The organism is Herbaspirillum rhizosphaerae (genome assembly GCF_001189965.1).
Lineage (GTDB): Bacteria > Pseudomonadota > Gammaproteobacteria > Burkholderiales > Burkholderiaceae_D > Herbaspirillum > Herbaspirillum rhizosphaerae.
On sequence record NZ_LFLU01000003.1, the window covers coordinates 113418 to 227541 of the forward strand.

The window sequence follows — 114124 nt, forward strand, 5'->3', positions numbered from 1 at the left end:
AAATATGAAACTATATTGAGCACATCACCGAGGAGGATAATTGTGATTTTTAGCATTTCATCCATAGACATTCGAGAACTCGCGCTATGGATGCATGTGCGACTAAAAATGGCGAGGTGTTGATGTTGAAAAGCCGTCAAAACTTGCTGTTTTGGTGGCTGTTCTGTGTTTTTCGAATTTGAACGAAACAGCTCTTTGGTGCCTGAGACCGGAATCGAACCGGTACGCCCCTTTCCAGGTAAGCGGCGGATTTTAAGTCCGCTGTGTCTACCAATTTCACCACTCAGGCAGAGGGCTTTCGCGGCGTAGGATCGCCGAAAAGGATCGCATTATAGCAGCGACTCCGTCTGAAATCAGCCATTTATCCTTCAATCATCAGCCGATTCCCCGAACGGTTTCCCGTTTCCTTCCGTTTTACCCTCTGCGCTTGCTATGCGCGGGCATCGGCCGGTCACTGGGCCGCTGTCGGTAGTCATTTCTCTTTCCGGTCTACAACAGCCGCCTCAGGGAGTAAAATATCGAGTATTCCAACCTCACCTGGTCGAGACCATGACACAAGCTGTATTGAAAACAGTTCAATGTATTTCGCCTGCCGGTTTGCATTCGATGGCTTACAAGGAGTGGGGCAATCCTCATAATCCGAATGTGCTGGTGTGCGTGCACGGTGTGACGCGCGTGGGCGACGATTTCGACGTGATGGCGCGCGAGTTGTCCGAGACGTATCGGGTGGTGTGCCCGGATGTGGTCGGGCGCGGGCGTTCGGGGCGTTTGCAGGCGCCGCAGTATTACGTGATTCCGCAGTATGTGAGCGACATGGTGACTTTGCTGGCGCGTCTGGATGCGGAATCGGTGGATTGGTTCGGCACGTCGATGGGCGGGCTGATCGGCATGGGTCTTGCATCGATGCCGGAAAATCCCATCCGTCGCCTGGTGCTCAACGATATCGGTCCTTCCATCAATGCGTCGGCGCTGGCGCGCATCGGCGAATACATCGGGCAGGATATCCGCTTCACGACCTTTGACGAGGCGGCGCAATATATCCGCACCATTTCGGCGACCTTCGGGCTGCATACGGATGAGGAATGGCACAAGCTGGCCGCAGATGTTTTGCGCCAGGACAAGGACGGCAAGTGGACGCGCCACTATGATCTGAAGCTGGCCGAGCCGTTCAAGACCATGACGCCGGAAGCGGCGAGCATCGGCGAGGCGATGCTGTGGGCGGCTTATGATGCGATCCGCTGCCCGACGCTGCTGGTGCGCGGCAAGCAGTCCGACCTGCTGTTGCCGGAGGTGGCGCAGGAAATGACGCAGCGCGGTCCCAAGGCCAGGCTGGTGGAGTTCGAAGGCGTCGGCCATGCGCCGACGTTCATGCATGCCGAGCAGATCCAGGTGGCGAAGGACTTCTTGCTCGGCTGAATCGATGCAATACGATTGAATTACTGACAGGTTGATTCGTCCAACATCAAAAAACAGGCTGCAAGGCCGGCAAGCGTCGCCCAGGAAAGGCAACAGTGCCCGCAGCACCGGACATCAACCCACACATATTTACAGAGGAAACATCATGACAGTACAACGTCTCCACGTCGGCAAGCGTCTCTCCGAAGCTGCGATTCACAACGGCACCGTCTATCTGGCCGGCCAGATTGCCGAAGATGCCACCCAGAACATCGAAGGCCAGACGCGCGAAGTGCTGGGCCACATCGACCGTCTGCTGGCGGAAGCCGGCAGCAGCAAGGAAAATATCCTGTCGTGCCAGATCTACATCGCCGACGTGAAGGATTTCGAAGGCATGAATTCGGTCTGGGACAGCTGGGTGCCTGCCGGCAACACGCCGCCGCGCGCTACGGTCGAGGCCAAGCTGGCCCGTCCTGAATTGCTGGTCGAGATCATCATCGTCGCTGCTCAAAAATAAACAAAGCAAGGTTTCATGGTTTCAGTCGTCGCAGTTCCGCAAGAGGGTAGCGCCCCCATCGTCGCCGGCTTGAGTCCGGAGGACGCCGCACGCGTATTGAGCGCGCTGGCGTTCGTCGAGCCTCTGTATGCCGGCAAGCCTATCCCGTCGGGGCAGGATGCCTTGCAGTTCGTGCAGGGCGTGGTCAGCGTGCTGACCGCGCTCAACGTCGACGCCGAAACGCGCATCGCCGGCTTGCTGTTCGAGCTGCATGTGCTTGATCTGGATGCCGCGGCGCTGATCGAAGAGCGCTTCGGCAAGGACATCACCGATCTGGTCGCGGGCGTGCGCCAGTTGATGCGTTTCCACAGCCTGACCTTCCAGCATCCGCAAGAAGTCCTGCGCGGCAAGAACGCGGCGCAACAGGCGGCGGCGCAAGTCGAAACCCTGCGCAAGATGCTGCTGGCGATGGCCAGCGACATGCGCGTGGTGCTGGTGCGCCTGGCCTCGCGTGTGACCACCTTGCGCTATTTCGCCGAGAACAAGCTGGAGAACGAGAGCACCGCGCAATATGCGCGCGAGACCTTCGATCTCTACGCGCCGCTGGCCAATCGCCTCGGCATCTGGCAGCTCAAGTGGGAGCTGGAGGATTTGTCCTTCCGCTTCATCGAGCCGGTCACCTACAAACGCATCGCCAAGATGCTGGAAGAAAAGCGCATCGAGCGCGCCGAGTTTGTCGCCACCGCCATCGAGCGCCTGCGCACCGAGCTGACGGCGGCTGACATCAGGGCGGAAGTCTCCGGCCGCCCCAAGCACATCTACAGCATCTGGAACAAGATGCGCGGCAAGGCCATCGATTTCTCCGAGCTGTACGACGTGCGCGCCTTCCGCGTCATCGTGGACGATATCAAGACCTGCTACACGGTGCTCGGCATCATCCACAACATCTGGGTGCCGATTCCCAAGGAGTTCGACGATTACATTTCGCGGCCCAAGCAGAACGGCTACCAGTCGCTGCACACGGTCGTGATCGCCGAGGACGGCCGCCCGCTGGAAGTGCAGATCCGCACGCACGAGATGCATCACTTCGCCGAATACGGCGTGGCGGCGCACTGGCGCTACAAGGAAAGCGGCGGTTCCAATTTCGCCGCGCAGAAGTACGACGAAAAGATCGCCTGGCTGCGCCAGCTGCTGGCGTGGAAGAGCGAAGTTTCCGACGCGGTGGTCGAGCAGGAAGAAGTGCGCCGCGACTGGGTCGAGAAGCTCAAGTCGACCACGCTCGACGAGCGCATCTACGTGCTGACGCCGCAGGCGCGCGTGATCGAGTTGCCCAACGGCGCCACGCCGATCGACTTCGCCTATCACCTGCACAGCGACGTCGGCCATCGCTGCCGCGGCGCGCGCGTCGACGGCGTCATGGTGCCGCTGAACACGCCGCTCAAGAACGGCCAGACCGTCGACATCATCACCGTCAAGAGCGGTCCCGGCGTCGGCCCGTCGCGCGACTGGTTGAGCCCGGGTTACGCCGTCAGTTCGCGCACGCGCTCCAAGGTGCGCGCCTGGTTCAACGCCATCGAACAGGAAGAGACGCTGGCCCACGGTCGCGCCGTGCTGGAAAAAACGCTGCAGCGTGAAGGCAAGACCGCCGTCAACCTGGAAGAACTCGCACACAAGCTCGGCTTCGGCAAGGTCGACGATCTGTGCCTGTCGCTGGGCAAGGACGAATTCAGCCCGCGCCAGATCGAGCAGGCGCTGCATGAAGGCGAAGAGGGCAGGGAAAACAAGCACACCGAATCCGACGAAGCCTCGATCACCCGCAAGAGCCGCGCATCGAGCGTGGTGCAGGGCGCCAAGTCCGGCGTGCTGGTGGTCGGCACCGAAGGCCTGATGACGCAACTGGCGCGTTGCTGCAAACCGGCGCCGCCGGACAGCATCGTCGGCTTCGTCACGCGCGGCAAGGGTGTCTCCATCCACCGGCTGACGTGCAAGAACTTCGCCGAAATGAGCCGCAAGGCGCCCGAACGCGTGATCCAGACCGAATGGGGCAACTCGGGCAAGGATACGGTGTATCCGGTGGATATCTTCGTGCTGGCCGGCGACCGCCAGGGTTTGCTGCGCGATATTTCAGAAATTTTCCTGCGCGAAAAGATCAACGTGATCGGCGTCAGCACGCAAAGCGTGAAGGGGCAGGCGCGCATGGGATTCACCGCCGAGATCGGCTCGACCGCGCAACTGATCAAGGCGCTGGCCGTGATCCGCGAAGTGAAGGGCGTGCTGGAAGCCCGGCGGCAGTAGGCTTTGCGACGGGCCGGCTGGTCAGGGAAGAAGCGCCGAACAAGATTTTTTAAAAAACTTTCCGCGAAGACTAGCCAAAAATAAAAAATGCCCCTATAATCTCGCTTCTTCACTAGGCGCGTAGCTCAGCTGGTTAGAGCACTACCTTGACATGGTAGGGGTCGTTGGTTCGAGTCCAATCGTGCCTACCAATATTCTTGATGTTGTTGAATATTGGTATCGAAGCAGGAAGTTACTTATGTAACTGAGGCTTCGTAAAAACAGCATCAAAAGCAAAATGAATAATGGAAGCGCAGTCCCGGCTTCCATTTTTGCTTTTTGTCTTCCGTATTTGCCGTTTCTCCTTTTGTTCCCCATTTTCCTTTCTGGTTTGCTGTTCTAGTAGGGTCTGTCATACGGCTTTGTTTCATTCGTCTGCTGCGCTCAATGGAAGTGGGTGCGAGTAATGGCCCCGCCGGCTTCGCTTGTCGGTCGCTAGCGGATCTGGCGTTGTTCTGGAATATATCTGTTTGATTGCTAGCGGACCTTCGTACCATTGCTAGTTTTAAATACGTCTCCGAAATCGGGATCTTGGCCACTTGATTGATAACCGGGCGTAGTCCATAGTTGGAACGTTCAAAGAAGTATCAACGGTGATAAAAACGGAGATGATTTGAAACAAGCTGCCTCTGTCTTGTTGGCCATGTTGCTCAGCGTAGTTTTGACGACTGCTCATGCCGATCAAACGAATCCGCTTCCTGCCACCATCGACAACTCGATCGGCATGACGATGGTCTTGATCCCCGCAGGCCAATTCATGATGGGTACCGAAGAGTCCGTCGCGGCGCTCAGAGCTGCCTACCCCGATTACGAAGAAAAACGTTTGCAAGATCTGGACGACGAGCGGCCACGGCATAGCGTCCACATCACGCGGCCGTTTTATATCGGCAAGACGCTGGTGACAGTAGGCCAGTTCGCCAAATTCATCGCCGAATCCGGCTATGTACCCGAATCGATTCGCGATAAAACCGGCGGCTATGGCTACAACCCGAACTATGATTCGGAAAAGACCGAGCGCAAAGACGCTTTCGAGGGGCGCAATCCAAAATACAGCTGGCGCAATCCGGGTTTTGCTCAAGGTGACGATCATCCGGTCCTGAATGTCTCCTGGAACGATGCCGTCGCTCTTGCCGATTGGTTGAGTAAAAAGGAGCATGCGCGCTATCGACTGCCGACCGAGGCCGAGTGGGAGTATTCCTGTCGCGCCGGCACCCAGACCCGTTATCCCAATGGCGATGCGCCGGAGGGCTTAAGTCTCATCGCCAACACCTTCGACGCCGATGCCGCCTCCAACTGGCCGCAATTTGCCGGCCATGCCCTCAAGAGTCGTGATGGATTTTCCTTTACTTCGCCGGTAGGCAGTTACCCGGCAAATGCGTTCGGACTCTACGATATGGTGGGGAATGCCTGGGAGTGGACTTCCGATTGGTATGGTGAAAAGACCTACGCCCATTCCCCGCTGGCTGATCCGCAAGGAGCGCCAGTTGGCGAGGTGAAGGTGCGCCGCGGCGGATCATGGCACACATGGTCGCTGTACGCTCGTTGCGCTTTCCGTAATTGGAATACGACAACCACGCGCTATACCTTGGTCGGTATGCGCCTGGTCAGAGAGGTCGCCCCAAGCGGCGAGCATTAACCCTCACTCCTCCGCCTAGCTCATTCCCGACATGCGGCGACAAGTCATCGCAAGCGATGGCTTCCAGCGACAAATCACAACTGATTTTATTGATTGCCGGTTTTCCCCGCCGGCGTTTCTGCGGCGGTGGCCGGCGTCGGCGCAACGGGGACATTCAGCACCGCATCGCGCTTGTCCAGCAAATGCTGGCGCAGGACTGCCGCCAGGCGTTTGCCGTCGCGTGCTTCCAACGCCTTGACCATCTCGTCGTGATCGTGCGCGGCGCTGTCCCATTTTTCGGGACGGAAGTTGGATTTGAAGCGCAGCGCCTGCAGGCGGCGGTTCAGGCCGAGATAGGTCTGGTGCAGCACCGAGTTGCGGGCGGCTTCGTTGATCTTGTTGTGGATGGCCTGGTTGCGGCTGTAATAGCCGGGCAGGTCGTTCTGCGCCTTGCAGGCCAGCATGGCGTAATGCAGCGCCTTGATCTCGGCCACTTCCACCGGCGTGATGCGTTCGCAGGCCAGTTCGCCCGACATCGCTTCCAGGCCGCTCATGAGTTCGAAGGTTTCCCAGATCTCGGTTTCGGACATCTTCGACACCGAGGCGCCGCGGTTGGGCGAAATCTCGATCAGGCCTTCGGCGGCCAATACCTTCAATGCTTCACGCAGCGGCGTGCGCGAAATGCCGAGCGTTTCGCACAGCTCGCGCTCGTTCAGTTTGGTGCCGGGTGCCAGCACCGCTTCGACGATCAGGTTGCGCAGGTGCTCGACGACGGTGTCGTGCAGACGCTGGCGCTCCAGTTTCGGCAGGGCGGCGGGGATGTTTTCAGGTTTGTTCCGGGTCTCGTTGAGATCGAGTCCAATTGCTGAATTTTGCATTCAAAATCCTTAATGTCCTACTGAGGCGTATTTTAGCAGGGATAAGTTCATTGCCAAAAATACCAGCTTTCGGCTGTTGTATGGATGAAAAATATTGCCATGGAATCCCTATTGGCGATCCTAAGTATATCTATATACGCGGTTTTTACCAAAAATATGGGCTGATTCGGTACCTGAAGTAAGGACTGCCGGGATCAAAAAAACCTTTACCTCTCCGAATCTCACTGATAAAGTATTTTGAATTCAAAATACAAAATTAGATAAAGCAGATTTCACAAGACAGATTTCAAAGGAGGAGTAAATGTTAAAACTAGACTTTCATCCAGCCGGCCGTCATTTCCTGCAAATCCCTGGTCCCAGCCCTGTGCCTGATCGCATCCTGCGCGCCATGAGCTATCCGACCATCGACCATCGCGGTCCGGAATTCGGCGCGCTGGGCTTGCAGGTGCTGACCGGCATCAAGAAGATTTTCAAGACCGAGCAGCCGGTCGTGATTTACCCGGCTTCCGGCACCGGCGCCTGGGAAGCGGCGCTGACCAATACCCTGAGCCCCGGCGACACCGTGCTGATGTATGAGACCGGCCATTTCGCCACGCTGTGGAAGAAGATGGCCGAAGCCTTGGGCCTGAAGCCGGAATTCCTCGGCTTGCCGGGGATTGAAGGCTGGCGCCGCGGCGTGCAGGCCGATCTGATCGAAGAGCGTCTGCGCAAGGACAGCGGCCATCTGATCAAGGCCGTCTGCGTGGTGCACAACGAAACCTCGACCGGCGTGACCTCCGACATCGCCTCGGTGCGCAAGGCCATCGATGCCGCCGGCCATCCGGCGCTGCTGCTGGTGGACACGATTTCCGGCCTGGCGTCGGCGGATTACCGGCATGACGAGTGGGGCGTCGACGTTACCGTCTCCGGTTCGCAAAAGGGCCTGATGCTGCCGCCGGGTATCAGCTTCAACGCCGTTTCGAAGAAAGCCATCGAAGCCAGCAAGACCTCGAAACTGCCGAAGGCGTTCTGGGGATGGAGCGAAATCATCGAGATGAATGCCACCGGCTACTGGCCGTACACACCTAACACCAATCTGCTTTACGGCTTGTACGAAGCGCTGGACATGATCCTCGGCGAAGGGCTGGACAACGTCTTTGCGCGTCATGAGCGTCTGGCCGAGGCCTGCCGCAAGGCGGTCACGGCCTGGGGCCTGGAGATCCAGTGCGCCGATCCGGCGGTGTATTCGCCGGTGCTGACGGGGGTGATGACGCCGGCCGGTTTCGACGCCGATGCGATCCGCAAAGTGATTTACGAAAACTTCGACATGTCGCTGGGCACCGGCCTGGGCAAGATGAAGGGCGGCATGTTCCGCATCGGCCATCTGGGCGAAGCCAATGACCTGACCCTGATGGCGACGCTGTCCGGTTGCGAAATGGGCCTGAAGCTGGCGGGCGTGAAGCTGGCCGGGAGCGGCGTGCAGGCGGCGATGGACAACCTGACCGCCAAGAAAAACAAGCCGGCGCTGAAGGTCGCCTGAATCGGTAAATAGCGTCAGTCGTATCCGTGTTGTCTTGCGCTGTAAGGAGCGCAAGACAACACTGCAAAGCAAAAAGCATTAACGGAGGAAAGAACGCCGGGCAGCACGCTTCCATCGGGAAGCGCTGCGCCGGTCACGTGGATCAATAACGAAAACCCGGCGAAGCAACATCCCGCAGAGGAATCGAAGCAGCCCGAGAAAAGCTGCCTCACGGCGCGCCGGTGTACCAATACTGGAGACAATGCAATGAGACACCTGCGTTTGCGCGCGACCACGGTCGTGCTATTGATGTTATGCATGATGTATTTCATCACCTATCTCGATCGCGTCAACGTCAGCACCGCCGCGGCCGGTTTCGGCAAGGAATTCAACCTCTCGAAGACGGAAATCGGCCTGGTCTTTTCCGCTTTCGCCTATCCCTATTTAGTGTTTCAGATCATCGGCGGCTGGGTCAGCGACAAGTTCGGCGCACGCCGCACGCTGATTTATTGCGGCTTGCTGTGGGCGCTGGCGACCGTGCTGACCGGTTTCGCGGGCGGCCTGGTGTCCTTGCTGCTGGCGCGTCTGCTGCTCGGCCTCGGCGAAGGCGCCACCTTCCCGGCGGCGACCACCGCAATGTCGCGCTGGGTGTCGAAAGAAAAACGCGGTTTCGCACAAGGCATCACCCACGCTTTTGCCCGCATCGGCAATGCGGTGGCGCCGGCGGCAGTGGTGTGGATCATGGCCGAACACGGCTGGCGCGAATCGTTCTACATCTTCGGCGCCTTCAGCCTGGTGTGGGTGATCGTGTGGGCATTTGTGTTCACCGAGGATCCGTCCAAACATCCGCGCATCACCTCGGAAGAACTGGCGATCCTGCCGGCCGGCAAAAAGAAGAGCGCGCAGATTCCATGGGGGCCGCTCTTCAAGCGCATGATGCCGGTGACCATCGTCTACTTCTGCTACGGCTGGACGCTGTGGCTGTTCCTGAGCTGGATTCCGCAATACTTCCTGCACAGCTACGACCTCGACATCAAGAAGTCGGCGCTGTTCGCTTCCAGCGTGTTTTTCGCCGGCGTGGTGGGCGACACCCTGGGCGGCATCGTCAGCGACAAGATCCTGAAGAACACCGGCAACCTCAAGCGCGCCCGCAGCTACATGGTGTCGGTGTGCATGCTGCTGACCTTGCTGTCGCTGCTGCCGCTGATGTTCACGCATAACGTCTACATCTCGATCTTGTGTCTGGGCGCCGGCTTCTTCTTCGCGGAAATGACGATCGGTCCGATGTGGGCGATTCCGATGGACATCGCGCCGGAATATTCGGGCACCGCCAGCGGCATGATGAATACCGGTTCCGCGCTGGCAGCGATCATCTCGCCGGTGCTGTCGGGCTACCTGATCGACAAGACCGGCAACTGGGAATTGCCTTTCCTCGGCAGCATGGTGTTGATGGGCTTTGGCGTCTTGCTGGCTTTCCGCATGCAGCCGGACAGCAAGTTCGAAAACACCACGCCGGACGCCGGCGGCCAGGTGGTCAAGGCGCGCGCCTGATTGTTGTTTGATGATTGTCTGATTGTTGGACTGCACCCAATAAGCACTTCCGGCCAGGAATGCCGTCGCTGATCAACGGCATTCCTGAACCTCACTGAGACAAGATAGCCATGACGACTTTACTTTCTGCGGCTGAAGAACTCGGCCATCTGTTGAGCGACGCTTATTCCCGCCAGGCCACACTGGCCATCGTACCGGACGAGCTGGAACCCGCGAGCATCGAAGACGCTTACCTGGCGCAACAGGCTTTCCTGCGCCGCAGCCGCGCCGCCATCGGCGGCTGGAAGATCGGTTCCAAGACTGAAACCGGTCCGGTGCAGGGCGCGCCCTTGCCGCTGGGCGGCATTCATCCGGCGTCGTCATCGCTGCGGCGCAGCGCTTTTCCGGTGCTCGGCATCGAGCTGGAAATCATGTTCTGCTTCGATTGCGATTTCACGCCGAGGTCGGCGCCGATTGCCGAGGCGGAGATCATGGACAGTATCAGCGCCATGGGCGCCTCCATCGAAATCGTTTCCAGCCGCATCGCCGGATGGCCCGAGGTGCCCAAGCTGAGCCAACTGGCGGATCTGCAAAATCATGGTGCGCTGGTGATCGGCGAGCTGTGCGACTACCGCGACGGCTTCGATTTCCGCCGTCCGGAGGCGCACCTGACCTTCAACGGCGAGGACGTGTTCAAGGGGCAGGGCGTCAATCCCGCCGGCGATCCGCGTCGCCTGCTGAGCTGGCTGGTCAATCACTGCAGCGAGCGCGGCATCGCCATCCCCGGCGGCACTGTCATTACCACCGGTTCCTACACCGGGATGTATTTTCCGAAAGCGCCGGGCATGGTGATCGGCCAGATCGCCGGATTGCCGCCGATTCATTTTGAGTTGAGCTGAACTCCACTCATTTTTTCTTGTTTTTGACAGGACTATCTCATGCTGGTCAAGCCCATCCATCTGGTTCCCCCGAGCGGGCGGAACACTGCACCCGCTACGCCATTCGCCATGCAATTGCAGCGCGAGATGCGGGGCGAAGTCATGTTCGGCAAGGCCGATCGCGGCCGCTATGCCACCGATGCTTCCATCTATCAGATCATGCCGCTGGGCGTGGTGGTGCCGCGCGACCAGGCCGACCTGAAGATCGCGCTCGATATCGCGCGCCAGCATCGCATGCCGGTGCTGGCACGCGGCGCGGGCACCAGCCAGTGCGGCCAGACGGTCGGCGAAGCGCTGATCGTCGACAACAGCAAATACCTCAACCAAGTGGTCGACTTCGATCCGGTGGCGCGCACCATCACGGTCGAGCCCGGCATGGTGCTCGACCATCTCAACGCCTGGCTCAAGCCGCACGGCCTGTGGTTTCCGGTGGACGTGTCGACGGCGGCGCAATGCACCATCGGCGGCATGTCGGGCAACAACTCCTGCGGTTCGCGCTCGATCGAATACGGCAACATGGTGCACAACGTGCTGGGCATCGACGCGGTGCTGGCCGACGGCACCGAAGGCCGCTTCACGCGCCTGCCGGAAATGCCGGGCAGCGGCCGCATCGGCGACATCGTGCGCGGACTGCAGACCATCGCCCGGCGTGAACGCGGCGAAATCGTCGAGCGCGTTCCCAAGGTATTGCGTCGCGTAGCAGGCTACAACATCGACATCTTCGACTGCCAGAATCCGCGCGCCTACACCGACGACGGCGTCGCCAATCTCGCGCACATCCTGATCGGATCGGAAGGCACGCTGGCTTACAGTCGCCAGATCACGCTGGCGCTGATGCCGCTGCCAGCGCACAAGGTGCTGGGCGTGGTCAATTTCCCGACCTTCTATCAATCGATGGATATGACCCAGCACATCGTCAAGCTGGGACCGACTGCGGTCGAGCTGGTCGATCGCACCATGATCGATCTGGCGATGAGCAATCCGGCCTTTAAGCCTGTGATCGAGAAGGCGTTGGTCGGTCATCCGGAAGCGATCCTGCTGGTGGAGTTTTCCGGAGAAAATCTCGATCACCAACTGGAGCAGCTCAAGCGCCTGGGCGAGCTGATGGGCGACCTCGGCTTGCCCGGTTCTGTGGTGGACATGCCCAACGCCAACGAGCAAAAAGCCTTGTGGGATGTACGCAAGGCGGGCCTCAACATCATGATGAGCATGAAGGGCGACGGCAAGCCGGTGTCCTTCATCGAAGACTGCGCCGTGCCGCTGGAACATCTGGCCGAGTACACGCGCCAGCTGACCGAAGTGTTCCACAAGTACGGCACCGAGGGTACCTGGTACGCCCACGCCAGCGTCGGCACCTTGCACGTGCGGCCGATCCTCGACATGCGCCGCGGCGGCGCGAAGGACATGCGCGAAATCGCCGAAGCCGCGGCCGTGCTGGTGCGCAAATACAAGGGTGCGTATTCCGGCGAACATGGTGACGGTCTGTGCCGGGGTGAGTGGGTGGCATGGCAGTACGGGCCGAAACTCAACGCCGCTTTCAGCGAGATCAAGGATTTGTTCGATCCCGACAATCGCTTCAATCCGGACAAGATCGTGCGTCCGCCGAAGATGGACGATGCTGCCAACTTTCGCTTTGCGCCGGGCTATCGCGAGCTGCCCTACAGCCCGGTGCTGGACTGGTCGCAATGGAACGTCAAACGCGATCCGCTGACCGGCAAGGAAAGTGCACCCGGCAGCGGTGGCGATCGCAGCGACGGTCTGGCCAAGCTGGTCGAGATGTGCAACAACAACGGCCACTGCCGCAAGTTCGATGCCGGCACCATGTGTCCGAGTTACCGCGTCACCCGCGATGAAAAACATGTCACGCGCGGTCGCGCCAATACCGTGCGGCTGGCGCTGTCCGGCCAGCTCGGCAGCGAAGGATTGGCTAGTCCTGAAGTAAAGGAAGTGCTGGACCTGTGCGTCTCCTGCAAGGGCTGCAAGCGCGATTGCCCGACCGGCGTCGACATGGCCAAGATCAAGATCGAGGCGCGCGCGGCCTGGGCCGGCAAGAACGGCGTCAGCCTGCGCGACAAGCTGATCGCCTACATGCCGGCATATGCGTCCTATGCCGGCAGCGTCGGCGGCGCATTGGCGCTGGCGCAGAAAATCCCGGTGATTTCCGGCTGGGTGAAGGGTTTGCTCGGGCTGGCGCCGCAACGTTCGCTGCCGCGTTTCCGCAAATCGTTCTTGAGCAATGCGCAGAGCGCGCCGGCGACAAACACCGGCAAGGAAGTCTTGCTGTTCGTCGACACCTTCAACAACAACATGGAACCGGAAAACGCCCGCGCCGCGCAGCAGGTGTTGGAGGCGGCAGGTTACCAGGTGCATTTCAACATGCTGCCCGGGCAACGTCCGCTGTGCTGCGGCCGCACCTATCTGGCGGCAGGGCTGGTCGATCGGGCCAAGGCCGAAGCGCGCCGCACGCTGGATGCGCTGATGCCCTACGTGCGCCGCGGCGTGACCGTGGTCGGGTTGGAGCCGTCATGCTTGTTATCGCTGCGCGACGAATTTTTGAATTACGGCTACGGCGATGAGGCGCAGCAACTGGCGAAGTCGGCTTTCCTGTTCGAAGAATTCCTGGTGATGGAACACAAGGCCGGCAAGTTGAAACTTGAGCTCAAACCGCTGCCGTCCAACAAGATTGTGCTGCACGGACACTGCCATCAAAAGGCCTTCGACGCCTTCCGTCCGGTGCCGACCGTGCTGCAGTGGATTCCGCAGGCGGAAGTGTCCGTGGTGGAGTCGTCGTGTTGCGGCATGGCGGGGAGTTTCGGCTATGAAGAGGAGCACTACGAGGCATCGATGGCGATGGCGGAGTTGTCGCTGTTGCCGGCGGTGCGCAAGGCTGCGGCGGACGCCATCGTGGTGGCCGACGGCACCAGCTGCCGCCATCAGATTCACGACGGCGCCGGGCGCGAAGCCGTCCATGTGGCCCGCGTGTTGGCGGTCGCACTGGACGACGGAGGGGATTAACGCGTTGGCGGGTTCAGCGTCAGCGTGAGAACCGTAAAGCTGTCTGCGTGAAAAACGGGGTCTTGCTTGCGGCCGGCGGCGTCGGCGGCCGGCTGAGTGAAGTCCATGCTGAACAGGTAGACGGAACTGCGCGCCTGGTCGTACACCATGTTGTGCGCCCACAGGCGCGTGCCGACGTAGCCCAGCATGCGGTAGCGATCGGGATCGTCTTGCTGCACGACGGAGAGATTGCCGGCGTTGCCGCTCGGGATCAGCAGGCGGCGTTGCGCGCTGTCCCAGGCCAGTGCATTGACTGCCGGTGTAATAGGCAGGCTGGCGATTGGCGCGCCGCTGTCGAGATTGGCGATCGTCAGGATCGGCGCCTTGCCGCGGCAGGCGATGAACAGGCGACGGCCGGCATTGTCGCTGGCCAGTGCGCTGGGTTGTACGCAGCCGGGGAAGCTGTAGCTCGCCAGCGTTTCCAAGGTCTTGCCGTTGAGCCGGATGACCTTGCCTTCATCGCGCATCGGCAGCAACAGGTTGCCGTCGCCGAGCACCAGCAACGGATCGATTTTCTTGATGTCGACATTGCGCTCGCCGACGATGCGATCCTGCTTCGGATCGAGGATGTACAGCGTCGACTGGTTGGCGCGGCGGCCGCTGGCGATGATGACGCGGCGGCTGATCGGTTCATATACGGCGCTGTTGAGGTTGGCGTCGGTGACCGGCAGGCGCCTGAGCGTCTTGAGGTCGGACAGGCGCACCACGGTCAGCGAGCCGTCCATGTTGGCGAGGTAGGCGCGGTCTGCATCGGGGACGAACACCACACCGTTGGCGCCGCTGCTGTCGTCGAGCGTGCGCACGGCTTGCTGCGTGTCGGTGTTGAACACGGTCAGGCCGTTTTCCCGGCGCGCGATGAACAAATAGGGACGCGTCGGATCCTTGGCGGCAAAACCCCAGCTGTGGCCGGAACCAGGCAGGACGCTGACGTGCGTGGTGCGGGCCAGCGGTTGGGTAGCGGTTTCGACGGCGGCTGCCATTGCGGCGACACCCGGGCCGAAGCCCAGCGTTGCCAGCAGCAGCGTCAATCCGTGATGACGAAAGGCGGCGCGCACGATCAGAACTCCAGCGTGGTCAACAGCGACACCTGGCGCGCGTCGCCCATCGAGACGAAATACTGGTTCGCGCTCGAGGTGTAGTAGACGCGGTTGAACATGTTCTTCACATTGAGTTGGAACTTGACCGACTGGCCGCCGATTTTGGTGTCGTAGGTCGCGAAGGCATCGGCGGTGGTATAGCTCGGCAGCATGAAGCTGTTGGCCGAATCGCCCGCGCGCTTGGCGACGTAGTGCATGCCGGCGCCGGCGCGCAGCTTGTCGCCGCCGGCGATGGCGCCGAAGTCATAGGCAGCCGACAGCGCAGCGGTCTGTTTGGCGACGTTCCACAGGCGCAGGCCGGCGTAGAGCGGATCTTCAGTGGTCTTGGCATCGGTGTAGGCGTAGCTGCCGATGATGTTCCAGCGCTCGGTCAACTGGCCGGAGACGTCCAGTTCGATGCCGCGTGAACGGGCGGCTCCCGCAGTGCGATAGTCGGTCAGGTTGGTGACGGCGTTGAACTGCGACACCAGCACGTTTTTCTTGTTGATGTTGTAGACCGCCAGCGTCGCCGTCAGGCCGGAGGCCAGGTCGTATTTGGCGCCGGCTTCCCACGATGTCGCCTGTTCCGGCGCCACGTTGGAATCGATCACGACGCCCGAGCCGAAAGGCGCGATGGTCGAGGTCGGCTTGAGCGACTTGGTGTAGCTGGTGTACAGCGACAGCTGGTCGTTCCATTTGTAGATCAGGCCGGCGCGCGGCAGCCATTTGGAGCCGGACAGATTGGTGTTGGTGGTGAACGGCCGGCCGCGTCCGGCGAGCTGGCTGTAGTCCTGGTAGCGCATGCCGCCGACCAGAATCCATTTGTCGGTGAGATAGAGCGAATCCTGCATGAACAGCGATTTATCGTGCAGCAGGTCGGTCTGTGCGCTGTCGCTGGCTGAGACGGTGGATGACGGCTTCAAGGTGCCGTACACGGGATTGAGGAAGTTGAAGTTGGGCGCAGCCTGGCGCAGCAGGTCGGCGCGATAAATTCTGCGGTACTCCATGTCGGCGCCGAACTGGATATCGTTGCGCAGGCCGGCGATATTGGTCTTGCCTTGCAAATATGCGGTGCCGTAGGTGTCCGTGCTGAGCGAGCCGTGCGTGGCGTCGTTGCTGCGCGTGATGACACCCGTGACCGGATTCAGGCCGGTGATGCGCAGCTGATTGGCGTCATACATTTCACGGTTGTAGCTCAGGCCGACGTGCGCTTTCCAGTCGGGGTTGATGTCGTGATCGACGTTCAGTTGCACCAGGTCGCTGTTGCCGGTCATGTTGTTGAAGGGCTCGTCAAGACGGCGATCGGCCGGGATGTTGAGGGGGCGGCCGGTGCGCGAATCAATGGCGGTGCCGCGATCGAACGGGTACACGAAATCACGGTGTTCAATGGAGAACACGACCTGCGTTTCTTTGCCGTACCAGGCCAGCGACGGCGCGACCAGCGTCTCCTGATGCTGGCCGAAGTTGCGCCAGTAGTTTTCGTCGACACGGTCGACGATCAGCCGATAGGCCAGGTTGCTGTCGCCGACGGCGCCGGTGGTGTCGAGCGTGGCGCCGCCGCCGCTGCGGCCGTGGTCGTAGGTGGAGCCGAGCAGCGAGATCGAGGTGCGGCGTTCCAGTTGCGGTTTTTTGCTGATGACGTTGACGACGCCGCCCGGATCCATGATGCCGTACAGCAGCGAGGACGGGCCTTTGAGCACTTCCACGCTTTCGGCAGTGGCGTTCAGGCCGCGTCCTTGCACCAGCGGCATGCCGTTGCGCATGATGGAACCGTCTCGGTTGCCGCCGAAGCCGCGCTTCATGATGGTGTCTTGAGTGCCTGCGAGCGTATTGCCCTGGGTGATGCCGCTGATGTTGATCAGCGCGTCGTCGAGATTGCGCGGGCGCTGGTCGGCGAGCACTTGCGCGGGCACGATGTTGACGATCTGAGGGATGTCCAGCGTTGAGGCATTGCTGCGCAGTGTGCTGCTGCTGGGCACGACGCGATAGGTGCCGTCAGCCTGTGCAGTGCGGCTGCTGGAGGCGACGATGGTCGGCAACGGCGCCTGCGCGGCGGAAGCGGCGGCGGATTGCAGGATGTAGCTGCCATCGTTTTGCATGACGGCGACCAGACCGGTGCCGCTCAGTAACTGCTGCAAGCCCTGGCTGACCGAGACGCTGGCGTTCAGGCCGGGGCTATTCTTGCCTTGGGTCAGGCTGGCGTCGGCCGAAAGCAGGATCCCGGCTTCACTGGCGAACTGGCGCAGCGCCTGGCCCAGCGGCGCTGCGGCGATGCTGTATGTGCGTGTTGCGACGGCCGTTGTGCCTGTGCTTTGCGCGTGCGCGGGCAACGTTGCCAGTAGCGGCAGGGCAAACAGGGCCAGTCGCAGGTAATGGGGCAGCGGGCGTAATGTCGGCATCGTCAGCATGGTCAGCGAGCGTGTCTTGCGCGCCGGGAGTTGTGCAGCGGTCATGATGGTCCTTTCGGGTTTCGTGTTCGGCAGAGTTCTTTTTCCATTGCCAAGCGAAACGCAAAAAAGGGAACCGCTTCGGTAAAAAATATTTTTAAGCAAGGAATCAGGCCGGCTCGACGCTGATCCACCACGGCAGGATGCGCCGCACTTTGACGGGCAGGCTGGCCGTCAGCGCCGCCAGTACGCGGTCGGTATCGGCCAGCGGATAGACGCCGACCAGGCGCAGGTCGGCGACTTCCGGCGCACACGCGATATAGCCGCGGCGGTAGCGGCTGAGTTCGTCGAGGAAGTCGGCCAGGCGCATGTTGTCCGGCATCAGCATGTTGCGCGACCACGCCGTGCGGGTTTCATCGGTGGCGACCGGTTGGCCGATCCAGTTGCTGCCGAACACGACTTCATCGCCGGCGGCGATGACGCGCGTCGCGGCGCCGTCGGCCGGTTCGACGCTGACGGCGCCTTGCAGCACCGCCAGATGGGTTCCCTTATCGCTCAGGCGCACGGTAAAGCGTGTGCCGATGGCGCGCAGCCGGCCGTCCCTGACGTCGACCACGAGCGGGCGCTTCGGTGCATGCTGATCCGGAGCGGTTTCAATCAGGACTTCGCCCTTGTGCACGACGATGCGGCGCAGCTCGTCGGTGAAGTAGGCGTCGGCGGCGCTGGCGGTGTTGAGCCACATGAGCGAGCCGTCGGCCAGCACGATTTTTTGGGTGATGCCGATGTCGGTGCGGTATTGCGCGTTAAGCGCAGCCAGATACTCGCGCGGTGCGCGCGTGGCGAGCAGGCCGCCGGCGGAGGTCGCCAGGCACAGCAATGCCAGCCGCTTGGCCAGCTTGCGGCGCTGTGCACCTTTGGCGGTCAGCGCATCGCGCGCGACTTCGCCGGGCAGCATGTTGAATTGTTCGTTGACGGCTTCTACTTTGCGCCAGGCTTCGCGATGCGAGGGTTCGGCGTCGAGCCAGATCTGCCAGCGCTGGCGGTCGCGACTGCTGGCGTCATCAGCGCGCAGCAGGGCGAACCATTCGGCGGCTTCCTGCAAGGTGGGGAAATCCGGCGTCGACGACCTCGATGCTGCCTTGCCGTATTGATTGCTGCGCATGCCGGCGCTCATGACGCGACCAGCAGCATGCATTGCAGCATTGCCTGCGCCATGTATTTCTTGATCATGCGATCGGAGACGCCGAGCTGTTCGGCGATCTGGGCGTAGGTCAGGCCGTCGAGCTGGGCCAGCAGGAAGGCCTGGCGCGCCTTGGGGGCGAGGCGTTCGAGCATGGCGTCGATCTGGCACAGGGTTTCAATGACGAGGGCGCGTTCTTCCGGGGACGGGGCCAGCATTTCCGGGCGGGCTTCCAGCGCGCTCAGGTAGGCGCGTTCGAGGGCCAGCTTGCGCCAGTGATTGACCACCAGTCCGTGGGCGACGGTGGTCAGGTAGGCGCGCGGTTCGGCCAGTTCATCAGACGGCTTGGCGCTCAGCAGGCGCACGAAGGTGTCTTGCGCCAGCTCCGCCGCGTCTTCGCGCGAGCCGAGCTTGCGCCACAGCCAGCTGTACAGCCAGCCGTGATGGTTGCTGTAGAGATGGCTGAATACGTCGGCGGAAGGGCTGTTGGCGGGCACGATCGGAGTGCTGAATATGGATATGAGCAGGTAAGACGATTGCGGTAAACGTAACCTTGAAGAGAGGCAAGGCGCTAAATGAGACCTAGCATCTGTTCGATCTCGAAAATTATATAATAAAAATCATTCGCATTTACTAATGCGCTGCGATATTTCAAGCGGCCCCGGCTGCGCGGAGGGGGCGCTGTTGTTGAGTTGGTATAAATTTTCTTGACGAGTTGGCGATCGTGCGCTATATTGTTTGTTGTTCTCCGGTTCGCAGCCGGGCGGCAGGCCAAAAATCAATAAAAAGTGTTTGGTCAGCTGGTGAAGCTTACTCCGCATTACTTCTTCATTTTTGACCGATTCGGTCATGTCTGTAGCAGCAATTCATCTGTAAATCTTCCTCGATACAAGTTGTAAAGTTTTATCCGTGGCGCGTTGCCGCGTGTTCAGTTTTTGGCATTCGTGCCGATATCAGAGCAGATTCACCTTTCGTCGTCGCCACTTTCCAGATAGGACTGGGCGACGGGAATCTCCTCTTGTATCCGCATCGTTTGTGCTTGTCGGTGTTGTTGCGAGTTGCTGTGCCGATACCAGAGTAGATTCACCTTTCGCGCCACCACTTTTCAGATAGAACTGGGTGGCGGGAATCTTCTCTTGTATCGGTACTCCAACCGGCTCGTTGCAGTTTTCTGTGCCGATACCAGAGCAGATTCACCTTTCGTGTCACCACTTTCCAGATAGGACTGGGTGGCAGGAATCTCCTCTTGTATCGGCGCCGCCCGCAGCATCTTCGCTTCATCGTACCGATACAAGAGTGGGTTCATCGTCGGGGTCACTTTCCAGATAGGACTGGACCCCGGGAATCTGCTCTTGTATCGGTATTTCCACGCATGGGATGCGACATTTTTTTATTGTTGCTATAATCCTTGTCTGTTTCATGGTTGTTTTTGCCATGTCTGTTCAGCATCACCCCCAACATCTGTAAGAGCGAGAAAGGCAAACCGGTTATGACACCGCGAACTACCACCCAGGTCTCTACGCGACGCTAGTCGGGTTCTTTTTCGTCTTATGAAAAAGCGCGGCTGGTCCGCGTTTTTTTTCGTCCTTATTTTCCGTATTCTATAAATCAAGCGTCGGCAAGCAATGCCGAGATGGAGTTCAAAATGGTTTCAGTTCGTCTCCCCGATGGTTCGCAACGTCAATTCGATGCGCCCGTCACCGTGGCGCAAGTCGCCGCCAACATCGGCGCCGGCCTGGCCAAGGCGGCACTGGCCGGCAAGGTCGACGGCAAGCTGGTCGACACTTCTTTCCTGATCGAAAAAGATGCCGATCTGGCGATCGTCACCGACAAGGATGCGGATGGCCTGGAAGTGATCCGTCACTCGACCGCCCACTTGCTGGCGTATGCCGTGAAAGAATTGTTCCCGGACGCGCAGGTGACCATCGGCCCGGTGATCGACAACGGCTTCTATTACGACTTCGCCTACAAGCGCCCGTTTACACCGGAAGACCTTGCTGCCATCGAAAAGAAAATGGCCGAACTGGCCAAGAAGGACGAGCCCGTCACCCGCAAGGTGTTGCCGCGCGACGAGGCGGTGGCCTACTTCAAGTCCATCGGCGAAGCCTACAAGGCGGAAATCATCGAATCCATCCCGCAAGATCAGGATGTGTCGCTCTATACAGAGGGCAGCTTCACCGACTTGTGCCGCGGTCCGCACGTGCCGTCCACCGGCAAGCTGAAAGTATTCAAGCTGATGAAGCTGGCCGGCGCTTACTGGCGCGGCGATTCGAATAACGAGATGCTGCAGCGTGTCTACGGTACTGCCTGGGCTAAGAAGGAAGATCAGGAAAGCTACCTGCACATGCTGGAAGAGGCGGAAAAGCGCGATCACCGCAAGCTGGGTCGCGCGCTGGACTTCTTCCACTTCCAGGACGAAGCGCCGGGTTTGATTTTCTGGCATCCGAAGGGCTGGTCGATCTGGCAGCAGGTCGAGCAATACATGCGTCGCGTGTATCAGGATAACGGTTACCAGGAAGTCAAGGCGCCGCAAATCCTGGATCGCTCGCTGTGGGAAAAAACCGGCCACTGGGAAAACTATCGTGAAAACATGTTCACGACCGAATCGGAAAACCGCGCCTATGCGTTGAAACCGATGAATTGCCCTGGCCATATCCAGATCTACAATTCCGGCCTGCACAGCTACCGCGACCTGCCGCTGCGTTACGGCGAGTTCGGCCAATGCCACCGCAACGAGCCGTCCGGCGCGCTGCACGGCATGATGCGCGTGCGTGGTTTTACGCAGGACGACGGCCACATCTTCTGTACCGAAGATCAGATCCAGGACGAAGTCGCCGCCTTCAATAAGGTGGTGCGCGAAGTCTATGACAACTTCGGTTTCACCGACGTCGCCGTGAAGCTGGCGCTGCGTCCGGAAAAACGCATCGGCGAAGAAGCCGTCTGGGACAAGGCCGAGAACGCCCTGCGCGAAGCCATCCGCGCTTCCGGTACCGAATGGGAAGAGCTGCCGGGCGAAGGCGCTTTCTACGGTCCGAAGATCGAATACCATCTGAAAGACTCGATCGGCCGTTCCTGGCAGTGCGGCACCATGCAGGTCGATTTCTCCATGCCGGCACGTCTGGGTGCGGAATATGTCACGGAAGACAACGACCGCAAGGTGCCGGTCATGCTGCACCGTGCGATCGTCGGTTCGCTGGAGCGTTTTATCGCGATTCTGATCGAAAATCACGCCGGTGCGATGCCGCTGTGGCTTGCTCCTGAGCAAGTTGTCATCCTGAATATTTCCGATGCGCAAGCTGAATACGTCAAAAACGTTGCGCAAACGCTGAAAAAACAAGGGTTTAGAGTCGTCACCGATTTGCGTAACGAGAAGATTACCTATAAAATACGGCAGCATTCTTTACAGAAGCCGCCCTATATTCTGGTGGTCGGCGATAAAGAGCGCGATACAAATACAGTGGCCGTGCGTGCGCGAGGCAATGTCGATCTGGGTGTCATGCCTGTCGATGTCTTGGTGGAACGCCTCAAGACTGAGGTGGAAGCCAAAGCCTAAAGGAGCAAAGCTCCTTCCTGCGCAAGAGCACGGCTTAATTTATTGGACGTTAAAAGGAAACTGCAATAGCTACTGACAAGTCGCATCGCATCAACGGTGAAATTACTGCACCGGAATTGCGTTTATCCGGAGTCAATAACGAACCGCTTGGTATCGTCAATTTGGCTGAAGCTTTCCGTCTGGCTGAAGAGGCTAACGTGGATCTGGTGGAAATTGCGCCGACCGCACAACCTCCTGTTGCACGCCTGATGGATTATGGCAAGTTCAAATATCAGGAGCAGAAGAAAGCTCATGAAGCCAAGCTGAAGCAGAAAGTCATTCAGGTCAAGGAAGTCAAATTCCGCCCTGGCACGGATGACGGCGATTACAACATCAAGCTGCGTAATCTGACCAAGTTCCTGGAAGAGGGTGACAAGACCAAGATCACCTTGCGTTTCCGTGGTCGTGAAATGGCCCACCAGGAAATCGGCATGCGCGTGTTGGAGCGCCTGAAGGCCGACTTGGAGCCGTTTGGCCAGGTCGAGCAGTTTCCAAAGATGGAAGGACGCCAGATGATCATGGTCCTGGCGCCGAAGAAAAAGAAGTAAGCAGCAACATATCAAGAAAAAGCAGCCATGCTTTTTCGCGCATCGCGGGGCAGGTCTTTGCGATGCGTATTCCGGTCCAGCAAGCGTGAGCTGTAGCGAAACCGAAGATTTTGTCGGGAAGCAGTGGTTTTGTTTCCTGCAAAAGCAGCAATGAAAATTGCTGCCAATAAGTGAGAGCAGGCATCCAAGAGCAGCGCATCGTTGCCACCTGCAATCATCAAAAAATGGAGCTGTCCAATAATGGACAGATAGTGTTATGCCAAAAATGAAGACGAAAAGCAGCGCCAAAAAGCGCTTCCGCGTCCGTCCAGGCGGTACTGTTAAGCGCGGTCAAGCGTTTAAACGTCACATCCTGACCAAGAAGACCACCAAGAACAAACGTCAATTGCGCGGTGCAGTGGGAGTCCATGAGACTAACATGACATCGGTTCGCGCAATGCTGCCGTTCGCTTAACCTCACACTAAGGAGCTACTATGCCTAGAGTTAAACGTGGGGTAACAGCACGTGCCCGTCATAAAAAAGTCCTGGCGCAAGCCAAGGGTTACCGTGGTCGCCGCAGCACCGTCTATCGTATTGCCAAGCAAGCAGTCATGCGCGCCGGCCAATACGCATACCGTGACCGCCGCAACAAGAAGCGCGTTTTCCGTGCACTGTGGATCGCCCGTATCAACGCTGCTGCTCGTGAGCATGGCGTGACATACAGCGTGTTCATGAACGGCCTGAAGCGTGCTTCGATCGAACTGGACCGTAAGGTTCTGGCCGATATGGCTGTGACTGACAAGCCAGCGTTCGCTGCGATTGTCAATCAGGTGAAAGCCAACATCGCTAAGTAATTAGCTATGTTGCAGTTGCTGTCCGGTGTCGGACGGCGCTGCAAATCCTGCGGGGCAGAGGTGAAATACCTGTGCCCCGTATTCGTTTTGAATCTCCGTATTTCAATGTTTTTTCGACTTCGTCGTTAGAACTTGTTCAAGATCTGCAGCCCGCGTCCGATCATGGCCTCGCAGTGAGATGTTGAACAGGTTCTCAGAACCGGATCGGTTCTTAGATTACTCAGATGTCTGTCTGAATGGAGCGAGACTTACCGCATGACTTCCCTAGAACAACTCGTTGCACAGGCCCAGGCCGACTTCGCTGGCGCACCTGACGCCGCAGCCCTGGAAAACGCCAAAGCCAAGTATCTCGGCAAAACCGGCCAGATCACCGAGCAGATGAAGGGCCTTGGCAAGCTGGCGCCGGAAGAGCGCAAGGTGCAAGGCGCCGTCATCAACGCCGCCAAGGAACAGATCGAGAACGCGCTGACTGCGCGACGCGACGCGCTGGCCAACGCACAGATGCAAGAGCGTCTGAACGCCGAAGCGATCGACGTCACCTTGCCGGGCCGCGGCCGCGGCAAGGGCGGCATCCATCCGGTCATGCGTTCGTGGCAGCGCGTTGAAGAAATCTTCCGCTCGATCGGCTTCGACGTTGCCGACGGCCCGGAAATCGAAACCGACTGGACCAATTTCTCCGCATTGAACAGCCCGGAAAACCATCCGGCGCGTTCGATGCAGGATACCTTCTACATCGAAGGCAACGACACGCAAGGCAAGCCGCTGCTGCTGCGTACCCACACCAGCCCGATGCAGGTGCGCTATGCGCGCATGAACAAGCCGCCGATCAAGGTCATCGCGCCGGGCCGCACCTATCGCGTCGACAGCGATGCGACGCATTCGCCGATGTTCCATCAGGTCGAAGGCCTGTGGATCGCCGAAGACATCAGCTTCGCCGACCTCAAGGGCGTGTATCTCAACTTCGTCAAGGCTTTCTTCGAGACCGACGACCTGCAGGTGCGTTTCCGTCCATCGTATTTCCCGTTCACCGAACCGTCGGCGGAAATCGACATCGCCTTCGGCAGCGGTCCGCTCAAAGGCCGTTGGCTGGAAGTCTCCGGCGCCGGCCAGGTGCATCCGACCGTGGTGCGCAACATGGGTCTCGATCCCGAGCAATACATCGGTTTCGCGTTCGGCTCCGGCCTTGAGCGCCTGACCATGCTGCGCTATGGCATCAACGACCTGCGTCTGTTCTACGAAGGCGATCTGCGTTTCCTGAAACAATTCAACTAACGCGATTCAATTGAACAATGTGATGCAGGGCCGCCGCGAACATCATCGCGCGGCGCTGTGAACTGTGTGGACTGTCCGGGTTTCCGGACCATAGCTGAAGGTTTGAATCATGCAATTCTCTGAAAACTGGTTGCGCACCATGGTCAATCCGAAGATGACTTCGGATGAGTTGTCGCACTTGCTGACAATGTCGGGCCTGGAAGTGGAAGAAGTCGAAGCGGTCGCGCCGCCGTTCTCCAACGTGGTGGTCGGCGAAGTGCTGGAAATCGCCAAGCACCCGAACGCCGATCGTCTGAACGTTTGCCAGGTGGACGTCAAGACCGGCACCATTCTCAACATCGTCTGCGGTGCGCCGAACGTGCGTGTGGGCATGAAGGTGCCTTGCGCCATGGCCGGCGCCGTACTGCCTCCGGGCGCCGACGGCAAGCCGTTTGAGATCAAGGTCGGCCAACTGCGCGGCGTCGAGTCGCAAGGCATGCTGTGCTCGGCGCGCGAACTGAAGCTGTCGGAAGATCACGGCGGCTTGCTGGAGTTGCCGGACGACGCACCGGTCGGTCAGAATTTCCGCGATTACTTCCTGCTCAACGACCTCAAGTTCACCATCAAGCTGACGCCGAACAAGGCGGACTGCCTGTCCGTTCTGGGCGTGGCGCGCGAAGTGTCGGCACTGACCGATACGCCGCTGAAGCAACCGACGTTCCAGAAAGTAGCCGTCGGCATCGATGAAAAATTGCCGGTCAAGATTTCTGCGCCGGATCTGTGCGGCCGCTTTGCCGGCCGCGTCATCCGCGGCCTGAACGCCAAAGCATCGACGCCGCAGTGGATGAAGCAGCGCCTCGAGCGCAGCGGCCAGCGTCCGATCTCGGCGCTGGTGGATATCTCCAACTACGTCATGCTGGAACTCGGCCGTCCGTCGCACGTGTTCGATCTCGACAAGATCCACGGCAGCCTCGACGTGCGCTGGGGCAAGAAGGGCGAACAGATCAAGCTCCTCAACGGCAATACCGTGGAAGTCGACGAATGGGTCGGCGTGATCGCCGACGACAAGGAACTCGAATCGCTGGCCGGCATCATGGGCGGCGACGCCACCTCGGTGTCGCTCGAGACCGCCAACATCTATCTGGAAGCCGCGTTCTGGTTCCCGCAAGCGATCCAGGGCCGTGCGCGCCGCTACAACTTCTCGACCGATGCCGCGCATCGTTTCGAACGCGGCGTCGACTTCGCCACCGTGGTGGATCACATCGAGCGCATCACCGCCTTGCTGATCGAGATCTGCGGCACGGCCGACACCAAGGTCGGTCCGGTCGACGACCAGATCGTCAACCTGCCCAAGCGCGAGCCGGTCAGGGTGCGCACTGCGCGCGCCGCCAAGGTCATCGGCGTGGACATCACCGACGACATGATCGCCAACATTTTCACGCGTCTCGGTCTGCAGTTCACGCAAGAGCCGGGCCTGTTTGCGGTCACGCCGCCGTCGTTCCGTTTCGACATCGAAATCGAAGAAGACCTGATCGAAGAAATCGCGCGCGTCTACGGCTTTGAAAACATCCCGGCCTTGCCGCCGGTGGCCGCCAGCGCGATGAAGATCGCGCCGGAAAATATCCGCTCGCTGTTCGATGTCCGCCACTTGCTGGCCGACCTCGACTATCAGGAAGTGGTCAATTTCAGCTTCGTCGAGAGCGCATGGGAAGCCGACTTCGCCGGCAACCAGGCGCCGATCAAGCTGCTCAATCCGATCGCCAGCCAGATGAACGTGATGCGCTCCTCGCTGATTGCCAGCCTGGTCGCCAACGTGCGTTACAACATCAACCGCAAGGCCAACCGCGTGCGCGTATTCGAAGTCGGCGCGGTGTTCCACCGTGACGCGCAGGTGCAGGACGGTCCGCTGGAAGTCGCCGGTTATCACCAGCCGAAGCGCGTCGCCGGCCTGGCCTATGGCCCGGTGGCTGACGAGCAGTGGGGCCTGGATTCCCGCAACGTCGATTTCTTCGACGTCAAGGCGGATCTGGAAGCCTTGTTTGCACCGCGCAGCTTGCGTTTTGCACGCGTCGAGCATCCAGCGCTGCATCCGGGACGTTCGGCCCAGGTTGAGCTGGACGGCAAGAACATCGGCCTGATCGGCGAACTGCACCCACGCCTGCAACAAAAATACGACCTGCCGCTGGCGCCGGTCGTGTTTGAAGTTGACGCCTTGGCGCTGCAGCAACGCGACGTGCCTGCCTATGTGGAAATCTCCAAGTTTCCGGCAGTCACGCGCGATCTTGCGCTGGTCGTCAAACAAGGTGTTCAGGTCCAGGAATTGCGCGATATTTTTGCCGCTGAAAAGCAAGGAAACGCAGCATGCGGGATCATCCAAGCCATTGTTTTATTTGATGAATATCAAGGCAAGGGGCTGGAAAATGACGAAAAAAGCCTTGCTTTCCGATTCACCTTGCAAGATACTCAAAACACACTCCAGGACGACACTGTTGACGCTGCAATGGCTGCTATCGTAGCCGCTGCGACGGGGAAACTTGCCGCCAAATTGCGTGCTTGATAATAGACAAGCACTGAGCAAAGCAAATAGATAAAGAACCGGTAGAGAACAGGCCAACCACCCGTCATGAACAACGTGAATTCAAGTGAATTTCAATCTGTGCTGGATGCCGACTTGCAACGTGCCGTACTGGAATCCCAGGTACGCTCGCAAGCGGAAAAAAATCTCCCGACGCTGACCAAGGCCGAGCTTGCCGAACTTTTGTTCGAGCAGGTCGGTCTCAACAAGCGTGAAGCAAAAGACATGGTTGAAACTTTCTTCGACGAAATTCGCAATGCCCTGGAGCGTGGTGAGGCCGTCAAACTTTCCGGTTTCGGCAATTTTCAGTTGCGCGACAAGCCGCAGCGTCCCGGCCGCAATCCAAAAACCGGCGAAGAGATTCCGATCACTGCACGCCGTGTCGTTACTTTCCACGCCAGTCAGAAGCTCAAGGAAATGGTTGAGGACTCCAGCAGCCAGCCCCTCGCTCTCGTTGTGTAACGTAAACCCACACTCATGAACGAACGCGTCAACAAACCTGCGGTGATTGTCTTGCCGCCGATTCCCGCCAAGCGCTATTTCACCATCGGTGAAGTCAGCGAATTGTGCGGCGTGAAGCCGCATGTGCTGCGCTACTGGGAACAGGAATTCACCCAGTTGAAGCCGGTCAAGCGTCGCGGCAACCGCCGTTACTACCAGCATCACGAAGTCCTGCTGATTCGCCGCATCCGCGAGCTGCTCTACGAGCAAGGCTTTACCATCAGCGGCGCGCGCAACAAGCTGGACGGTCATCTCAACGAAGACCAGCCGGAAATCTCCGAAGAGATCGAGATCTCGATGGGTGCGGAAGAAATCGAAGTCATGCGCGCCGAACTGACCGGCATTCTGGCGCTGCTCAGGCCGCGCGCATAGCTGGTGCAGGTCGATTGCCTTCATCGCCGCAATAAGCTGCCATGGCAGCTTATTTACGTTTACGCCGTCGGCTTTCTCCGAATATTGCGAAAATAATATCGTTGAATTTGAATGGAAGCACTGTGCAATGACAAGCGCTAACTCGGATACCAACGCAAACACGAACGCAGGTGTGATGTGGCGCGCCATGCTGCAGCGCGATCTGCCGGCGGTCGTCGCCATTGCGGAGCAGGTGCATCCCGCTTATCCGGAGTCGCCGGAAGTATTTGCGGAACGTCTGCAATTGTTCGCTGAAGGCTGTCGGGTCGCGGTCGATGGTGAAGACTGCGTGCATGGCTATGCCATCACGCATCCCGCCATGCTGGGACAACCGCCGGCCCTGAACTCCTTGCTGCACGTCTTGCCGCCGCAGGCCGATTGCCTCTATCTGCACGACGTCGCGCTTACCGACGCGGCGCGCCGATACGGACTGGGTGGAAAGCTGGTGGAGTTGATCAGGCAGCATGCCGAGGCCATGCAAGTCGGTCATGCAGCGCTGGTGGCGGTGAACGATTCGGCGGGCTATTGGCGACGACGCGGCTTTACGGATTACCGGCAAGCCGATGCCGCGTTGTTGAAGAAAATCGCCAGCTATGACGTCGCTGCACACTATCTGGTGATGGACCTTGCCCGGACCGTCTGATTAAACTGATTGATTAGTCTGATTGCTGCGACCGGTCCGGCCGACTTTATTCGGCAACCCGCGCCAGCACCGCCACGCGCTCCACACGGCGCGTCGATACCAGAATCGAGCCGGTCGCATTGCGTTGCAGCGCATCCCGCAATACGGCCGCGCCGTCCGCTCCCTGCGGCGTGCCGCCCGCCATATATCCATAAGTAAATTGCAGTGCGCGCTGATGGCGCAAGAGCACATCAGCCTGATGTTTATCCAGGCTGTCGCGCACCTGCACGATGTCGGTCAGCGCCGGGCTGGCATCCAGCATGGCGGCGATCAGCGGCGCTTCGCCGGCGATGCCGAAATGACGGATTTTTCCTGACTGCACGAGCGACTCCAGCCAGCGCTGCCACTCATCGGTCTGGATCAGCGCCTGCACCGGTTCGTGCAGGAAGAGAATATCCAGCCAGCCGCGGCGCAAGCGGCGCAGGCTCTCTTCCAGGCTTTTCTGTGCGTGGGCGAGGCTCCAGTCGACCACTGCTTTGTTCAGCGCCGGCAAGGCCTTGCCGGCAATTTTGCGCAGCAGGATTTCCGGCACGCCGGGACCGGCGCCGTTCGGCCCGTATAAGCCGACCTTGCTGGCGATGGTGATGCGCTGCAGTTCTGCAGCCGGAAGTTCTCCCAGCGACTTTTCCGCCAGGCCGAAGCCGTAATAGGGCGAGGTGTCGAAATGCGTGAAGCCGGCATCCAGCGCCGCTGTCAGCAAGGCCTGGCGTTGCCGGCTCTTGAACAGGTGATGCAGGCTGGCGGTGCCGAAAGACAGACGGGTGACGTCCAGCGTCGTGCCTGGAATGCGGATGGATTGCATGCGGGTGGATCCTGTTGAAGAGGGCGTGAAAGGGCGCGCGGACTGGGTTGTCTGAACAGGTTGATGATCGTTGCTCTTGCCTGCAAGTTCGTTGGCCAGATGCGCTGCAAGCCGCGCCGCCAATGCGACCGCAAGGAAAGTCGGATTGGCTTCTCCGGTGGTCGGGAAGACGCTGCTCGACGCCACATACAGATTCGCCATGCCGTGCACCCGGCAATCGCGATCCACCACGCCCAGTTGCGGATCGTCGTGCATGCGTGTGGTGCCGACCTGGTGGAAGCCGTCGGTGGCTTGTTCCATGACGTGGCCGATACGCAAGTTTTCCGGGCGGTGATAGTCGACTTGGCCTTTGTCGGATGCGCGCAGGTGCGCATCCAGGATGGCATGCGCTTTCAGCACCGACTCGGCGTCGTCGTGCAGATAACGGAAATCGATGGTCAGGCGCGGCATGCCGTGGGCATCGTGTTCCTGATTCAGCGTAACGCGGCTTTCCGGATTCGGAATTTGCTCGGCATGATAATTGAGCGCATAGGTGCCACCCTGATTGCGTAGCACGAAGCCGGGCTTGCGCACCGGCGACAGATAGCGCAGGCGCAGGATGGTGATGACGTCGGCTGCCGCCTGCCATGGCCGGCGCAGGATGTTGAGCACGTGCGCGCCGTAGCGATAGGGCGGCGGGCCGACGTGGCGCAGGCGGATCGCTTCCGAAATCATGCGTCGTCCGACGGCCGGAATCGACAGGCCGAGGAATACCATCGACAAGGTCGGGTTGCGATGGCGCTCGTCGTAAAACGGCGGGTTGTCGGCGAAGAACGAGGTGTTGAGCACATGCTCGCGGCGCTGCACCTCTTCAGATAAGGTGAAGCGCCGGCGTACATAGGTGCCGGTGTCGTCGGTCGAAAAATCGAGATCGGCAAAATCGTCGGGCTGGTTCAGCGCGATGCTGGCGATGCTGCCGAAGATATGCCCCATGTAATACCGCCCCAGCGGGCCGCCGATGCCGCCGAACAGCGACGGATGCATCTGCTGTACGGCCAGCAGCAGGCGCGTGGTCTCCAGGCCGCCGCCGGCCAGCACGTAGCGTCGCGCGCGAACTTCGATGGCCGTCTTCTTGTGATGGACGCGCAGCGCGTCGACTTCTTGCTCCCTGTCGTCGAAGGACAGACCGGTGACGGTGGCGTCGAACAGGACGTGGATGTTCGGCGAGGCCAGGACGCGCGGCCCCAGCCGCGATACCAGTTTCGGCTGCTTGGCCCAGCGCTCCAGTTGCGACAGCTCGATGTCGCCGCCGCCTTCGGCCATATCGGGCCAGCGCACCGGCGGCTTGCGGAATTCAGCCTTGCCGCAATCAAGATAGTCGGCGGCCCTGGCGTACCACGGCGCGATGTCTTCCAGCGCGAACGGCCAGCCGGAATGCGGGACGTAATTGCGTGCTTCAAAGTCGATGGCTTCAAACGGCACGCAGCGGCCGCCCCATAGCCATGAGCTGCCGCCCAGCGCGCGGTTGGAGGCCAGCTCCATCGGCGAATGGGCTTTTTCATCGAGCACGGTGGCGCGCGACCATTCCTGCGTCGCCGGATTGTGTTCGGCGCCGCCGGACTCCAGCATCAGCACCTGCAATCCGCGCGCCTCGGCTTCCAGCGCGAGCGCCAGGCCCACCGGGCCGGTGCCGACTATGCAGACGTCGACGGTTTGATCGGCCTGCAAGGCCGTCAGCATCACCATAAAATCCCTGAGCGTAAGCGTGCGTTATAAATAAGCTGCGCGTGTTTTATTTTTTGCCGAGAATGAAATTCTTCAGGCGCGCCATCTGCCATTGGCGCAGATAACGCCGGAATTCCTTGTTCTCGTAGCGCGGCAGCCGGCGCAGCGCCGACCAGAAATAACTGAAAATCATCAGCAAGCCGCCGATGACGACCGGCTTCTCGCGCATGCGGTTGATGCCGGTGGCGATCGCGTACAGCGGGTGATAACCCATGTACCAGTTGCCGCGGCCCCAGCGCAGGCGGCCTTCGTAGATATGCTTGTCCGACGAACCCATGATGCGGTGATGCCACAGCCAGGCTTGCGGATCGTAGTAGCAGAAGGTCTTCCAGCCTTTCATCCAGGCCGTGTGCACGTCGATGCCGTCCCATGACAAATGCTGGACGAAGCCGCCGATGTCTTCAAAGGCGGTGCGTTTGTAGAGCTTGAACTGCCCCGCGACTTGTTCGTCGATATGGCTCTCTTCGATGTAGCGGCCATCTTCGTGGCGATAGACCTTGCCGGATACGGCGGCCAGCTTCGGGTCTTCGTCGAGCTTCCGGAACATGTGTTCCAGATACAGCGGGCCGAACGACATGTCGCCGTCGAGTTTGGCGATGTACTGGTAATCCTTGTTCCCGATATGTTCGACGCCGAAATTGAAGGCGGCGATGACGCCGCCGCCCAGTTTGCGGAAGCCGCGGTTCTGGCGCGGCACCAGGCGGATGAAGGGATATTTTTCCGCATATTCGCGCACGATGTCGGGCGTGGCGTCGGCGGAACCGTCGTCCACCAGAATCCACTCGACCGGACGGCAGGTTTGAGCCACTATGGAATCCATGGTCAGGCGCAGATACTTGGATTCGTCGCGTACCGGTGAAATGATCACCAGCGGGACAATGCGCGGATTGACGGCGGGAGGTGCTTCTACCGGCTCCAGAGGCTGCTGTGAGTCTTCTTGCATCGTGCCTTGCATGGTACCGTCCTTGTGCTTATCTTGTGAGATGTAAATTGGATTGAGATAGCGGCCAGTTCTGCTTATGCTGTCCGATCCGCGCAGTCAAATCAAGAATTAATCAGAAAACTCATGTCAAACAACAAGTAAGCGCTTCATAATATTGTTAAAATGATATCAAGTTAATCCGTGGTTCGATTCGATTAAATTGGTTTTTATTTAATTTTCTGCGCTGGAACGGATGAAAAAACAGACTGTCTTCCCTACGTCCCATCTGTTCGGACTCGATATCTGCGCTGCGAGTTTCAATCAGGCCGCACATCAGTTGACGGCGCTCGCCGAGTGCCGCGAGGGACCGCCTGCGATCGTTGTTACACCGAATGTCGATCACGTGGTGCGGCTTGATGCCGATGCGCAGTTCCGCTCGCTCTACGTGCAGGCCGACTATATTTTCGCCGACGGCATGCCGCTGGTCTGGGCCAGCCGCATGAGCGAAGCGCCGCTGCCGGAGCGCGTGACCGGTTCCGACCTGTTCGTCGCACTGGCGCGTGCAGCCGCGCAGTGGCAGACGCCGGTGTTTGTCATCGGCGGCATGCCCGGTCAGGAAGAAATGCTCACGGCAGCCTTTGCGCGCGTTTATCCGGGTTTGCAGGTCGAGATGTATTGTCCGTCCATGCAGTTCGATCCCATGGGCGAGGAAGGGCTGGAAGCGCTGCGCCGCGTCAACGCGCGCAAGCCGGGTTTTGTATTCGTCTGTCTCGGCATGCCCAAGCAGGAACGCTGGTCGTTTGCGCATAAAGATGCGATGCAGGCGGGTGTGGTGATGTGCGTCGGCGCCGCGATGGAGTTTGCGCTCGGCTTCAAGTCGCGCGCGCCGCTGTGGATGCAGAAAGCCGGGCTGGAATGGTTCTGGCGGCTGGCGTCGGAGCCGCGCCGCCTGTGGCGCAGATACATCGTGCAAGGCTCGAAGTTCGCCGGCTTGCTGCGCCGCGAGTGGAAGCAGCAGCGTACAATCAAACTCAACAAGACGACAGGGAGCGGCCATTGAGCTTTTACTCTGACAAGCGCAACCATCACACCACCTTGCTCGGGCTTGCCGTCGGCGCAGCCTATGCTTTCACGATCATCCTGACGCTCGAGATCGCCGTCGCCGTCTACCAATGGGCGGCGTTCTCGACCTTCCATTTTGTGGCGGCCATTGCCGGCGTGGTCGGCTTCATCGTCTTCAGCGATCCGCGCCGCTACGCCGTCGAGAATTCGTCGATGATGGTGCATAACTTCGGCACCATCGTGCGGCTGTGGATAGGCACCTTCTTCGTTGTGGTGCTGTCGCTGTACCTGACCAAGACCGGCGAGGATTTTTCGCGCGTGGTGATGACGATCTGGTTGCTTGCCACGCCTTTTGTGCTGTCGCTGACCTCGCTGTTGTGCCGCTGGTGGGCGTTGCGCCTGTACACCGCCAAAGGGCAACGGCGCACGGCGGTGTTCGTCGGCTTCAGTGAAGATGCGCAACGCTTGTCGGAGTCGTTTCAGACGTCGAAGATGCTGGGCATTACCGCTCTGGGTTTCTTCGACAATCGCCAGGGCACGCAGCGCGTCGGCTCAGAACTGCCGCGTCTGGGCAGCCTGATGGAGGCGATCGCGTGGATCGAACACAATCCGGTCGACATCGTTTTCGTCGGGCTGGTGCACGCACGCGCCAGCGATATTGCGCCGGTGGTGGATGCCTTGCACGATTCCGTGTCGTCGGTCTATTTCGTGCCGGACTCCAAGATGTTCGGCCTCGGCCATATCCAATACGGCGAGATCGCCGGCACGCCGGTGCTGGTGGCTTACGAGACGCCGTTCATCGGTGTGACGCGGCTGCTCAAGCGCTTTGTCGACGTGATCATGTCCTTTCTCATCCTGCTCTTGCTCAGTCCGGTGCTGTTCATCATTGCGATGGGCGTGAAGCTGTCGTCGCCGGGGCCGATCGTGTTCCGCCAGATGCGTTACGGCGTCGGCGGCCAGCGTATCGTGGTGTCCAAATTCCGTTCCATGCGCAACGATCCGATCCCGCAGGAGGGCGGCGAGGTCAAGCAGGCCACTGTCGGCGATGCGCGCGTGACGCCGTTCGGCCGTTTCTTGCGCAAGACCTCGCTGGACGAGTTGCCGCAATTCTTCAACGTGTTGGAAGGCTCAATGAGCATCGTCGGTCCGCGTCCGCATGCGGTCCAGCATAACGAGCTGTACCGCAAGCAGGTCAAGGGCTACATGTTGCGCCACAAGGTCAAGCCGGGCATCACCGGCTGGGCGCAGGTGAACGGCCTGCGCGGCGAAACCGACACGCTCGACAAGATGCAGCGGCGTATCGAGTTCGACCTCTACTACATCCGCAACTGGTCGCTGGCGCTGGATTTCAAGATCATCCTGCGCACCGTGCTGGTGGTGTTCAAAGACCGCAATGCTTATTAGCGTCGTCAAGCCGCACAGTGACCATGCCCCATGAAGTCGCCCGACACCTGCTGAGCGAACTGGCGCCGGATATCGCCGGCCGTTTTGCCGCGGGGACGGCGGTGCGCGTTTACTCTTCCTTCGAACACAGCGAAATGCGCTGGCGCACGGCGCAGGCATCGTGCGCCGCCTACGGTTTCCAGGCCTATGACTGGCTGGCGGCCTGGCAACGCGAACTGGGTGCGCGGCAGGGCTGGGAAGTCTGCATTGTCGAGCTGACGGACGCGGACGACCGCACGCTGATGCTGTTGCCGCTGGGGCGTCAGCGCAAGAGGGGTATCCGCTATGCGAGCTTTCTCGGCGGCGAAATTACCGACTATAACGCGCCCTTGCTTCATCCGGATTTCGACGCATCATGCTTTGCCGCATTGTGGCCGCTCATCGTCCGCTTGATGGGCGGCGTCGACGTCTTTCGCGTACGGCGCATGCCCTTGAACGTTGAAGGCGTCGCCAATCCGTTGGTTGCGCTGCCGGGCATGCGCCATACCGAGCAGGCGCATGCGGCGACACTGACGCCGACCTATGCTGAATTCCAGAAAGCGCGCAGCGCCAAGATGTTTGCCGACACGCGCCGCCAGCTGCGGCGCCTCAACGAGCTCGGCGCGGTGAAGTTGCTGATCGACGCGCCGCCGGATCTACGCGCGGCGGTGACAGCGGGAATGGCGCAGCAAAAGGCGCGGCGCTGGCACGAAACCGGCAGCCGCGATCTGTTCGCAGAACCCGGTTATCTGGACTTTTATCAGCACCTTGCGGCGCAGGGTTTGTCCGGCGGGGAGATCGTCGTATCGGCTTTGTATGTCGACGACAAGCTGGTCGCGACGCATTGGGGCATGCGCTACGGCGGCCGCTTCTACTGGCTCATGCCGGGCTATCAGGACGGCGAATGGGCACGCTATTCGGTGGGGCGCATCTTGCTCGACGCCGTGGTCCAGCATTGCATCGCCGAAGGGCTGGCGGTGTTCGATCTGACCGTGGGCGATGAAGGCTACAAGATGCAATGGGCCGATCACATGTTGCCGCTGTATGCCGGGCAGCAGGGCCACAGCCTGCGCGGCAAGATCGTGGTGGCGGTGGGCGAGGCTTATCGGCAGCTGCGTGCGCGGGCACGCGACAATGAACGTCTGCGCAGCCTGGTCAGGCGCCTGCGCGGGCAGCGTTCCGGTTCTGCTCCCAATAATCAATAGCCGCATTTACCGGCAACACCTTGCAGCCTGCGGCCAGCGCTGCCGCGACGGCATGTTCCAGCCGATCCGGCGTATAGCCGAAACGGCTGGGCGGGCTTTCCACATCATGCGTATTGACGATCAGCCAGCCTTTGCTGCGCGCGGTGCGTTCCAGCAGCGTCTCGTAATTTTCGGCATCCACCGGCAGGTCGTACAGGCGATGCGTCTTGAGCGCGTTCAGGTCGGCGACCTGCTCATGCGTGCCGCCGCCGGTGACGCGGCTGGAGCGGAAGCGCCTGCTGCTGATGCGCTTGGCGTTGTAGGCATAGGCGCCGAACGGATAGGCGAAATTCAGCGCCGCCAGATCCACGCCGAATTCGGCAAGAAAGGCGGCGTTGCGGTCCAGTTCTGCCTCCAGCGCGTCGGCGCTGAGGTTGTCGCAGCGGATGTGCGAGTAGCTGTGGCAGCCCAGCTCATGGCCGTTGGCCAGCAGGGTTTGCAGATGTTCGCGGGTATGGCAGGGCTTGCCTTCTTCCATGCCGCCGGTGAGGCCGCCGGCGACGTAGAAGGTGCCGCGCACGCCGTGGTGTTCCAGCGCGTGTGCGCCTGCTTCGCAAGCCGAGGCGGGGGCGTCGTCGAAGGTAAAGCTGACCACGCCGGCCTCCGCCTGCAGCGGCAGGAGATTGCGGAAGGCATGCTGAGACAGTCGGCGACTGATGCGCAGGGCAAGTTTGGACGCGGAATCGGACATGAGTGTTTTTCCGGTAGCGATGGCGGTGATGTCAACTCGTCAATCAGTTGTCGACCACATGCGCGCCAAAACGGCGGCGCCAGCGCAAGAACGGTTTCTCCACAAAATGGTAAGACGCTACGGCGAACACAAATGATAGCAGCACCGCCGTCAGCGCAAAGGGCGGGAACGCTTGCCAGCCGATCTGCTGCGGCCCGATGCTGCCGGGACCCCACCAGATCTCCGCCAGCACGATGGCGATAGGGTGATACAGGTAGAGCGAATAGGACCAGCCGCCGACGCGGCGCATAGGCCTGGTTTCCAGCAACCGGGTCAAGGGCGCCACCGACGAGGTGAAGCAAATCGCGGTCATCAGGGGCATCAGCGCCAGGCCTTGCAGAGAATAACGCAGGGTATCGCGAAAGCCCGGATGGCGGATCACGAAGCACGCCAGCAGCAGCAACAGGCACACCGCTTGCACCACGTGGCTGGCCGAGAAGCGCCGCCAGTGCTTGTGCGTATCGTTGGCCAGGATCAGCGCCAGCCAGGCGCCGTACAGGATTGAATCGATGCGCGTGTCGGTCGCCATGTAGATGTAGTCGCTGCTGCCGCCGTTGCGATGCACGATCACACGCCATACCAGCACCAGCACCACGCTGGCCGCCAGCGCCCAGGAGAAGCGGCGCAGGTTGGCGGTCCCTGCCAGCAGCGCGACGCAGATGAAAGGGAAGACCAGATAGTATTGCTCTTCCACCGCCAGCGACCACAGGATGCTGAACGGATCGAAGCCGTCGCGGCCCTGGCCGAAGTGAACGTAGATGCCGTAGTAGTTGGCGTAGTAGAACAAGGCTGAAAACACCTTGCCCCAACCCATGATGCCTCCCGCCGCGCTGAACGCCAGCGCCGCCAGGGCGACCGCAATCACGAGTGCCGGATACAGCCGGAACAAGCGCCGCACATAAAACCGGCCCACGGCGATGCGGCCGTTCTGCGCATGCTCAGCCAGCAGCAAGCGGGTAATCAGCAAGCCGCTGATGAAGAAAAACACCGTTACGCCGAAGCCGCCGGGGATCGCCGTGCTGAAGCCCAGGTGCGCCACCATCACCAGCAGCACCGCGCAGGCGCGCAAGCCGTCGAGGCCGGGGATATAGTCGAATGAAGGCCGGGCGCTTGCCGCTGTGCTCATGCTTGTGCTGGCGCTCATCGCAGATCCTCAATTTGTTGGCGCGCGCGGTTGTAGCCTTGCTGGTTGTCGAAGTTGAACGGCCCGGTGACGTTGTCGAAGGTGTAATTCAGGCTGACCTGCACCGTGCTGCGCCGATAGTCGATATTGCCGCCCGATTTGGACGTGGTCTGCTCACGCATGGCGTCGACGCGCAGCGCCAAGCGGCGCGTGATGTCGTAGTCGTAGCGGAAACCCAGGCGCAGCAATTGATCATTGCCGCTGGTCGGCGTGCTGATCTGGGCAGTGGCGAAGTTCTGCGATTTTTGCGATTCCAGCGAAGCCAGCAGCGACACGCGCGTCTTCGGCGTGGCTTGCCAGACCGCGCGTCCCTGCACGCCCTTGGTGATCACATAGAGACGGCTGTCTGCTTCATCGTTGGCTTGCGGACGATCCCAGATGCGGCCGTAGAAGGTGGTCTTGGCCGAGTAATGCCAGTCTATCCCCAGCTCGCCCGATATCAGCCGGCTGTCGCGGTTGGGCAGCGTGTTGAAGTGACGCGCGATGGAGCCGAGATGGGCGATGAACACCGTATTTTCGGTATAGCGCCAGGCGGCGTCGGTGAAGAATTCAGTGTCGGTGTAACCGGAATCGAAGTCCGCAATATCCTGCGCCGTGCGATTCGGAAAGCCGACGCGGTTGCGGCGCACGCCGGCCGAGAGCGTCGACTTGGTGCCGGCAGTGTAACGGATCGCCGCCTGGACGGCGTTGCTGTTCATGTTGTACATCTCAACCCGTCCCGGCACCATGTAGCTCAGGGTTTGCTGGGTCCAGGTCAGCGGCACGTCGAAGCGGTTGGTGACGCGGTAGGCGACTTCGACATTGTCTTCACGGATATGCGGAAATTCCGGCTCGACGTTGGAGATGCCGCGCGGCGGTGTCGTCGTGCTCGGTGCAATTTCGCCGCCGAAATAGTTGTACAGGCGATCGTCGGTGCGATGGCGGATGCGGCCACGCAGCAGGTCGCTGAATTCCCAGGTGTAGATGCCTTCGAACTGCTTCTTGGCCTGGTTCAGATTGTAGGGACCGTTGCCGTTGAGATCAGTGTAGTTGCCGAATGAGCTGCCGTAATGCATCTGCGACACCGAGGCCGTCAATTGCAGGTTGGTGCGCTCGGTCGGCAGCGGCAGGAACAACGCGCCGCGGATGTCCGTCGACCAGGCCGAGTCGGACGTCTTCAGCTTGTTGTCGCTGTTGCTCGGAAACATGAACGGATTGTCGATGCGATACCAGCTCACACCGCTCTGCAAGGCGTACTCGGCGGTGGCATGCGCCGGCGCCGACAGCAGCGGCAAGCCCAGCGCCGTGCAAGCCAGCATTGCCAATCGTGCCGGTGAGGATCGCCGCAGCCTTGTACGCAGTGCACGCATGGTCTTATTCATCGGCGACTACCTCGTACCAGGGGCTGGCCTGGGCGATATCGGCCTGGATATGGATGGTGGCGATGCCGTTGTTCAGGCCGGCGCGGCTGCCGTCGAGCGCGGCCAGTCGCTTGCCGTTGCCGTCCAGAGGATAGACGCTGATGCGTTTGGCCTGCGTGCGCAGGCTGATGCGCGCCTCGTTGCGTTCCATCCAGACCGGTCCTTCGACGTCGCGCGGGCCGGACGGTTTGTTGTTCATGCCGGCGTCCTGCTCCAGCGTCCACCACTTGGCGTCGCTCTTGTAGCGGATCAGTTCTTTCGGACGCGGCGGCATGGAGCCGGGCTGGTTGCCGGTGACGGCGCTCGATGCCGAGATCAGGATTCGCCGCGAGGCGGCAAGCGGACGGTTGTCCAGCGCCGTCAGCAGCACGCCGGTAAAGCCGCGGCTCTTGCCGAGCAGTTCGATGGCGGCGTTGTCGTCGCCGACGCGGCGCTTCATCAGGAAGCCGAAGAAGCCGCGCGCCTGCGGCGTGCGCAACTGGATGGTGCGCTGTTGCGCTTCAAATTCGAATTCGTTGTTGGCGGCGCGCAGCGGTGCAGTTGTCGGCGGCGTTTGCCTGTCGAGCTTGCCGGCGCCGCTCAGATCCATACCCAGCCGCGCCTGCGTCGCCAGTTCCGGCGTGACGCCGTAGCGCACGGACAGATGCGTTTCGAAGGCGTTTTGCTCGCGCACGGCAGCCACTGCCGCACGCGCCTCGGCGCCGAAAGGAATCGCCGTCTGCTTCGGCAGCGTGCCGACCAGCCCGTTGCGGAACAGCATAGCGCTTTGTCCGGTGGCGGCATATTTGCCCCAGTCGCCGCTGAGCGTGAAGGCGGACGGCGTGGCGGCCCAGTTGTCGCCGTCGATATAGTCAAAGAAGAACAGTCCGTCCCAATCCTGCGCCGCGCCGATGGCGGCCATCAGCGGCTGGATTTCGCTGCCTTGCTTGTTGGGGAAGGGCTGGTTGTATTCGCTGACGACAAAGGGCTTTCGGATATCGCGGCGGAGGGACAGCGCCAGCAGGCGATTCAATTCGCCGTCGCTGGCCGCGCTGTTGCGGATGCGCCAGTCGTTGCGATCCCAGGCCGGGCCCGGAAAGTCGGGATGATCGATGTAAAAGTGCTCGTCGATGTAATCCATCTGCGCCTGCGAATCGAAATTGAGCACGCCGCCATAGCCCATCTGGGTGCCGGTCACCGGCACCAGCGCATCGGTTTCGCTCTGCACGACCTGGCGCAGGCGATTGAAGTAAGCGCGGTCGGTATCGGCCAGGAACAGCAGGAAGTCGCGTATGCGCAGTGCTTCGCCGGAAGTGTTGGGCGTGCCGGGATCGGCCGGGCCCAGCACCTTTTCGGTCAGCGATTTGAACTTGCCGTCGAGGCGGTCGCGCCATTGGCCGACTTGCGACGCATCGGTCGGCGTCAGCAAGGGCACCGGCGAACCGGACGACACGCAGGTATTCCAGGTCGCGCAAGCTTTGGCGGTAGAGCCGTAGCGCCTGACCAGCCATTGCTGCCATTGCTTGTGCAGTTCGGCCTCGTAGGCTTTGGGGACGGCGTCGCTCCACTCGCGGCGTTGCCAGGCAGCCAGCAGTGACGATTCGTTGTTGATTTCCACCATCGCCAGCGCCGGATTGTTGCGCAAGCCGAGTGCGCGGATCAGTTGCCGTGCGTAGTCTTCCTGCAGCGCGATCATGCGCGGGTAATAAACGTGGATCGGTGCACCCAGCGGCGTGGCTTCGTTTTTGCCGTCCAGCGGCGGCAATTGATCGATGGTGGGGCGGAAGCGATAGCCGACATGTAAATTCAGGTCGACATAAATGCCTTGCTGCTTCAAGGCATTGATGAAGTTGCGCAGGCGGCTGAGCGCCACCGGATTGAAGGTCGGGTAAGGACCGGGCGTGAGCAGGCTGCGCGGCGGGTTGTCCTGGGTGCCGGGACTGCTGTCCATGTGATGCAGACGCACGGCGTTGATGCCGAGCTTGCGCAGGCGTTGCGCCAGCCGCACCGCATCGGCGTCGGACGGGAAGTTGGTGGCAAAGCTGAGGTTGATGCCATACAGGCGCACGCGCGTGTCGTCGGCCGTGTTCGGGCGGTTGTCGGGCCCGATGCGGTAAAAGTGGCCGTTGCGCACGAAGATGCGCGAGCCGGCGTCGAGCGGCTGGTTCATGGCGGAACGATCGGGTGCGCCGGCCAGCTTGTCTTCGTCGATGGCGAAATTGAAATAGGCGATGCCGTTGTCGCCGATGGTGAAGGCGGCTGGTGCAGCAGGCGCCGCCTGCGCGGCTGCGGGCAGCGGAAGCGCTGACGACAGCAGGCTTCCGGCGGCCAGTATCAGCGTGTGCAGGCGCATGGTCTTGCTCATGGCGTGGCTCCTCGCAGGGCGCCGTCGGACGGCAGCTCCTGTACGGCCTGCTTTGCCAGTTCCGCCTGTTCCATGCGATGCAAGGTGATGCGCGCAGAAATCGCGGTCGAGGAATAGATGAAGAAAATGTTCTGGAACAGCACGCCGCGGAACACTTCGCTCTCCGACAGATTGCTGATCAGGATCAGGATCAGCATGGCCCAGTGGATGGCGGCCTCTTCGCGGTCGATGCGGGTGAGCTTGATCAGGTTGCGGATGTGGAAGACGAACACGCCGGCCATGATCGTCAACCCGACGATGCCGAGCTCGTTGAGAATGTCGAGATAGCCGTTGTGCGCCTGCAGCGGAATCCAGTGCAACGCGTTGATGATCATCTGCGACGGGCTGCCTTCGCCCAGCCAGAAGGCGCCGTAACCGATGCCGAACACCGGATGGCGATCCACTTCCAGCAGCACCAGACGCCAGATGTCGGTACGGCCGGTGAGGTCGGTGCTCTTGTTGAACAGCGCGCCGAAGGGCGCGAACAATTCGTTCCATTCAGGCAGGCGGCCGTTGATGACGTAGAAGATGTGGAAGCCCAGCAGGATGATGACCGCCAGGCTGATCGTCAGCCGGCGGCCGTCGAATTCGCCGGTCAGATAGCGGCGGCGGATCAGTAGATAAATGCCGGTTCCCAGCGTCGCCACCAGGATCGCCGTGCTGCTCTTGGCCATCACCAGCATGAACAGGCTGAACAGGATGCCGAAATAACAGATCGAGCGCGGGAAGGTCGTGCCCAGGATTTCCTTGATCCACAGCACTACGCACAGGCCGGAGATTGCGCCCAGCGTATTTTTTTGCGTCAGGATGCCGCGCCAGGCGCCGCCCAGTTCGTAGTCGACACCGACGCGCGGGATCACCAGCGATACCACGAACGAAAACGCCATCAGCGTCATCAGCGTGCCGAGCATGGTGCGGATCAGTTGCTGCTTGCCGCCGATCGGCGGCGAGATCGCGATGCCGACCAGGGTCAGGCCGATCAGCTGGATGCTGCGCTTGAGCGTGACAACCGGGTAGGGCGACCACAGGATGGTGATCAGGCAATACAGGATGATGGCGATCAGCAGCGGATTCAGATGCACCACGTGGCGCAGGCTCCAGCCGCGATTGCGCCAGGCCAGCCAGGCGCCGATCAGGAACACCGAGCCGAACTCCATCTGGAAGATCAGCGAACCTTCCGCATAGCTGCCTTGCGGATCGGTATTGCCCCAGTTGAAGCCGGGCGGCAGCAGCGAGAACGTCATGCTCATGACGATCAGCAGGCGCACCAGAAACGGGTCGAGCTTGCTGATGACCGACGATGGTCCCTGTGATCCTTGTACCGGACGCGCCGCGTCCAATTGCTCAGTTGCCGTATTCATGATAACGATGGCCCGCGAGGGCGCTTAATTTGCCGCATTGCGCCAGCGTGGTGCGCAGCCAGCGAATCGACATGATGCGGGAAAACGGAAACGTCGCCAGCGTCACGCCGGCGGCAACCAGCAACTGCAGCAGCGCGCGTATTCCCAACTGGGTTGCGCGCAGCAAGCGCTGTACGCCGCGCAGGCGAGCGATTTCCGACAAGACGTAAGTTTGCCCGAGCCGGTATGAGCGGCGCAGCAGCCAGTTCAGGTTGGCGCGCTGGGCCGGGACTTCTTCGCTGACGGTGGCTTCGTCGCACCAGACGAATTTGGCGCCGTGCGCCAGCATGTCGCGAAACAGCATGGTGTCTTCCGCGCCGGTGCGGCCGAAGGCGGCGTCAAAGGGACCTGGAACAGCCATCAGTTTGCTGCGCCGGATCAGCACGTTGCCGGTGCGGGCGTCTTTGGTCGTGATGACGGTGCCGGTGGCGAAGCGGCGGCGATTGAAGAAGTCGCCGTTGCGTATCCAGGTCGGCGTATCGTCGCGGTAGCGCGGCAGCACGGGGGCAAATACCGCGTCCGCGTCGTAATGGCGCTGCGCGGCGACCATGTGGCGGATCCAGTCGGCGTCGGGCGCTTCGTCGTCGTCGATGAACAGTACCCATTCGCCTTGCGCGGTATGTACGGCGGCGTTGCGCGCCTTGGCGATGTTGGGCGTGCTTTCATGTCGGGCGTGCAGCGGCATGGGGAAGTGCGCTTGCCAGTCGCGCAAGACCGGCGCAGCCGAAGCGGCCGGGTCGTTGTCCACCACGACCACTTCGATGCGCAAGGCGTCGCAGGACTGTTCGGTCAGCGCGGCCAGCAACTGGTCCAGCAGCTCGGGACGGCGGAAGGTGCAGATGCAGATACTGATATCGATGGGTGCGGTCATGTCTGTTTGCGCCTCAGCATGGGCAGGAAGACGGCCCAGATCAGCAGCAGGTCGAACACTTCCACGATGATCAGCGACAGGATCGCGCCCCAGGTGCCGTACAGCGGAATGAATACCGCCGCGGAAATCAGCATGATGACCAGGCAGGCGATGCCGCTCAACAGCAGCAGCTTGTACTGGTCATTGCTGGTCAGCCAGGACGAGCCGATCCAGCGCGCCGCATTGATGGCGAAGTAGCCGCCCCAGGCCAGCACCATCGGTTCCAGTCCATGATATTTGGCGCCCAGCACATGCGCTTGCAGCCAGGGCAAGGCCAGCCACAGCGCGATGACGTAGACGATGGTGACGATTTCGATGCCGGCGACCGAGGCCCAGGCCAGGCGGTCGAGATGCTTCCAGTCGCGCGCCGCAAACAGGCGGCTGACCATCGGTCGCGCCACACGCGACCAGGCCAGCACCGACAGCGAGATCGGCATCAGCAGCAGGCGCGAGGCGTTCAGGTCTGCCGATGCGGCGACGCCGAGCACCGCCGCTGCCAGATACAAGTAGCTGTAGTTGGTGGCCCATGCCACCAGCGCGCCGGGCAAGGCCCAGCGTCCGCGCTGCATGACTTCGCCGACGGCGGCACGGTATTCGGTGTTGTCGTCCGTGTGCGCGGAGGCAGCTGAGGCAGGCCCGTGATCGGTGCTGCGCCACATGCCGGCGATGTTCGCCAGCCCGAGCACCAGCAGGATGGCGGGTACTGTCAGATAGCCGACCAGCAGCAATATGCCGACGCCGACCAGCACGCCGAGGGCATACGAAACGTCGGTATGCAGCACGCGGCGGGGGCGGGCTTCGATGAAGCTGATGCTGCGATGGTATTCACGCTGGGCGTTGGCCAGGATGTAGATGGCGAAGGCGACGCCCAGCCAGACCGGATGCGCGTCGATTTTGGTGACCGCGGCGATCACGGCGCTGCCGACGCCGAACAATACCGCCAGACCGATGCTGAGCTGCCACTGGAAACGCAGCAGCAGCGTCGTCAGCCGCGCACGTTCGGCGACCGTCTTGCCGGGCGCGATGGTGGTCAGCGGCCCGGTGATCAGCGCTTCGATGACGGTGGAGGCAAAGATGCCGGCGACATACATCTGCGAATAGACGCCATAAGATTCCTTGGTGGCCAGACGGATCAGCACCAGCCCCAGCGCAAAGTTCAGGCCGCTCAGCAGGGCCTGGTCGAGCAGCGAGGCCAGAGAGTGCGTGAGGAGCTTGCGGCTGCTGACGCCGCCTACCTGTTGAGTGGGCTGCTCAGCCATTTGCGCAGACGATGCCATAGTTTCTTGCCCTTGCCTTCGAGCTGGTCGAACGTGTCTTCTTCGGCGAACTGGTTGTAGACCGTGCCGATGATTTGCGCCCCTGCGGTCTTCATTTGCGCTTGTGTCTGACGCAGGTCGTCCAGGCGGGAATAATGCTGTCGCGCCACCAGCAGGCACATGCCGACCTGTTGCGAAATGGTCTGCGCGTCGGAAGAGGTTTGCGCTGCCGGCGTGTCGACGATGAAGACATCGAAGTCGTTGGACAGTTGCAGCATCAGATTGCTTAGGGCCGGTTGCAGCAGGATTTCCAGCGGATTCGGCGGCTGCGGCCCGGCGTTGAGAATATGCAGATGCGGAAAACCTTCGGCCAGGCCGCCGGCGGAAATCTCGGTACGGCCGGCCAGCATGGTCGACAGGCCGGTCTTGTTTTCCACGCCGAACAACAGATGCTGTTTCGGCGAGCGCATGTCGGCGTCGATCAGCAGCGTCCGTTTGCCCATTTGCGAGAAGGCCAGCGCCAGGCTGGCGGCAAGATAGGACTTGCCTTCGCCTTCGGCGGTGCTGACGATGGCCAGCGAGATTTTTTCCTGATCGCTCAGGCGAATCGACAGCTCGGCGCGGATCTGGCGGATCGCTTCGGCTTCCATGCCGAACGGTGCCAGCGCGATGTCCAGCGACTTGTCCAGGCCTTCGGTCGATACCAGCGCAGTCGCATAGTTGAACTGATCGGACAGTACGGCCTGCACATTTTGTTCGGTCAGCAGGCCGAGACGCACGGCGGCTTCGCCGAAGCGGATGTTGGCCGAGTTTTGCAATTCGACGACGCGGGCGACCTGCGCCTCGGTCAGCAGGCCCGCTTCCACGAAGCGGGAACCCATCTTGTCGGCAGTTGCGGCGCTGGTGGATGTAGTTTCTGTTGCCATGGTCATTACAGTCTTAGCGGATGCCGATATGGCCGATTAACGGGAGATGGATGCCGCGCACCAGATCGTCTTCGCAGCGCACGCGGCGTTGGCCGAGTTCGTACAGCAGGGCCAGGCAGAAGCCGAGCGCCAGGCCGACCAGGATGCTGGCGGCGATGTTTTGCATCAGCAAGGGCTTGGAATGCGAACTCGGCGCTTCCGCCACGCGCAGGACCGTCAGGTCGAAAGTGTTGATGTTGCTGGCCATGAGGATCTCATCGTATTTCGCCAGCGCGGTGTTGTAGACGCGTTCGACGCTGTCGAGCTGGCGCTGGTAGGACGTGATGATGTCGCGGTGCTGTTTCTGTTCAAGCAGTTTGGCGCGCTGGGTATCGACTTCCTTTTGCAGCGCCTGCTCCTGCATGGCCAGACGGCGCGAATCGATTTGCTGTGCATCCAGCGAGCTGCGCGCTTCGCGGGTGATGCGTGCCGAGATATCGTCACGCTCGCTGAGCAGCGCCAGCGTTTTCGGATGACGCGGGCCCAACACATCCTGTACATCCGCCAGACGTTTGTTGACGTCGCTGAGCTTGGATTTCAGATCGTTGATGTTGGGGCGTTGCGCGACTTCCGGCAATTCGTCGATGCGCATGCCGCCGCGCACCAGACTGTCGGTGGCGCTCTTGCGGGCCTGGGCTTCCTGCTGCTGGTTCTGCACCGCGATCAGCGAGGTCATCAGGTCGCCCAGCTGGCGCGATTGCAGGTCGTTGCGTTCGTTCGGATCGAGGATGCCGACTTCCTGCTGATACTGGGTCAGTTTCTGCTGAATGGAATCGGCTTCCTTGCGCAGGTGTTCGAGCTGCGCGTTGTACTGTTCGCGGCGCGCGCGCGCCGAGGCGGAGGAAATCTGCTGGTTCAGTTCGATATAGGCGCGCACCACGGCATTGGCCAGATCGCGCGACTGCTCGGCGGTGCCGGCGGCATATTCGACTTCGATCACGCGGCTGGAGCGGCGCGTCACCACCATCGTGCTGTCGTTGATGCGCTTGACCAGTTGCGAATGCGCGCGCGCTTCGCCGCTGCGTTCAACGGCTTCGTGATAGGCAGCGGTACGTTCCAGGTCGAGCGCGTCGATGACTTTTTCCGCGACCGCCTGACTCTTGATCATGTCGAGCTGGGTCTGCATGTAGCTCTCGTCCATCATCGGCGAGAACAGGCGTCCGTTGATCGGATCGTTGCCCTTGTAGTCGAGGAAGACGTCGGACGAGGCGGTGTAGGTCTTTGGCAGCAGCAGGGTCACGACGATCGTGACCGCCATTGTCGCCAACAGGGTTTTGAATATCGTGCTGCGCCGCGCCGAAATCATCGACGCCAGCTGCTTGGACGATAAACCGGTTTCCGGAGCCTGCAGATTCACGTTATAACCTTGATGTTTGTTCAGAATAGACTTTCATTGACGTACACGACGTCGCCGGGCATGACAGGGTCCGTCAATTTTGCCTTGATTTCTTCCACGCCCTTGTCAGGCATTTCCCTATTGATATAAATGCGGCGCTGCGAAGCACGCTGGGTCATGCCGCCGCCGAGGGAGATGGCGCGCATCACGTTCATGTCCTGTTCCATCGGGTAGGAGCCGGGGCGATTGACTTCGCCATGGATATAGAAGAGTTTCTTCTTGTTGACGTAGACGACGTCGCCGCTGTTGAGCTCAACGTCGAGCGGGCTGCGCTCGGTGGCTTTGGTTTCACCCAGCAGGATGGGGATGCGGACGTCGCTCTCCGTACTGTTTGTACCGCTGTTGTCGGTCTTGCGGCGCAGCAGGGTGACGGTCTGGTCGGCCTGGGTAGTGAGGCCGCCGGCAGTCGCCAGCAGCTCCAGCACGCTCAGGTGGCCGGGAATCGGATAGCGGCCGGGACGGCTGACTTCACCCAGCACGGACACCATCTGGCTGCGCAGCTGGACTACCTCGACCGACACTTCCGGATTGCGCAGGTATTGGCCCTTGCGCAGCGCATCGGCGACGCGCGCCGAAATTTCGCTGGTCGTCAGGCCGGTCACCTCAACGCCGCCGATCAGCGGCAGGGTCAATACGCCTTTGTCGTTGACGCCGACTTCTGCCGACAGGTCGGGCTGGCCGAACACGGTCACGCGCAACACATCGCCGGAACCGACGCGGGTATTGGTGACTGCGGAAGAGGGGAGCGCCAGTGTGGACAGCGTGCCGGGCGGAGCGGACATCACCTCGCCGGTTTTGGTCGGGTCCGTCGGCACCTGCGCCGATGCGGAGATGCCCAGCAGAAGAGTGGCAACAGCAAAAAGAGAAAGGACTATTCGGCGCAAACTTGACTCCCAGGACTGATTACAAAACGTTTTGCGATTTGCGTTGTGCGGGATGTTGGCGGAGCAACAAACGTGAATCAGTGAGGCAAAGTTTTGTAAATATGACAACTTAAATCGTGCATCTTAATCGAAAATGCGCACGTTTTGAAGTAATTCTAATGACACTACAAATCTTTACAGTTTGAGTCATCCTATCTGCAAATGTTTCCACTTGGGAAATTTACCTGTTTTTATTTATCTGCCGATGGATCCCAGCTATGCATGTTAGTTCGCCGAACTGCGCTGGGGGAAACGCTTAAGCATCGGCGATGCAGCCAGTTAATCATATAAATTGCACGATATCAATTCAATGTTGCACGAAGATTACGCTGCCTGCAGAGCGAGTCGGCCTGCGGTGGCGGCACAGGCGCAAAACCGGCCGCAAAAAAACGGTTTGAACGAATTCGTCTATCCTTGCCGGATTAATCGCTGCTCTTTATCGTCATGTCCGTTTCTCCCAACAATTCAGTCAATTCTTCCTCCTCCTCGCTGCAGATCAGCGTTCTGGACCAGGCGCCGGTATCGGAGGGGATGTCGAGCGCGCAGGCGCTGAAAAACGCCGTCGACCTGGCAATGCTGGCCGATCGTCTCGGGTATTACCGTTATTGGGTGGCGGAACATCACGGCACTACGTCATTGGCCTGCGCCAGTCCCGAAGTGCTGATCGGCCCGATCGCGGCAGCGACCTCGCGCTTGCGGCTCGGTAGCGGCGGCGTGATGCTGCCGCATTACAGTCCATTGAAGGTGGCGGAGTCGTTCAGCATGCTCAGCGGGCTGTATCCGGGGCGCATCGATCTGGGGCTGGGACGGGCGCCGGGCAGCGATTCGCTGACGGCGTCGGCGCTGCAGCGCGACCGGCGCCAGCACCCGCAAGACGATTTCCCTGAGCAGCTCAACGAGTTGCTGGGTTATCTCTGGGACGAGTTGCCCGACGACCATCCGTTTGCGCGTCTGTCGGCCTTGCCCGGCAGTCCGGAGCTGATCCAGCCGTGGATGCTGGGTTCTTCCGCACAAAGCGGGATCTGGGCGGCGCAAATGGGTTTGCCTTATATGTTTGCGGACTTCATCCATGCGGCCGGCGAACCGGTGGCGGAACGTTACCGGCGCGACTTCACGCCATCGCCGCGCTGTCCGTCGCCGCGGCAGGGCGTGGCCTTGCAAGTCATCTGCGCCGACACCGATGAAGAGGCCCGCCTGCTGGCAACCAGCTACGGCATGCGCCTGATCCACATGCACAGCGGACGGCGTCTGGACAAGATCCCGTCGATAGACACCGCACTGAAGTTTTTTGAAGAATACAATTTGCCGCCGTCGACCCTGCCGTCCGGCCGACGCGCCGTGGTGGGTTCTCCAGTCAGGGTAAGAGAGCAGATTGAAACCCTGGCCGCCGCTTACGGCGCGGACGAGGTCATGATCGTGACCATCATCCATGAGCATGCGGCGCGCAAACGCTCGTATGAACTGGTCGCGCAGGAATTCGGGCTTTCCTGAGCGGATTTGACCCCGGATTTCGATCCTGCGAAGTGGGGCACGCAAATGCATCCACTTTTATCAGACGAGTAAATTCCTTTTAAATCAAAAGGATAGTGAGAACTCCTCAACTTTATCCACAAAGTTATCCCCGGTTTTTGTGGGTAACTTTTGCCTGCGGATAAGTGCTCTCGGGTAAGTGTCTGTCCTGTCGCTCTTCAACCCTTGTCGCGACCCGACAGCCACAGCCGGGTCATTTGCTCTGCGCTGTCTTTGAGCAGCGCCGCAGCGTTGCCGATGGCGTCGCTCAGCGTCGCCGGGCCGAAGACGATGGAAAAACATCCCGAGAAACTGGTTTGCAATTGCGGCAACGCGCTGCGGTCGATGCCGCCCGACAACAGCGAGGTCTGAACGCCGGCCAGGCGTGCGCGTTGCGCCGCGATGAAGGGCGCTTTGCCATGCAGGGTCTGGACGTCGCTGCGGCCTTCGCCGGTGATCAGCCAGTCGGCGTTTTTCAGGGCGGCGTCCAGGCCGATATAGTCGGCCACGGTCTGGGCGCCGGACTGAAACTCCGCGCCCAGCATCAGCAGTGCATAGCCCAATCCGCCTGCTGCGCCTGCGCCGGGCGAGTTGGCCTCGCTGCGACCGCTGGCTTGTTCGAACAACGCAGCGAAACGGCCCAGCAGGGCGTCCAGCGGCTTGACTTGGTCGGGCTTGACGCCTTTTTGCGGGCCGAAGACGGCAGTCGCGCCGTGCTCGCCGCAGAGCGGATTGTCGACGTCCGACATGGCGACGATGTGGATATCTTTCAGACGCGGATCAAGGCCGCTGACGTCGACGCGCGCCAGTTTGTCCAACTGCGACGGCACCGAATCGAGAGGCTTGCCGTCCGCATCCAGCAGTTTCAGGCCCAGTGCGACCAGCATGCCGATGCCGCCGTCATTGGTGCTGCTGCCGCCTAAGGCGATCAGGAAGCGCCGGGCGCCGCTGTCCAGCAGCGCCAGCAAGGCGTCGCCGATTCCGAGCGTGGAGCGGTCTTCGACGGCTACGGCGGTGCCGGTGGTATCGGTCAGACCGACGATTTCAGCTGATTCGATCACGGCGCTGCCATCGCTCAGGATGCCGCCGGCCGCTTCGCGCATGGCGCCGGCCGCGCCGCGCACCTGCAGGCGGCGGACTTCGCCACCTGCATGGAGCAGGGCGTCCAAGGTGCCTTCACCGCCGTCGGCGATCGGGCACAGGCGGATTTCGGCGTGCGGCGCCGCTGCCAGCACGCCGGCGCCGATCGCCTGGGCGACTTGCTCGGCGCTCAGGGAGCCTTTGAATGAATCGGGGGCGATGACGACAACGGGGGCGGAAGCAGTAGTCATGGGTACTTGTCGGTGGGTGAGGCGGGCAGCGATCCAAGCTCGGGCGTCAGGCGTTGCCCTGGCGCGGATCGGGTGTCTCCGGATGATGGAATGTTTTTATGGAGCGCTGATTATATAAGCATCCATGGCGCGGCACGATAGCCGCAGCGAATGGGCGCTATCAATGTATCGGTATCACGCGCAAGGTAACAAAAGGTAATTGCGCTGGAAAAGATGCCGGCGGACTCCCATCATGTAAAAAGAATAATTCCGGCAGCGAGGGCATGATGAAACGTTTATTGTGGATCATTCCGGTATTGATGCTGGGCGGCTGCGTTGCCGTACCTTACGATCCTTATTACGCGTCGCCGGGCCCCGTCTATGTGGTGCCGTCGGCCAGCGTGTATTACGGTTACGGCGGCGGCTATTGGGGCGGTTGGCGAGGCGGCGGTCGCTGGCGGCATTAAGAATAATCAGGCGCCGGGGCAAGGGACGGGGCATTCCTGGGTGCAATGCTGTTAGTCCGTATAGGGCTGCAGGTTTGCATTCTTCAGCCCAAGCCAGTAGCATTGCGGATCATCGATCCAGAACCGATGCCCGATGCGCCTTGCATCGGGTATGAGGGGCGCTAAAAATTGGATGCTATCCGTTGTTGTTGCATGGTATGACGATTTTTACGAAACGATCTCACTCAACCTCCAGAACGCGCACCCGCAACAGGACCATCGTCGGCGTCAGCCTGTCGATACTTGTTCACGTGTTGCTGTTCTTTGTTTTGCGGCCCAGCCTGCAAAAAATCAATGTACAGGCGAATTCCTCGCACGAGCCGCTTGAGGTGACGTTCGTCCGGAGTACGCCGCCGCCGTCAGCCGTCAAGCAGCCGGCGCCGCCGGAAAAAACGAAACCGGTCAAGAAAACTTCCCCGCAACCGAAACAGGTCGCGCGCGCCAACCCCAGACCAAGTACGGCGCCGGCCCGTGAAGCGCCGCCGCCTTCACCGACCGCCATCACCCAGGCTCCTCCTGAAATGGACATGTCCACGATGCTCAATGCTGCGCGCGAGCGCCGCCGGGCAGCCGAGGATTCCGCCGCCCGCGAGAACGCCGAGGCGCGCGCGGCAGAGCAGGGGCCGTCGGCCAACGAGATTGCGCGCGCCAACATTGCCTTCCAGGCGCGCAAGGCCAGCGGCGGCACGAACGGCGTGTTCGAGATCGTCAGCAAAGGTCCGCGTGTGGCGCAGTATATATTCCGGGGGTGGACCACCGATGTACGCAATAGCCAGCGCCAGACCATCACCGTGGACGCCGGTCCCAACGGCGACGTGGAAAAAGCCATCGTCGACAGCATGATCGCGCTGATCCGGAAATACTATTCCGGCGACTTCAACTGGGAGTCCTACAAGCTCGGCCGTGTCGTTTCTCTCTCAGCGCGTCCGGCTGATACTGCTGGTTTGCAGGCTTTCCTGCTGCGTGAATTTTTCGGATAGCCTCATCACGCGCAATCCCTGCTTTCTTTTCTGTATGCCTGGTTCGGTCGCCTCATGCGTTGCATGCGGGTAAGACGCATGCCGCTTGCGTTTGAGAGTTTTCCTATATCAAGGCAGGAGGCAAGAATTCACAATGTTGAACATTCGACGTTCAACCATACGTGAGTTCAAACATGAGCAGTTTTCTCTGGGTTTTTGCCGTTTTCTGCAGTGTCGTTTATCTGTTCAATCTCAATAAGTTCGCTTCTTCCTGTGCTGCCTGGCAGACGCCTGAGCAGCGTCAGCGCCAGTTCATCGTTGACGTATGCGACGGCAACCGGCGCCAGGCGGACCGCCTGATCAACGAGAAGGCTCAATCTCATCCCGATCTTGGCGTTTCACAAGTCTTGCAACTGGTCTATCACGACATGCTGGACCTGACGGCGGAAGAGCGGGCAGCTGCGCAGATATCCCTGCCGGGCTATGCGGTGAACATCGCGGTGAAGGGCCGTCCGGCCTGATTGTTTGCCGGCGGTATTTTTCCTGAAATCTCCGGGTGGCTGATTTCAACATCAATTCAACTATTCCACACCCTTCAAAACATGTGAAAAAAACATGTTGAAAGCCTTGCATTCCTTTCTGGTAAAGGATTTGCGGCATCTACACTTTTCTCCGGTTTGTGCTACTATGGACTTACTTGCCGTGAGGAAATCATGAAAACTATCGATAAAAATGCCGAATTAACCGGTGAAGAATTGCGCTGGATGTATAGCGTCTTCAAGGGAGATTTCCGCATCATCCCGCGTCGCGTGGTGCAAAGTGTCATCAGCAAAGGTTTGGGCGTTCCCAATCTGGGAGGCGCTTTCAATCTGACCAATGCCGGCCGTAATGTATTTCGCCGTACAGCGCAGGAGCAGGCGGCGAATGACGACATGCACATCGTCAAGTCGCGCTATCGCCATCGATCCAATTGGCGTCTGGGCTGACGACGCATCAGGTCTGATATTTCGTCAGAAATCGCGCGGGATTGTTGAATAGATCAAAAGCAGCATTCGATTGATTCGGATGCTGCTTTTTTATTGGGACCGGTTTTCTCCATGCATTTTCCGAAGCACAATAAAAAAGTCCGGCACCAGGGGAATCGGTGCCGGACAAGCTCGTCACTCCCCCGAAAAACTGGAAGGCAGAGTCGCGTTCTCTGCCGTGGACGTTGCGCGGCTGAAGAGGGAAAGGCATCAGCCGATGCATAACCGATGAGGATGCGAGTGACTTGATCCCATTCTTGCAAATTGACGGCGTAAATAACATCGAAAAAATTCGAGATTTTTCAGGTATTTGTGTTTGACGGAATTCGCATCCGTACTTTCGATTGGCAAATAATTTGAAATATTCTTCTTAAAATACTTTTAAGCAATTTTTGCCGATAGACGAACCTATCTGCGGCGACTGCAGAGAATTGCTCAAGTCGTCGCCATCATGGCGATAACGCCGCTTTTGCACTGTCGGGCACGGTTGCCGGCGTGCGTTCCTTTCCCTGGCGCCGTCAGCAGCATTTTCAGCCCGATGCTAGACTGATTCCTTCGTCCACCGAAGGAATCGTCATGTCGAGTCGCTCCAGGTTGTTGTCCGTGTTCACATTCGCGTTGCTGGCCTTACCCTTGCTGTCGCAGGCGCAGAACGCCGCGCCAAGCCGGATCCGCGGGACGGTGGCCGCCGTCAGCGGCACCGACGTCGAAGTGCTGACGCGGGAAGGTAAAAACCTCAAGCTGCACCTGAGCGACGCCACGCGCTACGCCTCTGTCAAACCGCTGGACATGTCGGCGATCAAGCAAGGCAGTTTCATCGGCGCGGCCGGCAAGCCGGGCGTCAATGGCAGTATCCAGGCGCTGGAAGTGGTGGTGTTTCCTGAAGAAGCGCGCGGCAGCGGGGAAGGACATTACGACTGGGACCTGCTGCCGGGCAGCAGCATGACCAATGCGACGGTTTCCGCCGTTGTTTCGGGCAGCGCCGGGCGCGATCTGGATATGGTCTATCAAGGCAAGACCATCAAGATTTCCGTGCCTAAAGACGTGCCTGTCGTGACCATCGTTCCGGCCGCCTTGCAGGACGTCAAGCCGGGTCTGGCAGTGTTTGTCGTGGCAACACATGTCGGCGACGACTGGAGCGCGGCTCGTGTCGTCGTGGAAAAGGACGGCGTCAAGCCGCCGATGTAGCTGGAGCCGAGGGAGGGGATGTGCGCCGACGTGCTCTCGCTTATGCCGGAATGGCATAAGCGAATGAGGTATTGATCGTTTTCCTGCGGGATTTTCTGCGATAAAGTGAAAACGTCTCCTCAATAAACCTCCTGGAAGATGTTTTTGAGACTGAACCCGCCCTGCGACTGCTCGGCGGGTTTTTTTTGACCGCTTTTCGGCCTGCGGGCGCTTATTAAATAATCAATCTGTTGCCGGACCAGCTACGGCAAGGCATTGACGGGTTCCCCCACAGCTTGTCCACAGATCTATTCACAGGCATTGTGGGTAAGTAGAGACAAAAGTTTTATTGCCGCCGGGCATTTCGGCCGATTCTCGTTGCCTGCGGCTGCGCGCGCGCTTACCATAGCGGCCCGGACATTCTGGCAAACTGTCTATCTGCCTGAATCAACACGGAGAATGCAATGAGCGACGATCTGACCAAAGATGAATTTGACGCCCTCGGCCAAGTCAGCCGAAAAGAACACCGCGGCCGTCCGAGCGCTTGCGTCGCCCGCAACGCCAAACGCCTGACCGGCCTCAAATTCCTGGAATACAGCCGCGACGGCCAACTGGCATTGACGGAAAAGGGCAAGCAGACCTTGTTCATCTACCGCTGCATCGAAGCGCTGCGCGGGCTCAGCCTTGACCCGAACGCGCATATCGACGCCGATGTCGCGATTTTCCTCGGGCGCAAAGGACACATCGTCGAAAAAGAAGGCAGCAAGGAATTTGAAATCACCCAGCGCGGCCGGGAATCGCTGGCGGACATCGACGCGCAGTCGCACTGATTTTCTTCACTCTCTTCATAATTTGTTCCGTTAAAGGCATGCGCGGTGTCGCATGTCTTTGATTGATTCTGCAGTGACTCGGCTGTGACTCCGTAGCAGTCCTCACGCGCGGCACAATCGCCACGCCGATGTTCCGCGATACCGGCGCGCAGGCCTCCGGAAGCATCCCCTCTCTCCTCATCATCTCAAACGCATTTTCCATAGAGAAGAAGTGCCGCACAGACATAGGGAATTCCCCGATAGATTACGCACGCTTGCGTGACTAAGATGATCTCCATGGAACGACGCTTTGCAAAGCCGGCAGCAGGCAACAGCCGGCAGCAAATCTGATCGCAAACTGAACTAACGGAGGTCATCATGCATTTCATCACCGAGACTGTGCCAAACGATATCGCCCTGATGTTTCTTACCTATCTGGGTTTTTGCCTGGTGCTGATGTACCTCTTCATCCGCGCCGATTGCCAATGGAACAAGCGCGAAGTCAAACTTTCCCGCGAACGCCTGCGCATGCTCTCGGCTGACCACGGCAAGATGGAACGCCTGCGCGAACTGACCGTCTGCTCGGTGCACCATGACGTGAACTGCTCTTGCTTCCTGCATGGCAAGAACCAGGATTGTCATCGCAAGGAAGCCGCCTGATCGCAGTTGAACGGCATGAATGCAGATCGATGTGGCGTGAGCAGATGGACGGTATGAGAAAATACGCGGATGAAATCACCTAACATTCGCCCCCTCATCCCGCTTGCGGATTATCAACGTATTTTCCGTGTCATTCACTCGGTACTCGAGAGTGTCGACGCCAATATTCCTGCCGCGAGTTTTTTCTTCAGCGTGACCGCGGCGCAGATATTGAAAAAGTTTTACAAGAAAAATGCCTTTCCGGTTGCCGGCGCGGCGTTCTACCTGATCAGCGAAGACAGCAGCGGCGCCTTGTCATTCGGCACGCTGGATGGCGACAAGGTCGAGAGCAACAGCGACGCGTTTCATTGCTGGGTGCAGTGCGACGGCTATGCGCTGGATCTGATGGCGCCGGTGTTCCAGGAATTGCTGGAGTCTGCCGGGCATCCGATGGCCGTGCCGCGGCAAATGTTTCAGAAGGATCTGGCGCGCATGTCGGCGTCGCCAAATGCCTTGAGCGTACCGGGTGATTTTTATCTGGAACCGAATCTGGCGCTGACGAAGGAATTGTTACAGCAGTTCATGAGCAAGCCTGCCCTGAGCAATCTGTCGCAGGTGTGCATGGAGTGGTATCAGAAGCCGCCGAAAGAACTCGGCACCGATCTGGTCATGCAAGGTGCGGAAGGCGAAGGCACAAAGATCAAACTCAGCCGTCTGCAGATGACAGGCGCCTGGTAAGCGGTATTGCGATGCAAACGAACAGGGAAGTGGAAGTAGCCGTAGCAGCAGTAGTAGTAGTCGGGGAAGTGCGTAGCAGCAGTAAGAGGTACTCTTGGGGAAAGCAAAGGTAGGGGAGGGAGGCGGAAATGGTGCACCGGACGGTTGGTCCGGCACACCCTGCAATCATGCATATCGGTTGCATGTATCGCGAAAGAGTAGACAGGATAATCTGGCTTTGTGACTTGTTGATGACAGCAGCAACTATCCCATTATGGTTGCCGCCGATTCGGGAATGCGCGAAACAGTTTCAGAGTGTCACGAAGCCGTCATACGTCGTCGATAGAATTCCGCTTGTCTCCTCTAAACTTGCTTTAGATTCACCTGCGATACGCAAGTATCGCAGGTTTTTTTTCCTCAACGATTTTGCGGCAAAGATCGGCGAGAGTTGGCTTGAGTAGTCGCCAATGCCGGATAGTGGCGTTGTAACCCGGCTGTACGCACACGTAGTGGAAGCTGCCATCCTCCCTGCTGGTGATCCAGCCCGGTGGCGCGGGGTGCGTAATTAGCTATATCTTTTCCGCGATTTTTGTTCTCGCTTGCCCAAGAATGACAACGAATTGAAATTTCGATTGTTATCAAACACTTAAGCGACTTCTCCAGCGCTTATCCACAGGCTTGCTCCCAAAATGTGGGGATAACTTGGCCTGCATATCCACAGCTCTGCAATGAAATCCGCCTACTGCGCAGGCGCCTGATCCGTGTACGGTTCCACCTTGACCGACGCCAGGCTGTAGCCGGCGGTGCCCATCATCGTGTCCGAATGTTCCACCTTCAGCACGCCGCTGATCCACACCGCATCCATGGTGCGAGTGTTCTTGACCGGCTTGCTGCTGTGAACGTGGATGATCTGGTTGGCCGGCGGCGGCGGCACGTGAATGCAGGCGCCGAAGTAGGGCACCAGCAGGAACTCTTTCAGCGCTTCGCCTTCGCGCTCCAGCGACACCACAAAGCCGGGGATGCGGATCGATACGCCGTCCATGCTCGGATCGATGGGCGCATTCTTCCAGTACTTTTTGGCCTTCCACAGCGCTTCCATGGCGCGCGGATCGCCGTCTTCCATCTTGTCCAGCTTCAATCCCTTGAACGGCGCCATGGCGTCCCAGTTTTTCGGCATCAGGGATTCCCAGGCGATCTCGCGGAAGGCGCCCTCGTTCTTGCCGGATGGTTTGTAGGGCTTGTTCGACAGATCGGGACTTTGTTGCAGATGATCGCCGACTTTATATTGCGCGTTGTCGGAATACGGCGCCGATGCCGCCCCGGCCGCCGTGCCGGCGTTGATCGCCTCTGCCGTTGGCGCTGCAGCCAAGGTCTTGGGCGTTGCGGCAAGATGGGCGCCATAGCCGACCAGCAATCCGGCGGCTACGATGCCGCCTATCCAGGTAATACTTTTCATGATTTCATTTTCACGCGTTCAATGCGTGACCTCAAATTCTCGGGGTCAGGCCATCGGCCAGGCTCAGGCGGTAAGCGCGCAAGCCCGGCAACAGGCTGGCGACAAAGCCGGCGACGATGGTCCACAGCAACAGTTGCAATTCACCGGCAGCGGGCAGGGCCGGATGCAATGTTACGCCAAATTGCGCACTGAGGAAGGGCCCCAGCGCAAACAGCGCCAGCGTCAGCAAAACCACGCCCAGTACGACGCCGGCCAGCATCACGGCTAACCCTTCCAGCGCCAGCAGCAGGAAAATGTCGCCGGGTCGCGCGCCGACCGAACGCAGCACCGCCAGCTCGCGCCGTCGCTCTCCCAGGCTGGCGAGGATCGCCGACACCAGTCCCGCCAGGCCGACGATCACCACCATGCCGGAGACCACCAGCAGCGCGTTTTCGCCGACGCCGACAACTTGCCACAATTCGTCCAGCGCCACGCCCGGCAGCACCGCCATCAAGGGCTCGCTGTTGTCGTCGGCGATGTCGCGCTGCACGCCGAACACCGCTGCGCGATTCTTCAGGCCGACCAGCACGGCGGTAACGGTTTTGGGCGTCAGGTCGAATTTCTTGACCAGCGCCGGCGCAATCGACAGGCCCGGCATCGGTGCGCCGCCTTCCCAATCCAGATGGATGGCTTCCATCGCATCGAGACCGATGTGCACGGTGCGGTCCACCGGCGTGCCGGTGCGCGCCAGGACTCCGACCACCGTGAACGGCTTGTCGGCGTGATCGGTCAGATGCAGGCTGCCCATGCCGTGGCTGAGCACGATGCGGTCGCCGAGTTTGTAATGCAGGCGCTGCGCGACTTCGGCGCCGATCACGGTTTCGAATACGCTGGCGAAGGGGCGGCCTTCGCTCAGGCGCAATGCCTGTCCATCGCCATAGTGGAAATGTTCAAAATAATTGCCGTTGGTCGCCAGCACCGGAAAGCCGCGATGCGAGTCGCCCAGCGATAGCGGAATCGTCCATTTCACCGCCGGATTTTTCGCCAGCTTTTGCGCGCTGTCCCAGCCCATGTTGTTGGTCGCGCCGCCGATGCGGAAGATCGCATACAGCATCAACTGAACCGGGCTGGTGCGCGCGCCCACCACAAGATCTGTGCCGGACACCGATTGCGAGAAGCCGTCGCGCACTTCGTGGCGCACGCGCTCGATGCCGAGCAGCATGGCGCTCGACAGCGCAATCGCCAGCAGCATCAGGCCCAAGGTGAAACGGCGATTCCACGCGCTGCGCGCGGCAAGCCGGAAGAGGAAACTCATGCCGATTCCTCCACGGCGGCGCAACGATTGATGTCGTTGAGCGCGATGCGGCGATGGAAGCGCTCGGCCAGGCGCTGGTCATGACTGACGAACACCAGGCTGGCGCCGGCCTGTTCGCACTCATGCTGGATCAGGTCGAGAAAGGCTTGCTGGCGGTCGCTGTCGAGGGCCGAGGTCGGTTCGTCGGCGACCACGATTTCAGGCCGGCCGATCAGCGCGCGCGCCGCCGCCACGCGTTGCTGCTGGCCGATGGACAATTGCGTCACCGCACGCGTCCACAAATCCGGCGCCAGGTCGAGGCTGCGCAACAGCGAATGCGCCGCCGCGTGCAAATCCTGTCCTTGCGCCAGCGCGCGTTCGCGGCGATAAGCCGAGAACTGGCAAGGCAGCAGCACGTTGTCCAGAATCGACAGGTAAGGAATCAGATTGAATTGCTGAAAAATGAAGCCGATATGATCGACGCGAAAGCGGTCGCGCCGCGACGCCGGCAAACCGTCCAGCGACTGTCCGAGAATGGCGACGCTGCCGCTTTGCGGACTGGCGATGCCGCCGATCAGCGCCAGCAGCGTACTCTTGCCGCTGCCGCTGGGGCCGCTGACGAAGACCTGTTCATGCGCCTGCACATCGAACCGGTCCAACGCCAGCGTCGGCGTCTTCTGGCCGGGCCAGGTGAAAGAGATATCGCGCAAGGCGATGGCAGCGTCGCTCATATTGGTTGCTTGATCAATTATTGAATGGTGATGCTTGCCGCCGCCGGCGTCAGCTTGGTTGCACCCTGACGCTTGGGCGTGACCAGTTGCACGTCGATGCTGTTGAATCCCTTGAAGGCGTCGAACAGTTTTACGTCGATGCGTTGCAGGCGTTCCGGGTATGCGCATTGAAAGCTGAAATCGGCATCCATGTCGGCATGGCCGTCGTGATCTTCATGGCCTGCGGGTTTGTTTGCCGCCGCTTCTCCCAGCAACGCAGGTTCGATGGCTGCGGACACCAATTGGACTCCACTGACCTTGCATTCTGCTGACGGCGTGGTGACGAAGACGTTGGCGGCATTACGCAGCGTCTTGGCCATGTCTTGCGCGGCTTGCTTGTCTTTGGCGCTCTTGGCCGCATGTTCAAAACCGATCAGATTCACCAGCGGCGAGTCGAGGTGCAGCGACAGCGTCTTGCCGTCGAGCGCGACGTCGAGCTTGCCGACGCCGTGGACGTGGGCTTCATGCGCAGTGGCGACTGTAGCGACGGAGAACAGGAGGGCGGAGCAGAGTACTGCAGCGAGCTTACGGGTACGAAAATTCATGGACGCGATCTTTCTTCAGGTTGAGCCGCCGGGATTTTCCGAAAGGAAAGGCTCGGGCAGCATTTTGACTGGATTGTCGGATTTCTTCGAGGCTTGTCACATCTTGCAACAATGTTGCATTATAATTGTGGTTTCGCAACTCGGTTGCAAACAGATTTGTAACGGTGATTTTGGTTCCATGCGGCCATTTGCCGGGTGTTCTGAATGCTCGTTGCCGTAGCAAATCGACTAACAAAAATATCGCCACAACTATGCTTTCCCGCTTCTTTCAACAAACCAGCGTCCTCGCGCTGCCCTGGTGGCAACGCGTGCTGCTGGTCGCGCCGGTGTGCCTGATCATGTGGCTCGGCGTCATGTGGGCATTGGGAGGCGATTGAACATGTCCGTCGCCATTTCCCTGGAAAACCTGACCGTCACCTACCGCCGGCATCCGGCCCTGCATCACGTCAGCGGCCATTTCGCGCAAGGTTCGCTGACCGCCATCGTCGGCCCCAACGGCGCCGGCAAGAGTACGCTGCTCAAGAGCATCATGGGCCTGGTTCGCTGCAACAGCGGCCGCGTAGTCAAGCATGCCGCCGCCAGCCGTATCGCTTATTTGCCGCAGCAGGCCGAGATCGATCGCAGCTTTCCGATTTCGGTACTGGACTGTGTGCTGCTCGGATATTGGTCGAAGGCCGGCCTGTTCCGTCGCATGAGCCGCGACATGGTGCGGCGTGGCGAAGATGCCCTGGCCGCGGTCGGCCTCGACGGTTTTGCACAGCGTTCGATCGCCAGTCTGTCGGTGGGGCAGTTCCAGCGGGTGCTGTTCGCGCGCATCCTGCTGCAGGATGCCGAACTGATCCTGCTGGACGAGCCTTTCAGCGCTATCGACACCAAAACCACCAACGACCTGTTGCACATCATCAAATCCTGGCATGCCGAGCAACGCACGGTGATCGCCGTGCTGCACGACTACGATCAGGTGCGCCGCGCTTTCCCGCAATCCTTGCTGCTGGCGCGCAATGTCGTCGCCTGGGGCGAAACGGAAGCCGTGCTGTGCCATGAAAACCTGCATCGCGCGCGTTCCATGGCGGAAGCCGTGGATGAGCATGCGCCGCTCTGTGCTGTCGATGCCGTCGACGTTGTCGACGTCAAGCACAGCGAAGGAGCGCCGCGATGATGCTGCTGCACGATTTCTATCAATTCGCGATTGCGCCATTTCAGGAGTTTGCCTTCATGCGCCGCGCGCTGGTGGCGACGCTGGCGCTGGCGCTCAGCAGTGCGCCGCTGGGCGTGATGCTGACCTTGCGCCGCATGAGCCTGTTCGGCGAAGCCTTGAGCCATGCGGTGTTGCCGGGTGTGGCTGCGGGTTTCATCTTCTTCGGCCTGTCTTTGCCGGCGCTGAGCATCGGCGGTTTCCTCGCCGGCGTGATCGTGGTCGCACTGGCCGGCTGGATCAGCCGCCATACCGAACTCAAGGAAGACGCCAGCCTGGCCGCCGTCTACGTCGTGGCGCTGGCGCTCGGCGTGATCATGATTTCCGGGCACGGCACCCAGCTCGATCTGCTGCACATCCTGTTCGGCAACGTGCTCGGCGTGGATACCGAAGGCTTGCTGCTGGTGGCCGGAGTGTCCAGCCTGAGCGTGCTGCTGATGGCGGGGCTGTATCGGGGTTTGCTGCTGGAAAGCTTCGATCCGTCCTTTCTCGCTGCCAGCGGCGGACGCAATACGATTTATCAGCAACTGTTCTTGATGCTGGTGGTGCTGAATCTGGTGGCGTCGTTCCAGACTTTGGGCACACTGATGGCGGTCGGTCTCATGATGCTGCCGGCGGTGTCGGCTCGGCTGTGGCATGACACGCTGCCGGCGCAACTGGTCAACAGCACGGTGCAGGCTGCTGCCGCCGGCTATGCCGGGCTGATGTTGTCGTATTACGCGTCGGTGCCGTCCGGGCCGGTGATCATCGTATGTGCCGGCGGTTTCTATTTCTTGTCTTTGATCTTTGCCCCGCGCGGCTGGTTGCCGCGCATGTTGCGCCGGCCGCATCTGCGCGCATAATTTCTTATCAGGAGTCGTCGTGAAATTGTTTCGTCACATCGTGTTGGGCGCAGCTGTGCTGCTCGCCCAGGTATCTTCTGCATCCGCAGCCGACGCCAGGTTGCCGGTCGTCGCCAGCTTCAGCATCCTCGGCGACGTCGTCGCCAATGTGGGCGGTGATCGTATCGCCGTGACCACGCTGGTCGGTCCTGACCAGGATGCGCACGTGTTTCAGCCGGCTCCCGACCACATCAAGTCGGTCGCCCGCGCCAAATTGGTGGTCATCAACGGTCTCGGTTTTGAAGGCTGGATGGAACGCGTCGTGCAATCGGCCAACTATCGCGGCGACATCGTTGTCGCATCGAACGGCATCGCGGTGCGCGATCGCATTAGCGAAGAACACGACGAACATGACGGCCACGATCATGACCACCACCACGGCAAGAACGATCCGCATGCCTGGCAGAATCCGGCCAACATCGTTGTCTACACGCGCAATATCGTCGCGGCGCTGAGTAAGCTGGATCCGGCCGGTGCGCCGGTGTATCAGAAGAACGGCGACACCTACATCGCCAAACTCAACGAACTGGATCGCTGGGCGACGCAGCAGTTTGCACAGTTCCCCGACGCCAAGCGCAAGGTGATCACTTCGCACGATGCGTTTGAATATTTCGGCGCGCACTATCAGGTCAAATTCCTGGCGCCGCAAGGCGTGTCGACCGACAGCGAGCCGAGCGCGAAGGAAGTCGCCAATCTGATCCGCCAGATCCGCAAGGAAAAAATCCGCGCCGTCTTCATCGAAAACATGAGCAGCCCCAAGCTGCTGCAACAGATCAGCAAGGAAGCCGGCGTCACGCTGGGCGGCAAGCTGTATGCCGATGCGCTGTCGCAGGCCGACGGTCCGGCGCCGACTTATCTGAAGCTGATGCGTTACAACATCGAGCAACTGCTGGCGCAGATGAAGTTGAACTGAGTGAATTGATTTCATGAATGGTGCGGCGGCGCTGGGAGGGGAGCATGCCCGCGCCGTCACGAAATCGGGACTTCGCGTATGCTGTCGTTTTCTTCATCACACCACACAGGAGACGACAACATGGTCCACGTAGTTGCAATCATTACCGCCAAGCCGGGCAAACGCGAAGAATTGCTGAAACTGGTGCGCGCCAATCTGGCTGCCGTCCGCGCCGAACAAGGCTGCATCGACTACGGTCCGGTCGTCGACGTGCCAGGCTTCGGCGGTTCGCAGGCTGAACTCGGCCCCGATACCTTCGCCTTCATCGAAAAATGGGAAAGCGCCGAAGCGCTCAAGGTCCATTTCACCCAACCGCACATGCTCGACTACCGCGAAAAGTCGAAAGACCTCATCGCGGCGCGCGCCGTTCACGTGCTGGAATCGGCCGAGTAAATCTTGCGCGGATCGTAGGCTGATGCCTGTCCCATCTGCATCAGCCACGAGATAAAGGTTTTCAGGGCGTTACCGGTGTTGGCATTGCCGCCGTCGGCAATCCTGTGCAACATGTGGAAGCCCTGGCCGTGCAACACCACCTCCGGAAACAGCTGGCGCAAGCGGCCGTGCGACAAGTCGTCGTCGACCAGCGCCAGCGATCCCATCGCAATTCCCAGATCCGTCGACGCCGCCTGCAAGCTCAGGAAAAAGTGCTCGTAGCTGGTTCCCTGCAATTTCTTCTTCACCGGCACGCCGGCCTTGATCAGCCATTGCTGCCAGGCATCCGCACGTACGCTCAGGTGGATCAACGACGCTTGCAGCAAGTCGGCCGGCTTGTTGATCGGATGCAATTCAAGATAATGCGGCGACGCCAGCGGCGCCGAGACGTCGTCCAGAAAGCGTACGCATTCAAAGCCGCTGCGCTCCAGCGGGCTGCGCCACAGCACCACGTCGAAGGGATCCTTGACGTCTTCAAAGTGTTCCGACACCGTGGTCGTGACGCGTACCTCAATGCGCGGGTTGTCGATCTGGAACTGCGACAGGCGCGGAATCAGCCAACGCATCGCCACTGAGGGCGCGGTAATCACGCGCACGATGCGGTTCTTGCCGGTCAGGGTCAGTTGCTCCGCCGCCATGGCGATGCGGTCGAGGGCGGCGCGTACTTCCGTATAAAACACCTGCGCCGCTTCCGTTGCTTCCACGCCACGCGGAAGACGAATAAACAAGGGTTGGCCGAAATGTTCTTCCAACAATTTTATTTGCTGACTCACCGCGCTATGCGTGATATGCAATTCATGCGCGGCAATCGTCAGACTCCGCGTGCGCACTGCCGCTTCGAACACTTTGAGGGCCTTCAGCGGCGGTAGGGAAATACTCATGGTGTTAGTTTTTCTTATGCTGGTGTCGGAAAATATTGCTTTTTAAAGTAGGAGGCAGCCCCTATTCTCACTATCACTGCAACGTTATTTATGTGAAAGAAAGAAATGTCTACTTATCAATCTGCCGGTTTTTCTAATAATTTACAGAGTTTGCTGGAAGCTTTCCAGTTCTTTGTCGAACGCGCTTTCTCGTCGTCCAAGCCAGCCATGAACGGCCCTTTGTTCGATCTTAACGACGCACCGTACCTGGAAGGCGCAGTCAACCACGCCGACATGGAACGCCGTTTGCGCGAACTCGATCGCAGCCACCTGCTGGCTTTGTCGCAACTGCAATCGCAAATCTGATAGCTAATCGGAAGCAAGACAGTCGTAATGACTGAATGATATTGGCGTGATGCCAGAGATGTAAAAATGCTGCGCGCATCCCGATCTGATTCTGACGATCGGGTTTGAAGCGACAGGAGAACGAGCCGGAAGCAATCTCGCCGTACCGGCTCACAGCAAACAGATGTCGCCCCGCCGCAGTTGGCGGGAAGCCGATGTCGAAGCGACGCAGAGCACTACGATGCGTCGCTTTCATCCCGCAAAGGCACCCGCAGAGGGTGCCGTCATTCCTGGCGATTAGTTGAATCTGAATTCGTGCCTGATACCGATCTGATGCCGATTGGCAGCTTGTTGGGCTTTGTTCGTGCTCAGGCTTGCTTCTTCAGCAAGTGCATGTCGCCGAACAGTTTTTGCATGCCGCTGTGGGCGATGAAGCTCAGGTTGTAAGGATGCTCGGCGACCGCACGCGGGAAGCGTTCCACTACCGGCAAGCCGTGCAACTGCTCTGCGATTTTCCCCCACAGGACCAGTGTCGGCAGGGTCTTCTTGTTTGCTTCGGCATGTTCCGCCAATCCTTTCAACACCGTCTCGAAGAACGGCTTCCATGCCTTGGCGTCCTTGACCGGCGCCACGTGCGTACGGAAGACGAGGCTGGCGTTGAGCAGCAGGAAGCCTTGTGCGCTCAGGTTGTCTTGCAGGTCGGACAGCGTCTGGATCGTGCCGGCTGTGTCGGCCTGCGCTTTCGCGGCGATATCGAGCAAGGCGTCGCCGCTGGTCTTGTCGACGGAGACTTGGCCGTCGGCGACCAGCAGCATCTTCATGAAGTTGCGTAGCGAAGTGGCGCGATTGACTTGCTTGGACAATCCTTTGTCCGACCACAGCGAGCCGACTGCGCCGTCCATGAAGCACACGCCGGTGGCGCTGGCCGGGCGCGGATACGGGCCTTCGCCGACCAATACGTAACGCACCTGATCGATCGGTTGCAGGAAGGCGGCGAAGATGCGGCCTTCGGTCGGCAGATAGGTGAGGTCTTCCACTAATGCCGGCAGATAGGCCGGATCTTTGTCGGCAATGGCTTGCAGCCCGGTTTTCAGGGTGGCGTGCCAGGACGGATCGGCGGTATTGCAAAGATCGAGCAGGGCGGAAGGGACGGTAGCCGGCATGAGAGATGTCTTGTGTATGGAGTCGGTAAATAAAAAGCTGCCCGCATGATAAATCAATGCGGGCAGCTTCAGATGCTTTGCGATGCCACGGCTGATTTGTTTGTTCAGGCAACGGCGATCGTATCGTCGCCCGCAGCCCCGAACAATTGCTGCTTGAGCTGATGCAACTGATCGCGCACCTTGGCGGCCTTTTCGAACTCCAGGTTCTTGGCGTGATCCAGCATGAGTTTTTCCAGGCGCTTGATTTCCTTGCTGACCTGCTTCTCGCTCATGGCTTCGTAGTTGGCCTGTTCTTGCGCGACCATCAGTTCGACACGCGCTTCCTGCGGGCTGTAGACGCCGTCGATGAGTTCGCGGATTTCCTTCTTGATGCCCATCGGCGTGATGCCGTTGGCTTCGTTGAAGGCAACCTGCTTGGCCCGGCGGCGTTCGGTTTCGCCGATGGCGCGGTGCATCGAATCGGTGACCTTGTCGCCGTACAGGATCGCCATGCCGTTGAGGTTACGCGCGGCGCGGCCGATGGTCTGGATCAGGCTGCGCTCGGAACGCAGGAAGCCTTCCTTGTCGGCGTCGAGGATCGCCACCAGCGACACTTCGGGAATGTCCAGGCCTTCGCGCAGCAAGTTGATGCCGACCAGCACGTCGAAGGTGCCCAGGCGCAGGTCGCGGATGATTTCGACGCGCTCGACGGTGTCGATGTCGCTGTGCAAGTAGCGCACCTTGATGCCGTTGTCACTGAGGAATTCGGTCAGCTGTTCGGCCATGCGCTTGGTCAGCGTGGTCACCAGCACGCGCTCGTTCTTTTTGACGCGGATGGTGATTTCCTGCATCAGGTCATCGACCTGCGTGGTGGCCGGGCGCACCTGAATGAGCGGATCGACCAGGCCGGTCGGACGCACCACTTGCTCGACCACCTGGTCGGCGTGCTTGTTCTCGAAATCCGCCGGCGTGGCCGAGACGAACACGGTCTGGCGCATCTTGCCCTGGAATTCGTCGAACTTCAGCGGCCGGTTGTCCAATGCCGACGGCAGGCGGAAGCCATAGTCGACCAGATTCGTTTTCCGCGCGCGGTCGCCGTTGTACATGCCGTTCAACTGGCCGATCAGCACGTGCGATTCGTCGAGGAACATGATCGCGTCCTGCGGCAGGTAATCGACCAGCGTCGGCGGCGGATCGCCGGCCTTGGCGCCGGACAGATGGCGCGAATAGTTTTCGATGCCTTTGGTGAAGCCGATCTCGGTCATCATTTCGATGTCGAAGCGGGTGCGCTGTTCGAGGCGCTGCTCTTCGATCAGCTTGTTTTCCTTGCGGAAAAACTCCAGCCGTTCGCGCAGCTCGTCCTTGATGGTTTCGATGGCGCGCAACACGGTGGCGCGCGGCGTGACGTAGTGCGAACCGGGGTAGACGGTGAAGCGCGGAATCTTTTGCCGCACGCGGCCGGTGAGCGGGTCGAACAATTGCAGGCTGTCGATTTCGTCGTCGAACATTTCGATGCGCACCGCCAGTTCGGCATGTTCCGCCGGGAACACGTCGATGGTGTCGCCGCGCACGCGGAAGGTGCCGCGGCCGAAGTCGACTTCGTTGCGCGAGTATTGCATCTGGATCAGGCGCGCGATGACGTCGCGCTGGCTGACCTTGTCCTTGGCCCGCAAGGTCAGGATCATCTGGTGGTATTCGTTGGGATTACCGATACCGTAGATGGCGGAAACAGTTGCCACAATCACAACGTCGCGGCGTTCCATGAGCGATTTGGTGCAGGACAGGCGCATCTGTTCGATGTGCTCGTTGATCGAGGAATCTTTCTCGATGAACAGGTCGCGCTGCGGCACGTAAGCTTCCGGCTGGTAATAGTCGTAGTAGCTGACGAAATATTCGACCGCATTTTGCGGAAAGAACTCGCGAAATTCGCTATATAACTGCGCCGCCAGCGTTTTGTTCGGCGCGAAGATGATCGCAGGCCGGCCGAGGCGGGCGATGGTGTTGGCCATCGTGTAGGTCTTGCCGGAACCGGTGACGCCCAGCAAGGTCTGGAAAAACAGGCCGTCATTGACGCCTTCGACCAGCTTGTCGATCGCCGCAGGCTGGTCGCCGGCAGGCGGGAAGGGCTGGTACAGACGGTAGGGCGAATCCGGAAAAGTCAGGAACTTACCCTCGTCGAGAGTAGGGGCAACGGTACTTAGGGGGGATAAATCAGCCATTGTCATTCGACCTTTGGTAAAATTATGCGTTGCAAAACGGTGCTCGGCTCGCGGCTTTGCCCTGCATCCATCCCGACTGCAATCCACATTTGCAGCTAACTTTTTATGTTATCACGATGAACGCACCTCTCTCAGCCTCCTCCCTTTTCACCGCCATTGAAATGGCGCCACGCGACCCTATTCTCGGCATCACGGAAGGTTTTAATGCCGACAAGAATCCCGGCAAAACCAACCTCGGCGTCGGCGTCTATTACGACGATAACGGCAAGGTGCCGCTGCTGGAATGCGTGAAAAAAGCGGAAGCTGAACTGGCTGCCAAACTGGCGCCGCGTACTTATCTGCCGATCGATGGTCTGGCAACGTACGACAAGGCAGTCCAGGAACTGGTATTTGGTGCCGACAGCGCGGTTGTTCAAGAGAAGCGTGCGCTGACCGTGCAGGCGCTGGGCGGTACGGGTGCACTGAAGCTGGGCGCCGACTTCCTGAAGCATTTCTCGCCGGCCGGCACCCAAGTCTGGATCAGCGATCCAAGCTGGGAAAACCACCGCGCGCTGTTTGAAATGGCGGGCTTCACCGTCAACAACTATCCTTACTACGATGCGGCGACCCGCGGCGTGAACTTCGCCGGCATGCTGGATGCGCTCAAGACCATGGCCGCCGGCTCCGTCGTGCTGCTGCACGCCTGCTGCCACAACCCGACCGGCGCCGACCTGACTGCCGATCAATGGACGCAAGTGATCGAAGTGGTGACGTCGCGCGGCCTGATTCCTTTCCTCGACATGGCTTACCAGGGCTTTGGCGACGGCATCGAAGAAGACGGCAAGGTGGTGCGCCGCTTCGCAGAAGCCGGCGGCCCGTTGTTCGTGTCGAACTCGTTCTCGAAGTCGTTCTCGCTGTATGGCGAACGTGTCGGCGCGCTGAGCATCGTCGCCGCCACCAACGAAGAAGCTGCACGCGTGCTGTCGCAATTGAAGCGCGTGGTCCGCACCAACTATTCCAACCCGCCGATCCACGGCGGCCAGGTCGTCGCGACTGCGCTGGCGTCGCCGGAACTGCGCGCCCTGTGGGAAAGCGAACTGGCCGAGATGCGCGTGCGCATCCGCGAAATGCGCCAGCTGCTGGTTGCCAAGCTGAAAGAGAAAGCGCCGGCGCATGATTTCGATTTCGTCATCAAGCAACGCGGCATGTTCTCCTACTCCGGCCTGACCAAGGCGCAAGTCGAACGTCTGCGCAACGAGTTCTCGATCTACGCTGTCGACACCGGCCGTATCTGCGTCGCTGCGCTGAACACGAAGAACATCGACGCCGTCGTCGACGCCATCGCCAAAGTTCTCTGAACAGGGGAGCGCATCCGGGCCGTGAAAATGGTCGGGATGCAAAAAGGTTTTGACAGTAAGTAAAATTCCGGTCATAATCTTTTTCTCAGCTGTTCCCTGATAGCTCAGTCGGTAGAGCGACGGACTGTTAATCCGCAGGTCCCTGGTTCGAGTCCAGGTCGGGGAGCCAAAAAATTCGAAAAGCCTCGCATCCGTGCGGGGCTTTTTCAATTTCGATAGAAGTGAAATCCTCTTCTTCGAAGTGCATTTTTCTGATGCCGCACATTGAGTGAAAGTGTGGCTGCGCGATGTGAACCAAAGTTGTTAATTTCTTCTGCAAAGTTCTGGCGGGGAAATAAAAATTAGTTCATAATCGCGCCCTCAGCTGTTCCCTGATAGCTCAGTCGGTAGAGCGACGGACTGTTAATCCGCAGGTCCCTGGTTCGAGTCCAGGTCGGGGAGCCAACCAATTTGAAAGCCTCGCATTCGTGCGGGGCTTTTGCTTTTGCGGTCGGAATTGCATCCGGCCCGAAAGTTGCATAAGCATATTCAGCGAAGTTTGTTGACTTCAATATCTGTATCGAATATAACTACAGTATGAAGTCGAGTCGATTTGCCGTGGCGGCACACATATTGGTCAGCGTCGAGCACGCGACCCGGGAGGGGAAAGAGTTTCTCCCCTCGTCCGCCATTGCGACCAGCGTCAATACCAATCCCGTGTTCGTGCGCGAATTGCTGTGCAAGCTGTCGAAAGCGCATCTGGTAGTGACGAAGGAGGGGCGGGGCGGCGGTGCGCAGCTGGCGCGGCCGGCTTCGCAGATCAGCCTGGCGGAAATTTATCAGGCGGTGGAAGAAGAGCCGGTGCTGAAGCACAATACGCGACCCAAGGATTTATGCTGTCCCGTCAGCTGCGGCATGGACATGGCGCTGGAACCGGTGATCACCGAGGTCGAAGGCGCGATGCTGAAAATATTGAAGGGCAGAAAACTGTCCGAGCTTGTGAATAAAATTTCCGACGAAGCCGAATCTTAGGCTTCGCATATAACGAGACAAGCTGCACCTGAAAAGAAGGATCCTCTGAGGTCCTAATTTTTACTTCATAACTGTCATTAAAAATAAGACAGTTTAAATAATCAAGCGATGCCGATGGAATGTTATTGGCATCGCAGGCGACGAAACAAGGAAGCAAGCGAATGCAGTCAGTGCAGCCGGCGCAAGCCGTTGGCCGGAGCGGCATTTGATCAAGATTAATCAGCTCGGCGCTGGGGCGGCGCAAGAGCAAACAGAGTTCAGGAGTTTTACATGGAAAAGAATATCGCGGTAGGCGGCGTGCAGGACGACGTCGCGCACGATCCGCTCAGCGCGGCCGAAAACGCGGCGTCGCCGTTGCGGTCGTGGCTGTCGGTGGTATCGGTGGCGATCGGCGCGTTTGCGTTCGTGACGACTGAGTTCTTGCCGGTCGGCTTGTTGCCGCAAATCGCGCATGACCTCGGCGTTTCGCCGGGTACTGCCGGTTTGATGGTGACCACGCCTGGTGTGGTCGCGGCCATTTCGGCGCCGGGTCTGATGCTGGGGGCGGGGCGCATCAACCGCCGTTTCATTCTGCTGATGCTGTCGGTGCTGTTGCTGGCGTCGAATCTGGTGTCGGCGTTTGCACCTTCGTTTGGTGTGATGCTGCTGGGGCGTGCATTGCTCGGCGCGGCGTTGGGCGGTTTCTGGACGCTGGCCCTGGCCACCGCCGGCCGTCTGGTGAAGCAGGAGCATGCGGCGAAAGCAACGGCGATGATCCTCAGCGGCGTGACCTTTGCGACGGTGATCGGCGTGCCGCTGGGCACCTTCATCAGCGGCCTGTCGTCGTGGCGCGCATCGTTCATCGCCACCGGCATTCTGGCGGCGCTGGCGTTGGCGGCGCAAACCTTGCTGTTGCCGTCCTTGCCTTCCAAGGCGGCGATCCGCTTCCGCGATCTGACCACGCTGGTGAGCCGCGCCAATCCGCGCAAGAGTCTGCTGATGGTGGCGCTGGTGTTCGGCGCGCACTTTTCGTCGTACACCTATGTCGCGCCTTTCCTCGGCCAGAACGGTTTCAGCCTGTCGGCCATCACGACCGTGTTGCTGGCGTTCGGCTTTGTGGGTTTCGTTTCCAATCTGGCGATCTCGGCGGTGGTGACGCGTCATCTGCAGGCGTCGCTGTTCGGCATGGTGACGATCTTGATGATCGCCTTGCTGTGCCTGCCGCTGGTGCATGCCTCCAGCTTCGGCGTGACGGCCATGGTGATCGCCTGGGGCATTGCCTTCGGTGCGATTCCGCTGTGCCTGAGCATCTGGCTGCAACTATCGTCGCCTGATCTGCCGGAAGCCGGTTCGGCGTTGTTCGTCAGTATCGTGCAAGTGGCTATTGCCGTCGGCTCGTTTGTCGGCGGCGTGGTGGTGGACGCGGTTGGCATTCCTTCCACCATGTGGCTGGGCAGCGCGCTGGGATTGCTGGGGCTGGTGGCGATTGCCAGCTTCGGGATGAACAACAAGAATCTTGCCGACGTTCTTCACAAGTAATCGAGCAGATGAAAAGGCTTGCAGATCAAACGCTGCAAGCCTTTTTTATTTCCGCTAACTTATCGCTCTATCCACGATGGAGCAGGAGTAAAAATCATGAACGCGAGAACAGTCAAGATCCCCGGCCCCGACCATCCGATCAGCATCGAATCGGGCGGCGCGCGCATCGTCGTGACACTGGGCGGCCGCACCGTTGCGGATTCTGCATCGGCGCTGACCTTGCGCGAGGCAGCGTACCCGCCGGTGTATTACATTCCGCGCAAGGATGTGGACATGTCGCTACTGGAGCGCACCGAGCACAATACCTATTGCCCGTACAAAGGGGAATGTTCCTATTACAGCATTCCGTCCGGCGGCGAGCGTTCGGTCAATGCGGTGTGGAGCTACGAAGATCCGTATCCCGCCGTTGCGGCGATCAGGGATCACGTCGCGTTTTATCCTGATCGGGTGGATGCGATTGAAGTGCATGAAGCTGCCTGATGGCGTGAGCGTCTCGAGGTGGGATTCTTTGGGGCGTTTGACGGGCTTCAATGCGGGGTTTGAGTCCGGGTGTCGCAATGACATGTAGTGTCCGGAAGCCATGAAGCAGTCGTCGTTTTTGACGGTTTTTCAGTACCTGACAAGATTACTCAACTTTGATATACTTGACGTAAATATTCGGGAATTCAGGGAGTGGTTCTGAAAACTGTTCTGGAGTCGAGATTTCATGCGATTAACTACTAAAGGCCGTTTTGCTGTGACAGCGATGATTGACTTGGCGTTGCGCCAGGGCAATGGCCCCGTCACGTTGTCCGCCATCAGCGAGAGGCAGGAAATTTCTTTATCATATCTGGAGCAGTTGTTCGGCAAATTGCGGCGTCACCAGATCGTCGAGTCCGTGCGCGGACCCGGCGGCGGTTACAACCTGGCGCGCAAGGCGGGCGATGTGTCGGTGGCCGACATCATCATCGCCGTCGATGAACCCCTGGATGCAACGCAATGCGGCGGCAAGGAAAATTGCCATAGCGTCACCCACCCCGGTGGCACGCGCTGCATGACGCACGACCTGTGGTCGACGCTCAATGAAAAAATGGTCGAATATCTCGACTCGGTCTCTCTGCAAGACCTGGTCGACCAGCAACACCAGAAAGAACAGAAGCAGCCGGAACACCGAAATCTCGGCACTGAACAAAGCGTGGTTGTCATGCACCGCCCTCACGCAGCGGTTTGATTGGAGCTAGAACAAAATGAATGCACCTCTGGAAAAAAGCCTGTTGGACACCATCAAGGCGCCGCATTTTCCAATTTACCTGGATTACTCGGCGACTACGCCGGTCGACCCGCGCGTGGCCGACAAGATGATTCCCTACCTGCGCGAGCAGTTCGGCAATCCTGCATCGCGCAGCCATATGTACGGCTGGACCGCAGAGAAGGCCGTGGAAGATGCACGCGAAGAAGTCGCCAAGCTGGTCAACGCGGATTCGCGCGAAATCATCTGGACTTCCGGCGCGACCGAAAGCAACAACCTGGCAATCAAGGGTGCGGCACAGTTCTACAAGACCAAGGGCAAGCACATCATCACGGTCAAGACCGAGCACAAGGCTGTTCTGGATACCTTCCGCGAATTGGAACGCCAAGGCTTTGAAGCGACTTACCTGCAACCGCAGGACAACGGTCTGGTGACCGTCGAGCAGATCGCCGCTGCGGTGCGTCCCGACACCATCCTGATCTCGGTCATGCTGGTCAACAACGAAATCGGCGTGATCCAGCCTGTGCCTGAAATCGGCGAATTTTGCCGTTCCAAGGGCATCATTTTCCATTGCGACGCTGCGCAGGCAACCGGCAAGGTCAAGATCGACCTGGAAAACTGGAAAGTCGACCTGATGAGCTTCTCGGCCCACAAGACTTACGGTCCCAAGGGCATCGGCGCGCTGTACGTCCGCCGCAAGCCGCGCGTGCGTATCGAAGCGCAGATTCACGGCGGTGGTCATGAGCGCGGTCTGCGTTCCGGCACGCTGGCGACGCACCAGATCGTCGGCATGGGAGAAGCCTTCCGCATCGCCCGCGAAGAAATGGACACCGAACTGGCCCACATCCGCGCCATGCGCGACCGTCTGGCCAAGGGTTTGCAAGAGATCGAAGAAACCTACATCAACGGCGACATGGAACACCGTGTGCCGCACAATCTGAACGTCAGCTTCAACTACGTCGAAGGCGAATCCCTGATCATGGCGATCAAGGACATCGCGGTGTCGTCCGGTTCGGCTTGCACCTCGGCCAGCCTGGAACCGTCGTACGTGTTGCGCGCCCTCGGCCGCAGCGACGAACTGGCACACAGCTCGATTCGTTTCACCATCGGCCGTTTCACGACCGAAGAAGACATCGACTTCACCATTGACCTGATCAAGGGCAAGGTCGGCAAGCTGCGCGAACTGTCGCCGCTGTGGGATATGTACAAGGACGGGATCGACATCAGCACGATCCAATGGGCTGCACACTAATATCGCGAAAATGAAAACCGCCCCCATATAGAACGCAGGGGCGACCTCATCAAGGAGCATCAAAATGTCTTACTCGGAAAAAGTACTCGATCACTACGAAAACCCACGTAACGTCGGCGCCTTCGAAAAGGGCGACGAGACCGTAGGCACTGGTATGGTCGGCGCGCCCGCTTGCGGCGACGTCATGAAGTTGCAGATCAAGGTCGGCGCCGATGGCGTGATCCAGGATGCCAAGTTCAAGACCTACGGCTGCGGTTCGGCGATTGCTTCGTCGTCGCTGGTGACCGAATGGGTCAAGGGCAAGACACTGGATCAAGCCTTGTCGATCAAGAACACCCAGATCGCGGAAGAGCTGGCGTTGCCGCCGGTGAAGATTCACTGCTCGATCCTGGCGGAAGACGCCATCAAGGCCGCAGTGCAGGACTACAAGGCCAAGCACGGCAGCGTTGAGCAAAAGGCTGCGGCCTAATAAAGAAGGGCAAGCATCATGGCAATCACACTGACTGAAAAAGCGGCAAAGCATATCAGCCGCTACATGGAGCGCCGCGGCAAAGGCATCGGCCTGCGCCTCGGCGTGCGCACGACCGGCTGCTCCGGCCTGGCCTACAAGCTGGAATATGTGGACGAAGAAACACCGGAAGATCAGATGTTCGAATCGCGCGGCATTCGCGTCTATGTGGATCCCAAGAGCTTGCCTTATATCGACGGCACCGAACTCGACTTCGCGCGCGAAGGCCTGAACGAGGGTTTCAAGTTCCAGAATCCGAACATGAAGGACGAATGCGGTTGCGGCGAAAGCTTCCGTATTTGATGCCGTGATGGATGTCGTGATCGCCGCGGTTGCCGATACATGGCGACCGGGTGGATCGAGTCCAGTGCTTAGCCAGAATCGTCAGCGATAGCCTCCGAAGAGTAGTTCTGCCAAGCCTGTTGAAGTCCGAACAGGCTTTTTATTTTTGTTCAACTGAACAAGCTTTGCACAACGTATGCAAAATCACTTCGCACTTTTCCAATTGCCGCAACGCTTTGCCGTCGATCTGACGGCCTTGGAAAAGGCGTTCCACGGCGTGCAGAACCAGGCGCACCCGGACAAATTCGCCAATGCCACCGGCGCCGAAAAGCGCGTCGCCATGCAATGGGCCACCCGCGCCAACGAAGCCTACCAGACGCTCAAGAATCCGCTGAAGCGTGCCTCCTATCTGTGCGAGCTCAACGGCGTCGATCTGCAAACCGAATCCAATACATCCATGCCGCCGGCATTCCTGATACAGCAAATGGAATGGCGTGAAGAACTCGACGATGCACGTGCAGGCAAGAATATCGATGCGCTCGAACAACTTGACGGCGCCTTGCGCGGCGCGAAGAAAGATACCGTCGCCCGCATTGAAACGCTGCTCGACGCCAACGATTTCGCCGGCGCCGCCCAACTGGTGCGCCAGTTGATGTTCCTTGATAAATTCGGCGAAGAGATCAGCAATACCTTCGCCCTGATCGAAGGTTGATGCGCCATGCCTGACGTTTTCCTGTTTCTGATCGCCGCCATGATGCTGACCCTGGCGCCGGGGCCGGACAATATCTATGTCCTCACGCGCGGCATCGCGCAAGGCAAGAAAGCCGGACTGGTCGCGGCGCTCGGCTTTTCATCGGGACTGTTTTTCCATACCTTGCTGGCGGTGCTGGGCTTTGCCGCCATCATCAAGGCCTATCCGGCGGCGTATCACTTCCTGCAATATGCGGGCGCGGCGTATCTGGTCTATCTCGGCATCCGCACCTTGCGTTCTGCCGCATCGATGTCGATGGAGGCGACCATGACGCCGGTCAGCCTGTCGCGCATTTATTGGCAAAGCGTGATCGCCAATATCCTCAATCCCAAGGTGACGCTGTTCTTCATCGCCTTCCTGCCGCAATTCGTCAACATGCAGGCCGGCCATGTGGCCTGGCAGATGCTGTTGCTGGCGGTGGTGTTCATCCTGCAGGCGCTGGCGATTTTCAGCGCAATTGCGTTTTTCTCCGGCATCGTCGGCGCGTACTTCAAGCGTCAGGCGCGTGCCGCTCTCTATTTGAACAGGCTTGCCGGCTGTGCGTTTGTGGGACTGGGTATCCGCATCGCCTTGCCGGAATAAATCGACTATGGCACTTCTCCAAATTTCCGAACCGGGCATGTCCACCGCGCCGCATCAGCATCGGCTGGCGGTAGGCATCGATCTCGGCACCACCAATTCGCTGGTCGCCACCGTGCGCAACAGCATCCCCGAAGTCCTCAACGACGAAGAAGGGCGCAGCCTGTTGCCGTCGGTGGTGCGCTACCTGCCCAACGGTCACGCCAATATCGGCTACAAGGCGCAAGCCGCGCAGACCACCGATCCGAAGAATACGATCGTCTCGGTCAAGCGCTTCATGGGGCGCGGCCTGAAAGACATCGCCTACGTTGAGAACCTGCCTTACGATTTCCAGGATGCGCCGGGCATGGTGCAACTGAAGACAGTTGCCGGTGTGAAAAGTCCGGTCGAGATTTCGGCGCAGATTCTGGCGACCTTGCGCCAGACGGCGGAAGACGCGCTGGGCGACGACCTGGTCGGCGCCGTGATCACCGTGCCTGCTTACTTCGACGATGCGCAGCGCCAGGCGACCAAGGATGCGGCGCAACTGGCCGGTCTCAATGTTCTGCGCCTGCTCAACGAACCGACTGCCGCCGCGATTGCCTACGGCCTCGACAACGGTTCGGAAGGCACGTTTGCCGTCTACGATCTGGGCGGCGGCACTTTCGACATTTCCATTCTCAAGCTGACCAAGGGCGTGTTCGAAGTCTTGTCGACCGGCGGCGATTCCGCACTGGGCGGCGACGATTTCGACCAGCGCCTGTTCTGCTGGATCTGCGAACAGTCGCAACTGGCTCCCTTGTCGGACGAAGACACGCGCATCCTGCTGGTGAAGGCGCGTGAAGTGAAAGAGCTGCTTTCCTCCAAGGCTTACACGCAAATCGATGCGGTCCTGAATTCCGGCGAAGAAGTGCATCTGTCGATCACGGCGGAAGAATTTACCGCGCTGACCCAGCATCTGGTCGGCAAGACCATCACGCCATGCCGCAAGGCGCTGCGCGATGCCAGTCTGTCGGTGGATGATGTTGACGGCGTGGTGCTGGTGGGCGGCGCGACGCGCATGCCGCATGTGCGCAAGGCGGTCGGCGAATTCTTCCAGACTACGCCATTGGCCAATATCGATCCGGACAAAGTCGTGGCGCTGGGCGCCGCTGTGCAGGCCAATCTGCTGGCCGGCAATCGCGCTGCCGGCGACGACTGGCTGCTGCTGGACGTGATTCCCTTGTCGCTCGGCATCGAGACCATGGGCGGCCTGGCGGAGAAGGTCATTCCGCGCAATTCGACCATTCCGTGCGCACGCGCGCAAGAGTTCACGACCTTCAAGGACGGCCAGACCGCGATGGCGATTCAGGTGGTGCAGGGCGAGCGCGAGCTGGTCGCCGACTGCCGTTCGCTGGCGCGTTTCGAGCTGCGCGGCATTCCGCCGATGGCGGCAGGCGCTGCGCGTATCCGCGTGACGTATCAGGTCGATGCCGACGGTTTGCTGTCGGTGTCGGCGCGTGAAATGACATCGGGCGTGGAAGCGGCGATCACGGTCAAGCCTTCTTATGGTCTGGAAGACGATGACGTCGCACGCATGCTGCAAGAGTCTTTCCAATCCGCTGACGACGACATGAAGCGCCGCGCCTTGCGCGAAGAGCAGGTCGAAGCCGAACGCATCATTCTCGCGACCGAGTCGGCTCTGCATGTCGACAGCGCCTTGCTGAATGAACAAGAGCGCATCGAGGTTGCCGCATTGATCGAAGTCGTGCGCGAGAAGGCGCAGGGCGACGATCACCTGGCGATCAAGGCCGCGGTCGAAGAGCTGGCGCATGGCACTGAAGAATTCGCCGCGCGCCGCATGGACCGCAGCGTGCACGCCGCGCTGGCCGGCAAGAAATTGGATGAAGTTTCGTAAAGATAGAGGTTAATACCGTGCCACAAATCGTCATACTCCCACACCCCACTTTTTGCCCTGACGGCGCCGTCATCGATGCGCCGGTCGGCAAGACCCTGTGCGACGCCATGCTCGACAGCGATGTCGACATCGAACACGCCTGCGAGAAATCCTGCGCCTGTACCACCTGCCACGTGGTGATCCGCGAAGGTTTCGACACACTGGATGACCCGACCGACAAGGAAGAAGATTTGCTCGACATGGCCTGGGGCCTGGAAGCGAATTCGCGCCTGTCTTGCCAGGTGGTGCTGGGCGACGACGATCTGGTCGTCGAAATTCCGAAGTACACCATCAACCACGCCAGCGAGAATCACTGATTCGACTGACGGCTTACGGCCGGCGTGGGCGACTGATCAACATGAGCGAGGCAGCCATGAAATGGACCGATATTCAGCGTATTGCTGAAGAACTCAACGACAAGTTTCCGGACACCGATCCCAAAACCATACGCTTCACCGACTTGCATCGCTGGGTGATGGAGCTGGACGGCTTTGACGACGACGCCAATCGTTCCGGCGAAAAGATTCTGGAAGCGATTCAGGCCGCCTGGATCGAAGAGGCCGGGTAAGTTCTGGCAGTAGACTGCTACAGACGTAAAAAAGGAGCGTACATCGCTCCTTTTTTACGTCCGAACATCTTTAATCTGCGCGCGCAATCACACCAGAATATTCGACACATGCTGCATGCCTGTCGTGTATTGCGGAAAAATCTGCTGCATGGCGCTGTCGGGAATGCGCATGTGTTTCTCCGCCAGCGTCGACATCACCGCGCGGAAATCGGTCGTGATCGCCAGATCGCGTCCTTCATTGAGCTCGGCTTTGTTCAATCCCGGCCACTGGCCGTAAATGGTGTGTCCGCGCACGTTGCCGCCGAGCAGCCACATCACGTTGCCGTGACCGTGGTCGGTGCCGCCGTTGCCGTTTTCGCGGAATGTGCGACCGAATTCCGACACGACTACGATCACGGTGTCATTGAAGGCCGGGCCTAATTCCTGCGCCAGCGTCGCCAGCCCGGTTGCCAATGGACTCAAGCGACCCGCCAGCTGGCCGGCGCCGTTGCCCTGGTTGGCATGGGTGTCCCAGCCGCCGACGGCAAGAAAGCCCAGACGGATCTTCGGATCGCCGCGCATCAGTCGGCCCAGCCGCGCGGTGTCGATGGACAAGCCGTTGGGCAAGGGGGCGCCATTGTTGGCCATGCGTTGCTCGTTGCTGCTCATTTCCGCCATCAGCTCCTTGCGTGCTGCAAGGCCGTCGCGGTAAGCCTTGCCGAGGGCGTCATTGTCGGCGTACATCGCGCCGTAGGCCTGGTTGACCTTGGGTTGGTCGATCAATGTCTGGCGGGCGGCATCGCGGCCGGTCGGCATGTTGGCAACGACTTGCCGGCCGCTGAGGATGCGTGGCGTCGACTCGCCCAAAGTCAATGCTTGCACCGGCGATTCGGAGCGCGGCAACTGGCCTTGCAGGCGATTCATCCAGCCGTCGCGCGTATTGTGCTGGCCGGGCGTGCCGGTTTCCATGTAATCCTGCGCTTCGAAGTGCGAGCGCGAACCGTCCGGCGATCCCGAGGCATGGACGAAGGCCAGCTGGCCGCTTTCCCAATAAGGCATCAGGGGGCGCAGTGACGGATGCAGGCCGAAATAGCCGGTCAGATCGATTGCGCCGTTATTCTGTCCCGGTCGCGCCACGGCGATACCGGGGCGCGCCTGGTAGTACTCGCGATCGCCATGCGGCACAACCACGTTGAGGCCATCGACGGCGCCGCGCAGGAAAACGACCACCATGCGCGGGGTGCCGTCGCCGTTGGCGTGTGGTCGCTGCTTTGGCGTGCCGTAGGCGAGCGGGGCATTGCCGGCGGCGGATGCCGATGCCGGCTTGCCGACCGGCGCCACAGCGCAGCCCGACAGGCCGATGGGAATGACAATGGCGCTGCCGCCGGCCATGCCCATGTAACGGATGAATTCACGACGGTTCATGATGATCCTAACGTTTCATGAAGGCAGGGCTGCCCAGGATCAGGCCGACCTGCAAGTTCGTTGGCGACGCGACAATCGTCGTGACATTTTCCTGGCTCAGCGTCGGCGACAATGTTTGCATCAGCTGCACCGGGTCGACAGGGGCCGCATCCGGCGGCGGTTGCGTGCCTTCGGCACGCGCGATCGGCGACTTGCCGTTGCTCAGACCGTTGACGAAATTGATCCGGCGCAACAGCGCATCGGGATTGAGCCAGGCTTCTTCGGAGTACTTGTAACCCTCCGGTGTCAGCCAGCCGTACAAAGGCATCCCGAATTGGTTCAAAACGCCGCTGACGGGCTTGCCGTTGACTACCGGCGTGGCGGTCGCACGCAGGGACGAGATGACATATTGGTAAGGCGTCTTGAACTGGCTCTGATAATTCTTGCGCGCCCAGAACTGCGGGCTGTCGAACAAGACGCGCAGCACCGATTTGATATCGCCGTTGGTCGCAAGAAAGCGCTGCGACATCTTGTTGACCAGTTCCGGGTCGGCCTGGTCGGAGACGAAATATTGGACCAGCTTGGTCGAGATGAAACGCGCTGTCGCTGGATGGCGCGCCAGCATGTCGAGGGCAACTTCGCCTTCCTGCTGGCCGCCGCGCGGAATGACTCTGCCGAGGAATTGCTTGTCGCCGGTATCGTGACGCCCCGGACGGAAAATGAACGTGCCGTCGTCGGTGTCTTCTTTCATTTCGCGCACAGCGATGGTCCAGCCGCTGAGAATGCGCGCCAGCGAAATCACGTCGGCCTGGCTATAGCCGCCATTCACGCCCAGCGTATGCAGCTCCATCAGCTCGCGTGCGTAATTCTCGTTGAGGCCCTTGAAGTGGCCTTTGGCCTGCGGCGTATTGGCGCCGCTGCTGAGCCAGTTGTCGAGGTAATACAGCATCGCAGGATGATGCGCGACGGCGCCCAGCAACTGGCGGAAATTGCCGAGCGCGTTGGGACGTATGGCGTTCTTTTCATAATCGGCATTCCAGTAGCGCACCCATTCCTTGCCTTCGAAGACATTGAAATGATTGAACCAGAATTCGGTCATGACCTCTTGCAGCTGACGCGGGCTTTCGGTCGCCATCCACAGCCGGGCAAGATGGCTGGCAGGCGTGATTTCTTTGGCGGCCCTCTGGCGCGCGGCGTTCTTTTCTTCTTGCGAAGCGTTGGGCGGAGGGAAGGACGGCGGACCGTACTGGATATACAGTTGCGGCGCGCTCAGGTTGTAGGTCGGCAAGCTGTTGAGTTTCGCCTGCAAGTCGGCAGGGAAGGGGATATGTTCCGGATCAAGCTGTTCATCGATGTAACGTTTTGCACCGATTTTTTCGACAGCGGCCACATCCCCGGGACGAGGGCCGTAGGCCAGGCGGTTGAGCACGTGCAGAGCTTGTTCCTGCGAGGTCAGTGCCTGCGCGGACGCAAGGCCGCACAACGACAATGCCAGCAATCCGGTCAAGCCATGTCTGAACGAGGTCTGCATGATCTCTTTGCTCGAAGGTGAAGGATAACGCTTTCAGTATGTGCATCCTTGTTTTCCGTCGCTGTAATAAAGTGTAAGGACGGAAACAAGTCTGACAAAAAGCTGTCAGCGCGAGATTGTTTCGCGGAAGCCCTTATAGTGCCTGATGCTGGGGAAGATGAGAGAGAAATCGTCCCTCGTTGTTTTGGTAAAAAAACTATCGAGATTGAAAATTTGGGCGATTATTTTTAAGCTTTTTTCATCATTAAAATTTAAATTTATTTGATTTTTAGAAGGCTGAAAATTTATTTTTATGAAAAATAAATATCGATTCCAATAGAAGATTTTTTATTCCTGAGACGGCTCTCAACTCCCGTCCTTTTTGATTGAAAAAACAAAGTAAAGATTTAAGAGGATTCTCATATACGGTTTTCCAGCCGATAGCCACAATGCTCTCCTGTAACGAGCTACCTGATGCGCTGCGACCAGCGCAACTGAGCTGGAGCGACTATGAAAACTATTGCGGATCTATCCATTTTAATCGTCGAGGACGAACCACTTCAGCGCAGCTTCATCATTGAAAAATTAAGAGAACTGGGCGTAAACAATATTCAGGATGCTTCCGACGGCATGGAGGCCATCGCGCTGCTGAAAGAGCGCCCGGTCGATCTGATATTTTGCGATATCGGCATGCCCAACATGGATGGTTCTCAATTCATTCTCGCGCTGACTACACTGTCGCCGCGCGCCAGGGATCTGCCCATGCTGATCTGGCTGAGTGCGCATGACGGCGATCTGCTTGAATCGCATTTGCAGATGGCGCGTTCGGCGGGTTTTCCATTTTCCGACGCGATTGCCAAGCCGCTGAGTTCGTTGGTGCTGGGCGCGACTATCGATGCGGCGCTGGCGTTGTTGAACGCGATGACTATTGCACAGCAAACGACGTCACGGCCGGGGCGCAGTTTTACGGAAGATGGGATCAGCGATGACGATGTCTTGCGGGCGATCTGCGACACCAGCGAATTTGAAGTGTGGTACCAGCCGCACATTTCATTGAGCACAAAAATGATCGTCGGCGCCGATGCGCTGGTGCGCTGGAGTCACCCCAAGTTCAGCGGCTTGTCGCCGAGCCAGTTCATGGATCTCATCGAGCGCCAGGGCCTGGGGCTGATGTTGTTCTATCGCACGGTCAACCATGTACTGAAAACGCTGCAAAAACTGGAAAGACTCGGCTGCAGCATTCCTGTTTGCGTGAAGGCTTCCGCAACAACGCTGGAGACGCCTGAAATTGCCGACTACCTTTATGAACGCATTCAACGGCACGAGATCTCTCCATCGCTTCTTACGGTCGGCATTTCCGACAATGAGCCGCCGCAGGAAGCCTTGAAGCTGGCTGCCTCGCTCAATCGTTTGCGTTTGCGCGGATTGGGTTTGTCGATTGATGATTTCGGTTCGGGGATTTCAACCATGAAGCTGTTATCGCAGATGCCGTTTACCGAGATCCGCATTGACGGCCATTTCGTCCGCCAGTTCTTGCGTCAGGCCCAGTGTCGGGTCATCGTCGAGTCAATCATCAACATCGCCAGGAGCCTTAAGCTCAAGGTCACGGCCGAGGGGATTGAAAACGCGCGGCAGATGGAGGTGCTGGCCGCAATGGGGTGCATGTACGGACAAGGTGCGATTATCAAACCGATGAAGCAGGAAGATTTTTTGAACAGCGTCGGCGCCGCACAGTTATTTAACAATGGTCTCGTAGATGCGTGAACGTGCTATTGCATTTTTACTATTTTTGATACACTCGGCCATGATTCGTTTGGTCGTGGGCCCGAATACTATCGTGATCGCACCCAGGCGAAGCAAGCCGTCGCGACCAATGTTTATCGGTCGCGATGCGTAATGAGCGCGCGCGAAAGGATGTCCCGATGACATGGGCTGGAACAAAAGCGATTCGCATCGCATTGCTTGATGATCATGCCGTCGTTCGACACGGGCTCACGGCGCGGCTGAAGGAAGAGTCGGACTTCCAGGTGGTCGGCGCATATGCGACCAGTAGAGACATGATGGCGGCGTTGCGCGCTTCTCCTGCAGACATCCTGTTGATCGACTATTCGCTGAGCATCAACGACATCGATGGATTGAATCTGATCCGGGCGCTGAAGGTGCGTTTTCCTGGCAGCCGCATTCTTGTCTCGTCTTCTCACTACAACCCCGCTACGGTCGCCCTCGCCATGAGAGCCGGCGCACGCGGCTTCGTCGGCAAGGAACAGGAATTGTCCGAGCTGATTGCTGCGGTGCGTTCCATCTCGCTCGGCAAGGTGCATCTCAACCCGCTGATGGCGGCAGAAATCTCGTCCATGCTGTCCAATAGCTCGCAGGAAGGCGATCCGTCGGGCGCAGGCGACTCCCTGACCGACAACACTGAATTGTCGCCGCGCGAGAGAGAAGTATTGCGCTGTTGTCTGGAAGGGATGAGCGTGACGCAGATTGCCGAAAAATTTGCGCGCAGCGTCAAGACCATCAGTGGTCAGAAGCAGGCTGCGTTTCGCAAGCTTGGCGTGCGCAACGATAACGAGCTGTTCAAGATTCAGCACCAACTCCAGGACTTATAGGGCACATCATGACGACTACTCAGCTTGCAGCAGAACCATTGGTTCTCGTCGTCGACGATTCGGCCACCAGCCGCGTCGTCGTTGAAAGACAATTGAAGAAACTCGGCTGCAATGTGAGCACTGCACAAGACGGCGCATCCGGCCTGGCAGCCATGGCAAAGACGGAATTCGATCTGGTCCTGCTCGATTGCCAGATGCCGGACATGAGCGGTTATGAAGTCGCCATGCAGGTACGCCGGCGCGAGCGTGCGGACGAGAGCGCGCATACCCCTATCATTGCCATCTCGGCGGAAACCGACGCTGCGCATATGCAGAAATGTCTCGACAGCGGCATGGATGGCGTGCTGGGGAAACCTCTGCCGGTCGATGAGCTGAAGAAGATTTTGTCGCTCTGGTGCGACGTCGATGCCGACGCCGGTATTGCAGCATCGCCGGCGACCAGCGTCGACGAGATGCAAGGCGTCGATTTGCAGGCCTTGTTCCGCACGACCTCGCTGGAAGATTTCAGCGCCATGCGAGACTTGCTGGCGCAAGCCGACTTGCCGGGCGTCGGACGCATGGCGCATCGCATGAAGGGTGCTGCATTGACCATGGGTGCGGCGCAGATCGTCGGCACGCTTGAGCGCATCGAGGCAATTGCTATCCGCAAAACAGCACCTGCGTCCGGCCTGAATGCCGAAGTCGAGACCCTGAAGCAGCAATTGCAGGCGATTTGAAAGTAGGTAGACGCGTTGCGCGGCCTGCACGCGCAACGATGAGATGAAGCGCCTTCGGCAAATTCAATGGGCGCTTACCGCAGCCGGCTGATTCGCTTTGCTACTTGGGGATCTTCAATTCACCGCCTTTCTCCCGCGGCAAACGCCTGAAAGGCGGATGCCGTCAGTCGCTTTTTCAGGCGCCTGCCCATGGCAATCCAGCTTTGCACCAACCTTCAATGGTCTTGCGATGGCCGGCGCTGTCCTTGTTGCCTTCAAATCCCTCGAGAATGTCGTAGCACTGCGTGTAACCGTTTTCGGTGGCGAGCTTGGCGGCATGGCGCGAGCGCACGCCGGAGCGGCACAGAAAGAGCAGTACGGCGTCCTTGCCGGCGACGGCGGCGAGTTGTTCGAGAAACTGCGGATTCGGCGTTCCCTCGGGATACAGATTCCATTGCACGGCCAGATGCTGCTCCGCCGGCAGCGTCACTTGGCCGATCCAGTCGCGTTCGGCCTTGGTGCGCACATCGACCAGCTTGACGGCGGCATTGCCTTGCAGTAATGCATACGCTTCTTGCGGCGTGACTGCACCGGCGTAGGGAAATTGGCCGGATTGGGCGCGTTGTCTGGCGGAAGAAAGAATGTCGTTGCTGGAGGTCATGTTGCTTCCTGTTAATGATTGATAAAGAATTAAAAAAACTGCAGATTCAGATTGACGATGAAATAAAAAGCACCAAAAAAGTGCGATACATTAATATTGTTATTTATTGGTGCATTTATTTGTATTTGCACCATAATGGATCTCCTGAAAGGCGTCCATGCACTGCTCGGAAACGCCTGCCAGCCAATAACTCCCTAAAATATGCCATACGCATCAACACAAGGCAGTTGATGGCATGGAATCTGCTATCATTCCCGCCTGAGTTCTGGCGCACTATCTGTTGTATTTGCTGCACACATCAAGTCGCACGTAGTCGGCTCATCACCCAAATTGTACAAATTTATACTACTTCCTCGTTTTAGGAGATTCGCATGGCAAGGACGGCCGCAGAGGTTTTGAAGTTGGTGAAAGACAATGAAGTCAAGTTTGTTGATTTCCGTTTTGCCGACACCCGGGGTAAAGAGCAGCACGTAACGGTTCCTGTTTCCCATTTCGACATCGACAAGTTTGAATCGGGCCACGCATTCGACGGTTCGTCGATCGCCGGCTGGAAGGGTATCGAAGCTTCGGACATGTTGCTGATCCCTGATCCGAATACTGCCAACATCGACCCGTTCATGGAAGAAACCACATTGTTCATGCAATGTGACGTGATCGAGCCATCCGACGGCAAGGGTTACGACCGTGACCCACGTTCCATCGCCAAGCGCGCTGAAGCGTACCTGAAGTCCTCGGGCCTGGGCGACACAGCCTACTTCGGTCCTGAGCCAGAATTCTTCATTTTCGACGGCGTGCGCTGGGGCGCGGACATGTCCGGTTCCTTCGTCAAGATCGACTCCGAAGAAGCATCGTGGAGCTCCGGCGCCAAGCTCGAAGGCGGCAACACCGGCCACCGTCCGGTCGTCAAGGGCGGCTACTTCCCAGTGCCACCGGTCGACAGCTTCCAGGACATGCGTTCGGAAATGTCCCTGATCCTCGAATCCCTGGGCATCCCGGTTGAAGTGCACCACCACGAAGTGGCCGGCGCAGGTCAAAACGAACTGGGCACCAAGTTCTCGACGCTGGTTGAGCGCGCTGACTGGACGCAAACACTGAAGTACGTGATCTGGAACGTTGCCCACACCTACGGCAAGACAGCGACCTTCATGCCTAAGCCGCTGGTCGGCGACAACGGCTCCGGCATGCACGTTCACCAATCGGTCTGGAAAGACGGCAAGAACCTGTTCGCAGGCGACGGCTATGCTGGCCTGTCCGAATTCGCGCTGTTCTACATCGGCGGTATCATCAAGCACGCCAAGGCGCTGAACGCGATCACCAACCCAGGCACCAACTCGTACAAGCGTCTGGTTCCAGGCTTCGAAGCACCGGTCAAGCTGGCTTACTCGGCACGCAACCGTTCCGCATCGATCCGTATTCCACACGTTGCGAATCCTAAGGGCCGTCGTATCGAAACACGTTTCCCGGATCCACTGGCGAACCCATACCTGTGCTTCTCGGCTCTGCTGATGGCAGGTCTGGACGGCGTGCAAAACAAGATCCATCCAGGCGAAGCCGCTTCGAAGGATCTGTACCACCTGCCGCCGGAAGAAGACAAGCTGATCCCGACAGTGTGCGCATCGCTGGAAGAAGCGCTGGACGCACTGAACAAGGATCGCGAGTTCCTGACACGCGGCGGCGTCTTCACCGACAGCATGATCGATGCCTATCTGGACCTGAAGGGCCAGGAAGTGCAACGCTATCGCATGACGACACACCCAATCGAATTCGACATGTACTACTCGCTGTAATCGTCGATTTTGTATTGATAAAAAAGGGAAGCTTGCTTCCCTTTTTTTATGGCTTATCGAGACCTTGCGTGTGTTGTCATACACTGATCGCCATTTCGATAAGTGGATACCGGCAAATGAAGTTTTTCGCAGCAGGAGCGCTGTTGTGCGCAGCTTGTCTGGGCGCTGCCCGGGCGCAAAATGACGTGTATGTCTGCACCGATGAAAACGGTGCGAAAGAATACAAGAACACCGGAGCGACCAAAGGATGCCGCAAGCTTGAGTTGCCCGGGCTGCCTGCGGCGCCGCAGCCGAAGCGAGCCGCTCAGGGCGGGGCAGCCGCAGCAGCCGGGTCTGCAGGAGCGGCGGCCGGTTTCCCCAAGGTCGACACCGGTACGCAGAAGGCGCGCGACAGCGACCGCAAGCTGCTGTTGCAAGAAGAGTTGTATACGGAAGAGAAGAAGCTGGCAGGTCTGAAGGCAGACTTCAACAACGGCGAGCCGGAACGCCGCGGCGACGAGCGCAACTATGCCAGATACCAGGAGCGCGTCGCCGGCATGAAGGACGACATTGCGCGCGCGGAACGCAATATTGCAGCCCTTAAACGAGAGCTGGCGAACGTGCGCTAATCGGTGAGTTCATCAGTGCATTTGTCAGGAATGCCGCGTTGTTGCAGGCTCGCCCAAATCTTGCTTAGCTGAAGGGAAGCTGACAATCGTCCCTGCGCCTATCTGGTTCGATTGCCGCTTGCCTGTCACAGGCATTTCACAAGCATTTCACAAGCTTTAACCGGAACGCATGAAAACAACGCTACCTTCACTGGATGGTCTCGATCTGCTGGCGTCAGCAGTCATCATCCTCGACGCCAACGGCGGCATCGTCTATGCCAACGCCGCTGCCGAAAATCTGCTGGAGAGTTCCTTCAAGGTGCTCTCGCAACAAAAGCTGACCGAGCTTTTCCTGAATGGAAAAGAGCTCGCCACGCTGTTCTATCAGGCCGTCGCCCATCAGTTCGCCGACAAGCGCCTGGACCTGGTGCTGGAGCGCGCAGGACGCGAGCCCTTGCAGGTCCATACCATCGTCACCGCACTCGACAGCGCCGCCACGCCGGTCTTGTTGGAGCTGCGTGAAAACGTCCAGCAACTCAAGCTGGACCGGGAAGAGCGCCTGCTCGACCAGAGCCAGGCCAACAAAGAGCTGATCCGCAACCTCGCGCATGAAATCAAGAACCCGCTCGGCGGCATTCGCGGCGCTGCGCAGTTGCTGGAGCTGGAGTTGCCCGAACGCCATCTGAAAGAGTTGCGCGAATATACCCAGGTCATCATCAAGGAAGCCGATCGCCTGCAGACGCTGGTGGACCGGCTGCTGGCGCCGCACCGGCGGCCGCACATCGTCGGCGACGTCAACATCCACGAAGTCTGCGAACGCGTGCGCAGCCTCATCCTTGCCGAGTTTCCGAACGGTCTGACCATCCGCCGCGATTATGACTTGTCGATTCCCGAATTCCGCGGCGACAAGGAGCAACTGATTCAGGCCTTGCTCAACATCGTTCACAACGCGGCCCAGGCGCTTGCCGAACGCATCCGCGGCGGCGACGCCGAGCTGGTTTTGGCAACGCGAGTCGCGCGCCAGGTGACGCTGGCCAAGGTCCGTTACCGGCTGGCACTAGACTTGCATATCATCGACAATGGCCCCGGTATCTCACCAGACATCCAGGACCGTATTTTTTACCCGCTGGTTTCTGGGCGGGAAGGAGGTAGCGGTTTGGGACTGACGTTGGCGCAAACATTCGTACAGCAACACATGGGAGTCATCGAATGTGAAAGCCGGCCGGGATATACGGATTTCAGAATTTTGATCCCGCTTCCCTGATCACGATTTTTACCGGTCAGGACAGTCGGGAACTGAAGCAAATGCAACACCGGCGCATGCCTTTGATGCTGTCTATTACACGCTACCAAAGCAGGAAAAGATAAGACTATGAAACCGATCTGGATTGTTGACGACGACGAATCGATACGCTGGGTATTGGAAAAAGCCCTCGCGCGAGAAAATCTCGCCACACAAAGTTTTTCCAGCGCGCGCGACGCGATGCAAGCATTGCAGACCGGCACGCCGCAAGTATTGGTTTCCGATATCCGCATGCCTGGCGCATCCGGGCTGGAGCTGCTCCAGACCATCAAGGCCAAGCATCCCGGCATTCCGGTCATCATCATCACCGCCTTCTCGGATCTCGACTCGGCCGTGTCGGCCTTCCAGGGCGGCGCTTTCGAATATCTGGCCAAGCCTTTCGACGTCGACAAAGCGGTTGAGCTGATTCGCCGCGCGCTGGAAGAAAGCCTGCGTGAAACCGCGGTTGAGCAGTCTTCCGCCGATGCGCCGGAAATCCTCGGCCAGGCGCCGGCGATGCAAGATGTTTTCCGCGCCATCGGCCGCCTGTCGCAATCGAACGTGACCGTGCTGATCACCGGCGAATCGGGTTCCGGCAAAGAACTGGTCGCACGCGCCTTGCACAAGCACAGCCCGCGCGCGGCGCAGCCTTTCGTCGCGCTCAATACTGCAGCGATTCCGAAGGACCTGCTTGAGTCGGAACTGTTCGGTCATGAGCGCGGCGCCTTCACCGGCGCGCAAGCCATGCGCCGCGGCCGTTTCGAACAGGCCGAAGGCGGCACGCTGTTCCTCGATGAAATCGGCGACATGCCGCTCGACTTGCAAACGCGTTTGCTGCGCGTGCTGTCGGACGGACATTTCTATCGCGTCGGCGGCCATCAATCGCTGAAGGCCAATGTGCGCGTCATCGCAGCAACGCATCAGAATCTGGAGCATCGCGTGCGCGAAGGCCTGTTCCGCGAAGACTTGTATCACCGCCTCAACGTGATCCGTCTGCGCTTGCCGAGCCTGCGCGAACGCCGCGAAGACGTGCCGATTCTGGCGCGCCATTTCCTCACGCAAAGCGCGCGCCAGCTCGGCGTCGAAGCCAAGCGCCTGTCGCCGCAAGCGATGCAGTTCCTGTCGCAGCTGGAGTTGCCCGGCAACGTGCGCCAGCTGGAAAACCTCTGCAACTGGATCACCGTCATGGCGCCGGGACAGACGGTCGAAGTCAAGGACCTGCCGCAAGATCTGATCGAAGAACGCAGCAGCAACTTCCAGCCGGTATCGTCGCAGGCGGCATCGTCGGCGCCGGCGGCGGAATCGCAAGGTGCACCTGCCGCAAGTTTCGACGGCGACTTCGGCGGCGCCGATCGCAACTGGATCAGCCTGCTGGAAACCGAAGCGGCGCAGATGCTGGCCGAAGAACGTCCGGAAGTCATGGACATCCTCGGCCGCCAGTTTGAAGCTGCCCTGATCAAGATCGCGCTCAAGCATACGCACGGCCGCAAGAACGATGCAGCCGTACGTCTGGGCATCGGCCGCAATACGATCACGCGCAAGATTCAGGAACTCGGTATCGGCGGCGCTGAAGACGACTGACGTACAAGCACAAGTTAAGGGAAGCGGGAGAGCAGTAGCAGTAGAGGGGTAGGGAAGCAAACATCGTCACGGATATGCCTCGCAAAGAATGCAAACCGAACGATGAAAAACAAAATGAAAAGGGCCGGATTCGTTGATGAATCCGGCCCTTTTTTTACGTCCGACTTTTTTGCTTACGTCCGGCCTGAGCCGGATGTCATACGAAAGATCAGCGCAGTTTCAGCACATAGCGTGCCGATGCCGAAGCGATGAAGCTCAACGCCGCGCCGAAGATCACGAAATAGCTGACCGACAGCTTGTTGCCTGTGGTCTGGATCAGCCAGGTAATGATCAGGCCGGCAAAACCGCCGAACAGCATCACCGCGATGTTATAGCTCAGCGACATGCCCGTGCCGCGCGTTTGCACCGGGAAGATATCCGACAGCAAGGCCGGCATCGATGCAAAGTACATGGTCATCAGAATGCCGATCACGATTTGCAGCAACAGCAGGTTGATGAAGCTCGGCGAACCGGTCAGGAACAGGAACATCGGATAGGTCAGCACCACGAAGGCCAGGCTGCTGGCAATCATGAACGGCGTGCGGCCATGCTTGTCGGACAGCTCGCCCACCAGCGGCGACGCCAGCATCATGATCAGGCCGGACACCAGCGTTGCCGCATACGACGACCATGCCGGCATGCCCAGTTGCTTGATGGCGTAGGTCGGCATGTACAGCGACAGATAGACCGACACGGTTGCCATGATCACGCTGCCGGTACCGATCAGCAGGCGCATTTTTTGGGTGGCGAAGGTGTCGCGCAACGGCGTCTCGGTGCGTTCCGCCTGTGCGAACTCAGGCGACTCGTCCAGGTGGCGGCGGATGTAGAAACCGGCAGGGCCGATCAGCAGACCGAACAGGAAAGGCAGACGCCAGCCCCATGAGTACAACTGTTCCGGTGTCAGCCAGCCGTTCAGGCCGGCGCCGAAAGCGGCGGCCATCAACAGGCTCAGACCCTGGCTGGCGACTTGCCAGCTGGAGAAGAAGCCGCGGCGATGCGGTGCGTGTTCCACCAGGAATGCGGTCGAGCTGCCGAATTCGCCGCCCGCCGAAAAGCCCTGGATCAGACGCGCCAGCACGATGCCTGCAGGCGCCCACAGACCGATGCTGGAGTAGGTCGGCATGAAGGCGATCATGGCGGTGCCGATGGTCATCAGCACGATCGACAGCGACAAGGCCGCCTTGCGTCCGACGCGATCGGAATACGCGCCGAGGATGACGGCGCCGAGCGGACGCATGAAGAACGACACGCCGAAGGTCGCGAAGGTCACCAGCAGCGAGACCGTTTCATTGTCGGTCGGGAAAAACAGCTTGGCGATGACCACGGCAAACGCGCCGTAGATCAGGACGTCAAACCATTCCAGGGCATTGCCGATAGAAGACGAGATAACTGCTCGCCACGTTTGCGGATGAAGCTTGACCGACGCATCATTACCGGTTGTTGCAGAACTCTTATTATTCATGCGCTCTCCCGTTGGTAAGTTTGTTGAAGTGAGTGTCGTTTAGTCACGGATTGTTTGCCATGATTCCGATGGGTGGAATGCATAAATAATATGCGCAATATGCCGATGTCTATAGACAACCGACCGAGAATACGTGCAGGGGAGAGCGACTGTCAATCACGCATTTCGATCGTTCCATGATGCGATTCTTATTCTGCGGGAATGCGTGCGGCTGTTGCTCCTGTTGATTCACCTACGAATCAAGGAGAGCGCTCGCATGCCCGGCGATGCGATGTGCGATGCCTGCCTGAGATGCAAAACCGGGTTAATTTTTTTCGCCCAGTTTGCGCCATAAAGTCGTGCGGCTGATGCCGAGATATTTTGCGCTTGCAGCACGATTGCCGCCGAAGCGTGCGAGTACATCTTCCAGCGATTCTTCGGCCTGCGCGCCGGGTTGTTCCGCCGCCGGCAATGCTGCAGTGCGCATTGTCGACACATCATCGCTCACGATCTCCGGTGCGACGCGCGAGATCAGATTCGGCGTCAAGGCCTGCAACGGTTCCGCGGCCAGGAACAAGGCCAGCCGCTCCATCAAATTGCGCAGCTCGCGCACATTGCCGGGCCAGTCGTAGCGCGCCAGCAGCGGCGTGCAACGCAGGATTTCGGCGTGCAGATTGGCATGCGGGCGAATGTCCATCGCTGCCAGCGCATTCTTCAGGCACCATTCGGCCAGCGGCGCCAGATCGTCGGGACGTTCGCGCAGCGGCGGCAAGGTCATGCGCAGCACGCTCAGGCGATAGAACAGGTCGGCGCGGAAGCGGCCTTCTTTCACGCGGCTGTCGAGGTCGCAATGCGTCGCGCTGACGATGCGCACGTTGACAGAGATGGGGCGTGTGCCGCCCACGCGCACCACTTCACGTTCTTCCAGCACGCGCAGCAAACGTGTTTGCAAGGGCAGCGGCATCTCGCCGATTTCATCGAGGAAGAGCGTGCCGCGATGCGCCGCTTCAAACAAACCTGCGCGGCCGCCGCGGCGCGATCCGGTGAAGGCGCCTTCCTCATAGCCGAACAGTTCCGACTCCAGCAGCGACTCCGCCAGCGCGCCGCAATTGACCGCCACGAAAGGATGATGCGCCTGCACCTTGCCCTGCATTTGCGGATGCGCGCGATGAATCGCCTGCGCCGCCAACTCTTTGCCGGTGCCGGTCTCGCCCTGGATCAGGACGGTGGCGGGGGACTTGGCAAACAGCGTGATCGCCTGGCGCACGGATTCCATCGCGGCAGAGTCGCCGCGCAAGTCGTTGAGATGATGCCGGGCGCGCAAGGTGTCGGCCACCGGCAAAGTGCGTCCGCGCGTCGACTCCAGCTGCGTCAGGCGCGCCAGTTCCAGCGCATCGTCGAAAGCCTGGCGGATGCTGGCAGCGGAGTAGACGAAGATGCCGGTCAATCCCGCTTCCTGCGCCAGGCCGGTGATCAGGCCGGCGCCGACGATGGCCTTGATGCCGGCCGCTTTCAGTTCATTGATCTGCGAGCGCGCGTCTTCTTCGGTGGCGTAGGTGCGCTGCACGATGTTCAGGCCGAAGGTGTTCTGGAAGTCGACCAGCGAGGGCATGGTTTCCTGATACGTGATCATGCCGATATCGGGTGAAATCTTGCGCGCCTTGGCCAGCGCCTGCATCACGTCGAAGCCGCTGGCCTTGGCGATGATTACGGGCACCGACAGGCGGCTTTTGAGATAGGCGCCGTTGGAGCCTGCCGCGATCACGGCATCGCAATGTTCGGTGGCGAGGCGTTCGCGGATATGGCGCACCGCATCCTCAAAACCCAGCGGGATGGGCTCGATATCGGCGCGGTCGTCGAACTCCAGCGTGATGTCGCGGAACAGTTCGACCAGGCGCGATACGGAGACGGTCCAGATGACGGGTTTGTCGCTATTGTCTCTGGCGTGGGCAGTGGGACGTTTCATGTTTCATTTTAACGTTTCAAGTGTTTCAAATGTAACACATCACCGTCCTGAACGCCGGTCCGAAAAATTCACGTTCCAGAGAGAAAAGACCGCATAAGTCATTGATTTGACGCAGGCTTACGATGAAACATCGTTTTCTTTTGCGGTGCAGCATCCGGTGCTGGCAGAGGTGGCATGCGCATTGCAATAAGCAGGGGCATCCATCCCGCTGAAACATGCGCGCCACTCAAATCAAAGGACGTCAAATGAGCACTGCCTCCCAAACCACAAAACAAATCCTGCGCGACAAAGTCAACGCGCGTAAAGGCCTGCTGGTCCCCGGCGCGTTCAATGCGCTGTCGGCGCGCGTGATTGCCGATCTCGGCTTTGAAGCGCTTTACGTCACCGGCGCCGGCGTCACCAATATGTATTTCGGCATGCCGGATCAGGGCTTCATCGGTCTCAATGAACTGGCCGATCACACTGCGCGCATTCGCGACGCGGTAGAGATCCCGCTGATCGTCGATGCCGACACCGGCTTCGGCAATGCGCTCAACGTGCGCCACACCATCCGCACGCTGGAACGCGCCGGCGCCGATGCCGTGCAGCTGGAAGACCAGGTTTCGCCGAAGCGCTGCGGCCACTTCAGTGGCAAGGAAGTCATCTCCTGCGCCGAGATGGTCGGCAAGATCCACGCCGCCGTCGATGCGCGCAGCAATGACGGCATGCTGATCATGGCGCGCACCGATGCGCGCAGCGTCCACGGTTTTGAAGATGCGCTCGAACGCGCAGCGCGCTACAGCGAAGCCGGCGCCGACATCCTGTTTGTCGAAGCGACCGAAACCGCAGAAGAAATCCGCCGCCTGCCGCAAGCGCTCGACAAGCCGCAACTGGTGAACCTGGTGATCGGCGGCAAAACCCCGATCTTCAACGCCGACGAACTGGGCGACCTCGGCTACGGCATTGTGTTGTACGCTAACGCCGCGCTGCAAGGCGCCGTGGCAGGCATGCAAAAGGCGCTGACCATTTTGCGCGACGCCCATCGCCTCGACGAAGATCCGAATTTCGTGACGCCGTTCGCCGAGCGTCAGCGTCTGGTCAACAAACCGATGTTCGATCTGCTGGAAAAGAAATACGCCGACAAATAAGCGGCCTCTTCACGATCAACCTCAGCATCCCTATTCAAACAGCACCATCCCTACATCAGCAAGGAGATACGAATGAGCGAATCACAAGCACCGGCAACCGGCTTCAAACCGAAAAAATCCGTCGCCCTGTCCGGCGTCACCGCAGGCAACACGGCGCTGTGCACCGTCGGCAAGACCGGCAACGATCTGCACTATCGCGGCTACGACATCCTCGACGTCGCCGACAGCTGCGAGTTCGAAGAAATCGCCCACTTGCTGGTGCACGGCAAGCTGCCGACCAGCGCTGAACTGAAAGCCTACAAGGCCAAACTGAAAGCGTTGCGCGGCTTGCCGGCCAACGTCAAGGCGGCGCTGGAATGGCTGCCTGCGGCATCGCATCCGATGGACGTGATGCGCACCGGCGTGTCCGCACTGGGCTGTGTGCTGCCCGAGAAAGACGACCACAACACCCCCGGCGCGCGCGACATCGCCGACCGCCTGATGGCGTCGCTGGGCTCGATGCTGCTGTACTGGTATCACTACAGCCAGAACGGCAAGCGAATCGAAACCGAAACCGACGATGACTCCATCGGCGGCCACTTCCTGCATCTGCTGCACGGCGAGAAGCCGTCCGAGCTGTGGGAAAAGGCGATGCATACTTCGCTGATCCTGTACGCCGAACACGAATTCAATGCCTCCACGTTTGCCAGCCGCGTCATCGCCGGCACCGGCTCCGACATGTACTCGGCCATTACCGGCGGCATCGGCGCGCTGCGCGGTCCCAAGCATGGCGGCGCCAATGAAGTCGCGTTTGAAATCCAGAAGCGTTACGACAATCCCGACGAAGCCGAAGCGGACATCAAGCGTCGCGTCGAGAACAAGGAAGTCGTGATCGGCTTCGGCCATCCGGTCTACACCATCTCGGATCCGCGCAACAAGGTGATCAAGGAAGTCGCGCGCAAGCTGTCCAAGGACGCCGGTTCGGTCAAGATGTTCGACATCGCCGAGCGTCTGGAAACCGTCATGTGGGACATCAAGAAAATGTTCCCCAACCTCGACTGGTTCTCGGCCGTGTCGTACCACATGATGGGCGTGCCGACGGCGATGTTCACGCCGCTGTTCGTGATCGCACGCACCTCGGGCTGGGCTGCGCACATCATCGAGCAACGCATCGACAACAAGATCATTCGTCCATCGGCCAACTATGTCGGTCCGGAAGATCTGAAATTCGTGCCGATCAGCAAGCGCAAGTAATCGCTGCAGGCCTGTAACGTCCGCAACATCTGCAGCCTGCAGCGCCGGTATGGACCGGCGCGCAGGCCGCCACTCTTACCTAAAGTTTTTCACGGGACCGAGCCATGAATACCGCAAACCGCAAACCTTTACCTGGCACCACGCTGGATTATTTCGACGCCCGTGCCGCGGTTGAATCGATCAAGCCAGGCGCCTGGAACACACTGCCTTATACCTCGCGCGTGCACGCAGAAAATCTGGTGCGCCGCTGCGATCCGGCCATCCTCGTCGATTGCCTGAAACAGATCATCGAATGCAAGCGCGAGCTCGACTTCCCATGGTTCCCGGCCCGCGTGGTGTGTCACGACATCCTCGGCCAGACCGCACTGGTCGATCTCGCCGGCCTGCGCGACGCCATCGCCGACCAGGGCGGCGACCCGGCCAAGGTGAATCCGGTGGTGCCGGTGCAACTGATTGTCGATCACTCGCTGGCGGTGGAGTGCGGCGGCTTCGATCCGCAGGCGTTTGAAAAGAACCGCGCCATCGAAGATCGCCGCAACGAAGACCGCTTCCATTTCATCAACTGGACCAAGAAGGCGTTTGAAAATATCAACGTCATCCAGCCCGGCAACGGCATCATGCACCAGATCAATCTGGAAAAAATGTCGCCGGTGATTCATAACGACAACGGCCTGGCCTATCCGGATACTTGCGTCGGCACCGACAGCCACACGCCGCACGTCGACGCACTGGGCGTGATCGCCGTCGGCGTCGGCGGCCTCGAAGCCGAGAACGTCATGCTGGGCCGCGCATCGTGGATGCGGCTGCCGGAAATCATCGGCGTCGAACTCTCCGGCAAGCCGCAACCCGGCATCACCGCAACCGACGTCGTGCTGTCGCTGACCGAATTCCTGCGCAAGGAAAAAGTGGTCGGCGCTTACCTGGAGTTCCGCGGCGAGGGCGCTTCGGCCCTGACACTGGGCGACCGCGCCACGATCTCCAACATGGCGCCGGAATACGGTGCGACTGCGGCGATGTTCTTCATCGACCAGCAAACCATCGATTACCTCAAGCTCACCGGGCGCGACGACGAGCAGGTCAAGCTGGTGGAGATCTATGCCAGGGAAGCAGGCCTGTGGGCCGACAGCCTGGCCTCCGCGCAGTACGAGCGCACGCTGAAGTTCGATCTGTCCACTGTGGTGCGCACACTGGCCGGCCCATCCAATCCGCATCGCCGCCTGCCGGTGTCGACGCTGGCCGAGCGCGGCATCGCCGTCGATCTCGACAAGGCGCAAGCGCAGGAAGCCGAAGGCCTGATGCCCGACGGCGCGGTCATCATCGCTGCCATCACCAGCTGCACCAACACCAGCAATCCGCGCAACGTGATCGCCGCCGGGCTGCTGGCGCGCAATGCCAACAAGCTCGGCCTGACCCGCAAGCCGTGGGTCAAGTCGTCGCTGGCGCCGGGATCCAAGACCGTCGAGCTTTACCTCGACGAAGCCGGTCTGGGCACCGAGTTGGAAAAGCTGGGCTTCGGCATCGTCGCCTTTGCCTGCACCACCTGCAACGGCATGTCGGGTGCGCTCGATCCTGTCATCCAGAAAGAAATCGTCGACCGCGATCTGTACACGACAGCCGTGTTGTCCGGCAACCGCAACTTCGACGGACGCATCCATCCTTACGCCAAGCAAGCCTTCCTGGCGTCGCCGCCGCTGGTGGTGGCGTATGCGATCGCCGGCACCATCCGCTTCGACATCGAGAAGGATGTGCTGGCCGTGGTCGACGGCAAGGAAATCCGCCTCAAGGATATCTGGCCTGCCGACGAAGAGATCGATGCCGTGGTCAAGTCCTCGGTCAAGCCGCAACAGTTCCGCAACGTCTATACGCCGATGTTCGCCGTGCAGGCCGACAACGGCGAGAAGGTCAGCCCGCTGTACGACTGGCGCGCGATGAGCACCTACATCCGCCGTCCGCCATACTGGGAAGGCGCGCTGGCAGGCGAGCGCACCATGACCGGCATGCGCGCGCTGGCGGTGCTGCCGGACAACATCACCACCGACCACCTGTCTCCGTCCAACGCCATCCTGGCCGATTCCGCCGCCGGCGAATACCTGACCAAGATGGGCTTGCCGGAAGAAGACTTCAACTCGTACGCCACCCATCGCGGCGACCACCTGACGGCATTGCGCGCCACTTTCGCCAATCCGCAACTGGTCAACGAGATGGCGGTCGTCAACGGCGAAGTCAAGAAGGGTTCGCTGGCCCGCGTCGAGCCGGAAGGCCAGGTCATGCGCATGTGGGAAGCCATTGAAACCTACATGAACCGCAAGCAGCCGCTGATCATCGTCGCCGGCGCCGACTACGGCCAGGGTTCGTCGCGCGACTGGGCGGCGAAAGGCGTACGTCTGGCGGGCGTGGAAGTGATCGCTGCCGAAGGCTTCGAGCGTATCCATCGCACCAACCTGATCGGGATGGGCGTGTTGCCGCTGGAGTTCAAACCGGGCGTGACGCGCAAGACGCTGGGCATCGACGGCACCGAAACCTTCGACGTGATCGGCAAGCGCACGCCGCGCGCCGATCTGACGCTGGTCATCACGCGCAAGAACGGCGAGCGTGTCGAGGTGACGATGACTTGCCGTCTCGATACTGCGGAAGAAGTCTCGATCTATGAAGCCGGCGGCGTGCTGCAGCGTTTCGCGCAGGACTTCCTGGCGTCGACGGTCAAGGCCGCTTAATACTGGTGCTCAAGCAGACAGGACACATGATATGAACCACGTACCGCAAATCAAAATCCCCGCCACCTATATCCGCGGCGGCACCAGCAAAGGCGTGTTCTTCCGCCTGCAGGACTTGCCGGCGTCCGCTCAGCAACCGGGCGCCGCGCGCGATGCCTTGCTGATGCGCGTCATCGGCAGCCCCGATCCTTACGGCAAGCAGATCGACGGCATGGGTGGAGCAACTTCCAGCACCAGCAAAACCGTCATCCTGTCCAAGTCCGGCCGTCCCGGTCACGATGTCGACTATCTGTTCGGCCAGGTGGCGATCGACAGCGCCTTCGTCGACTGGAGCGGCAACTGCGGCAACCTGTCGGCGGCAGTCGGTCCGTTCGCCATCAGCAACGGCCTGATCGATCCCGACCGCGTACCGATGAACGGCACCTGCACCGTGCGCATCTGGCAAGCCAACATCGGCAAGACCATCATCGCGCACGTGACCATCACCGACGGTCAGGTGCAGGAAACCGGCGACTTCGAACTCGACGGCGTGACCTTTCCGGCGGCGGAAGTGCAGCTGGAGTTTCTCGACCCGGCGGATGAAGGCGAAGGAGATGCCGGCGGCTCGATGTTTCCCACCGGCAATCTGGTCGACGACCTGGAAGTGCCGGGTGTCGGCACCTTCAAGGCGACCATGATCAATGCCGGCATCCCGGCGATTTTCCTGAACGCGGAAGACATCGGCTACACCGGCGCCGAACTGCAGGACGCCATCAACAGCGATCCGAAAGCGCTGGCGATGTTCGAGACCATCCGTGCCCACGGCGCGGTGCGCATGGGGCTGATCAAGCACGTCGATGAAGCCGCCAAACGCCAGCACACGCCCAAGGTGGCCTTCGTCGCCACCCCGCGCGACTATGTCGCCTCCAGCGGCAAGAAGGTCGCTGCCGGCGACGTCGACCTGCTGGTGCGCGCCATGTCCATGGGCAAGCTGCACCACGCCATGATGGGCACGGCGGCAGTGGCGATCGGGACGGCCGCGGCGGTTCCCGGCACGCTGGTCAATCTGGCGGCAGGCGGCGGCGAACGCACGGCGGTGCGTTTCGGTCATCCCTCCGGCACCTTGCGTGTCGGCGCCGAGGCGAAACTGATCGACGGCGAGTGGAGCGTCACCAAAGCCATCATGAGCCGCAGTGCACGCGTGCTGATGGAAGGCTGGGTGCGGGTTCCCGGCGACGCGTTCTGATCGGCACTCGGAAATAGTCGGGGAAATGGCGGAAAACATGGTGCATTTCAGTGGCGGGAAAACGAGATAAGGGAACGAAAGTTGGTAAGATGCCGTCCACATTCTCCTCATATTCTCTTTTTTCCCCCGCACTGGATTAAAACATGACTTTCTTGCAACGCGCTTCTGTACTGACTGTATCCATCCTGCTTGCTGCCTGCGCTGAAACAGTGCCGCTGACCGAAACCAAGCCGGTGCCGGCGCCGCTGCAACCGGTTGCAGCAGCCGTCAATCCTGCCTGGGCCGGCCGGCTGGCGACAGGCTCCTTCTCCTGCGAAATGGGCAACAAGGTGGAAGTCAAAGTGGACGCTTCCAACAATGTGAGCCTGGTGTGGAAGGGCAGCACCTACAAGATGACGCCGGTATCGACCTCCACCGGCGCGCTGCGTTTTGAAGACAAGGGCGACGGCCTGGTCTGGATACAGATCCCGTCGAAATCGATGTTACTCAATTCGAAGATCGGCCAGCAGTTGGCGAACGATTGCAAGACGCGCTGATCGCAGAATCAAAAAAAGGATGCCGCGGCATCCTTTTTTTATACATCTTGCCGATGTTCATTGCGGCAATGAACATCATCGCTTGCGCTCTCCTCGCATACGCGGTTGAACCTGGCGAAATTAAAACTGTTCCCAGTCGCCGGTAGTGGCCGTGACCTGGTTGCTGCTGATCCCGGCGACGGCGAGCGCCGGTCTGGCTTTGACTGGTGCCGGTCGCCTGGCGGTTTGGGCCGGCCGCAGCCGGGCTGCCGGAGGGCTGCTCTCAACATGAGGCGACGTGCTTGTCGCCACTTCCTGACCGAGCTTGAAAATCTGGACGACGTTAATCAGCTTGTCGGCCTGTTCGCGCAGCGATTGAGATGCCGCTGCCGCTTGCTCCACCAGCGCCGCATTTTGTTGCGTACCTTCATCGAGCTGTGTGATCGCCTGATTGATTTGCTGGATGCCGGCAGTTTGCTCATGGCTGGCGCTGCTGATTTCGCTGATGATGGTGGCCACGCCGGCTATGCTCGCCACGATATCGGACATGGTGCTGCCGGCCTGATCCACCAATTTCGTTCCCTGATCCACTTTCTGCACGGAGTCGTCGATGAGCTGCTTGATTTCCTTGGCCGCGCCGGCGGATCGTTGCGCCAGCGTCCGCACCTCCGATGCGACGACGGCAAAACCGCGGCCTTGTTCGCCAGCACGGGCGGCTTCGACTGCGGCATTGAGTGCGAGAATATTGGTTTGAAAAGCGATGCCGTCGATGACGCTGATAATGTCGACGATCCTCTTCGAAGAATCGTTGATCGATCCCATGGTCTCGATGACTTCCGTGACGACGCTGCCGCCTTTGCTTGCAATTTCAGAGGCCGACACGGCGAGTTGATTGGCCTGATGGGCATTGGCGGAATTCTGTTTGACCGTCGTGGTCAGTTCCACCATCGATGCCGATGTTTGTTCGAGCGCGCTGGCTTGTGCTTCGGTGCGTGACGACAAATCCATGTTGCCGCTGGCAATTTCTCCGGCTGCCGTGGCGATGGTGTCTGTGCCGGCGCGAATCTGGCCCACGACGTCGGCCAGATTGTCGCGCATCTTGCGGATAGAGAACAGCAGGCTCGTCTTGTCGCCATCTTTTGTCGTCACATGGACAGCCAGATCTCCATTCGCAATTCTCTCGGCGATTTGGGCGGTGTAGGTCGGTTCTCCACCGAGCGCGCGCAGCAGCTTGCGGGTAATCACGACGCCGATTGCACTGCCGATGACAAGGGCGGCAAGCAATGATCCGAACAGCAGAAACTGCGCCGAATCGTAAGTATGATCGACGGTCTGTATGCCGTTGTTGATCTGCGATTGCTCGAAGCGGATGAAGTCTTTCCATGCATTGATATATGCCGTCTGCAGATCATTCGTCTCGGTAAACATGAGCAGCAAGGCTTTTTCATTCTGTCCCTGGGCTTTGAGCTGCAATACTTGCTTGCGGCTTTCACCATAGGCCGCACGTCGTTCCTTGACTTTGCCGATCAGTGTTTTTTCGGCATCGTCGAGCGTCATGCTTTCCAGTTTTTTGACGTTTTCGTTGACCGATTTGACCGTGTCATCGAGACGGGCATGCGCGTTCTCCAGCGCTTTCGTGGAGGCGTTGGCGTTGCCTTCCGCTGTGACGATGAAGGAAAACGCACGGGCATAATCGTAGGCGTCCTGAATGTTCTGGTACGCGATATTCGATTTCGGCCAGATTTCGTCAGTCAGTACGTTGAAGCTGTTCATCATCGAGCGCTGGGCGCTGACGCTGCAGGTGGCAATGACCGCCGACATCAGCAGGACGAAGCCGAAACCCAAGGCCAGCCGGACGCCGATTTTCATATTGTTGAACATGTTGTTTTTCCTTGAAAAATAGAGATCGTTTTCGGTAGGCATGAGGAGCGACAACAATCTTCTGTTGTCTACCGAACGTTTTCAGCTGCCGTCGTTTTGGCGAGGGCAGCGTATTTCTCGAGGAAATGACATGAGCGAGGAAAAGCTTAAGCAGGTGACGGCGCGACTGATTCGTCGTCCCCGCTTTTTGTATGGATGGTACTCGTGCGCTGTTTGAATATTGTCAACATGGATCAAGAGTTGAAATATACGTAGTATGCACAGCACATATATAGCAGAGCCCTGAGGCTGCAACAACGAAATCTCGCACAAAGCGGAAGGTGACTCGCGTCATCAGTCGTACTTTCGCAACGTAGGGTTGCTGTGGGGGAAATGATGACATTTTGATTACGAGAATTAGGCAATGCCGCAGTCGACATCGTTTGCGCCTCGTACATCGATCCGCAGAAGCTTGCCGTTCCGATTCGCCGGATTCTCTCTGTGCCGGCATGAGAATGACACGCTTGAGTTAAGGTGAGTGTAAGCAAGCTCTGGCACATTGAGGATGCACAACAACTTATAAATAGCAGTCAAAAGATGCCGTGCCGATATCCATAAGCATCCGACTGCCATGAGGAGACATCATGAATTTCGCATCGTTTTACCAGCAGTCCGTCGACGATCCCGATACCTTCTGGGCCGGCGAGGCCCGGCGCGTCGACTGGCATACGCCATTCGGAAAAACCCTCGACTATTCGCGGCCACCATTTGCGCGCTGGTTTGTCGGCGGCGCGACCAATCTGTGCCACAACGCCATCGACCGGCATCTCGCGCAGCGCGGCGATCAGGCGGCGTTGATTGCCGTCTCGACGGAAACCGATACAGAGAAAACCTATACCTTCCGCGAGCTGCACCGCGAAGTCAGCGCCATGGCCGCGACCATGCAAACGCTGGGCGTGCAGCGCGGCGATCGCGTTCTGATCTACATGCCGATGATCGCTGAAGCGGTATTTGCCATGCTGGCGTGCGCGCGTATCGGCGCCGTGCATTCGGTGGTGTTCGGCGGCTTCGCCTCCAACAGCCTGGCGACGCGTATCGACGATGCGCAGCCGACGCTGATCGTCTCCGCCGATGCCGGTTCGCGCGGCGGTAAAGTGGTGCCTTACAAAGGCTTGCTCGACGAAGCCATCCGGCTGGCGCAACACAAGCCGGCGCACGTCCTGCTGGCGGATCGCGGCCTGGCGGCGATGGCGCGTACCGATGGCCGGGACGTCGACTACGCCTCGGCACGGGCGCAGCATCTCGACAAGCAAGTCCCTGTGGTGTGGCTGGAATCGAACGAGCCGTCCTACATCCTGTACACCTCCGGCACCACCGGCAAGCCGAAAGGCGTGCAGCGCGACGTCGGCGGCTACGCGGTGGCGCTGACGGCGTCCATGCAGCATGTGTTTTGCGGCAATCCGGGCGAGACCTATTTCTGCACCTCCGACATCGGCTGGGTGGTCGGTCACTCTTACATCGTCTATGGGCCGCTGATGGCGGGCATGGCGACGATCCTCTATGAAGGACTGCCGGTATTGCCCAAAGAAACGCCGGACGCCGGCATCTGGTGGAGCCTGGTGGAAAAGTACAAGGTCACGCGCATGTTTTCTTCGCCGACGGCGATCCGCGTGCTGAAGAAGCACCCGCCGGAATTCATGAGCCGATACGACCTGTCCTCGCTCAAGAGTTTGTACCTCGCGGGCGAACCGCTGGACGAGACGACCTCGAACTGGATTTCCACTGCGCTGGGGGTGCCGGTCATCGACAACTATTGGCAGACCGAAAGCGGCTGGCCCATTTTGTCGATCGCCAAAGGCGTCGACGACAAGCCCACGCGGCTGGGCAGCCCGGGCGTGCCGCTGTACGGCTACAAGATGCACATCATGAACGAATCCACCGGCGAGCTGTGCGGCCCCAACGAGAAGGGCGTGGTGGTGATCGAAGGACCGCTGCCGCCGGGTTGCATGCAGACCGTGTATCGCGACGATGCGCGTTTCGTGCATACCTACTGGTCCAATTTCAGCACGCCGGTGTATTCGACCTTCGACTGGGGCATTCGCGATGAGGACGGCTATTACTTCATCCTCGGGCGCACCGACGACGTGATCAATGTCGCCGGCCATCGCCTCGGCACGCGCGAAATCGAAGAGAGTATTTCGAGTCATACCAACGTCTCGGAAGTGGCCGTGGTCGGCGTCGAGGACAAGCTCAAAGGCCAGGTCGCCATCGCCTTCGTGATCCCGAAGAAAGCCGACGGCATTGCCACGCCGGAAGGCCGGCAAGCGCTGGAAGCGGAAATCATGCGCGTGGTCGACAAGCAGATCGGCGCCGTCGGCCGGCCGTCGCGCGTGCACTTCGTCAGCCTGCTGCCGAAGACGCGTTCCGGCAAGCTGCTGCGTCGTTCCATCCAGGCAATTTGCGAAGGCCGCGATCCGGGCGACCTGACGACGATCGAGGATCCGGGTTCCTTGCAGCAGATCAAGGCTGCTTTGCTGGGTTAAGGCGGAACGGGCGTCCGGCGAATTTTCCTGAATGCGCCGGACGCCTGCAATTTGGTTACACTACGTGTTATCAAATTTTCCTCCTCGCTATCTTCCATGAGCTTTTCGATTCGCCCGGCGACTGTCGCCGATGCCGCCGCCATTTGTGAAATTTACAACTACTACGTCCTGAACACCGTCATCAGCTTTGAGCTGGAAGCCGTCCCGGTCACCGAGATGGAAGGCCGCATCACCGAGATATCCTCGCAATTTCCCTGGTTGGTGTATGAAGAAGAGGGGCGTATCCTTGGTTATGCCTATGCCGCCAAATGGAAGGTGCGCAAGGCGTATCAGCATTCGGTCGAGAGTTCGGTCTACATGGCGCAGGGTAGCGGCGGCAAGGGTATCGGCTCCAGGCTGTATGGCGCCTTGTTCACGCAACTGAAGGCGCTCGGCGTGCATGCGGTGATGGGCGGCATTGCCTTGCCGAATGCGGGCAGCATCGCTTTGCACGAGAAGATGGGCTTCGTCAAAGTCGCGCACTTCGCCGAGGTCGGCAAGAAGCACGATCAATGGATCGATGTCGCCTACTGGCAACTGATCCTGTAAGGAGGAGGCAGCATGAGATCCACCAGAGCCACCGGCGCCATCGAGCGCCTGAACACGCGTGCGGAAACCAAGCAATATTCCATGGTGCGCACGTCGAGCGAATTGTTTTTTCTGGTGCAGCGCGTTGCCGGCAACCCGGTCGAAAAACTCAGCGAACCCTTGCCGCTCGATGAATTCGTGGCCTTCGTCAATGCCTACGGCCCGCAAAAGCCGAAGCGCATCAGCAAGCTCGATACCGCATTCGAAAAACAATTGGTCAAGAAGGACAAGGAATAAGGTCGCAGCAAGGCAGTAAAACAGCGTTGGCAGGAGCACTCATGGAAAACCGCGATCAAGGCAAAGACTGGATACTGCGCACGCAGTCGTCCGGCGTGGAGCGCATCGAAGCCTTCTTCCATGGCAGCGGCTACGCCATGCATCGCCACGACACCTATGCGCTCGGCATCACCATGGCGGGCGTGCAATCTTTCCAGTACAAGAAATCCCTGCGCAACAGCCTGCCGGGCAACAGCATGGCGCTGTACCCCGACGAGCCGCACGACGGCCAGGCCGGCACCGAGGTGGGATTCCGTTACCGCATGCTGTATGTCGAACCGGCGGTGCTGCAGGATGCGCTGGGCGGCGTTGCCTTGCCCTTCATCGAAGGCGGTATTTCGACCGACCCGCGCATGTTCCATGCGCTCAGGAATCTGCTGGCGCAAATGGATGGCGACGTCGAACCGTTGCAGCAGGACGACGGCATTTTTGAGCTGGCTGCGGCGATGAATGCGGTATCGGGAAAACGCCCCCGTCGCCACGCCGCCGACTTCCTGGCGGCGCAACGCGCCCGCGAATACATCCACGCCGCGCTGGACCGCACGCTCACGCTCGACGAACTGGCGCAGTCCTGCGGCCGCGACCGCTGGAGCCTGACGCGCGACTTCCGCAGTTTTTTCGGCACCAGTCCCTATCGCTACCTGAGCATGCGCCGTCTGGACCTGGCGCGCCGCCTCATGGCGCAAGGCCAGTCGCTGGCTGAAGTCGCCGCGATGGCAGGTTTCGCCGACCAGAGCCACATGACGCGGCTGTTCACCAAGACCTACGGCATCGCTCCGGCGCGCTGGCTGCGGATGGTGAAACCGGGCAGGTAAGACCGCAACAGGAAGTTGCACGATCGTTCAAGACCGCGCCGCACAGGCCGGGTAATCTGGCTCCTTGTCATTGATTGATACAGGAGCAGAACATGTCCACCAGCAGCACATCACCCGCCACTGCCGGCCGCGATTACCAGGCCATCAACTTCGCCCAGAAACTGTCGCTGTTCAGCGAACAATGGTCGCAGCGCGTCATCGCTGAAATGAACGACTACCAGTTCAAACTCGCCAAACTGGAAGGCGAATTCATCTGGCACGACCACGCCGATACCGATGAAGTATTCATCGTCCTCGAAGGCAAGCTGCGCATCGACTTTCGCGACGGCGCGGTGCACCTCGGCGCCGGGGAAATGTTCGTCATTCCGAAAGGCGTCCAGCACAAACCTTACGCCGAGAGAGAAACCAAGATCCTGCTGGTCGAGCCGCGCGGTGTGGTCAATACCGGCAACGAAGAGAGCGACCGCACGCGGCAGAACGACGTCTGGATCTGAGCGATTCCGCGCAAGAAAAAAGCCCGCATCGCGGGCTTTGTTGTCTGCGGCAGGCGAGATCAGCCGATGGTCGCAACGACAGGCGTGTGATCCGACGGCTGCTCCCACTTGCGCGGCACCTTGTCGATGATGCAGGCGGTGCATTGCGCCGCCAGCGGTGCGGTCAGCAGAATATGGTCGATGCGCATGCCTTTGTTGAGACGGAAACCCATCTGGCGGTAATCCCACCAGCTGAAGAGCTTTTCCGGCTGCTCAAACATGCGGAAAGCATCGGTGAAGCCCATCTTTTGCAGATGCTGGAAGGCTGCGCGTTCCGGTTCCGACACCAGGTTCTGGCCGACCCATGCCGCTGGATCGTGCACGTCGCGGTCTTCCGGCGCGATGTTGTAGTCGCCGAGTAGCGCCAGCTTTTCATGTTGCAATTGTTCCTGCGCCAGCCACTCGTGCAATGCCGCCAGCCATTTCAGCTTGTACTGGAATTTCTCCGAGTCCGGCGCCTGGCCGTTGGGGATATAGGCGCAGACGAAACGCACGCCCTCGATGGTCGCGGCGATGATGCGCTGCTGCTCGTCTTCAAACAGCGGATTGTTCTTGACCACGTCGCTGATCGCGTGGCGCGACAGGATGGCGACGCCGTTGTAGGTCTTCTGCCCCGTATAGACCACCTGATAGCCGGCGGCATTGATTTCCGCTAGCGGGAACTTGTCGTCGGTCAGCTTGGTTTCTTGCAGGCACAGCACGTCGACGGGGTTGTCGCCCAGCCATTGCAGTACCTGAGGCAGGCGGACTTTCAGGGAGTTGACGTTCCAGGTGGCGATTTTCATGAGCAAGCTAAGCCTTTGTGCGGACGATTCCGGTGTGCGATATATAACTGGAACCAATGAGCGGTAAAAATGATGAAGTCGGATATTACCCCATCCGGCGGGAAGCCTGTCCGGTAACGGCGCGACTATTCGTCTTTGCCGGCCGGTTTTGCAGGCAGCGCTTCGAGCAACGATGCGGCGCGTTGCAAGATATCTTCTTGCGCGGCTCGGTTCTCTGCAACCGATTGTCGCGCCCGGCCGGGATCGTCGAAGTCGTGCGTCGCGCCGGGATATTCAGTCATGCTGACCAGCTTGTTCGGATCGTTCGCAGGCATGACGCTGAGGCAATTGCGCGGCGACACCTCTTCATCGTTTTCGGCAAGAAAAACCCAGACTTCGGTGTCGCTGCGATAGCGCCTGGTGAGCAGCGAGCGTGCGCCGCAGCCCGGATACAGCACCAGCGCGGCGCGAAAGCGCAAGGGCGCGGCCGATGACTGCCCCTGCGCCTGGCGATACATCACATTGAGCGCCGTGCTGCCGCCATTGGACCAGCCTTGCAGCATGATTCGTTCCTTCTGCACATCGTCGCGCGCCGCCAGATAGGCGAGGGCGCCTTCGGCATCCAGCGGGCGCACCGTCATCTCGTTGACGGCCTGGCGTTCGGGCAGGTCATGCGAGTTGCGGCCATAGCCATGGGCGCGGCCGCGCGGGCCGAAGCTGTCGACGTGCAGGGCGAGGTAGCCGCGGCTGGACCAGTATTCTCCCCACATCTTGTGCCGTTGCGAGAGCGTGCCTGCATTGCAGGGCGAAGTCATGTCGCGGCCGACGCGTGCGCATTTGGCGTTGACGATGCTGGAGTAGGGGCCGCCGCGACCGTGCAGCATGACGATGGCGGGACGCCTGGGATGCGGTATGGCGCTGTCGCCGGGCGGCTGGAACAGATAGCCCACCAGTTCGGTGCCGTCTCCCGAGGGGAAGTAGACCGTGGCGGGCGGCGCGGCGAATGCGATCGTCGGCAGGTTCCAGAGCAGCGCCGCCAGCGTTGCAATGGCGGCTCTCAGGATGGTGTTCCGACGGAAGGTTGCGTGTTGCATCCGTATCGCGCAGCGGATTACTTGAAGTGATAGTTGATCGCGACCAGCCCCATGTTTTCGGTGCTGTGATTGATGATCGGGCTGTTGGCGATGCCGTTGCCCAGCCACTTGCGGCGGAAGGTGATGTTGCCTACCCAGTTTTCGGCGATCGGCATTTCAATGGTCAGGCCGAGCATGGGCGTGGTCGATGCGCCGGCATGGTATTCGCGGAAACCGCTGGCAGTGGATTCCGAGGCCGTGACGCCGTAGAAATAGTCGTTATAGGAGGCGCTGCGGCGTTCGATGCCCACCTGCGGATAGATGTGCGCGCGGCCGACGTCGACCTGTGCGGCGTAGATGGCTTCCAGCAGCGTGCCGTGCGACTTGTTGACGTCATAGAAGGCGTTCAGGAAGAAGGCGCCGAAACGGGTTTCCTGCAAGGTGCCGATACCGATCGGGACCGAGTTGGAGCGGCGGTTCAGTCCGCGCTCGGCATCCATGTGGTCGAAATTGACGCGCGCCGCCAGTTCGAGATAGCCAGCGCCCATCTTCACGGTCTTGAAGCCGAAGGTGTCCAGGCGGGCGAAGAAGCGTTTGTAATCGAAGTAGGCGTAAGGCAGCACGGAGGTCTTGTCGCTCTTGCCGAGGATGTTGCGCTCCAGGCGGAACACGCCGGGGCCGATGTCGCCGGTCAGATGATCGGGCAGGCCGGCATCGGGAGCGGCTTCTTGCGCGCACGCATGGCCGGCCAGCGACAGGAGCAGCGTGCAGAGCAAAGTTTTGTTCATGGTTGACTTTCTTGTTGATGAAACCGGAAAGCCCGGTTTCTCTGTTCTGTTATTGAAGCGGACCGCGCAGTTCCGCTTTATTGTGCTTTGGCTTCGGCGCGCTTGGCTTTTCTTTTGATGACGGTGTCTTCCGGTTTCAGGGGCTTGCCGTCGCAGGTGTGCAATTTTATCTTGGGTACGGGTTTGCCGCTGTCGCGTTCGACCATCGGCGCGCAGGCTTCGCCTTTCTTGAACAGATGGCCTTCGCCCCATTGGCGCAGGCCCAGCACCACCGTGAATAACTCCTTGCCTTTGGCGGTGAGGATGTATTCCTGATAGGCGCTGCCGTCCGAGGCCGGTACGACCGTCATGATGTCGGCCTCGACCAGGTCGCGCAGGCGCGTGGAGAGGATGTTCTTGGCCACGCCCAGGCTTTTCTGGAACTCGCCGAAACGCCGCATGCCGTCGAAGGCGTCGCGGATGATCAGCAGCGCCCAGCGGTCGCCGACGACGTCGATGGATCGCGCCACCGGACAGGGATCGCTCTTCAGACTTTTCCGCTTTGCCATTGTTTTGCTGCTTCCTCATGCATGTCCAATGGTTGCATTTTAGAACTCGCTCACCTACACTTCAACTGGTTTTAATTTGAAACTACATTGACTCTGCGCAAATCGCGCCGACAGAAGGGGGATACATGGCCGGAAACCAGGGAGATGCAGGGACTTGTTCAGCGGATATGGCAGGCGCCCGTCATGGCGCCGGGAGCCTCGCTGCAAGTCATGCGGCATCCATGCCGCGCGCCATGGTGTGGCTGTTTGCCATGGCTTGCGGCGTGAGCGTGGCCAACGTGTACTACGCCCAGCCCTTGCTGGATGCCTTTGCCGCGGAATTCGGCTTTACCCAGGCGGCAGTCGGCGTAGTCATTACGGCAACACAGGCCGGTTCTGCGCTGGCGCTGATTCTGCTGGTGCCGCTGGGCGATCTGCTGGACCGGCGCCGCCTGACGCTGACGCAGCTGTCGCTGCTGCTGGTCGCGCTGGTCGGCGTCGGACTGGCTTCTTCACCTGCTTTGCTACTGCTCGGCATGCTGATCGTCGGGATGCTGGGTACCGCCATGACGCAGGGATTGATTGCGTATGCAGCCGTGCTGGCGGCGCCTGAGCAGCGCGGGCGCGTGGTCGGCACGGCACAGGCGGGGGTGGTGGTCGGTCTGCTGCTGGCGCGGACCATGGCGGGGCTGGTCGCGGATGTCGCCGGTTGGCGCATGGTGTATTTCGTCTCGGCGGCGCTGGCCGCACTGATGCTGGCGCTGCTGCAGGGGCGGTTGCCGCAGCGGGGCTTGCTGGTCGAACGCCTGTCTTATCCGCAGTTGCTGGGATCGATGGCGGTCCTGCTGTGGCGCGACCGGGTGCTGCAACTGCGCGGCGTCATCGCCATGTTGATGTTTGCCGTGTTCAGCATCTTCTGGAGCGCCCTGGTGTTGCCGTTGCGCGCGCCGCCCTATGCACTCTCGCATGCGGCCATCGGCGCATTCGGCCTGATCGGCGTCGTCGGCACGCTGGGCGCCGCGCGCGCCGGAAAACTGGCGGACAAGGGGCGGGGGCAGTGGACCAGCGGTGCGGCGCTGATCTTGCTGCTGTTGTCCTGGCTGCCCCTGGCGATGCTACCGTACAGCCTGTGGGCGCTGGCGGCCGGTATCGTGGCGCTGGATCTTGCGGCGCAGGCGATTCATGTCACCAATCAGAGCATGATCTTTCGCGCCAATACCGGCTCGCACAGCCGGCTGGTGGCGTGTTACATGATTTTTTACGCGGTCGGCAGCGGCGCCGGTGCGGTCTTGTCGACCTCGGCGTTCGCGCTGTGGGGTTGGATGGGCGTTTGTGCACTGGGCGCGGGCGTCAGCCTGCTGGCCTTGCTGTTCTGGGCCTGGAGCTTGCGCCATATGCCGCGCTGATCCTCAGAGTTGTTCGCTGGCCATCAGGATGACGCGGCCGATGACTGCGTCTTTCTTTTCGTCGAATTCCTGGCGTTGATATTGTTTGCGGCTGGTGTTGTCCGAAGTCAGATACCAGCGGCCGAAGTCCAGCGCCATGCGCTTGATGACGGCTTCGCCATGGCAATTGACGAGGTACACGGCGTTGTCCAGGATGCCGGTATCGGCCGTATTGACCACAACCACGTCGCCGACTTTGAGCACCGGCGCCATGCTGGCGTCCGTGACGCTGATCGCCATCAGTTTGTCGGCGGACAGCTGGCGCTCCTCGAACCACTCCGGGGGAAATCGCCAGTCGCAGAGCGTCGGACTGACGGCCGT

Annotated in this window: 105 protein-coding genes and 4 tRNA genes (2 of these 109 only partly in view); 70 read left to right on the forward strand and 39 right to left on the reverse strand. The window is 59.7% G+C overall.

Features of this window, described 5'->3' with window-relative positions:
* A protein-coding gene (locus AKL25_RS05965; protein WP_050476736.1) for a hypothetical protein crosses the window boundary here: on the forward strand, window positions 1-19 show its 3' portion. It extends 1322 nt beyond the left edge of the window; the window shows 19 of its 1341 coding nt (coding positions 1323-1341); the start codon falls outside the window, past its left edge; the stop codon is at window positions 17-19.
* 177 nt (window positions 20-196) lie between these two features.
* Here AKL25_RS05965 and AKL25_RS05970 read toward each other — a convergent pair.
* Window positions 197-289: transfer RNA gene (locus AKL25_RS05970), tRNA-Leu, on the reverse strand.
* A 260-nt stretch (window positions 290-549) separates the two neighbouring features.
* Here AKL25_RS05970 and AKL25_RS05975 point away from each other — a divergent pair.
* The 5 genes from AKL25_RS05975 to AKL25_RS05995 all read left to right on the forward strand — a co-directional run bounded on the left by AKL25_RS05975 (window position 550) and on the right by AKL25_RS05995 (window position 5861).
* The gene (locus AKL25_RS05975; protein WP_050476737.1) at window positions 550-1416 is read left to right on the forward strand and encodes an alpha/beta fold hydrolase; all 867 of its coding nucleotides are present in this window, start codon (window positions 550-552) and stop codon (window positions 1414-1416) included.
* A gap of 145 nt (window positions 1417-1561) precedes the next feature.
* Window positions 1562-1912 (forward strand): RidA family protein, encoded by a 351-nt coding sequence (locus AKL25_RS05980; RefSeq protein WP_050476738.1) that lies wholly within the window; start codon window positions 1562-1564, stop codon window positions 1910-1912.
* A 15-nt stretch (window positions 1913-1927) separates the two neighbouring features.
* A complete protein-coding gene (locus AKL25_RS05985; protein WP_050476739.1) occupies window positions 1928-4186 on the forward strand; it encodes a RelA/SpoT family protein in 2259 nt (752 codons plus the stop codon).
* A gap of 114 nt (window positions 4187-4300) precedes the next feature.
* Window positions 4301-4377, forward strand: a tRNA-Val gene (locus AKL25_RS05990).
* Between the two features lie 461 nt (window positions 4378-4838).
* Window positions 4839-5861, forward strand: a complete 1023-nt coding sequence (locus tag AKL25_RS05995) for a formylglycine-generating enzyme family protein (protein ID WP_420840700.1) — start codon at window positions 4839-4841, stop codon at window positions 5859-5861.
* An 86-nt stretch (window positions 5862-5947) separates the two neighbouring features.
* Here AKL25_RS05995 and AKL25_RS06000 read toward each other — a convergent pair whose 3' ends face one another.
* Window positions 5948-6718 (reverse strand): GntR family transcriptional regulator, encoded by a 771-nt coding sequence (locus tag AKL25_RS06000; protein WP_157050507.1) that lies wholly within the window; start codon window positions 6716-6718, stop codon window positions 5948-5950.
* 301 nt (window positions 6719-7019) lie between these two features.
* Between AKL25_RS06000 and AKL25_RS06005 the strand changes: the two genes are divergently transcribed.
* From AKL25_RS06005 to AKL25_RS06020, 4 genes are all read left to right on the forward strand, one after another.
* Complete coding sequence (locus tag AKL25_RS06005; RefSeq protein ID WP_050476741.1) at window positions 7020-8237, forward strand: pyridoxal-phosphate-dependent aminotransferase family protein; 1218 nt, start codon at window positions 7020-7022, stop codon at window positions 8235-8237.
* Between the two features lie 246 nt (window positions 8238-8483).
* A complete protein-coding gene (locus tag AKL25_RS06010) occupies window positions 8484-9767 on the forward strand; it encodes an MFS transporter (protein WP_050476742.1) in 1284 nt (427 codons plus the stop codon).
* Between the two features lie 110 nt (window positions 9768-9877).
* Entirely contained in the window at window positions 9878-10645 is a 768-nt protein-coding gene (locus AKL25_RS06015) for a 2-keto-4-pentenoate hydratase (protein WP_050476743.1), read from the forward strand.
* A gap of 39 nt (window positions 10646-10684) precedes the next feature.
* Window positions 10685-13699: an FAD-binding and (Fe-S)-binding domain-containing protein gene (locus tag AKL25_RS06020; RefSeq protein WP_050476744.1), complete on the forward strand. Its 3015-nt coding sequence runs from the start codon at window positions 10685-10687 to the stop codon at window positions 13697-13699.
* On the opposite strand, the gene AKL25_RS06025 is transcribed toward AKL25_RS06020, so the two are convergent.
* The 5 genes from AKL25_RS06025 to AKL25_RS24115 all read right to left on the reverse strand — a co-directional run bounded on the left by AKL25_RS06025 (window position 13696) and on the right by AKL25_RS24115 (window position 19232).
* Window positions 13696-14793, reverse strand: a complete 1098-nt coding sequence (locus AKL25_RS06025) for a YncE family protein (protein ID WP_083444591.1) — start codon at window positions 14791-14793, stop codon at window positions 13696-13698. The genes AKL25_RS06020 and AKL25_RS06025 overlap by 4 nt on opposite strands.
* A 2-nt stretch (window positions 14794-14795) precedes the next feature.
* Window positions 14796-17267: a TonB-dependent siderophore receptor gene (locus AKL25_RS06030; protein WP_050476745.1), complete on the reverse strand. Its 2472-nt coding sequence runs from the start codon at window positions 17265-17267 to the stop codon at window positions 14796-14798.
* A 103-nt stretch (window positions 17268-17370) separates the two neighbouring features.
* On the reverse strand, window positions 17371-18396 hold the full coding sequence (locus AKL25_RS06035) for a FecR domain-containing protein (protein WP_240475655.1): 1026 nt from the start codon (window positions 18394-18396) through the stop codon (window positions 17371-17373).
* On the reverse strand, window positions 18372-18878 hold the full coding sequence (locus tag AKL25_RS06040) for a sigma-70 family RNA polymerase sigma factor (RefSeq protein WP_050476747.1): 507 nt from the start codon (window positions 18876-18878) through the stop codon (window positions 18372-18374). Before AKL25_RS06040 ends, AKL25_RS06035 begins: the two co-directional genes overlap by 25 nt.
* A gap of 123 nt (window positions 18879-19001) precedes the next feature.
* On the reverse strand, window positions 19002-19232 hold the full coding sequence (locus AKL25_RS24115) for a hypothetical protein (RefSeq protein ID WP_157050509.1): 231 nt from the start codon (window positions 19230-19232) through the stop codon (window positions 19002-19004).
* Window positions 19233-20026: 794 nt separating this feature from the next.
* Here AKL25_RS24115 and thrS point away from each other — a divergent pair.
* On the forward strand, window positions 20027-21934 hold the full coding sequence (thrS, locus tag AKL25_RS06045) for a threonine--tRNA ligase (RefSeq protein WP_050476971.1): 1908 nt from the start codon (window positions 20027-20029) through the stop codon (window positions 21932-21934).
* A 65-nt stretch (window positions 21935-21999) separates the two neighbouring features.
* Window positions 22000-22521: a translation initiation factor IF-3 gene (infC, locus tag AKL25_RS06050; protein ID WP_081493440.1), complete on the forward strand. Its 522-nt coding sequence runs from the start codon at window positions 22000-22002 to the stop codon at window positions 22519-22521.
* Between the two features lie 11 nt (window positions 22522-22532).
* Here the strand turns inward: infC and AKL25_RS24120 are convergent, their stop codons facing one another.
* Entirely contained in the window at window positions 22533-22739 is a 207-nt protein-coding gene (locus AKL25_RS24120; protein ID WP_157050511.1) for a hypothetical protein, read from the reverse strand.
* Window positions 22740-22777: 38 nt separating this feature from the next.
* Between AKL25_RS24120 and rpmI the strand changes: the two genes are divergently transcribed.
* From rpmI to AKL25_RS06085, 7 genes are all read left to right on the forward strand, one after another.
* On the forward strand, window positions 22778-22975 hold the full coding sequence (gene rpmI / locus AKL25_RS06055; protein ID WP_007882755.1) for a 50S ribosomal protein L35: 198 nt from the start codon (window positions 22778-22780) through the stop codon (window positions 22973-22975).
* A 20-nt stretch (window positions 22976-22995) separates the two neighbouring features.
* Window positions 22996-23355, forward strand: a complete 360-nt coding sequence (rplT, locus tag AKL25_RS06060; RefSeq protein WP_007882754.1) for a 50S ribosomal protein L20 — start codon at window positions 22996-22998, stop codon at window positions 23353-23355.
* 255 nt (window positions 23356-23610) lie between these two features.
* Entirely contained in the window at window positions 23611-24627 is a 1017-nt protein-coding gene (pheS, locus tag AKL25_RS06065; RefSeq protein ID WP_050476748.1) for a phenylalanine--tRNA ligase subunit alpha, read from the forward strand.
* A 109-nt stretch (window positions 24628-24736) separates the two neighbouring features.
* The gene (gene pheT / locus AKL25_RS06070; RefSeq protein ID WP_050476749.1) at window positions 24737-27163 is read left to right on the forward strand and encodes a phenylalanine--tRNA ligase subunit beta; all 2427 of its coding nucleotides are present in this window, start codon (window positions 24737-24739) and stop codon (window positions 27161-27163) included.
* A gap of 66 nt (window positions 27164-27229) precedes the next feature.
* A complete protein-coding gene (locus tag AKL25_RS06075) occupies window positions 27230-27643 on the forward strand; it encodes an integration host factor subunit alpha (protein ID WP_050476750.1) in 414 nt (137 codons plus the stop codon).
* A 15-nt stretch (window positions 27644-27658) separates the two neighbouring features.
* Window positions 27659-28054, forward strand: a complete 396-nt coding sequence (locus AKL25_RS06080) for a MerR family transcriptional regulator (RefSeq protein WP_050476751.1) — start codon at window positions 27659-27661, stop codon at window positions 28052-28054.
* 127 nt (window positions 28055-28181) lie between these two features.
* Entirely contained in the window at window positions 28182-28736 is a 555-nt protein-coding gene (locus tag AKL25_RS06085) for a GNAT family N-acetyltransferase (protein ID WP_240475656.1), read from the forward strand.
* Between the two features lie 46 nt (window positions 28737-28782).
* On the opposite strand, the gene AKL25_RS06090 is transcribed toward AKL25_RS06085, so the two are convergent.
* Both AKL25_RS06090 and AKL25_RS06095 read right to left on the reverse strand, forming a co-directional pair.
* Complete coding sequence (locus AKL25_RS06090; RefSeq protein ID WP_083444592.1) at window positions 28783-31302, reverse strand: aldo/keto reductase; 2520 nt, start codon at window positions 31300-31302, stop codon at window positions 28783-28785.
* Between the two features lie 46 nt (window positions 31303-31348).
* Window positions 31349-32284 (reverse strand): glycosyltransferase family 2 protein, encoded by a 936-nt coding sequence (locus tag AKL25_RS06095; protein WP_050476753.1) that lies wholly within the window; start codon window positions 32282-32284, stop codon window positions 31349-31351.
* 232 nt (window positions 32285-32516) lie between these two features.
* On the opposite strand from AKL25_RS06095, the gene AKL25_RS06100 reads away from it, so the two are divergent.
* From AKL25_RS06100 to AKL25_RS06110, 3 genes are read left to right on the forward strand one after another with little or no spacing between them, the layout of a single operon-like run.
* On the forward strand, window positions 32517-33323 hold the full coding sequence (locus tag AKL25_RS06100) for a WecB/TagA/CpsF family glycosyltransferase (RefSeq protein ID WP_050476754.1): 807 nt from the start codon (window positions 32517-32519) through the stop codon (window positions 33321-33323).
* Entirely contained in the window at window positions 33320-34729 is a 1410-nt protein-coding gene (locus AKL25_RS06105) for an undecaprenyl-phosphate glucose phosphotransferase (RefSeq protein WP_050476755.1), read from the forward strand. Before AKL25_RS06100 ends, AKL25_RS06105 begins: the two co-directional genes overlap by 4 nt.
* 23 nt (window positions 34730-34752) lie before the next feature.
* A complete protein-coding gene (locus AKL25_RS06110) occupies window positions 34753-35952 on the forward strand; it encodes a GNAT family N-acetyltransferase (RefSeq protein WP_050476756.1) in 1200 nt (399 codons plus the stop codon).
* Here AKL25_RS06110 and AKL25_RS06115 read toward each other — a convergent pair.
* Genes AKL25_RS06115 through AKL25_RS06160 form a run of 10 tightly spaced genes read right to left on the reverse strand, consistent with a single transcriptional unit; the run spans window position 35903 to window position 48396 of the window.
* Window positions 35903-36682 (reverse strand): polysaccharide deacetylase family protein, encoded by a 780-nt coding sequence (locus AKL25_RS06115; protein WP_050476757.1) that lies wholly within the window; start codon window positions 36680-36682, stop codon window positions 35903-35905. The genes AKL25_RS06110 and AKL25_RS06115 overlap by 50 nt on opposite strands.
* A gap of 43 nt (window positions 36683-36725) precedes the next feature.
* Window positions 36726-37865 carry an acyltransferase family protein gene (locus AKL25_RS06120; protein WP_050476758.1) on the reverse strand — a complete coding sequence of 380 codons (1140 nt, stop codon included), beginning with the start codon at window positions 37863-37865 and terminating at the stop codon, window positions 36726-36728.
* Complete coding sequence (locus AKL25_RS06125; RefSeq protein ID WP_240475657.1) at window positions 37862-39202, reverse strand: hypothetical protein; 1341 nt, start codon at window positions 39200-39202, stop codon at window positions 37862-37864. The genes AKL25_RS06120 and AKL25_RS06125 overlap by 4 nt, the downstream gene beginning before the upstream one ends.
* Before the next feature lie 55 nt (window positions 39203-39257).
* Window positions 39258-41648 (reverse strand): alpha-amylase family protein, encoded by a 2391-nt coding sequence (locus tag AKL25_RS06130; RefSeq protein WP_050476760.1) that lies wholly within the window; start codon window positions 41646-41648, stop codon window positions 39258-39260.
* Window positions 41645-43048, reverse strand: a complete 1404-nt coding sequence (locus tag AKL25_RS06135) for an O-antigen ligase family protein (protein ID WP_050476761.1) — start codon at window positions 43046-43048, stop codon at window positions 41645-41647. Before AKL25_RS06135 ends, AKL25_RS06130 begins: the two co-directional genes overlap by 4 nt.
* Window positions 43032-43958, reverse strand: a complete 927-nt coding sequence (locus AKL25_RS06140) for a glycosyltransferase family 2 protein (protein ID WP_050476762.1) — start codon at window positions 43956-43958, stop codon at window positions 43032-43034. The genes AKL25_RS06135 and AKL25_RS06140 overlap by 17 nt, the downstream gene beginning before the upstream one ends.
* Window positions 43955-45256: a lipopolysaccharide biosynthesis protein gene (locus AKL25_RS06145; protein WP_240475658.1), complete on the reverse strand. Its 1302-nt coding sequence runs from the start codon at window positions 45254-45256 to the stop codon at window positions 43955-43957. Before AKL25_RS06145 ends, AKL25_RS06140 begins: the two co-directional genes overlap by 4 nt.
* Complete coding sequence (locus AKL25_RS06150) at window positions 45229-46179, reverse strand: polysaccharide biosynthesis tyrosine autokinase (RefSeq protein ID WP_240475659.1); 951 nt, start codon at window positions 46177-46179, stop codon at window positions 45229-45231. The genes AKL25_RS06145 and AKL25_RS06150 overlap by 28 nt, the downstream gene beginning before the upstream one ends.
* A gap of 13 nt (window positions 46180-46192) precedes the next feature.
* Window positions 46193-47575: a Wzz/FepE/Etk N-terminal domain-containing protein gene (locus AKL25_RS06155; RefSeq protein WP_050476765.1), complete on the reverse strand. Its 1383-nt coding sequence runs from the start codon at window positions 47573-47575 to the stop codon at window positions 46193-46195.
* 20 nt (window positions 47576-47595) lie between these two features.
* Complete coding sequence (locus AKL25_RS06160; RefSeq protein WP_240475660.1) at window positions 47596-48396, reverse strand: SLBB domain-containing protein; 801 nt, start codon at window positions 48394-48396, stop codon at window positions 47596-47598.
* Window positions 48397-48981: 585 nt separating this feature from the next.
* On the opposite strand from AKL25_RS06160, the gene AKL25_RS06165 reads away from it, so the two are divergent.
* Complete coding sequence (locus AKL25_RS06165; protein WP_050476767.1) at window positions 48982-50028, forward strand: LLM class flavin-dependent oxidoreductase; 1047 nt, start codon at window positions 48982-48984, stop codon at window positions 50026-50028.
* Between the two features lie 197 nt (window positions 50029-50225).
* Here the strand turns inward: AKL25_RS06165 and AKL25_RS06170 are convergent, their stop codons facing one another.
* Entirely contained in the window at window positions 50226-51377 is a 1152-nt protein-coding gene (locus tag AKL25_RS06170) for a glycerate kinase (protein ID WP_050476768.1), read from the reverse strand.
* Window positions 51378-51640: 263 nt separating this feature from the next.
* Between AKL25_RS06170 and AKL25_RS06175 the strand changes: the two genes are divergently transcribed.
* From AKL25_RS06175 to AKL25_RS06210, 8 genes are all read left to right on the forward strand, one after another.
* Window positions 51641-51823, forward strand: coding sequence for a hypothetical protein (locus tag AKL25_RS06175; protein WP_240475661.1), 183 nt, complete (start codon window positions 51641-51643; stop codon window positions 51821-51823).
* Between the two features lie 368 nt (window positions 51824-52191).
* Window positions 52192-52842, forward strand: coding sequence for a hypothetical protein (locus tag AKL25_RS06180; RefSeq protein ID WP_240475662.1), 651 nt, complete (start codon window positions 52192-52194; stop codon window positions 52840-52842).
* Window positions 52843-53015: 173 nt separating this feature from the next.
* Window positions 53016-53342 (forward strand): hypothetical protein, encoded by a 327-nt coding sequence (locus tag AKL25_RS06185; protein ID WP_050476769.1) that lies wholly within the window; start codon window positions 53016-53018, stop codon window positions 53340-53342.
* A gap of 192 nt (window positions 53343-53534) precedes the next feature.
* Window positions 53535-53807 carry a hypothetical protein gene (locus AKL25_RS06190; RefSeq protein WP_050476770.1) on the forward strand — a complete coding sequence of 91 codons (273 nt, stop codon included), beginning with the start codon at window positions 53535-53537 and terminating at the stop codon, window positions 53805-53807.
* A gap of 615 nt (window positions 53808-54422) precedes the next feature.
* Window positions 54423-55034 carry a hypothetical protein gene (locus AKL25_RS06195; protein WP_050476771.1) on the forward strand — a complete coding sequence of 204 codons (612 nt, stop codon included), beginning with the start codon at window positions 54423-54425 and terminating at the stop codon, window positions 55032-55034.
* A gap of 443 nt (window positions 55035-55477) precedes the next feature.
* Window positions 55478-55843 (forward strand): hypothetical protein, encoded by a 366-nt coding sequence (locus tag AKL25_RS06200; RefSeq protein WP_050476772.1) that lies wholly within the window; start codon window positions 55478-55480, stop codon window positions 55841-55843.
* A gap of 357 nt (window positions 55844-56200) precedes the next feature.
* Entirely contained in the window at window positions 56201-56482 is a 282-nt protein-coding gene (locus AKL25_RS06205; RefSeq protein WP_050476773.1) for a hypothetical protein, read from the forward strand.
* Window positions 56483-56551: 69 nt separating this feature from the next.
* Window positions 56552-57199 carry a DUF2026 family protein gene (locus AKL25_RS06210; RefSeq protein WP_050476774.1) on the forward strand — a complete coding sequence of 216 codons (648 nt, stop codon included), beginning with the start codon at window positions 56552-56554 and terminating at the stop codon, window positions 57197-57199.
* 718 nt (window positions 57200-57917) lie between these two features.
* On the opposite strand, the gene AKL25_RS06220 is transcribed toward AKL25_RS06210, so the two are convergent.
* From AKL25_RS06220 to AKL25_RS06235, 4 genes are read right to left on the reverse strand one after another with little or no spacing between them, the layout of a single operon-like run.
* Complete coding sequence (locus AKL25_RS06220; protein ID WP_050476776.1) at window positions 57918-58634, reverse strand: DUF3299 domain-containing protein; 717 nt, start codon at window positions 58632-58634, stop codon at window positions 57918-57920.
* Window positions 58635-58665: 31 nt separating this feature from the next.
* Window positions 58666-59928: an ABC transporter permease gene (locus AKL25_RS06225; RefSeq protein WP_050476777.1), complete on the reverse strand. Its 1263-nt coding sequence runs from the start codon at window positions 59926-59928 to the stop codon at window positions 58666-58668.
* Window positions 59925-60638 (reverse strand): ABC transporter ATP-binding protein, encoded by a 714-nt coding sequence (locus AKL25_RS06230; protein ID WP_050476778.1) that lies wholly within the window; start codon window positions 60636-60638, stop codon window positions 59925-59927. The genes AKL25_RS06225 and AKL25_RS06230 overlap by 4 nt, the downstream gene beginning before the upstream one ends.
* 17 nt (window positions 60639-60655) lie before the next feature.
* Complete coding sequence (locus AKL25_RS06235) at window positions 60656-61222, reverse strand: DUF2796 domain-containing protein (protein ID WP_050476779.1); 567 nt, start codon at window positions 61220-61222, stop codon at window positions 60656-60658.
* 251 nt (window positions 61223-61473) lie between these two features.
* Between AKL25_RS06235 and AKL25_RS24730 the strand changes: the two genes are divergently transcribed.
* The 5 genes from AKL25_RS24730 to AKL25_RS06255 all read left to right on the forward strand — a co-directional run bounded on the left by AKL25_RS24730 (window position 61474) and on the right by AKL25_RS06255 (window position 64643).
* Window positions 61474-61599, forward strand: a complete 126-nt coding sequence (locus AKL25_RS24730) for a hypothetical protein (protein ID WP_276203003.1) — start codon at window positions 61474-61476, stop codon at window positions 61597-61599.
* A 2-nt stretch (window positions 61600-61601) separates the two neighbouring features.
* Window positions 61602-62381 (forward strand): zinc ABC transporter ATP-binding protein AztA, encoded by a 780-nt coding sequence (aztA, locus tag AKL25_RS06240; protein WP_050476780.1) that lies wholly within the window; start codon window positions 61602-61604, stop codon window positions 62379-62381.
* Window positions 62378-63259, forward strand: coding sequence for a metal ABC transporter permease (locus tag AKL25_RS06245; RefSeq protein WP_050476781.1), 882 nt, complete (start codon window positions 62378-62380; stop codon window positions 63257-63259). Before aztA ends, AKL25_RS06245 begins: the two co-directional genes overlap by 4 nt.
* 19 nt (window positions 63260-63278) lie before the next feature.
* Window positions 63279-64211, forward strand: a complete 933-nt coding sequence (locus tag AKL25_RS06250; protein ID WP_050476782.1) for a metal ABC transporter substrate-binding protein — start codon at window positions 63279-63281, stop codon at window positions 64209-64211.
* Between the two features lie 120 nt (window positions 64212-64331).
* Complete coding sequence (locus AKL25_RS06255; RefSeq protein ID WP_050476783.1) at window positions 64332-64643, forward strand: putative quinol monooxygenase; 312 nt, start codon at window positions 64332-64334, stop codon at window positions 64641-64643.
* Here AKL25_RS06255 and AKL25_RS06260 read toward each other — a convergent pair.
* Window positions 64619-65563 carry a LysR substrate-binding domain-containing protein gene (locus AKL25_RS06260; protein WP_050476784.1) on the reverse strand — a complete coding sequence of 315 codons (945 nt, stop codon included), beginning with the start codon at window positions 65561-65563 and terminating at the stop codon, window positions 64619-64621. The genes AKL25_RS06255 and AKL25_RS06260 overlap by 25 nt on opposite strands.
* 105 nt (window positions 65564-65668) lie before the next feature.
* Here AKL25_RS06260 and AKL25_RS06265 point away from each other — a divergent pair, with 105 nt between their 5' ends.
* A complete protein-coding gene (locus tag AKL25_RS06265) occupies window positions 65669-65908 on the forward strand; it encodes a hypothetical protein (protein WP_050476785.1) in 240 nt (79 codons plus the stop codon).
* A 347-nt stretch (window positions 65909-66255) separates the two neighbouring features.
* Here the strand turns inward: AKL25_RS06265 and AKL25_RS06270 are convergent, their stop codons facing one another.
* On the reverse strand, window positions 66256-67050 hold the full coding sequence (locus tag AKL25_RS06270) for a uracil-DNA glycosylase family protein (RefSeq protein ID WP_050476786.1): 795 nt from the start codon (window positions 67048-67050) through the stop codon (window positions 66256-66258).
* Window positions 67051-67154: 104 nt separating this feature from the next.
* Window positions 67155-69248 (reverse strand): excinuclease ABC subunit UvrB, encoded by a 2094-nt coding sequence (gene uvrB, locus AKL25_RS06275; protein WP_050476787.1) that lies wholly within the window; start codon window positions 69246-69248, stop codon window positions 67155-67157.
* Window positions 69249-69364: 116 nt separating this feature from the next.
* On the opposite strand from uvrB, the gene AKL25_RS06280 reads away from it, so the two are divergent.
* The 15 genes from AKL25_RS06280 (at window position 69365) to iscX (ending at window position 80197) form a co-directional block, all read left to right on the forward strand.
* Window positions 69365-70585, forward strand: coding sequence for an amino acid aminotransferase (locus AKL25_RS06280; RefSeq protein WP_050476788.1), 1221 nt, complete (start codon window positions 69365-69367; stop codon window positions 70583-70585).
* A 93-nt stretch (window positions 70586-70678) separates the two neighbouring features.
* Window positions 70679-70754, forward strand: a tRNA-Asn gene (locus AKL25_RS06285).
* Window positions 70755-70953: 199 nt separating this feature from the next.
* Window positions 70954-71029 (forward strand) — tRNA-Asn (locus AKL25_RS06290).
* A 132-nt stretch (window positions 71030-71161) separates the two neighbouring features.
* Window positions 71162-71596, forward strand: a complete 435-nt coding sequence (locus AKL25_RS06295) for an Rrf2 family transcriptional regulator (RefSeq protein WP_083444594.1) — start codon at window positions 71162-71164, stop codon at window positions 71594-71596.
* Window positions 71597-71866: 270 nt separating this feature from the next.
* A complete protein-coding gene (locus AKL25_RS06300; RefSeq protein WP_050476789.1) occupies window positions 71867-73114 on the forward strand; it encodes an MFS transporter in 1248 nt (415 codons plus the stop codon).
* 96 nt (window positions 73115-73210) lie between these two features.
* Window positions 73211-73594 carry a DUF427 domain-containing protein gene (locus AKL25_RS06305; RefSeq protein WP_050476790.1) on the forward strand — a complete coding sequence of 128 codons (384 nt, stop codon included), beginning with the start codon at window positions 73211-73213 and terminating at the stop codon, window positions 73592-73594.
* Between the two features lie 226 nt (window positions 73595-73820).
* Complete coding sequence (gene iscR, locus AKL25_RS06310; protein ID WP_050476791.1) at window positions 73821-74324, forward strand: Fe-S cluster assembly transcriptional regulator IscR; 504 nt, start codon at window positions 73821-73823, stop codon at window positions 74322-74324.
* Between the two features lie 16 nt (window positions 74325-74340).
* Window positions 74341-75594, forward strand: a complete 1254-nt coding sequence (locus AKL25_RS06315) for an IscS subfamily cysteine desulfurase (protein WP_050476792.1) — start codon at window positions 74341-74343, stop codon at window positions 75592-75594.
* A 64-nt stretch (window positions 75595-75658) separates the two neighbouring features.
* Window positions 75659-76063, forward strand: a complete 405-nt coding sequence (gene iscU / locus AKL25_RS06320) for a Fe-S cluster assembly scaffold IscU (protein ID WP_007880057.1) — start codon at window positions 75659-75661, stop codon at window positions 76061-76063.
* Between the two features lie 18 nt (window positions 76064-76081).
* Window positions 76082-76405 carry an iron-sulfur cluster assembly protein IscA gene (gene iscA / locus AKL25_RS06325; RefSeq protein ID WP_050476793.1) on the forward strand — a complete coding sequence of 108 codons (324 nt, stop codon included), beginning with the start codon at window positions 76082-76084 and terminating at the stop codon, window positions 76403-76405.
* 175 nt (window positions 76406-76580) lie between these two features.
* The gene (gene hscB / locus AKL25_RS06330) at window positions 76581-77096 is read left to right on the forward strand and encodes a Fe-S protein assembly co-chaperone HscB (RefSeq protein ID WP_050476794.1); all 516 of its coding nucleotides are present in this window, start codon (window positions 76581-76583) and stop codon (window positions 77094-77096) included.
* Window positions 77097-77102: 6 nt separating this feature from the next.
* A complete protein-coding gene (locus AKL25_RS06335; protein ID WP_050476795.1) occupies window positions 77103-77717 on the forward strand; it encodes a LysE family translocator in 615 nt (204 codons plus the stop codon).
* Between the two features lie 7 nt (window positions 77718-77724).
* Window positions 77725-79590 carry a Fe-S protein assembly chaperone HscA gene (hscA, locus tag AKL25_RS06340; RefSeq protein WP_050476796.1) on the forward strand — a complete coding sequence of 622 codons (1866 nt, stop codon included), beginning with the start codon at window positions 77725-77727 and terminating at the stop codon, window positions 79588-79590.
* Between the two features lie 17 nt (window positions 79591-79607).
* Window positions 79608-79946: an ISC system 2Fe-2S type ferredoxin gene (fdx, locus tag AKL25_RS06345; protein WP_007880067.1), complete on the forward strand. Its 339-nt coding sequence runs from the start codon at window positions 79608-79610 to the stop codon at window positions 79944-79946.
* A 56-nt stretch (window positions 79947-80002) separates the two neighbouring features.
* Window positions 80003-80197 carry a Fe-S cluster assembly protein IscX gene (gene iscX, locus AKL25_RS06350; RefSeq protein ID WP_050476797.1) on the forward strand — a complete coding sequence of 65 codons (195 nt, stop codon included), beginning with the start codon at window positions 80003-80005 and terminating at the stop codon, window positions 80195-80197.
* A gap of 87 nt (window positions 80198-80284) precedes the next feature.
* On the opposite strand, the gene AKL25_RS06355 is transcribed toward iscX, so the two are convergent.
* Window positions 80285-81601: a DUF1501 domain-containing protein gene (locus AKL25_RS06355; protein WP_050476798.1), complete on the reverse strand. Its 1317-nt coding sequence runs from the start codon at window positions 81599-81601 to the stop codon at window positions 80285-80287.
* 7 nt (window positions 81602-81608) lie between these two features.
* Window positions 81609-83111, reverse strand: a complete 1503-nt coding sequence (locus tag AKL25_RS06360; protein ID WP_050476799.1) for a DUF1800 domain-containing protein — start codon at window positions 83109-83111, stop codon at window positions 81609-81611.
* Window positions 83112-83600: 489 nt separating this feature from the next.
* Between AKL25_RS06360 and AKL25_RS06365 the strand changes: the two genes are divergently transcribed.
* The 3 genes from AKL25_RS06365 (at window position 83601) to AKL25_RS06375 (ending at window position 86415) form a co-directional block, all read left to right on the forward strand.
* Window positions 83601-84854: an EAL domain-containing response regulator gene (locus AKL25_RS06365; RefSeq protein WP_050476800.1), complete on the forward strand. Its 1254-nt coding sequence runs from the start codon at window positions 83601-83603 to the stop codon at window positions 84852-84854.
* A 158-nt stretch (window positions 84855-85012) separates the two neighbouring features.
* Entirely contained in the window at window positions 85013-85699 is a 687-nt protein-coding gene (locus AKL25_RS06370; protein ID WP_050476801.1) for a response regulator transcription factor, read from the forward strand.
* An 8-nt stretch (window positions 85700-85707) separates the two neighbouring features.
* Window positions 85708-86415 (forward strand): response regulator, encoded by a 708-nt coding sequence (locus AKL25_RS06375; protein ID WP_050476802.1) that lies wholly within the window; start codon window positions 85708-85710, stop codon window positions 86413-86415.
* 175 nt (window positions 86416-86590) lie between these two features.
* Here AKL25_RS06375 and AKL25_RS06380 read toward each other — a convergent pair whose 3' ends face one another.
* Entirely contained in the window at window positions 86591-87055 is a 465-nt protein-coding gene (locus AKL25_RS06380; RefSeq protein ID WP_050476803.1) for a rhodanese-like domain-containing protein, read from the reverse strand.
* Window positions 87056-87426: 371 nt separating this feature from the next.
* Between AKL25_RS06380 and glnA the strand changes: the two genes are divergently transcribed.
* The 4 genes from glnA to ntrC all read left to right on the forward strand — a co-directional run bounded on the left by glnA (window position 87427) and on the right by ntrC (window position 92292).
* Window positions 87427-88842, forward strand: coding sequence for a type I glutamate--ammonia ligase (gene glnA / locus AKL25_RS06385; protein WP_050476804.1), 1416 nt, complete (start codon window positions 87427-87429; stop codon window positions 88840-88842).
* Window positions 88843-88958: 116 nt separating this feature from the next.
* Window positions 88959-89450 carry a DUF4124 domain-containing protein gene (locus tag AKL25_RS06390; RefSeq protein ID WP_050476805.1) on the forward strand — a complete coding sequence of 164 codons (492 nt, stop codon included), beginning with the start codon at window positions 88959-88961 and terminating at the stop codon, window positions 89448-89450.
* 169 nt (window positions 89451-89619) lie between these two features.
* Window positions 89620-90693, forward strand: coding sequence for a nitrogen regulation protein NR(II) (glnL, locus tag AKL25_RS06395; protein ID WP_050476806.1), 1074 nt, complete (start codon window positions 89620-89622; stop codon window positions 90691-90693).
* A 108-nt stretch (window positions 90694-90801) separates the two neighbouring features.
* Window positions 90802-92292, forward strand: coding sequence for a nitrogen regulation protein NR(I) (gene ntrC, locus AKL25_RS06400; protein WP_050476807.1), 1491 nt, complete (start codon window positions 90802-90804; stop codon window positions 92290-92292).
* Window positions 92293-92500: 208 nt separating this feature from the next.
* Here ntrC and AKL25_RS06405 read toward each other — a convergent pair whose 3' ends face one another.
* On the reverse strand, window positions 92501-93793 hold the full coding sequence (locus AKL25_RS06405; RefSeq protein ID WP_050476808.1) for an MFS transporter: 1293 nt from the start codon (window positions 93791-93793) through the stop codon (window positions 92501-92503).
* A 304-nt stretch (window positions 93794-94097) separates the two neighbouring features.
* Window positions 94098-95738: a propionate catabolism operon regulatory protein PrpR gene (prpR, locus tag AKL25_RS06410; protein ID WP_050476809.1), complete on the reverse strand. Its 1641-nt coding sequence runs from the start codon at window positions 95736-95738 to the stop codon at window positions 94098-94100.
* 245 nt (window positions 95739-95983) lie between these two features.
* Here prpR and AKL25_RS06415 point away from each other — a divergent pair, with 245 nt between their 5' ends.
* From AKL25_RS06415 to AKL25_RS06435, 5 genes are all read left to right on the forward strand, one after another.
* Window positions 95984-96865: an isocitrate lyase/PEP mutase family protein gene (locus AKL25_RS06415; protein ID WP_050476810.1), complete on the forward strand. Its 882-nt coding sequence runs from the start codon at window positions 95984-95986 to the stop codon at window positions 96863-96865.
* A gap of 72 nt (window positions 96866-96937) precedes the next feature.
* The gene (gene prpC, locus AKL25_RS06420) at window positions 96938-98098 is read left to right on the forward strand and encodes a bifunctional 2-methylcitrate synthase/citrate synthase (RefSeq protein ID WP_050476811.1); all 1161 of its coding nucleotides are present in this window, start codon (window positions 96938-96940) and stop codon (window positions 98096-98098) included.
* 104 nt (window positions 98099-98202) lie between these two features.
* The gene (gene acnD, locus AKL25_RS06425; protein WP_050476812.1) at window positions 98203-100812 is read left to right on the forward strand and encodes a Fe/S-dependent 2-methylisocitrate dehydratase AcnD; all 2610 of its coding nucleotides are present in this window, start codon (window positions 98203-98205) and stop codon (window positions 100810-100812) included.
* Window positions 100813-100843: 31 nt separating this feature from the next.
* Window positions 100844-102037 (forward strand): 2-methylaconitate cis-trans isomerase PrpF, encoded by a 1194-nt coding sequence (prpF, locus tag AKL25_RS06430; RefSeq protein WP_050476813.1) that lies wholly within the window; start codon window positions 100844-100846, stop codon window positions 102035-102037.
* Window positions 102038-102180: 143 nt separating this feature from the next.
* A complete protein-coding gene (locus tag AKL25_RS06435; protein ID WP_050476814.1) occupies window positions 102181-102573 on the forward strand; it encodes a hypothetical protein in 393 nt (130 codons plus the stop codon).
* Between the two features lie 120 nt (window positions 102574-102693).
* On the opposite strand, the gene AKL25_RS24735 is transcribed toward AKL25_RS06435, so the two are convergent.
* Window positions 102694-104433, reverse strand: a complete 1740-nt coding sequence (locus AKL25_RS24735; protein WP_050476815.1) for a methyl-accepting chemotaxis protein — start codon at window positions 104431-104433, stop codon at window positions 102694-102696.
* A 623-nt stretch (window positions 104434-105056) separates the two neighbouring features.
* Here AKL25_RS24735 and AKL25_RS06445 point away from each other — a divergent pair.
* The 5 genes from AKL25_RS06445 (at window position 105057) to AKL25_RS06465 (ending at window position 109167) form a co-directional block, all read left to right on the forward strand.
* Complete coding sequence (locus AKL25_RS06445; protein WP_050476816.1) at window positions 105057-106955, forward strand: propionate--CoA ligase; 1899 nt, start codon at window positions 105057-105059, stop codon at window positions 106953-106955.
* A gap of 96 nt (window positions 106956-107051) precedes the next feature.
* Window positions 107052-107543: an arsinothricin resistance N-acetyltransferase ArsN1 family B gene (locus tag AKL25_RS06450; protein WP_050476817.1), complete on the forward strand. Its 492-nt coding sequence runs from the start codon at window positions 107052-107054 to the stop codon at window positions 107541-107543.
* Between the two features lie 12 nt (window positions 107544-107555).
* Entirely contained in the window at window positions 107556-107819 is a 264-nt protein-coding gene (locus tag AKL25_RS06455; protein ID WP_050476818.1) for a hypothetical protein, read from the forward strand.
* A gap of 41 nt (window positions 107820-107860) precedes the next feature.
* Window positions 107861-108673, forward strand: coding sequence for a helix-turn-helix domain-containing protein (locus AKL25_RS06460; RefSeq protein WP_050476819.1), 813 nt, complete (start codon window positions 107861-107863; stop codon window positions 108671-108673).
* A 92-nt stretch (window positions 108674-108765) separates the two neighbouring features.
* Complete coding sequence (locus tag AKL25_RS06465; RefSeq protein ID WP_050476820.1) at window positions 108766-109167, forward strand: cupin domain-containing protein; 402 nt, start codon at window positions 108766-108768, stop codon at window positions 109165-109167.
* A 59-nt stretch (window positions 109168-109226) separates the two neighbouring features.
* On the opposite strand, the gene xth is transcribed toward AKL25_RS06465, so the two are convergent.
* The 4 genes from xth to AKL25_RS06485 all read right to left on the reverse strand — a co-directional run bounded on the left by xth (window position 109227) and on the right by AKL25_RS06485 (window position 112379).
* Window positions 109227-109991: an exodeoxyribonuclease III gene (xth, locus tag AKL25_RS06470; protein WP_050476821.1), complete on the reverse strand. Its 765-nt coding sequence runs from the start codon at window positions 109989-109991 to the stop codon at window positions 109227-109229.
* Window positions 109992-110116: 125 nt separating this feature from the next.
* The gene (locus AKL25_RS06475; protein ID WP_083444595.1) at window positions 110117-111064 is read right to left on the reverse strand and encodes a dienelactone hydrolase family protein; all 948 of its coding nucleotides are present in this window, start codon (window positions 111062-111064) and stop codon (window positions 110117-110119) included.
* Between the two features lie 17 nt (window positions 111065-111081).
* Window positions 111082-111831, reverse strand: a complete 750-nt coding sequence (locus tag AKL25_RS06480) for a MipA/OmpV family protein (protein WP_050476822.1) — start codon at window positions 111829-111831, stop codon at window positions 111082-111084.
* A 77-nt stretch (window positions 111832-111908) separates the two neighbouring features.
* Window positions 111909-112379: a winged helix-turn-helix transcriptional regulator gene (locus AKL25_RS06485; RefSeq protein ID WP_050476823.1), complete on the reverse strand. Its 471-nt coding sequence runs from the start codon at window positions 112377-112379 to the stop codon at window positions 111909-111911.
* Between the two features lie 167 nt (window positions 112380-112546).
* Between AKL25_RS06485 and AKL25_RS06490 the strand changes: the two genes are divergently transcribed.
* Window positions 112547-113764 carry an MFS transporter gene (locus AKL25_RS06490; RefSeq protein WP_420840701.1) on the forward strand — a complete coding sequence of 406 codons (1218 nt, stop codon included), beginning with the start codon at window positions 112547-112549 and terminating at the stop codon, window positions 113762-113764.
* 3 nt (window positions 113765-113767) lie between these two features.
* On the opposite strand, the gene AKL25_RS06495 is transcribed toward AKL25_RS06490, so the two are convergent.
* On the reverse strand, window positions 113768-114124 hold the 3' portion of the coding sequence (locus AKL25_RS06495) for a S24 family peptidase (protein ID WP_240475664.1). Its footprint extends 342 nt past the window's final position; 357 of the gene's 699 nt are visible here — the last part of the coding sequence; its start codon lies off the right edge, out of view; the stop codon is at window positions 113768-113770.

Excerpts from the sequence above, each read along its gene's own strand:
- AKL25_RS05975 (WP_050476737.1), top strand. The coding sequence starts at position 550 with ATGACACAAGCTGTATTGAAAACAGTTCAATGTATTTCGCCTGCCGGT.
- AKL25_RS05980 (WP_050476738.1), top strand. The coding sequence starts at position 1,562 with ATGACAGTACAACGTCTCCACGTCGGCAAGCGTCTCTCCGAAGCTGCG.
- AKL25_RS05985 (WP_050476739.1), top strand. The coding sequence starts at position 1,928 with ATGGTTTCAGTCGTCGCAGTTCCGCAAGAGGGTAGCGCCCCCATCGTC.
- AKL25_RS06000 (WP_157050507.1), bottom strand. The coding sequence starts at position 6,718 with ATGCAAAATTCAGCAATTGGACTCGATCTCAACGAGACCCGGAACAAA.
- AKL25_RS06005 (WP_050476741.1), top strand. The coding sequence starts at position 7,020 with ATGTTAAAACTAGACTTTCATCCAGCCGGCCGTCATTTCCTGCAAATC.
- AKL25_RS06010 (WP_050476742.1), top strand. The coding sequence starts at position 8,484 with ATGAGACACCTGCGTTTGCGCGCGACCACGGTCGTGCTATTGATGTTA.
- AKL25_RS06015 (WP_050476743.1), top strand. The coding sequence starts at position 9,878 with ATGACGACTTTACTTTCTGCGGCTGAAGAACTCGGCCATCTGTTGAGC.
- AKL25_RS06020 (WP_050476744.1), top strand. The coding sequence starts at position 10,685 with ATGCTGGTCAAGCCCATCCATCTGGTTCCCCCGAGCGGGCGGAACACT.
- AKL25_RS06030 (WP_050476745.1), bottom strand. The coding sequence starts at position 17,267 with ATGACCGCTGCACAACTCCCGGCGCGCAAGACACGCTCGCTGACCATG.
- AKL25_RS06035 (WP_240475655.1), bottom strand. The coding sequence starts at position 18,396 with ATGCATGCTGCTGGTCGCGTCATGAGCGCCGGCATGCGCAGCAATCAA.
- AKL25_RS24115 (WP_157050509.1), bottom strand. The coding sequence starts at position 19,232 with ATGACCGAATCGGTCAAAAATGAAGAAGTAATGCGGAGTAAGCTTCAC.
- thrS (WP_050476971.1), top strand. The coding sequence starts at position 20,027 with ATGGTTTCAGTTCGTCTCCCCGATGGTTCGCAACGTCAATTCGATGCG.
- AKL25_RS24120 (WP_157050511.1), bottom strand. The coding sequence starts at position 22,739 with ATGATTGCAGGTGGCAACGATGCGCTGCTCTTGGATGCCTGCTCTCAC.
- rpmI (WP_007882755.1), top strand. The coding sequence starts at position 22,778 with ATGCCAAAAATGAAGACGAAAAGCAGCGCCAAAAAGCGCTTCCGCGTC.
- rplT (WP_007882754.1), top strand. The coding sequence starts at position 22,996 with ATGCCTAGAGTTAAACGTGGGGTAACAGCACGTGCCCGTCATAAAAAA.
- pheS (WP_050476748.1), top strand. The coding sequence starts at position 23,611 with ATGACTTCCCTAGAACAACTCGTTGCACAGGCCCAGGCCGACTTCGCT.
- pheT (WP_050476749.1), top strand. The coding sequence starts at position 24,737 with ATGCAATTCTCTGAAAACTGGTTGCGCACCATGGTCAATCCGAAGATG.
- AKL25_RS06075 (WP_050476750.1), top strand. The coding sequence starts at position 27,230 with ATGAACAACGTGAATTCAAGTGAATTTCAATCTGTGCTGGATGCCGAC.
- AKL25_RS06080 (WP_050476751.1), top strand. The coding sequence starts at position 27,659 with ATGAACGAACGCGTCAACAAACCTGCGGTGATTGTCTTGCCGCCGATT.
- AKL25_RS06085 (WP_240475656.1), top strand. The coding sequence starts at position 28,182 with ATGACAAGCGCTAACTCGGATACCAACGCAAACACGAACGCAGGTGTG.
- AKL25_RS06090 (WP_083444592.1), bottom strand. The coding sequence starts at position 31,302 with ATGGTGATGCTGACGGCCTTGCAGGCCGATCAAACCGTCGACGTCTGC.
- AKL25_RS06095 (WP_050476753.1), bottom strand. The coding sequence starts at position 32,284 with ATGCAAGAAGACTCACAGCAGCCTCTGGAGCCGGTAGAAGCACCTCCC.
- AKL25_RS06100 (WP_050476754.1), top strand. The coding sequence starts at position 32,517 with ATGAAAAAACAGACTGTCTTCCCTACGTCCCATCTGTTCGGACTCGAT.
- AKL25_RS06110 (WP_050476756.1), top strand. The coding sequence starts at position 34,753 with ATGCCCCATGAAGTCGCCCGACACCTGCTGAGCGAACTGGCGCCGGAT.
- AKL25_RS06115 (WP_050476757.1), bottom strand. The coding sequence starts at position 36,682 with ATGTCCGATTCCGCGTCCAAACTTGCCCTGCGCATCAGTCGCCGACTG.
- AKL25_RS06120 (WP_050476758.1), bottom strand. The coding sequence starts at position 37,865 with ATGAGCGCCAGCACAAGCATGAGCACAGCGGCAAGCGCCCGGCCTTCA.
- AKL25_RS06125 (WP_240475657.1), bottom strand. The coding sequence starts at position 39,202 with ATGCTGGCTTGCACGGCGCTGGGCTTGCCGCTGCTGTCGGCGCCGGCG.
- AKL25_RS06130 (WP_050476760.1), bottom strand. The coding sequence starts at position 41,648 with ATGAGCAAGACCATGCGCCTGCACACGCTGATACTGGCCGCCGGAAGC.
- AKL25_RS06135 (WP_050476761.1), bottom strand. The coding sequence starts at position 43,048 with ATGAATACGGCAACTGAGCAATTGGACGCGGCGCGTCCGGTACAAGGA.
- AKL25_RS06140 (WP_050476762.1), bottom strand. The coding sequence starts at position 43,958 with ATGACCGCACCCATCGATATCAGTATCTGCATCTGCACCTTCCGCCGT.
- AKL25_RS06145 (WP_240475658.1), bottom strand. The coding sequence starts at position 45,256 with ATGGCTGAGCAGCCCACTCAACAGGTAGGCGGCGTCAGCAGCCGCAAG.
- AKL25_RS06150 (WP_240475659.1), bottom strand. The coding sequence starts at position 46,179 with ATGGCAACAGAAACTACATCCACCAGCGCCGCAACTGCCGACAAGATG.
- AKL25_RS06160 (WP_240475660.1), bottom strand. The coding sequence starts at position 48,396 with ATGTCCGCTCCGCCCGGCACGCTGTCCACACTGGCGCTCCCCTCTTCC.
- AKL25_RS06165 (WP_050476767.1), top strand. The coding sequence starts at position 48,982 with ATGTCCGTTTCTCCCAACAATTCAGTCAATTCTTCCTCCTCCTCGCTG.
- AKL25_RS06170 (WP_050476768.1), bottom strand. The coding sequence starts at position 51,377 with ATGACTACTGCTTCCGCCCCCGTTGTCGTCATCGCCCCCGATTCATTC.
- AKL25_RS06175 (WP_240475661.1), top strand. The coding sequence starts at position 51,641 with ATGATGAAACGTTTATTGTGGATCATTCCGGTATTGATGCTGGGCGGC.
- AKL25_RS06185 (WP_050476769.1), top strand. The coding sequence starts at position 53,016 with ATGAGCAGTTTTCTCTGGGTTTTTGCCGTTTTCTGCAGTGTCGTTTAT.
- AKL25_RS06190 (WP_050476770.1), top strand. The coding sequence starts at position 53,535 with ATGAAAACTATCGATAAAAATGCCGAATTAACCGGTGAAGAATTGCGC.
- AKL25_RS06195 (WP_050476771.1), top strand. The coding sequence starts at position 54,423 with ATGTCGAGTCGCTCCAGGTTGTTGTCCGTGTTCACATTCGCGTTGCTG.
- AKL25_RS06200 (WP_050476772.1), top strand. The coding sequence starts at position 55,478 with ATGAGCGACGATCTGACCAAAGATGAATTTGACGCCCTCGGCCAAGTC.
- AKL25_RS06205 (WP_050476773.1), top strand. The coding sequence starts at position 56,201 with ATGCATTTCATCACCGAGACTGTGCCAAACGATATCGCCCTGATGTTT.
- AKL25_RS06210 (WP_050476774.1), top strand. The coding sequence starts at position 56,552 with ATGAAATCACCTAACATTCGCCCCCTCATCCCGCTTGCGGATTATCAA.
- AKL25_RS06220 (WP_050476776.1), bottom strand. The coding sequence starts at position 58,634 with ATGAAAAGTATTACCTGGATAGGCGGCATCGTAGCCGCCGGATTGCTG.
- AKL25_RS06225 (WP_050476777.1), bottom strand. The coding sequence starts at position 59,928 with ATGAGTTTCCTCTTCCGGCTTGCCGCGCGCAGCGCGTGGAATCGCCGT.
- AKL25_RS06230 (WP_050476778.1), bottom strand. The coding sequence starts at position 60,638 with ATGAGCGACGCTGCCATCGCCTTGCGCGATATCTCTTTCACCTGGCCC.
- AKL25_RS06235 (WP_050476779.1), bottom strand. The coding sequence starts at position 61,222 with ATGAATTTTCGTACCCGTAAGCTCGCTGCAGTACTCTGCTCCGCCCTC.
- AKL25_RS24730 (WP_276203003.1), top strand. The coding sequence starts at position 61,474 with ATGCTTTCCCGCTTCTTTCAACAAACCAGCGTCCTCGCGCTGCCCTGG.
- aztA (WP_050476780.1), top strand. The coding sequence starts at position 61,602 with ATGTCCGTCGCCATTTCCCTGGAAAACCTGACCGTCACCTACCGCCGG.
- AKL25_RS06245 (WP_050476781.1), top strand. The coding sequence starts at position 62,378 with ATGATGCTGCTGCACGATTTCTATCAATTCGCGATTGCGCCATTTCAG.
- AKL25_RS06255 (WP_050476783.1), top strand. The coding sequence starts at position 64,332 with ATGGTCCACGTAGTTGCAATCATTACCGCCAAGCCGGGCAAACGCGAA.
- AKL25_RS06260 (WP_050476784.1), bottom strand. The coding sequence starts at position 65,563 with ATGAGTATTTCCCTACCGCCGCTGAAGGCCCTCAAAGTGTTCGAAGCG.
- AKL25_RS06265 (WP_050476785.1), top strand. The coding sequence starts at position 65,669 with ATGTCTACTTATCAATCTGCCGGTTTTTCTAATAATTTACAGAGTTTG.
- AKL25_RS06270 (WP_050476786.1), bottom strand. The coding sequence starts at position 67,050 with ATGCCGGCTACCGTCCCTTCCGCCCTGCTCGATCTTTGCAATACCGCC.
- uvrB (WP_050476787.1), bottom strand. The coding sequence starts at position 69,248 with ATGGCTGATTTATCCCCCCTAAGTACCGTTGCCCCTACTCTCGACGAG.
- AKL25_RS06280 (WP_050476788.1), top strand. The coding sequence starts at position 69,365 with ATGAACGCACCTCTCTCAGCCTCCTCCCTTTTCACCGCCATTGAAATG.
- AKL25_RS06295 (WP_083444594.1), top strand. The coding sequence starts at position 71,162 with ATGAAGTCGAGTCGATTTGCCGTGGCGGCACACATATTGGTCAGCGTC.
- AKL25_RS06300 (WP_050476789.1), top strand. The coding sequence starts at position 71,867 with ATGGAAAAGAATATCGCGGTAGGCGGCGTGCAGGACGACGTCGCGCAC.
- AKL25_RS06305 (WP_050476790.1), top strand. The coding sequence starts at position 73,211 with ATGAACGCGAGAACAGTCAAGATCCCCGGCCCCGACCATCCGATCAGC.
- iscR (WP_050476791.1), top strand. The coding sequence starts at position 73,821 with ATGCGATTAACTACTAAAGGCCGTTTTGCTGTGACAGCGATGATTGAC.
- AKL25_RS06315 (WP_050476792.1), top strand. The coding sequence starts at position 74,341 with ATGAATGCACCTCTGGAAAAAAGCCTGTTGGACACCATCAAGGCGCCG.
- iscU (WP_007880057.1), top strand. The coding sequence starts at position 75,659 with ATGTCTTACTCGGAAAAAGTACTCGATCACTACGAAAACCCACGTAAC.
- iscA (WP_050476793.1), top strand. The coding sequence starts at position 76,082 with ATGGCAATCACACTGACTGAAAAAGCGGCAAAGCATATCAGCCGCTAC.
- hscB (WP_050476794.1), top strand. The coding sequence starts at position 76,581 with ATGCAAAATCACTTCGCACTTTTCCAATTGCCGCAACGCTTTGCCGTC.
- AKL25_RS06335 (WP_050476795.1), top strand. The coding sequence starts at position 77,103 with ATGCCTGACGTTTTCCTGTTTCTGATCGCCGCCATGATGCTGACCCTG.
- hscA (WP_050476796.1), top strand. The coding sequence starts at position 77,725 with ATGGCACTTCTCCAAATTTCCGAACCGGGCATGTCCACCGCGCCGCAT.
- iscX (WP_050476797.1), top strand. The coding sequence starts at position 80,003 with ATGAAATGGACCGATATTCAGCGTATTGCTGAAGAACTCAACGACAAG.
- AKL25_RS06355 (WP_050476798.1), bottom strand. The coding sequence starts at position 81,601 with ATGAACCGTCGTGAATTCATCCGTTACATGGGCATGGCCGGCGGCAGC.
- AKL25_RS06360 (WP_050476799.1), bottom strand. The coding sequence starts at position 83,111 with ATGCAGACCTCGTTCAGACATGGCTTGACCGGATTGCTGGCATTGTCG.
- AKL25_RS06365 (WP_050476800.1), top strand. The coding sequence starts at position 83,601 with ATGAAAACTATTGCGGATCTATCCATTTTAATCGTCGAGGACGAACCA.
- AKL25_RS06370 (WP_050476801.1), top strand. The coding sequence starts at position 85,013 with ATGACATGGGCTGGAACAAAAGCGATTCGCATCGCATTGCTTGATGAT.
- AKL25_RS06375 (WP_050476802.1), top strand. The coding sequence starts at position 85,708 with ATGACGACTACTCAGCTTGCAGCAGAACCATTGGTTCTCGTCGTCGAC.
- AKL25_RS06380 (WP_050476803.1), bottom strand. The coding sequence starts at position 87,055 with ATGACCTCCAGCAACGACATTCTTTCTTCCGCCAGACAACGCGCCCAA.
- glnA (WP_050476804.1), top strand. The coding sequence starts at position 87,427 with ATGGCAAGGACGGCCGCAGAGGTTTTGAAGTTGGTGAAAGACAATGAA.
- AKL25_RS06390 (WP_050476805.1), top strand. The coding sequence starts at position 88,959 with ATGAAGTTTTTCGCAGCAGGAGCGCTGTTGTGCGCAGCTTGTCTGGGC.
- glnL (WP_050476806.1), top strand. The coding sequence starts at position 89,620 with ATGAAAACAACGCTACCTTCACTGGATGGTCTCGATCTGCTGGCGTCA.
- ntrC (WP_050476807.1), top strand. The coding sequence starts at position 90,802 with ATGAAACCGATCTGGATTGTTGACGACGACGAATCGATACGCTGGGTA.
- AKL25_RS06405 (WP_050476808.1), bottom strand. The coding sequence starts at position 93,793 with ATGAATAATAAGAGTTCTGCAACAACCGGTAATGATGCGTCGGTCAAG.
- prpR (WP_050476809.1), bottom strand. The coding sequence starts at position 95,738 with ATGAAACGTCCCACTGCCCACGCCAGAGACAATAGCGACAAACCCGTC.
- AKL25_RS06415 (WP_050476810.1), top strand. The coding sequence starts at position 95,984 with ATGAGCACTGCCTCCCAAACCACAAAACAAATCCTGCGCGACAAAGTC.
- prpC (WP_050476811.1), top strand. The coding sequence starts at position 96,938 with ATGAGCGAATCACAAGCACCGGCAACCGGCTTCAAACCGAAAAAATCC.
- acnD (WP_050476812.1), top strand. The coding sequence starts at position 98,203 with ATGAATACCGCAAACCGCAAACCTTTACCTGGCACCACGCTGGATTAT.
- prpF (WP_050476813.1), top strand. The coding sequence starts at position 100,844 with ATGAACCACGTACCGCAAATCAAAATCCCCGCCACCTATATCCGCGGC.
- AKL25_RS06435 (WP_050476814.1), top strand. The coding sequence starts at position 102,181 with ATGACTTTCTTGCAACGCGCTTCTGTACTGACTGTATCCATCCTGCTT.
- AKL25_RS24735 (WP_050476815.1), bottom strand. The coding sequence starts at position 104,433 with ATGTTCAACAATATGAAAATCGGCGTCCGGCTGGCCTTGGGTTTCGGC.
- AKL25_RS06445 (WP_050476816.1), top strand. The coding sequence starts at position 105,057 with ATGAATTTCGCATCGTTTTACCAGCAGTCCGTCGACGATCCCGATACC.
- AKL25_RS06450 (WP_050476817.1), top strand. The coding sequence starts at position 107,052 with ATGAGCTTTTCGATTCGCCCGGCGACTGTCGCCGATGCCGCCGCCATT.
- AKL25_RS06455 (WP_050476818.1), top strand. The coding sequence starts at position 107,556 with ATGAGATCCACCAGAGCCACCGGCGCCATCGAGCGCCTGAACACGCGT.
- AKL25_RS06460 (WP_050476819.1), top strand. The coding sequence starts at position 107,861 with ATGGAAAACCGCGATCAAGGCAAAGACTGGATACTGCGCACGCAGTCG.
- AKL25_RS06465 (WP_050476820.1), top strand. The coding sequence starts at position 108,766 with ATGTCCACCAGCAGCACATCACCCGCCACTGCCGGCCGCGATTACCAG.
- xth (WP_050476821.1), bottom strand. The coding sequence starts at position 109,991 with ATGAAAATCGCCACCTGGAACGTCAACTCCCTGAAAGTCCGCCTGCCT.
- AKL25_RS06475 (WP_083444595.1), bottom strand. The coding sequence starts at position 111,064 with ATGCAACACGCAACCTTCCGTCGGAACACCATCCTGAGAGCCGCCATT.
- AKL25_RS06480 (WP_050476822.1), bottom strand. The coding sequence starts at position 111,831 with ATGAACAAAACTTTGCTCTGCACGCTGCTCCTGTCGCTGGCCGGCCAT.
- AKL25_RS06485 (WP_050476823.1), bottom strand. The coding sequence starts at position 112,379 with ATGGCAAAGCGGAAAAGTCTGAAGAGCGATCCCTGTCCGGTGGCGCGA.
- AKL25_RS06490 (WP_420840701.1), top strand. The coding sequence starts at position 112,547 with ATGGCAGGCGCCCGTCATGGCGCCGGGAGCCTCGCTGCAAGTCATGCG.